79 protein-coding genes and 1 riboswitch (1 of these 80 running past the window's edge) are annotated in these 96,971 nt (G+C 73.2%); of the genes, 44 read left to right on the top strand and 35 right to left on the bottom strand.

Annotation, left to right across the window (positions count from 1 at the left end; all coding sequences use genetic code 11):
• Positions 1 to 1,358: the 5' portion of a hypothetical protein gene (locus tag ACFYX4_RS23675; protein WP_389336643.1), read on the bottom strand. It extends 157 nt beyond the left edge of the window; only the first 1,358 of its 1,515 coding nucleotides appear in the window; the start codon lies at positions 1,356 to 1,358; the stop codon falls past the left edge of the window.
• 142 nt (positions 1,359 to 1,500) lie between these two features.
• Between ACFYX4_RS23675 and ACFYX4_RS23680 the strand changes: the two genes are divergently transcribed.
• The 3 genes from ACFYX4_RS23680 to ACFYX4_RS23690 all read left to right on the top strand — a co-directional run bounded on the left by ACFYX4_RS23680 (position 1,501) and on the right by ACFYX4_RS23690 (position 3,207).
• Positions 1,501 to 1,929, top strand: a complete 429-nt coding sequence (locus tag ACFYX4_RS23680) for a hypothetical protein (protein ID WP_389336646.1) — start codon at positions 1,501 to 1,503, stop codon at positions 1,927 to 1,929.
• Between the two features lie 83 nt (positions 1,930 to 2,012).
• Entirely contained in the window at positions 2,013 to 2,954 is a 942-nt protein-coding gene (locus tag ACFYX4_RS23685; RefSeq protein WP_389336649.1) for a TerC family protein, read from the top strand.
• Between the two features lie 43 nt (positions 2,955 to 2,997).
• Positions 2,998 to 3,207: a hypothetical protein gene (locus tag ACFYX4_RS23690; protein ID WP_389336652.1), complete on the top strand. Its 210-nt coding sequence runs from the start codon at positions 2,998 to 3,000 to the stop codon at positions 3,205 to 3,207.
• Here the strand turns inward: ACFYX4_RS23690 and ACFYX4_RS23695 are convergent.
• From ACFYX4_RS23695 to ACFYX4_RS23725, 7 genes are all read right to left on the bottom strand, one after another.
• A complete protein-coding gene (locus ACFYX4_RS23695; protein WP_389336655.1) occupies positions 3,201 to 4,841 on the bottom strand; it encodes a polyamine aminopropyltransferase in 1,641 nt (546 codons plus the stop codon). The genes ACFYX4_RS23690 and ACFYX4_RS23695 overlap by 7 nt on opposite strands.
• A gap of 9 nt (positions 4,842 to 4,850) precedes the next feature.
• Entirely contained in the window at positions 4,851 to 5,288 is a 438-nt protein-coding gene (locus tag ACFYX4_RS23700) for a DUF350 domain-containing protein (RefSeq protein ID WP_389336658.1), read from the bottom strand.
• A 96-nt stretch (positions 5,289 to 5,384) separates the two neighbouring features.
• Entirely contained in the window at positions 5,385 to 5,789 is a 405-nt protein-coding gene (locus ACFYX4_RS23705) for a DUF4247 domain-containing protein (protein WP_389336661.1), read from the bottom strand.
• Complete coding sequence (locus tag ACFYX4_RS23710; RefSeq protein WP_389336664.1) at positions 5,786 to 6,292, bottom strand: DUF2617 family protein; 507 nt, start codon at positions 6,290 to 6,292, stop codon at positions 5,786 to 5,788. Before ACFYX4_RS23710 ends, ACFYX4_RS23705 begins: the two co-directional genes overlap by 4 nt.
• A 116-nt stretch (positions 6,293 to 6,408) precedes the next feature.
• Positions 6,409 to 7,680 (bottom strand): sugar ABC transporter permease, encoded by a 1,272-nt coding sequence (locus ACFYX4_RS23715; protein WP_389336667.1) that lies wholly within the window; start codon positions 7,678 to 7,680, stop codon positions 6,409 to 6,411.
• A gap of 5 nt (positions 7,681 to 7,685) precedes the next feature.
• Entirely contained in the window at positions 7,686 to 8,468 is a 783-nt protein-coding gene (locus ACFYX4_RS23720; protein ID WP_389336671.1) for an ATP-binding cassette domain-containing protein, read from the bottom strand.
• Positions 8,469 to 8,533: 65 nt separating this feature from the next.
• The gene (locus ACFYX4_RS23725; RefSeq protein WP_389336674.1) at positions 8,534 to 9,622 is read right to left on the bottom strand and encodes a sugar ABC transporter substrate-binding protein; all 1,089 of its coding nucleotides are present in this window, start codon (positions 9,620 to 9,622) and stop codon (positions 8,534 to 8,536) included.
• Positions 9,623 to 9,824: 202 nt separating this feature from the next.
• On the opposite strand from ACFYX4_RS23725, the gene ACFYX4_RS23730 reads away from it, so the two are divergent.
• Together ACFYX4_RS23730 and ACFYX4_RS23735 are read left to right on the top strand one after the other, a co-directional pair.
• A complete protein-coding gene (locus tag ACFYX4_RS23730) occupies positions 9,825 to 12,368 on the top strand; it encodes a SpoIIE family protein phosphatase (protein ID WP_389336677.1) in 2,544 nt (847 codons plus the stop codon).
• A 71-nt stretch (positions 12,369 to 12,439) separates the two neighbouring features.
• Positions 12,440 to 13,474, top strand: coding sequence for a sugar ABC transporter substrate-binding protein (locus ACFYX4_RS23735; RefSeq protein ID WP_389336917.1), 1,035 nt, complete (start codon positions 12,440 to 12,442; stop codon positions 13,472 to 13,474).
• 14 nt (positions 13,475 to 13,488) lie between these two features.
• Here ACFYX4_RS23735 and ACFYX4_RS23740 read toward each other — a convergent pair whose 3' ends face one another.
• Both ACFYX4_RS23740 and ACFYX4_RS23745 read right to left on the bottom strand, forming a co-directional pair.
• Positions 13,489 to 15,537, bottom strand: coding sequence for a SpoIIE family protein phosphatase (locus ACFYX4_RS23740; RefSeq protein WP_389336680.1), 2,049 nt, complete (start codon positions 15,535 to 15,537; stop codon positions 13,489 to 13,491).
• Positions 15,538 to 15,722: 185 nt separating this feature from the next.
• Complete coding sequence (locus ACFYX4_RS23745; RefSeq protein WP_389336683.1) at positions 15,723 to 16,595, bottom strand: 3-hydroxybutyryl-CoA dehydrogenase; 873 nt, start codon at positions 16,593 to 16,595, stop codon at positions 15,723 to 15,725.
• Between the two features lie 202 nt (positions 16,596 to 16,797).
• Between ACFYX4_RS23745 and ACFYX4_RS23750 the strand changes: the two genes are divergently transcribed.
• Positions 16,798 to 18,000, top strand: a complete 1,203-nt coding sequence (locus tag ACFYX4_RS23750; protein ID WP_389336686.1) for a CaiB/BaiF CoA transferase family protein — start codon at positions 16,798 to 16,800, stop codon at positions 17,998 to 18,000.
• A 426-nt stretch (positions 18,001 to 18,426) separates the two neighbouring features.
• Here ACFYX4_RS23750 and ACFYX4_RS23755 read toward each other — a convergent pair whose 3' ends face one another.
• Entirely contained in the window at positions 18,427 to 19,329 is a 903-nt protein-coding gene (locus tag ACFYX4_RS23755) for a LysR substrate-binding domain-containing protein (protein ID WP_389336689.1), read from the bottom strand.
• A 191-nt stretch (positions 19,330 to 19,520) separates the two neighbouring features.
• On the opposite strand from ACFYX4_RS23755, the gene ACFYX4_RS23760 reads away from it, so the two are divergent.
• Entirely contained in the window at positions 19,521 to 21,677 is a 2,157-nt protein-coding gene (locus tag ACFYX4_RS23760; RefSeq protein WP_389336692.1) for a SpoIIE family protein phosphatase, read from the top strand.
• Between the two features lie 55 nt (positions 21,678 to 21,732).
• On the opposite strand, the gene ACFYX4_RS23765 is transcribed toward ACFYX4_RS23760, so the two are convergent.
• Positions 21,733 to 22,149: a nuclear transport factor 2 family protein gene (locus tag ACFYX4_RS23765; RefSeq protein WP_389336700.1), complete on the bottom strand. Its 417-nt coding sequence runs from the start codon at positions 22,147 to 22,149 to the stop codon at positions 21,733 to 21,735.
• A 70-nt stretch (positions 22,150 to 22,219) separates the two neighbouring features.
• On the opposite strand from ACFYX4_RS23765, the gene ACFYX4_RS23770 reads away from it, so the two are divergent.
• Together ACFYX4_RS23770 and ACFYX4_RS23775 are read left to right on the top strand one after the other, a co-directional pair.
• A complete protein-coding gene (locus ACFYX4_RS23770; RefSeq protein WP_389336703.1) occupies positions 22,220 to 22,990 on the top strand; it encodes a YqjF family protein in 771 nt (256 codons plus the stop codon).
• 133 nt (positions 22,991 to 23,123) lie between these two features.
• Positions 23,124 to 25,187, top strand: coding sequence for a discoidin domain-containing protein (locus tag ACFYX4_RS23775; protein ID WP_389336706.1), 2,064 nt, complete (start codon positions 23,124 to 23,126; stop codon positions 25,185 to 25,187).
• Positions 25,188 to 25,232: 45 nt separating this feature from the next.
• On the opposite strand, the gene ACFYX4_RS23780 is transcribed toward ACFYX4_RS23775, so the two are convergent.
• The 4 genes from ACFYX4_RS23780 to ACFYX4_RS23795 are packed head-to-tail and all read right to left on the bottom strand — an operon-like array spanning position 25,233 to position 27,949.
• The gene (locus ACFYX4_RS23780; RefSeq protein ID WP_389336710.1) at positions 25,233 to 26,090 is read right to left on the bottom strand and encodes an energy-coupling factor ABC transporter ATP-binding protein; all 858 of its coding nucleotides are present in this window, start codon (positions 26,088 to 26,090) and stop codon (positions 25,233 to 25,235) included.
• Entirely contained in the window at positions 26,087 to 26,836 is a 750-nt protein-coding gene (cbiQ, locus tag ACFYX4_RS23785) for a cobalt ECF transporter T component CbiQ (protein ID WP_389336713.1), read from the bottom strand. The genes ACFYX4_RS23780 and cbiQ overlap by 4 nt, the downstream gene beginning before the upstream one ends.
• Before the next feature lie 7 nt (positions 26,837 to 26,843).
• Positions 26,844 to 27,239: an energy-coupling factor ABC transporter substrate-binding protein gene (locus ACFYX4_RS23790; RefSeq protein WP_389336716.1), complete on the bottom strand. Its 396-nt coding sequence runs from the start codon at positions 27,237 to 27,239 to the stop codon at positions 26,844 to 26,846.
• Positions 27,236 to 27,949, bottom strand: coding sequence for an energy-coupling factor ABC transporter permease (locus ACFYX4_RS23795; RefSeq protein WP_389336920.1), 714 nt, complete (start codon positions 27,947 to 27,949; stop codon positions 27,236 to 27,238). The genes ACFYX4_RS23790 and ACFYX4_RS23795 overlap by 4 nt, the downstream gene beginning before the upstream one ends.
• A gap of 29 nt (positions 27,950 to 27,978) precedes the next feature.
• Positions 27,979 to 28,163, bottom strand: a riboswitch (cobalamin riboswitch).
• 153 nt (positions 28,164 to 28,316) lie between these two features.
• Here ACFYX4_RS23795 and ACFYX4_RS23800 point away from each other — a divergent pair.
• From ACFYX4_RS23800 to ACFYX4_RS23815, 4 genes are all read left to right on the top strand, one after another.
• Entirely contained in the window at positions 28,317 to 29,357 is a 1,041-nt protein-coding gene (locus tag ACFYX4_RS23800; RefSeq protein ID WP_389336719.1) for a YihY/virulence factor BrkB family protein, read from the top strand.
• A 144-nt stretch (positions 29,358 to 29,501) separates the two neighbouring features.
• Positions 29,502 to 32,501: a BTAD domain-containing putative transcriptional regulator gene (locus ACFYX4_RS23805; RefSeq protein WP_389336722.1), complete on the top strand. Its 3,000-nt coding sequence runs from the start codon at positions 29,502 to 29,504 to the stop codon at positions 32,499 to 32,501.
• A 53-nt stretch (positions 32,502 to 32,554) separates the two neighbouring features.
• Complete coding sequence (locus ACFYX4_RS23810) at positions 32,555 to 34,426, top strand: BTAD domain-containing putative transcriptional regulator (RefSeq protein WP_389336725.1); 1,872 nt, start codon at positions 32,555 to 32,557, stop codon at positions 34,424 to 34,426.
• Between the two features lie 127 nt (positions 34,427 to 34,553).
• The gene (locus tag ACFYX4_RS23815) at positions 34,554 to 35,519 is read left to right on the top strand and encodes a helix-turn-helix domain-containing protein (RefSeq protein ID WP_389336728.1); all 966 of its coding nucleotides are present in this window, start codon (positions 34,554 to 34,556) and stop codon (positions 35,517 to 35,519) included.
• 9 nt (positions 35,520 to 35,528) lie between these two features.
• On the opposite strand, the gene ACFYX4_RS23820 is transcribed toward ACFYX4_RS23815, so the two are convergent.
• From ACFYX4_RS23820 to ACFYX4_RS23835, 4 genes are all read right to left on the bottom strand, one after another.
• Complete coding sequence (locus ACFYX4_RS23820; protein ID WP_389336731.1) at positions 35,529 to 36,296, bottom strand: YoaK family protein; 768 nt, start codon at positions 36,294 to 36,296, stop codon at positions 35,529 to 35,531.
• Complete coding sequence (locus ACFYX4_RS23825) at positions 36,277 to 36,798, bottom strand: DoxX family protein (protein ID WP_389336734.1); 522 nt, start codon at positions 36,796 to 36,798, stop codon at positions 36,277 to 36,279. The genes ACFYX4_RS23820 and ACFYX4_RS23825 overlap by 20 nt, the downstream gene beginning before the upstream one ends.
• Positions 36,799 to 36,859: 61 nt before the next feature.
• Entirely contained in the window at positions 36,860 to 37,522 is a 663-nt protein-coding gene (locus tag ACFYX4_RS23830) for a hydrolase (protein WP_389336737.1), read from the bottom strand.
• Between the two features lie 111 nt (positions 37,523 to 37,633).
• A complete protein-coding gene (locus ACFYX4_RS23835) occupies positions 37,634 to 39,529 on the bottom strand; it encodes an amidohydrolase (RefSeq protein WP_389336740.1) in 1,896 nt (631 codons plus the stop codon).
• A gap of 266 nt (positions 39,530 to 39,795) precedes the next feature.
• Between ACFYX4_RS23835 and ACFYX4_RS23840 the strand changes: the two genes are divergently transcribed.
• Together ACFYX4_RS23840 and ACFYX4_RS23845 are read left to right on the top strand one after the other, a co-directional pair.
• Positions 39,796 to 40,767: an alpha/beta hydrolase gene (locus ACFYX4_RS23840; protein WP_389336743.1), complete on the top strand. Its 972-nt coding sequence runs from the start codon at positions 39,796 to 39,798 to the stop codon at positions 40,765 to 40,767.
• 18 nt (positions 40,768 to 40,785) lie between these two features.
• A complete protein-coding gene (locus tag ACFYX4_RS23845; RefSeq protein WP_389336746.1) occupies positions 40,786 to 41,505 on the top strand; it encodes an alpha/beta fold hydrolase in 720 nt (239 codons plus the stop codon).
• A 161-nt stretch (positions 41,506 to 41,666) separates the two neighbouring features.
• On the opposite strand, the gene ACFYX4_RS23850 is transcribed toward ACFYX4_RS23845, so the two are convergent.
• Complete coding sequence (locus tag ACFYX4_RS23850) at positions 41,667 to 44,870, bottom strand: glycoside hydrolase (protein WP_389336749.1); 3,204 nt, start codon at positions 44,868 to 44,870, stop codon at positions 41,667 to 41,669.
• Between the two features lie 235 nt (positions 44,871 to 45,105).
• On the opposite strand from ACFYX4_RS23850, the gene ACFYX4_RS23855 reads away from it, so the two are divergent.
• Entirely contained in the window at positions 45,106 to 46,875 is a 1,770-nt protein-coding gene (locus ACFYX4_RS23855; protein ID WP_389336752.1) for a hypothetical protein, read from the top strand.
• Positions 46,876 to 46,989: 114 nt separating this feature from the next.
• Here ACFYX4_RS23855 and ACFYX4_RS23860 read toward each other — a convergent pair whose 3' ends face one another.
• The 6 genes from ACFYX4_RS23860 to ACFYX4_RS23885 all read right to left on the bottom strand — a co-directional run bounded on the left by ACFYX4_RS23860 (position 46,990) and on the right by ACFYX4_RS23885 (position 57,753).
• Positions 46,990 to 47,643 (bottom strand): cutinase family protein, encoded by a 654-nt coding sequence (locus ACFYX4_RS23860; protein ID WP_389336755.1) that lies wholly within the window; start codon positions 47,641 to 47,643, stop codon positions 46,990 to 46,992.
• A gap of 81 nt (positions 47,644 to 47,724) precedes the next feature.
• Positions 47,725 to 49,005, bottom strand: a complete 1,281-nt coding sequence (locus tag ACFYX4_RS23865; protein ID WP_389336758.1) for a PucR family transcriptional regulator — start codon at positions 49,003 to 49,005, stop codon at positions 47,725 to 47,727.
• Between the two features lie 122 nt (positions 49,006 to 49,127).
• On the bottom strand, positions 49,128 to 50,081 hold the full coding sequence (locus ACFYX4_RS23870) for an alpha/beta hydrolase (RefSeq protein ID WP_389336762.1): 954 nt from the start codon (positions 50,079 to 50,081) through the stop codon (positions 49,128 to 49,130).
• A gap of 15 nt (positions 50,082 to 50,096) precedes the next feature.
• Positions 50,097 to 54,284 carry a beta-ketoacyl synthase N-terminal-like domain-containing protein gene (locus ACFYX4_RS23875; protein ID WP_389336765.1) on the bottom strand — a complete coding sequence of 1,396 codons (4,188 nt, stop codon included), beginning with the start codon at positions 54,282 to 54,284 and terminating at the stop codon, positions 50,097 to 50,099.
• Positions 54,281 to 56,152, bottom strand: coding sequence for a fatty acyl-AMP ligase (locus tag ACFYX4_RS23880; protein WP_389336768.1), 1,872 nt, complete (start codon positions 56,150 to 56,152; stop codon positions 54,281 to 54,283). Before ACFYX4_RS23880 ends, ACFYX4_RS23875 begins: the two co-directional genes overlap by 4 nt.
• A gap of 74 nt (positions 56,153 to 56,226) precedes the next feature.
• Entirely contained in the window at positions 56,227 to 57,753 is a 1,527-nt protein-coding gene (locus ACFYX4_RS23885; protein ID WP_389336771.1) for an acyl-CoA carboxylase subunit beta, read from the bottom strand.
• Between the two features lie 335 nt (positions 57,754 to 58,088).
• On the opposite strand from ACFYX4_RS23885, the gene ACFYX4_RS23890 reads away from it, so the two are divergent.
• From ACFYX4_RS23890 to ACFYX4_RS23960, 15 genes are all read left to right on the top strand, one after another.
• On the top strand, positions 58,089 to 60,686 hold the full coding sequence (locus tag ACFYX4_RS23890) for a Pls/PosA family non-ribosomal peptide synthetase (protein WP_389336774.1): 2,598 nt from the start codon (positions 58,089 to 58,091) through the stop codon (positions 60,684 to 60,686).
• A gap of 6 nt (positions 60,687 to 60,692) precedes the next feature.
• Positions 60,693 to 63,338, top strand: coding sequence for an amino acid adenylation domain-containing protein (locus tag ACFYX4_RS23895; RefSeq protein WP_389336777.1), 2,646 nt, complete (start codon positions 60,693 to 60,695; stop codon positions 63,336 to 63,338).
• Positions 63,339 to 63,400: 62 nt separating this feature from the next.
• On the top strand, positions 63,401 to 64,408 hold the full coding sequence (locus ACFYX4_RS23900) for a TauD/TfdA family dioxygenase (RefSeq protein WP_389336780.1): 1,008 nt from the start codon (positions 63,401 to 63,403) through the stop codon (positions 64,406 to 64,408).
• The gene (gene sbnB, locus ACFYX4_RS23905) at positions 64,405 to 65,475 is read left to right on the top strand and encodes a 2,3-diaminopropionate biosynthesis protein SbnB (protein ID WP_389336783.1); all 1,071 of its coding nucleotides are present in this window, start codon (positions 64,405 to 64,407) and stop codon (positions 65,473 to 65,475) included. Before ACFYX4_RS23900 ends, sbnB begins: the two co-directional genes overlap by 4 nt.
• A 44-nt stretch (positions 65,476 to 65,519) precedes the next feature.
• Positions 65,520 to 66,626 carry a 2,3-diaminopropionate biosynthesis protein SbnA gene (sbnA, locus tag ACFYX4_RS23910; protein WP_389336786.1) on the top strand — a complete coding sequence of 369 codons (1,107 nt, stop codon included), beginning with the start codon at positions 65,520 to 65,522 and terminating at the stop codon, positions 66,624 to 66,626.
• 43 nt (positions 66,627 to 66,669) lie between these two features.
• The gene (locus ACFYX4_RS23915) at positions 66,670 to 67,254 is read left to right on the top strand and encodes a sigma-70 family RNA polymerase sigma factor (RefSeq protein WP_389336789.1); all 585 of its coding nucleotides are present in this window, start codon (positions 66,670 to 66,672) and stop codon (positions 67,252 to 67,254) included.
• Positions 67,251 to 67,586: a zf-HC2 domain-containing protein gene (locus ACFYX4_RS23920; RefSeq protein WP_389336792.1), complete on the top strand. Its 336-nt coding sequence runs from the start codon at positions 67,251 to 67,253 to the stop codon at positions 67,584 to 67,586. The genes ACFYX4_RS23915 and ACFYX4_RS23920 overlap by 4 nt, the downstream gene beginning before the upstream one ends.
• 98 nt (positions 67,587 to 67,684) lie before the next feature.
• A complete protein-coding gene (locus tag ACFYX4_RS23925; protein ID WP_389336795.1) occupies positions 67,685 to 68,119 on the top strand; it encodes a hypothetical protein in 435 nt (144 codons plus the stop codon).
• A 217-nt stretch (positions 68,120 to 68,336) separates the two neighbouring features.
• On the top strand, positions 68,337 to 68,858 hold the full coding sequence (locus ACFYX4_RS23930; RefSeq protein ID WP_389336798.1) for a hypothetical protein: 522 nt from the start codon (positions 68,337 to 68,339) through the stop codon (positions 68,856 to 68,858).
• Complete coding sequence (locus ACFYX4_RS23935) at positions 68,855 to 70,873, top strand: copper resistance CopC/CopD family protein (protein WP_389336801.1); 2,019 nt, start codon at positions 68,855 to 68,857, stop codon at positions 70,871 to 70,873. Before ACFYX4_RS23930 ends, ACFYX4_RS23935 begins: the two co-directional genes overlap by 4 nt.
• A 52-nt stretch (positions 70,874 to 70,925) precedes the next feature.
• On the top strand, positions 70,926 to 71,408 hold the full coding sequence (locus ACFYX4_RS23940; RefSeq protein ID WP_389336804.1) for a DUF2243 domain-containing protein: 483 nt from the start codon (positions 70,926 to 70,928) through the stop codon (positions 71,406 to 71,408).
• Positions 71,405 to 72,229, top strand: coding sequence for a cytochrome c oxidase assembly protein (locus ACFYX4_RS23945; protein ID WP_389336807.1), 825 nt, complete (start codon positions 71,405 to 71,407; stop codon positions 72,227 to 72,229). Before ACFYX4_RS23940 ends, ACFYX4_RS23945 begins: the two co-directional genes overlap by 4 nt.
• A gap of 168 nt (positions 72,230 to 72,397) precedes the next feature.
• Positions 72,398 to 73,597, top strand: coding sequence for a hypothetical protein (locus ACFYX4_RS23950; RefSeq protein ID WP_389336811.1), 1,200 nt, complete (start codon positions 72,398 to 72,400; stop codon positions 73,595 to 73,597).
• Positions 73,598 to 73,612: 15 nt separating this feature from the next.
• Complete coding sequence (locus ACFYX4_RS23955; RefSeq protein WP_389336814.1) at positions 73,613 to 74,209, top strand: hemerythrin domain-containing protein; 597 nt, start codon at positions 73,613 to 73,615, stop codon at positions 74,207 to 74,209.
• A gap of 177 nt (positions 74,210 to 74,386) precedes the next feature.
• On the top strand, positions 74,387 to 74,857 hold the full coding sequence (locus tag ACFYX4_RS23960) for an SPW repeat protein (RefSeq protein WP_389336817.1): 471 nt from the start codon (positions 74,387 to 74,389) through the stop codon (positions 74,855 to 74,857).
• A 181-nt stretch (positions 74,858 to 75,038) separates the two neighbouring features.
• Here the strand turns inward: ACFYX4_RS23960 and ACFYX4_RS23965 are convergent, their stop codons facing one another.
• The 4 genes from ACFYX4_RS23965 to ACFYX4_RS23980 all read right to left on the bottom strand — a co-directional run bounded on the left by ACFYX4_RS23965 (position 75,039) and on the right by ACFYX4_RS23980 (position 79,194).
• Entirely contained in the window at positions 75,039 to 75,410 is a 372-nt protein-coding gene (locus ACFYX4_RS23965) for a hypothetical protein (protein WP_389336820.1), read from the bottom strand.
• Entirely contained in the window at positions 75,407 to 77,119 is a 1,713-nt protein-coding gene (ctaD, locus tag ACFYX4_RS23970; RefSeq protein ID WP_389336823.1) for a cytochrome c oxidase subunit I, read from the bottom strand. The genes ACFYX4_RS23965 and ctaD overlap by 4 nt, the downstream gene beginning before the upstream one ends.
• 249 nt (positions 77,120 to 77,368) lie before the next feature.
• A complete protein-coding gene (locus ACFYX4_RS23975; RefSeq protein ID WP_389336923.1) occupies positions 77,369 to 78,031 on the bottom strand; it encodes a hypothetical protein in 663 nt (220 codons plus the stop codon).
• Positions 78,032 to 78,099: 68 nt separating this feature from the next.
• Positions 78,100 to 79,194: a glutamate--cysteine ligase gene (locus tag ACFYX4_RS23980; RefSeq protein ID WP_389336826.1), complete on the bottom strand. Its 1,095-nt coding sequence runs from the start codon at positions 79,192 to 79,194 to the stop codon at positions 78,100 to 78,102.
• A gap of 183 nt (positions 79,195 to 79,377) precedes the next feature.
• On the opposite strand from ACFYX4_RS23980, the gene ACFYX4_RS23985 reads away from it, so the two are divergent.
• The 4 genes from ACFYX4_RS23985 to ACFYX4_RS24000 all read left to right on the top strand — a co-directional run bounded on the left by ACFYX4_RS23985 (position 79,378) and on the right by ACFYX4_RS24000 (position 83,450).
• Positions 79,378 to 80,010 (top strand): hypothetical protein, encoded by a 633-nt coding sequence (locus ACFYX4_RS23985; protein ID WP_389336829.1) that lies wholly within the window; start codon positions 79,378 to 79,380, stop codon positions 80,008 to 80,010.
• Positions 80,011 to 80,013: 3 nt separating this feature from the next.
• A complete protein-coding gene (locus ACFYX4_RS23990; protein WP_389336832.1) occupies positions 80,014 to 80,430 on the top strand; it encodes a phage holin family protein in 417 nt (138 codons plus the stop codon).
• A complete protein-coding gene (locus ACFYX4_RS23995; RefSeq protein WP_389336835.1) occupies positions 80,406 to 81,083 on the top strand; it encodes a DUF3618 domain-containing protein in 678 nt (225 codons plus the stop codon). Before ACFYX4_RS23990 ends, ACFYX4_RS23995 begins: the two co-directional genes overlap by 25 nt.
• A 189-nt stretch (positions 81,084 to 81,272) precedes the next feature.
• Positions 81,273 to 83,450 (top strand): SpoIIE family protein phosphatase, encoded by a 2,178-nt coding sequence (locus ACFYX4_RS24000; RefSeq protein ID WP_389336838.1) that lies wholly within the window; start codon positions 81,273 to 81,275, stop codon positions 83,448 to 83,450.
• Between the two features lie 154 nt (positions 83,451 to 83,604).
• Here the strand turns inward: ACFYX4_RS24000 and ACFYX4_RS24005 are convergent, their stop codons facing one another.
• A complete protein-coding gene (locus ACFYX4_RS24005; RefSeq protein WP_389336841.1) occupies positions 83,605 to 84,681 on the bottom strand; it encodes a hypothetical protein in 1,077 nt (358 codons plus the stop codon).
• Between the two features lie 28 nt (positions 84,682 to 84,709).
• Positions 84,710 to 85,486, bottom strand: coding sequence for a hypothetical protein (locus tag ACFYX4_RS24010; RefSeq protein WP_389336844.1), 777 nt, complete (start codon positions 85,484 to 85,486; stop codon positions 84,710 to 84,712).
• Positions 85,487 to 85,747: 261 nt separating this feature from the next.
• Between ACFYX4_RS24010 and ACFYX4_RS24015 the strand changes: the two genes are divergently transcribed.
• On the top strand, positions 85,748 to 85,924 hold the full coding sequence (locus ACFYX4_RS24015) for a hypothetical protein (protein ID WP_389336847.1): 177 nt from the start codon (positions 85,748 to 85,750) through the stop codon (positions 85,922 to 85,924).
• Between the two features lie 379 nt (positions 85,925 to 86,303).
• Here the strand turns inward: ACFYX4_RS24015 and aceA are convergent, their stop codons facing one another.
• Entirely contained in the window at positions 86,304 to 87,587 is a 1,284-nt protein-coding gene (aceA, locus tag ACFYX4_RS24020; RefSeq protein ID WP_389336850.1) for an isocitrate lyase, read from the bottom strand.
• A 470-nt stretch (positions 87,588 to 88,057) separates the two neighbouring features.
• On the opposite strand from aceA, the gene ACFYX4_RS24025 reads away from it, so the two are divergent.
• The 5 genes from ACFYX4_RS24025 to ACFYX4_RS24045 all read left to right on the top strand — a co-directional run bounded on the left by ACFYX4_RS24025 (position 88,058) and on the right by ACFYX4_RS24045 (position 93,755).
• Positions 88,058 to 89,467, top strand: a complete 1,410-nt coding sequence (locus ACFYX4_RS24025) for a short-chain fatty acyl-CoA regulator family protein (RefSeq protein WP_389336853.1) — start codon at positions 88,058 to 88,060, stop codon at positions 89,465 to 89,467.
• A 237-nt stretch (positions 89,468 to 89,704) separates the two neighbouring features.
• Entirely contained in the window at positions 89,705 to 89,839 is a 135-nt protein-coding gene (locus tag ACFYX4_RS24030) for a hypothetical protein (protein WP_389336857.1), read from the top strand.
• A gap of 151 nt (positions 89,840 to 89,990) precedes the next feature.
• Complete coding sequence (locus tag ACFYX4_RS24035) at positions 89,991 to 91,256, top strand: phosphatidylserine/phosphatidylglycerophosphate/cardiolipin synthase family protein (protein ID WP_389336860.1); 1,266 nt, start codon at positions 89,991 to 89,993, stop codon at positions 91,254 to 91,256.
• 64 nt (positions 91,257 to 91,320) lie between these two features.
• Complete coding sequence (locus ACFYX4_RS24040) at positions 91,321 to 92,997, top strand: NAD-dependent malic enzyme (protein WP_389336863.1); 1,677 nt, start codon at positions 91,321 to 91,323, stop codon at positions 92,995 to 92,997.
• Positions 92,998 to 93,065: 68 nt separating this feature from the next.
• The gene (locus tag ACFYX4_RS24045; protein ID WP_389336866.1) at positions 93,066 to 93,755 is read left to right on the top strand and encodes an ANTAR domain-containing protein; all 690 of its coding nucleotides are present in this window, start codon (positions 93,066 to 93,068) and stop codon (positions 93,753 to 93,755) included.
• Positions 93,756 to 93,839: 84 nt separating this feature from the next.
• On the opposite strand, the gene ACFYX4_RS24050 is transcribed toward ACFYX4_RS24045, so the two are convergent.
• On the bottom strand, positions 93,840 to 94,796 hold the full coding sequence (locus ACFYX4_RS24050) for a LysR family transcriptional regulator (RefSeq protein ID WP_389336869.1): 957 nt from the start codon (positions 94,794 to 94,796) through the stop codon (positions 93,840 to 93,842).
• 341 nt (positions 94,797 to 95,137) lie between these two features.
• Here ACFYX4_RS24050 and ACFYX4_RS24055 point away from each other — a divergent pair, with 341 nt between their 5' ends.
• The 3 genes from ACFYX4_RS24055 to ACFYX4_RS24065 all read left to right on the top strand — a co-directional run.
• On the top strand, positions 95,138 to 95,662 hold the full coding sequence (locus ACFYX4_RS24055) for a hypothetical protein (protein WP_389336872.1): 525 nt from the start codon (positions 95,138 to 95,140) through the stop codon (positions 95,660 to 95,662).
• An 85-nt stretch (positions 95,663 to 95,747) separates the two neighbouring features.
• Positions 95,748 to 96,587 (top strand): DUF4097 domain-containing protein, encoded by an 840-nt coding sequence (locus ACFYX4_RS24060; RefSeq protein WP_389336875.1) that lies wholly within the window; start codon positions 95,748 to 95,750, stop codon positions 96,585 to 96,587.
• A 75-nt stretch (positions 96,588 to 96,662) separates the two neighbouring features.
• A partial coding sequence (locus ACFYX4_RS24065) for an ATP-binding cassette domain-containing protein (protein WP_389336878.1) occupies positions 96,663 to 96,971 on the top strand: 309 nt, incomplete at its 3' end.

Raw genomic sequence — 96,971 nt, forward strand, 5'->3', positions numbered from 1 at the left:
AGACAGGCCAGCAGCGCCGCCGCCGTCGCACGCGGGTGCCGGGCGATCTCACGGAGCGCCTTGCGCACCGGCGGCTCGTGCCGGGCCAAGTCCTCCAACAGGGCTGCGGACACGTCCGGGTTGAGCACCACCGGGGTGACGACCTGGACGCCGTGCCGCTCGACCATCGCGCGCAACCGCCCCTCGGACAGCCCCGGGTGCGGGGCGACCGCCTTGACCACCTTCGCGTCGGGATCGTCCGCGAGCGCGTCACGGATCCCGGCCGGCAGATCACGCCGCTGGGCAACCAGCATCCGGGCCGCCGCGTCACGGGACGCGGCCAGCCGCTCGACCTCCTCGGGAGAGGCCAGGGCGATCCGCGGCAGCAGCGTCGAGCCGATCCTCGCGGCCCCGGCCAGACCCACGAGCACATCGAGCGGCACACGCGGGTTGAGGGCAAGCCCGCGGCGCACGTCGACGTCCTCGTCCTCGGCCAGCCGGCGCATCAGCGGCTCGTCGATCGCGGGATTCTCGGCGAGGTCGGCCCGGACGCCGGGCAGCGGATCCGACACGAGCCGCCGCGCCGCCTCCGGGGGCAGGCCGGGGTGGGCGGCGAGGGCCCAGCGCAGCAGAGGGGAGGGGTGGCCGGCGAAGCCGACGACGGCCTCGGCGGGCGTGGCCGGGTTCGTCAGCGCTGCCCGCCGCATCTCGTGCAGGGCGGACGCGTGGGAGCCGTCGCAGGAGGCGCCGGGCGGCAGATCGCAGTCGAGCCGCGGGCAGTGCGGGTCGTGCACGAAGGGCGTCCCATGGCGGTCGCACACCAGGCACCGCCGCGCCGGGGGCAGGTCCTCGCCGCTGAGCAGCGCCGCGAGCACGGCCGGCGGCGTCGCCTCGTTGGCCGCCGCCGCCCGGCGGACCTCGGCGTGCGGATGCGCCGCGAGCGCGGCGGCCACGTCCGGCTCCGTCGTCCACAGGGCCAGCTCCACGACGACGTCCACGACCGGGTCCGCGGCGAGCCTCGCCGTCACGTCCGGCGGGAGCCCGGGGCAGGCGGCCAGCTTCTCCCGCCGCCCGACGTCCGGATCCGCCGCGAACAGCCGCGCCCACTCCGGCTCACCGGCACCTTGGTCGAGCAACGCCAGTGCGGCGTGAGGCAGTCGTGCGGGGTCGACGTCGGCGGCCGTCAACCGGCCCCCGTACGCCAGCGGTACGGCGCTGTCCTCGTCGCGCGCGGCCAGCGCGACCGCCTGGGCGCGGCTGAGGTCGTCGCGGGAGGTGAGGCTCAGGGCGATGTCGTCGTCCACGACCTCGATCAGCCGGTCGATCAGCTCGGAGGGCAGGGCGGGATTGGCGGCGAGCCCGGCGAGGAGATGCTTCACAGCGGGCATCCTGCCCGGCACGAGCGTGAACGGCCTCTCGTTTTCCGTCGTATGACCGCTCGGGCCGGACTTCCCGTGCCGGGCGGGAGGGCCGGGTGGAAGAATCCGTGTCCGCGGGGAGGACAGGGAGGAGGAGCGGAAGATGATCGACTGGGTGCTGGTCAGGGCCGGAGCCAGGCCCGTCCCTCAGCCCGTCGCCACGCCGCTGGTGTGGGCGACGGCCTCCGGAGGCGCGGTGATCCTGGTCGCCGTGCACTACGCGCTCGTGGGTCCGGGCCGCCCCGGGCCCGCGCTGGCCGCGCTGTGCCTGCTGGCGGCGCTGCTCGGCCTGTGCGCCCGCTTCAGCGCCGCGCCCGGCACGGCCCTGCTGTGCTGGCTGTTCCTCAACGGCTTCGCGATCCCGCCCCTGGGCACGCTCACCTGGGCCGGACAGCGCGACGCCTTCTGGCTCACCTGCCTGTGCGCGGCCACCCTCCTCGGCACGGCCTTGGCCCGCTTCCTCCACGCACGCGCCGCCTACCGCCGTCTCCCCGCGCGCGGGGAGACGGGTGATGCCGCAGACTCCTTGTGAGGGGCCGCAGACCCCGGCGCGAGGGGCTGCGCGACGCTGCGGGCGGCTGCGCGAAGGCGTGGGCGCGGAGAGGGTGAACGGCCGTGCTCGAGGTCCCGCTCTGGCTGTGGGGAGCGTTCGCCGCGACGGTGGTGGTGTCGCTGGCGGTGGACCTGCTGGCCCACCGCTCCGCGCATGTCATCGGCTTCAAGGAGGCGGCGGCCTGGAGCGCCCTGTGGGTGACTCTCGCGCTGGTCTTCGCGGCGGTCGTCCTCCTCGTGCTCGGCACGACGGCCGCCACCGAGTACACCACCGCGTGGCTGCTGGAGAAGAGCCTGTCGGTGGACAACCTCTTCGTCTTCGCCGTCATCTTCGCCTACTTCAAGGTGCCCCGCGCCTACCAGCACCGCGTGCTGTTCTTCGGCGTGATCGGCGCGCTGGTGTTCCGCGGGATCTTCCTCGCCCTCGGCGTCGCCGTCGTCAGCCGCTTCACCGCCGTGCTGTACGTCTTCGCGGCCGTCCTCTTCTACAGCACCTACAAGCTGCTCAAGGGCGAGGAGGAGAGCTTCGACCCGGGCCGGAGCTTCGCGGTGCGGATGCTGCGCAAGCTCGTGCCGGTGCGGGACGAGTACGCGGGCGCCAAGTTCTTCGTCAAGGAGGCGGGCAAGCGCGTCGCCACGCCGCTGCTCGCGGTGGTCGCCGCGATCGAGGCGGCCGACCTGATCTTCGCCGTCGACAGCGTCCCGGCCGTCCTCGCCGTCAGCGACGACGCGTTCATCGTCTACACCAGCAACGCGTTCGCCATCCTGGGGCTGCGGGCCCTGTACTTCATGCTCGCGGGGCTCCTGGACCGGTTCTACTACCTCAACAAGGGCCTCGCGATCATCCTCGGCTTCATCGGCGTGAAGCTCATCCTCCAGGCCTCCCACAAGCTGATCAGCCCGAGCGTTCCGGAGATCCCCTCGCCGGTCAGCCTCGCCGTCATCGTCGTCGTCCTGGCCGGCTCCGTCGTGCTCAGCCTGCGCCGGCGGCCGCCTCAGGACTGACCCGACCTGTGCCATTTTGTCGGCTACGCCCTATTGTTAAAGAATGAGCAAAACCGAGCAGGAGACCGGTCGCCGTCGGGCGCTCGTGTGCCCGGACTGCAAGCGACCCGTGGACATGACCATCAAGGGCCGGCACAAGACCCTGGGCGTCTATGTGCCGGTGTGGGGCCCGGGCCCCTGCCACCACCCCGACTGCCGCACGAAGCGGGCACGGCCCGCCGAGGGCGGCGAAGGCGGGCCGGGGACTCAGTAGTTCTCCCACTCGTTCAGCACGTACTCCAGCACGGCCGGGTCCATCAGCGTGCTCGGCCGTACGTCCTGCCGGCGGCGGTCGACGGGGAACACGGCGGCCGCCTTCAGGACGGCGTCGTCGAGATAGCGCAGCCGGGGCGCGTCCGGCGCCAGCCGCAGCGGCGGGGGAGCGGTCGTGCGGGGGGCGGCCAGGACGAAGCCCCAGTTGCCGAAGCTCGGCACGTCGACCTGGAACTGGGCGGTCGCGTAGCCCGCCGTCTCGACGGTCTTCGTGATCGACCAGAAGGTCTTCGGCGCGAAGAACGGCGACCCGCTCTGCACCATCACCCTGCTGCGCGGCGTCAGGACCTGGCCCAGCAGGTGGTAGAACTCCACCGAGTACAGCTTCGCCAGCGCCGCCGTGTCCGGGTCGGGGAAGTCGATGACCACCGCGTCGTACGTCCGGCGCGCGTCCCGCAGCCAGTTGAAGGCGTCGGCGTTGACGACCTCGACCCTCGGGTCGTCCAGCGCCCCGCCGTTCAGCTCGCGCAGCGGCCCGAAGTCCCGCGCCAGCCGGGTCATCGCCGGGTCCAGCTCGACGAGGGTCACCTCGCGCACGTCGTCGTAGCGCAGCACCTCGCGCAGCGCGAGCCCGTCGCCGCCGCCCATGATCAGGACGTTCCCGCGGGGTCCCGCGAGGGCGGGGTGGACCAGCGACTCGTGGTAGCGGTACTCGTCGACCGAGCTGAACTGGAGGTCGCCGTTGAGGAAGAGCCGCATGTCCGCGGCGCCCGTGAAGGAGGTGGAGCGGGTGACGACGATCTCCTGGTACGGCGTGGTCTCCGCGTGCACGATCGGGTCCCGGTACATCTGCTGGCGCGCGGTGACCTCCAGGTCGTCCGCGAACGCGTACGCCGTGCCGAGCACCCCCAGGACCGCCGTCACGAAGGCGAGCAGACCGAGCTGGACGCGCCGACGGGTCTGCCGGCGGAAGATGAACACCACTACGATCACACCGGCCACCGCGTTGACCGCGCCGACCACCAGCGCGCCCTTGAGCTGCCCGAACGTCGGCAGGAGCAGCAGCGGGAAGCACAGTCCGCCCACCAGCGCCCCGATGTAGTCCACGGCGAACATGTCGGCGACGGCGCTGCCCGCCTCCTGTCGGCGGATCCGCTGCAACAGCGTCATCAGCAGCGGGATCTCGGCTCCGATCAGCAGCCCGACCACCATCGCGACCACGATCATCGCCGGGGTGTAGAGCCGCAGCCAGGCGAACGCCGCGTACAGCACCAGCACCGACAGCCCGCCGACCAGCGCCAGCACGCCTTCCACCAGCGCGAACGCCCCCACCGGCCGGCGGCGCAGCGGCTTGGCGGCGAGCGAGCCGACGCCCATCGCGAAGACCATCACGGAGATGACCACGGAGGTCTGCAACACGGAGTTGCCGATGAGGTAGCTGCCCAGCGCGGTGAGCGCCAGTTCGTACACCAGGCCGCAGGCCGCGCAGAGGAACACCGAGAGCAGCAGCAGGAAGCGCGCCCCCCGGGAGTGGCGTGCGGCAGGGAGGCCGTCGGACCCGGTGGGGGCGCGCTCGCGCAGAGCGGTGGCGGAGCCGTTCGCCGAGGCGGCGGCGGGGGGTGTGGAGCCGGTCATGGGGTGTGCCTAGGAGAGGGCCGCGCCGACCATGAAGGCGGTGCCCAGGTACATGCCGGCCTGGACCCAGGCGGCGGGGTGCGGGCGGTCCTCACGGTCGTCGAGGACGACCGCGCCCATCTGGCCGGGGGTGAGCAGACCGATCACTATGCCGACCAGGGTCATCACGAGCACCCCGGCCAGCCCGTAGGTGAGCGTGCTGACCAGGCCCTGGCCGAGGCCCTTCTCGGACTCGCTCGCCTGGATCGCCTCCATGATCACCAGGCCCACGGCGAGGGACTGGCTGCCCAGCAGGACGGCCGCGCCGCGGTTGCGGTCCGTCCACACCACGTGGAACAGCTTGCCGGGCGTGACGAGGTCGAGGGCGATGAAGCCGACGGCCATCACGACGAGGCCCACGAGTCCGTAGAGCAGGGCCTGGCCGGTCGACTGGAAGATCTCGGTCACTGCGTTGCCTTTCTTCAGGGCGTCAGGAAGGGCGTCGGGAGGGGAGCCGTGCGGGACCGGGTGCGACCGTGCGGGCGTGTCGACCGGGTGGGCGGGTCACTTGCCTTCGCCGGGGCCGCCGCCCCGGAAGCTCGCGCTGTTCGGGTCGGGCCACAGGCCGAGGTGCTGGCTGTGCCGGCGGTAGCCGTTGCGGTAGTCCTCGACCTCGATCCGGCTGCCGCAGCCGTACGGGGAGACGGTGACCATGTCGTCGCCGTAGCGCAGGAACTCCATGCGGCCGCCCGAGGCGCGGTCGATCGCCTTGCGGTTGTCGTGTATCTCGTCGGCGACCTTGGTGGGGGCGTCGCACCGGTCGAGCCAGGCCGCGCCGTTCGCGGTGTACGTCTTCTTGATCCAGCCGAGCGGGACCCCGTCCTGCCCGTCGGAGGAGGAACAGGCGGTCAGCAGGACCGCGGACAGCGCGGCTGCCATCCCCGTGCGGACGAGTCGGGCGCTCTTCATCGGGCCTCCAGCCGGGTGTACGTCGATACGATCTGGCCGTGCTGCGGATACGTGTGCCACGTGCGCCAGAGCAGCCCGCCGCCGGGCGGCGCGTCGGCCGCCTCCACGACCACCGCCGTGACCGCCTCCGGCGATCCGGGGAAGACCCCGCACAGGCTGTTGTCGTCGGCGTTCACCCGGTCGAGGATCCGCGCCACCCGGGCGCTGAACTCCGCGGGGCTCAGCCGTCGCGTGTGCGCGCCGAACTCGTAGTTCCAGCCGGGGAGTTCGCTGGTGTGGGTGGCCGGCAGTCCCTTGACGGTCCCCTGGAGACAGGCCACGGTCTCCCGTACGGGGCCGGCGAACACCTGGTGGGAGGCGCCGAGCAGGCGCAGCCGGACGTCGAGTCCGCCCACGGTCACCTCGCGCTCGGCGAGCGCCGGCCGCTCGGGCAGGTCCAGGGAGAAGCAGAGCTGATCCGCGTCCGTGTCCAGATAGGGGGCATCCAGAGAAACGGCATGCATACGGAACCCCCCGGTCGGATCTTGCTATAAGCGGCGCCGAGTATGACACATGCGGCACAGGAGGTTTGAACTCAGGGGAGGAAGGAACGGCTCCGGTCCTCGCAGGTCGGCCCAGGTCAGGCCCGTCCGTGCGCCTCCTGGGAGCGGCGGGACAGCGAGTCGATGACCACCGCCGCGAAGAGCACGCTGCCGGTGATCACGAACTGGACGGCGGTCGGGGTGTCCGTGATCGCCATGCCGGAGGCGATCGACTGGATGACCAGCATGCCCAGCACCGCGGACCAGGTCGTCCCCCGCCCCCCGAACAGACTCGTCCCGCCGATGACCGCCGCGGCGATGGCGTTGACCAGCAGCACGCCCTGCCCGGAGCCCTGGCTCACGGAGGTGATCCGCGAGGCCAGGAACAGACCGCCGACGGCGGCCATGGTGCCCGAGACCGCGAGGACCGCCGTCTGCACCCGCGTCACGCTGAGGCTGGCGCGCCGGGCCGCCTCGACGCTGCCGCCGAGCGCGTACACCTGCCGCCCGTAGTGCGTGCGGCGCAGCAGGACGTCGAGCCCGGCCACGATCACCAGGAAGACCAGCAGGGCGAGCGGCAGGCCCTGGAACCGGTTGAGCAGGTAGGCGATCGCGAAGGCCAGCACCGCGAGCCCTCCCGTGCGCACCGCGATGTCCCGCGGCGAGCGGTGCGGCATGCCGACGGCCCTGCGCCGGCGTCGGTCCCGGTCGAGGACCAGGAAGACCGCGCCCGCGGCGACGGCGGCCACGCCGTAGGCGACCGCGTCATGGGTGAAGTAGTAGCTGGTGAGCTTGGCGACGAGCCCGTTCTCGTCGAGGTTGACGGTTCCGCTGTCGCCGAGGATGGACAGCATCAGCCCGTTCCAGGTGAGCAGTCCGGCCAGGGTGACCACGAAGGCGGGCACCCGGGTCCGCGCGATGGAGTAGCCCTGGACGGTGCCCGCCACGGTGCCCGCGAGCACCCCGACGACGAGGGCGAGCCACTCCGGCACCCCGTGGTGCACGTTGAGCACGGCGAAGACGACCGCCGCCAGTCCGCTGATCGAGCCGACGGACAGGTCGAGTTCGCCGAGCAGCAGCACGAAGACGATGCCGACCGCGATCAGGCCGGTGCCGACGATGTCCACGCTGAGGTTGGACAGGTTGCGCGGGGAGAGGAAGTTCTCGTTGAGGGACTGGAAGGTGATCCACACGACGAGGAGGACGAGCACCACGGGCAGTGAGCCCAGTTCGCCGGAGCTCACCCTGCGCCGGCCGAGCGCCACCGCGGCCTCCGCGGCGCGGGCGACGGCCCGCCCGGGGTGCGGCCTGCGCGGGGCGTCGCCGGCCGTGACGGGGTCCGTCCGCGCGGTGTCCGCCCTGTCGCGCATGTTCTTCACCACCCCGCCTCCCGGGACGCCGGCCGGCGGGGCACGTTCTCCGTGGCGCCGGTGATGGAGGAGATGATCTGCTCCTGCGACGCGGTGTTCACGTCGAAGAAGCCGTTGTTGCGGCCGAGCCGGAGCACCGCGGCACGGTCCGCGAGCGCCTTCACGTCGCCCATGTTGTGGCTGATCAGCAGCACCCCCAGACCGCGGTCCCGCAGCCGGTCGACGAGGTCGAGGACCTCGGTGGTCTGCTCGAAGCCCAGCGCGGCGGTCGGCTCGTCCAGCAGCAGCACCCGCGGCTCGGCCAGCAGCGAGCGGGCGATGGCGACCGTCTGCCGCTGGCCGCTGGAGAGCGAGACCACCGGCCCGCGCAGATCGGGCAGCCGCCGGGTCAGCCGCTCCAGCAGCTGCCGGGTGCGCCGCTCCATCTCCACCTCGTCGAGGAACCCGAACCGGCGCAGCTCCCGTCCGAGGAACAGGTTCCCGACGACGTCGAGGTTCCCGCACAGCGCGAGGTCCTGGTAGACGGTGGCGATGCCGAGGTCGCGGGCGTCGTGCGGGCGTCTGATGTGGACCGTCCGGCCCTCCCACTCGATGACGCCCTTCTCCGCGGGCGTGACCCCCGAGATCACCTTGACCAGGGTGGACTTGCCGGCCCCGTTGTCCCCCAGCAGTGCGACGACCTGACCGGCGTGGATCTCCAGCTCGATGTCCGTGAGGACCTTGACGACGCCGAAGCGCTTGCACACGCCGTGCAGCGCCAGCAAGGGGGGATCCGGCACGCGAACCATCTCCTTCCCGTCAGGCCAATCCCGTCAGGCCGATCCCGTCACGTCGGTCCGTGACCTGGGTCCCGTCACGTCAGCCCCGCCCGCTCGCAGGCGGCCCGCAGCTGCGGGACGCAGATCTGCTGGACGGTGTGCACGCCGTCCTTCACCACGGTCTCCTCGATGTTGTCGACGGTCACCGACACCGGGGTGAGCAGGACGGCCGGGACCGTCCGCCCGTCGCCGGTGCGGACCTCGCCCGTGGCGACCTCCGTGAGGCCGTGCCCGCGCGCCGCGGCCACGGCCATCGCGCCGCCGGCGGACGCCTCGGGCGCGAAGGGCTTGAGGACGGTCATGTACTGGTCGCCGCCGACGATGCGCCGCACCGCCCCGAGTTCGGCGTCCTGCCCGGTGACCGGCGGCAGCGGGGCCACCTTGTTCGCCTTCAGGGCGGAGACGCTCCCGGCGGCGAGCCCGTCGTTGGCCGCGTAGACCCCGTCGACGGCGTCGGGGCCGAGGCTGGAGAGCGCGGCGGTCATGTTCATGTTCGCAGCTTCGGGCCGCCACTGGACGGTGTCGTAGGCCTTGCCGATCCGCACCTTGCCGCGCAGCACCGACAGGGCGCCCTCCTTGAACGCCACCGCGTTCGGGTCGATGGGATCGCCGTTCATCATGACGATCTGGGCGCCGGGCACCTTGTCGCCCATGGCCTGGAGCAGCGCCCGGCCCTGGAGCCGGCCGACCTCCACGCCGTCGTAGGAGACGTATCCGGAGATCGGGCCCTGAGCGAGACGGTCGTAGGCGATGACGGGGATGTCCGCCTGGTGGGCCTTGGTGACCGTCGCGGCGAGCGAGCGGGCGTCCACGGCGACGAGCACGATGGCGTCCACGCCCTTGGTGATCATCGAGTCCATCTGGCCCTGCTGGACGGCCACTTCGCCCCCGGCGTTGACGTGCTCCACCGAGCAGTCGGCGCACAGCTCCTTGATCCGCTTCTCCAGCAGCGGCTTGTCCTGGGTCTCCCAGCGGGCCGTGGTGTTGTCCGGCAGCAGCACCGCGATGTTCGGCGAGCTCTCCCCGCCCGACCGCGTTCCCGCGCCCGGCCCGCAGGCGGCGAGGGCGACGGCTGCCGCGACGGCGGTCACGGTGGCGGTCGTCTCCCGTATGCAGGCCTTCATGTGCGATGCCTCCTCGCCCTGCCTCGCGTGGCCCGGGAGCGCTCGCGGGACGGTTTCGCAGGAGTGCCGGGCGGCCGTCGGGCGCCTGCCGTCGATGGCCATAGGGTGGATATGTTCGGTTGGTCCGTATATGCGATTCTGGTGTGCGGGTGCCCTGATCTCAACCCGGCACCTGCGGCATGGACGGGAGGTCGTTGCGGACATGCCCCATGACGGCGGTGCCCGCGCCGGGGTCTCGGAGCTGTGGGCGTCCGAGGCCGGCGCGGCGGGCACCGGAGCGCGGCCCCCGGCGCAGGCCGACCCGGGGGACCGGGCCCTGACGTTCGCCGGGGCCACGTTGACCGCTGTCTACGCCCCCGCCGCCGGCGACGGCCTGGGCCACGGGGAACTCCGGCTGCTCGACGCGGCCGGCCCCGCCCTGACCGGATCGCGGCTGCCGGAGCGGCTGCCCGTGACCGGCGACTCGCCCGCCGCCCAGGCCTTCCGCACCGGCCGCCCGCAATGGCTGAGCCCCGCCGCGCTCGCCTCCCACCCCGAGGGCGGACCCCGGCCGCCGCACACCGGGACCTCGCTCGGCGCGCTGCCCCTCGGCACGGAGACCAGACGGCTGGGCTGCCTGGTCGTCGTGGGAGCCCCCGCCGACGGCTTCCAGCCCGAGCAGCGCCGCTTCCTGGAGGGGTACGCCGACGCCGTCGCCTCCCTGCTCCAGCCCGGCGCCGGCCCGCACGCGCCGTCGTCGCTGCTGGAGCCGGCCCTGCGCAGCCTGCGCGTGGGCTCCTTCGCCCTGGTCCCCGACACCGGACTGATCGAGGCCGACGACACGCTCCTCGACCTGGTCGGCATCACCCCAGACGACTTCGACGGCAAGGTCGACAGCCTCCTCGCGCACGCCCTCCCCGAGGACATGCACGCGCTGATGTCGGTCCTGGAGCCGTCCGCCCAGACCTCCGGCCGGCGCGAGCTGGAGTTCCGGGTCCGCTGCCCCACCGGGGAGACCCGCTGGCTGACCCTGAGCTGCCGCGTCGAGCCCCGCACCGAACACCGGCTGGAACAGGTCCTCGGCGTGGTGACGGCGACCCCGGTGCTGCCCCGCGGATCCGACGACGTCGCCCGCATCCAGTGGCTGACCGCCGCCCTCGACGAGGCCGTGACCGTCAGCGACGTCGGCGAGGTGGTGGTCGCCGCCCTGCGCGAGCCGCTCGGCGCCGACCGGGTGGCCCTCGCCACCCTCCAGGACGACCGCCTCATGGTCACCCTGCTCGACCCGCCGCAGCCCGCCGCCTGGCCCCCGTCATGGCGGGCGGAGTGGCGCACCGAGTGGCCCGACGCCCCCGTACGCGCCCTGCCCACCCTGCGCTCCGCCCTGCGCGACGGACGCATGGACCTGTGGCCGGCCGGCACCGCCCTGGAACCCGGCCTGGCCGGCGTCGGCGCCGGCGGACTGGCCGTGCTGCCGCTGCCCGCCAAGGGCCGCGTCGCCGGGGTGTGCCTGGTCGGCTGGGACCAGCCGCACGAGTTCGTGCCCGAGGAGCGGTCCCTGCTCACCGCCACCGCGGCCCTCGTCGGCCAGGCCCTCAAACGCGCCCACGCCCACGACGCCGAGCAGGAACTGGCGACGATGCTCCAGCGCAGCCTGCTGCCCCGGCGCCTGCCCGAACTGCCCGGCGGGACCGCCGTCGCCCGCTATCTGCCGGCCCGGCGCGGCCTCCAGGTCGGCGGCGACTGGTACGACGTCATCGCCCTGTCGGAGGACCGGGTGGCGCTGGTCATCGGCGACGTGCAGGGACACAGCGCCGGCGCCGCCACGATCATGGGCCAGATGCGCACCGCCGTCCGCGCCTACGCGATGGAGGGCCACCCGCCCGACGTGGTCGTCTCCCACGCCAACCGCCTCCTCGTCGGCATGGAGACCGACCTCTTCGCCACCTGCTGCTACGTCGAACTCGACATGGAGGAGGGCACCACCCTGGTCGTCCGCGCCGGACACCTCTCCCCGCTGGTGCGCCGGCCCGACGGCGGCACCGAGGAGGTGGAGGTCGAGGGCGGGCCCCCGCTGGGCGTGATCGCCGAGGCCGACTTCCCCATGACGGCCGTCGAACTGACCCCCGGCACCGTCCTCGCCCTGGTCACCGACGGCCTGGTGGAGGCCGCCGACCTCCCCCTGGACGAGGGCATGCGGCGCACCCGCGTCGCGCTCGCCGCCGCCGACCCGGCGGACCTCGGGCGGACGGCCGACCACCTGCTCGGCGACGTCGGCCGCCGCGAGGACGACGTGGCGCTGCTCCTGCTGCGCTACGACGGCATGAAGACCCGGCCGATCCGGGCCGGCTGGATGGTGTGGCGGCTGCCCGACGCCGTCATGCACGCCCGCCGCTTCACCGCGCGTACCCTGCGCCGCTGGAAGGTCGAGGAGTCGGCCGACGCCGTCCTCCTCGTCGTCTCCGAACTCGTCACCAACGCCCTCGTGCACACCCAGGGCTCGGTCCGCGTCGACCTCATGCTGCGCGGGGACCGGCTGCGCGTCTCCGTGAGCGACTCCTCGCCGCGCGCCCCCGCCAAACCGGTGATCGTGGACTGGGAGTCGACCGGCGGCCGTGGCCTGCTCCTCGTCGAGGCGATGTCGGAGTCCTTCGGATCGGTACCGGTGGCCGGCGGCAAACAGGTCTACTGCGAGATCGCCGTCCCGGGACGCGAACCCGCCTGGGCGGAGACCGGACCCCGCACGGAACCGGGAGCCCCGCCGTGAACACCCCCACCCGGGCCGCCCGCGCCCGGCGCCTCACCCTGACCCTCACCGCGACGTTCGCCGCGGCCCTCATGACGATCTCCCTGGCCTCGTGCGCGGGGGAGGAGGAAGGGAGTTCGGACGGCTTCGCCGTCGGCCTGCTGCTCCCGAACCGGGTGACCCCCCGCTGGGAGAAATCGGACAAGCCGCTGATCGAGAAGCGGGTGAAGGAGCTGTGCCCCCGCTGCACCATGGAGCACGCCAACGCCGACAACGACGTCACCCGGCAGCGTCAGCAGATGCTCACCATGATCACCAAGGGGGTGCGGGTCCTGATCCTCGACGCCGCCGACACCAAGGCGCTGCGCTCGTCGATCCAGGAGGCGCGCAGGGCGGGCGTCCCGGTCCTCGCCTACGACCGGCTCGCCGAGGGCCCGATCTCCGGCTACGTCAGCTTCGACGGGGCGCAGATCGGCAGGCTCCAGGGCGAGGCGCTGCTGAAGGCGCTGGGCACGAAGGCCGACAGGTCGACCGTCGTCATGATGAACGGCGACCCGACCAGCGCCAACGCGGCCTGGTTCCGCCAGGGCGCGCTGTCCGTCCTCGACGGCGAGGTGCGGATCGCCAGGTCGTACTCCACCCAGAGCTGGACCACGGAGAACGCCCACACCAACATGACCGCGGCCATCGCGGCGCTGGGCCCCGCCCGCATCGACGGCGTCCTGGCGGCCAACGACGCCCTGGCCGCCGGCGTCATCTCCGCGCTCAAGAGCGCCGGCGTCAGCAGGTTCCCGCCCGTCACGGGCCAGGACGCCGACCTCGACGCCGTACGGCGCATCGTCAAGGGCGAGCAGTACATGACCGTGTACAAGCCCTTCAAGGAAGAGGCCGACGCCGCCGCCGCGATGGCCGTCGCCCTGGGCCGCGGCGAGGACCCGGCCGACGTCGCCACGACGACGATCGACAGCCGCACCGACAAGGACATCCCCGCCGTCCTGCTCACCGCCACCGCGGTCACCGCCGACACCCTCAGGCGCACCCTCGTCGACGACGGCGTGTTCACCGTCGGCCAGATCTGCACCCGCGAACTCCGAGCGGCCTGCGCCCGCGCCGGACTCACCGGCTGACCGGCTGACCGGGCCTAGGGTGCCCGGGTGCGGACCAGGAGGAGCGCGACGTCGTCGTCGGGCTCCGGGCGCAGGGCGTTCAGGACGGCGTCGCTGGTGCGCTCCAGGCAGGCGTCCGGGCTCTGGAGGAGACGGGTCAGCGTGCCGAGGCCGGCGTCGATCGACTCGCCCCGGTTCTCCACCAGCCCGTCGGTGTAGAGGGCCAGCAGCGAACCCGGCGTCAACTCCAGCTCCACGGTGCCGAAGTCCACGCCGCCCACCCCGAGCGGAACGCCGCCGGGCACGTCGACGAGGCGTACGGAGCCGTCCGCCGAGGTCAGGACGGGCGGCAGATGACCGGCGCTGGACAGCGCGCAGGTGCCGCGCCGCAGATCGCACACCGCGTACACGCAGGTGGCGATGGCGTCGCCGAGCGAGCCCGCGATGTCGTCGAGGTGCCGCAGCAGCTCCGCCGGCGGCAGGTCCAGCCGGGCCAGCGCCCGGGTGGCCGTGCTCAACTGCCCCATGATCGCGGCGGCTTGGACGCCCTTGCCCATGACGTCGCCCACCACGAGCCCGGTGCGTCCGGGCCCCAGCGGCAGCACGTCGTACCAGTCGCCGCCGACCTCGCTCAGGGCCGGGCGGTAGCGGGCGGCGATGTCGAGCCCCTCGCGCTCGGCCGGCGCGGAGGGGAGCAGGCTGCGCTGGAGCGTCAGGGCGGTGGCGCGTTCGCGGCCGTACAGGCGGGCGTTGTCTATCGAGATCGCGGCCCGTGCGGCCAGCTCCGCGGCGAGGACGCGGTCCTGCTCGTCGAAGGGACGCTCGTTGACCGTGCGGTACAGGCTGAGCGTGCCGAGCACCTTGCCCCGGGCCATCAGCGGCAGCGCCAGGTAGGAGTGGACGCCCGCCTCGCGCAGCGCCCGCGCGGCGTGCGCGTCCCGGGCGATGCGCCGCATGATCCGCTCGTCCACGTGCTCGACGAGGACCGGCCGGGCGTCGCGGACGCACTGGGTGATGATCCGCGAGGGGCCGTAGGTGGCCAGCTCGCCGACCGGGTCGGCGGCGTGGATGGCGTCGGTGGGATACCCGGCCGCCACCGCCAGCGCCCGGAACTCGGCGGGCGCCTTGCCCGTGACGGGCGTGATGGTGCCGTGGGCGACGACCGACTCCAGCACGTCGACGGCGGCGAGGTCGGCCACATGCGGCACGGCCACCTCCGCCAGCTCCCGCGCGGTCTGCGGCAGGTCCAGCGTGGTGCCGATCCGCACCCCGGCGTCCGCGAGCACGGACAGCCGCTGCCGCGCCTGCGCGATCTCGGTGGCGGCCTGCTGGCGTTCGGTGACGTCCAGTACGGCCATCGCCAGGCCCAGCACCCGGCCGTTGGTGTCCTCGATGCGGTGGTACGACTCCGAGTACGCGCGGTCCTGGGCGTCCGCCGCCGTCCGCCCGATGGTCTGCTGGTCCAGCAGGGGTCTGCCGGTCGCCAGGACGTGCCGCATCCGGTTCTCGATGGCTTCCACGTCCAGGTCGGGCAGCACCTCGCCCACCCGGCGGCCCACTACGGCCGACTCGGGCACGCCGTTCATGCGCTCCAGCGCCGGATTCACGCCCACCCAGCGCAGATCGTTGTCGAACACGGCGATGCCCAGCGGCGTCTGGTTGACGAGGCTGTGCGAGAGGGCCAGGTCCCGCTCCACCACCCGCACGGTCCGCGCGTCCGTCGCGAGCCCCAGCAGATGGGGCTGGCCCTCGGCGTCGAGCAGGCGCATCGTGCGGAACTCGACGGCGCGTTCCGTGCCGTCGCGGTGCCGCAGCGGGAAGACGCCGGCCCAGCGGGACCCCGAGCGGACCTGGCTGAAAAGCTCCCTGACCCTCGGTCGGTTCTCCGGGGCGACCAGCAGGATGTCCCCGCGCTCTCCGAGCGCCTCCTCCGCGGAGTAGCCGAGCAGCTGCTCGATCTCGGGGCTCCAGAGCGCGATGTGCCCGACCGCGTCCAGGACCACGGCGGCGACCTTGAGAAGGTCCAGCAGCCCGCTGGGCGCCGCCGTGATCTCGTCGCCGCCCGTGGTCACATCCCCGTACATACGAGCCGCTCCCTCCGGCGCGGCAAAGGGTACCGCCAAGATCCGTGCAGTCAGCTATCCGATTAGGTCACAGTACGGACGACAGGGCAACACTTTCACGCCGGAGATCGAAAGACGCCGGGGTTCGGAGGACGCCGGAGGTCGGAAGACGCCGGGGTTCGGAGGACGCGTCGCCCTTCCCGGCGTCAGGCGGTCGCCGGGTAGCTGAAGAAGCCCCGGCCCGACTTACGGCCCAGCAGTCCCGACTCCACCATGCGGCGCAGCAGGGGCGGCGGGGCGTAGGCCGGCTCGCGGTACTCCTCGTAGAGGGCCTCGCCGATCGCCGCCACCGTGTCCAGGCCGATCAGGTCGGCCAGGCGCAGCGGCCCCATGGGGTGGGCGCAGCCGGTCGTCATGCCGGTGTCGATGTCGTCGGCCGTCGCCGTGCCCGAGCCGAGCATCCGCACCGCCGCCAGCAGATACGGCACCAGCAGCGAGTTGACCACGAAGCCGGCCCGGTCCTGGGCGACGATCGTCCGCTTGCCCAGCACGTCCGTCGCGAAGGCGGCCACGCGCCGCTGGACGGCGTCGGAGGTGTGCAGCGAGGGGATCACCTCGACCAGCGGCATCACCGGGACCGGGTTGAAGAAGTGCAGGCCCACCACCGACTGCGGGCGGGCGGTCGCGGCGGCGAGCCGGGCGATGGGGATCGAGGACGTGTTGCTGGCGAGGATCGCGTCCGGGCCGGCGATCGCCTGGTCCAGACGGCGGAACAGTTCCGTCTTCGCCCGCTCGTCCTCCACCGCCGCCTCCACCACCAGGCCCGCCCCGGCCAGCCGGGACAGCTCGGCGGTGACGGTGATGCCGGAGAGCGCGTGGGCCCGCTGCCCGGAGGTGAGCGCGCCCTTCTTCTCCGCCCGCAGCAAGGAGTCCGCCACGGCCGCCAGCCCCGCCCGCGCCCGCTCCTCGGTGGTGTCGCACAGGGTGACCGACAGTCCGGCGCGGGCACAGACCTCCGCGATGCCCCGGCCCATCTGCCCGGCCCCCACCACCCCCACCCGCTCGATCGTCGCCGTCATCCGCTGCTCCTCCCTCGACGACGGCGCGCGCACGCCGCCACGACCTGTTCCGCCGCGCTGAGCCTAAGCTGGCCGCACCGCCTCTGACCTGCGCGGATCGTGCGTCTTTCGCGCACAAAGATGCGTGGACGCGGCGTTGACCGGCCGGAGCGGACGCGGCCAGGCTGGGCATGCCCGCAGCGACGATCAGCAGGAGGCAGACGTGGACACCCAGCCCGGCCCCGGCACCCCCGACGGTCCCACCGCTCCCGGGCCGGGATCCCTGCACGGGGTGCGGATCGCCGACTTCTCCCGCGTCCTCGCGGGGCCGTACGCCACCATGCTGCTCGCCGACCTCGGCGCGGACGTCGTCAAGGTGGAACGGCCGGGCGTCGGCGACGAGACCAGGGCGTGGCGTCCGCCGGCCGACGGGCAGGGCACCTCCACCTATTTCCTCGGCGTCAACCGCAACAAGCGCTCCGTCGCCCTGGACCTGACCCGGGAGAGCGACCGGGCGCGGGCCCGTGAGCTGGTCGACGGGGCCGACGTCCTGGTGGAGAATTTCCGGCCCGGGACGATGGAGCGGCTGGGCCTCTCCTACGAGGAGCTGAAGGGCCGCAACCCGGGGCTCGTCCACTGCTCGATCAGCGGCTTCGGGACCGGTGCCGGGGCCGCCGTCCCCGGCTACGACCTGCTCGTGCAGGCCGTCGGGGGCCTGATGAGCGTGACGGGGGAGCCGGACGGCGAACCGGTCAAGGCGGGGGTGGCCCTCGTCGACGTCGTCACCGGACTGCACGCCGCGCTCGGCATCCTGGCCGCCCTGCGGCACCGCGACGCCACCGGCGTGGGGCAGCGGGTCGAGGTCAGTCTGCTGGGCTCGCTGCTGTCGGCCATGGTCAACCAGGCGTCGGGTTACGCCGTCGCCGGCGTCGTCCCCGGGCGGCTCGGCAACGCCCACCCGAGCATCGCCCCCTACGAGACCTTCCCCACCGCCGACCGGCCGCTGGCGCTCGCGGTCGGCAACGACGGGCAGTTCGCGGCGCTGGCCGCCGCCCTCGGCCGGCCGTTCCTCGCGGCCGACGAGCGGTTCCGGACCAACCCCGACCGGGTGGCCCACCGGGCCGAACTGCGCGAGCTGCTCGGCGAGCGGCTGCGCACGGCGGGGGCGGACCACTGGTCCGGGGTGCTGCTCGCCGCGGGGGTGCCCGCGGGGCCCGTCAACACGCTGGACGAGGCCTTCGCGTACGCGGAACGCCTGGGACTCCCCACGGTCGTCGACGTGCCGGCCCCGCCGCCGGGCCCCGCGTCCCGACAGGTCGCCCACCCCATCACCCTGACCGAAACCCCAGCGACCTACCGCCTGCCCCCGCCGCCACTGGGCGCCCACACGTCCGACGTCTTCCCCGACGACACCTCGGCGCCCTAGCCCGGCGCTTCGCCGAACCGGACCCTGCGCCCCCAGCCTCGCCCCGGCGGGGGGTACCCCCGCGCCCACCCGTGCCGTCCTGCGGCACGTCTGCGCGCGGCTGAGCGGGAGTGGCTGCCCGCGGTTGATGGGGGCGCTGGGCCTTCGGCCTCGCCCCGGCGGGGGTGTCGCCGCGCCCACCCGTGCCGTCCTGCGGCACGACTGCCCGCGGCTTAGCGGGGGAGTGGCTGCCCTCGTCCGGGGCGTCCGCCCCTGCGGCTGCTGCCTGCGGCTGACCGGGGCGCTGTGCCGCCGGTATCGGCCCGGCCGGGGTGCTGCCGCGCCCACCCGTGCCGCCCTGCGGCACGACTGCCCGCGGCTTAGCGGGGGAGTGGCTGCCCGCGGTTGATGGGGGCGGGTGGTGGCTGCGCTCGTTCGGGGCGGTGGTCAGGTGGGCGGCGGTGTTGTCGGTCGGCGTAGGCGGTGGATTACCTTGCGGACGGCCGGGGAGCTCTCGTCGTGGCGGTGGGCGCCGACCAGGCGGGTGGTCAGGGGGGTGTCCGCCAAGGGGCGGTAGGCGACTCCGGGGAGGTGGACGCGGCGCAGGGAGTCGGGTACGAGGGCCACGCCGTGGCCGCCGCCGACAAGGGTGAGCGCCGCGATGTAGTCCCGTACCGGAGGGGCGACGTCCGGGGTGAACCCGCCCCGCGCGCCCACGTGGAGGATCTGGTCGCGGCAGCCGTACTCCTCGTCGAAGTACGGGGCCACGAACCGCTCTTCGCGCAGCGCGGCGGCCGGGACCTCCTCGAGGGCGGCCTGCGGGGAGCCCTCGCGGACGGCGAGCACGACGTCCTCCGTGAGCAGCGGCGTCGCCGTGATCCCCGGCGGGTACGACGGCCGCCAGCGCAGGAAGCCGACGTCCACGTCCCCCGCCGCCAGCGCCTCCAGCTGCGCCGGAGTCTCCAACTCCCGTACGGACACGGTCAGTCCGGCGTCCGGGGTGGAGCAGCTCGCCAGGATGCCGGTCACCGCGCCGCAGAAGGCGGCCGACGCCACGTACGCGATCTCGGCGTGCCCCAGCTCCCCGCGCCCCGCCCGCCGGCCCACCGCCTCGGCGCGGGACACCTGGGCGAGCGTGCGCTCGGCCTCGGCGAGGAACAGCCGCCCGGCCCCGGTGAGGGAGGGACGCGCGCGCCGCCCCCGGTCGATCAGCCGCGCCCCGAGATGCGACTCCAGAGCCCTGATCTGGGCGCTGAGCGCGGAGGGCGCCAGATGCAGGCGGTCAGCCGCCCGCGCGAAGTGCAACTCCTCGGCGACGACGACGAACGAGGACAGCCAGCGCAGTTCCATGACTCTTGCTCCCTGCCCCTCCACGACCCCTGTGCTAACGATAGCACCGCTGAGCGTCGCCCCGCCGCCGCTGAACGGGTCCGCTCGCACCCCCCGTCGTAAGCTGGAGCAAGGCCGATGAAACGCGATGGCCGAGCGGCCGTCCGCGCCGGCGCCAGGCCCTGGCGTCCCGGCCGCGGCAGGGCGACACGATGACGACGGACGACGCACCCCTCACCCTCTCGGAACCCTCCGCGGCGGCCAGGCTGGCCCTCCTGGAGGCGCAGAGCGACGACCTCTCGCCGTACGAGGCGCTGACCCTGGCCCTCCAGCAGGCGACCGCCGGCACCGGCGCGCTCGGCGGGTTCGTCCATCTGCGCGGCGACGCCGACGCCGGACTGCGCCTGGTGGTGGCCGGCGGCCTCCCGGAACGGGTGACGGAGGAATGGGCGCACCTGCCGGCCGACCGCGACACCACCCCCGTACGGGCCCTGCGCGACGGCTCCCTGCACTGGAACGCGGAGCGCGGCGCGCGCAGCGGCTGCCAGGGGATGGTCTCGGTGCCGCTGCCCGGCGCGCACGGCCGGCTCGGCGTCCTCACCCTGCTGCTGTGGCAGGCCAAGGCGCCCGACGCCCACCAGCGGTCGTTCCTGACGGCCGTCGCGCGCTGGATGGCGCGGCGGCTCGGGCAGCGGCCGTACGCGGTGCTCGGCGGCGCGCTGCGGGCCGCCCGCATGATGGAGCTGACGTCCGCCCTCGCCGAGGCCGTCACCGCACGGGACGTCGTCGACGCCGTCGCCCGCCATGTGCTGGGCCCCTTCGGCGCCGACGGACTCGTCATCCAGGCGACCGAGCGCGGACGCATGCACGTCGTCGGATCGGTCGGCTACAGCCGGGACTTCCTCGACCGCCACCTCGAAGGCATCCCGACCGACTCCAACGTCCTGGTCGCCGAGGTGCTGCGGCGCCGCCGCCCGGTGCTGGTCGAGAGCACCCAGGAGTTCGTGCGCCGCTACCCCGACCTGCGCGGACTCGCCCACCCCGACAAGAACGCGTGGGCGTTCCTGCCGCTCGTCGCGTCGGGCCGGGAGATCGGCTGCTGCGTCGTCTCCTTCGCCCTGCCGCGCACCTTCAGCGACGAGGAGCGCACCCTGCTGACCGCGCTCGGCGGACTCGTCGGCCAGGCGCTGGAGCGGGCCCGGCTGTACGACGCCGAGCACGACCGCGCGCAGTCCCTGCAACGCGCGCTGCTGCCCAGGGCGCTGCCCTCCCTGCCGGCCGCGACCGCCGCCGCCCGCTACCTCCCGGCGAGCGAGGGCGCCGCGGTGGGCGGCGACTGGTACGACCTCATCGCGCTGTCCGCCGACCGGGTCGCCATGGTCGTCGGCGACGTGATGGGCCACGGCATCGCCGAGGCCGCCACCATGGGGCGGCTGCGCACCGCCGTCCACACCCTCGCCGACCTCGAGATCCCCCCGGACGAGGTCCTCGCGCACCTCAACGACCTGGTCGAGGACCTCGGCGAGGACAGCTACGCCACCTGCCTGTACGCGGTGTTCGACCCCGTCGGCCGGGTCTGCGCCTTCTGCCGGGCCGGGCATCCGCCGCCCGTCGTCGTCCACCCCGACGGCACGGTCCACCACCCCGAGCCGGTCGCGAACCCGCCGCTCGGGGCCGCCCGGCCGCCGTTCGACATCGGCGAGGTGCGCCTGCCGGAGGAGTGCGTGCTCGTCTTCTTCACCGACGGCCTGGTCCGCTCCGCGAGCGGCGACCGCGACGACGGCGTCGACCGGCTGGCGCACGCCGTGCGCGACGCCGTGGCGCGCACCGACTACTTCGCGCCCGGCCACGCCGAGGCGGACGCCGGCGCGCGTCTCGACGAGCTGTGCGGCCTCGTCACCGAGACGCTGACCGGCGACCGGCCCCAGGCCGTCGACGACGCCGCCCTGTTCCTCGTCCACACCCGGGGCACCGCCCCCGCCGACGTCGCCTCGTGGCCGCTCCCCGCCGACCCGAAGGCCGCCGCTGAGGCCCGGGGGCACGTCCGGCGGCAGCTCGCGCACTGGGGGCTCGACGAACTGGAGGCCACCGCCGAGATGGTGGTGAGCGAGCTGGTCGGCAACGCGATCCGGCACGCGAAGGGCCCCGTGAGCCTGCGGCTGCTGCGCAGCCGTTCGCTCATCTGCGAGGTGTACGACGGCAGCCTCACCACCCCGCGCATCCGCCGCGCCGGGCAGACCGACGAGAGCGGACGCGGCCTGTACCTGGTCTCGGCCCTCTCCCGCCGCTGGGGCGCCCGCTACATGGACGACGGCAAGTGCATCTGGGCCGAGCAGGACCTCACGGACGAGGGCGCTGCCCGGCTCTGACGGGCTGATGCGCCGACGGGCTGATGCGCTGACGGGTCGCAAAGGGCCGCGGGCGTCAGGCGGCGGGCGTGATGTGGCTGAGCACGCACACCCAGCGGCCGTCCCGCCGGACGAACACGTCGGTCGTCCATTCGTCCGCGTCATGGCGTTCGCCCCGGTAGTGGGCCGTGTTCGTCATCCGCGCGGTGAGGACGGCCGTGTCGCCGTGGAACCGGACCCGGGGCGCGGTCACCAGCTCCATCGCCGAGTGGCTCAGCTCCCCGGAGGCGACGAGCGCGACGAACCGCTCCTTCGAGGTCACGCCCGACCCGGAGACGATGACCCACTCGTCGGCCATGAACCCGGCGATCCGCACGGGATCGTCGGCGACGATCGCGGCGGCCCACTCCCGCGCGACCCGCACGAGAGCGGCCACGGCCGCCTCGTCGGGGCGTTCCGCGGCGGAACCTTCCCCGGTGCGGCTTTCATCCATGTCTCGACCGTAATCGCCGCCTACGGCGGCGGCGAGCCGCCCGCCGTGCCCCCGCGGTGATACTGACGCGATGTCCTCGACCTCGCAGCCGCGCCCCCCGCACCCGATAACCGCCGACGCGCCGGACGTCATCGCCCGGCCGCTGCTCACGCAGTCCTGGCTCGACCTCACCCTCCTGCACTGGGCGGCCGATCCGGCGGACGTGGCCCCGCTGCTGCCGCCGGGGACCGTGCCCGACACCCTGGACGGCGTCACCTACGTCGGGCTGGTCGCGTTCCGGATGCATCGCGTCGGCTGGCTGGGCCTGCCCGGCGTGCCGTATCTCGGGAACTTCCCCGAGACCAACGTCCGGCTCTACTCCGTGGACGCCCACGGGCGGCGCGGGGTGGTGTTCCTGTCCCTGGACGCCTCCCGGCTGGTGCCCGTCGCCGTCGGCAGGATCGGCTTCCGGATGCCGTACCTGTGGTCCCGGATGACCGTCGACACCGACGGCGACACCGTGACGTACACCAGCTCCCGGCGCTGGCCCAAACCGCGCGGCGCGCGCAGCCGCATCACCGTGCGGGTCGGCGAACTCATCGACGAGCCGGACGAGTCGGAGCACTTCCTGACCGCCCGCTGGGGCATGCACGGCGCGTTCTTCGGACGGCCGACCTATCTGCGCAACGCCCACCCCAGGTGGACCCTGCACCGGGCCTCGCTGGTCGGCTGCGAGGAGGACCTGGTGGCGGCGGCGGGCCTGCCCGCGCCCGTCGGGGAGCCGGTGAGCGTCCTGTACTCGCCGGGCGTCCCGGCCCGCTTCGGACGCGCCGACCGCCCGGCCGGCATCCCGACCCCCTGAGGGCCCCCCGCCGCGGACGGCCGGCGTTGATCGATCAACTGCCCCCGCTCACACACCTCTTGACGTGGAGTGCGCCAGTGGTGATCCTCATCGCAATATCTGTGCCGGTCATGACAACCCAAGGACGTGAGCAGTGACCAAGGCTCGACGCCCCCACCGCGGACGCAAAGACGTCACCGTCGTGTCGCTGCTCCTCCTGGTGCTCGCCACGGTGCTCGGCCCCACGCCGAGCTCGGCGGCCGGGGCCGACTGGTGGACGCCCACCGCACGACCCGCCCCCGACTCCCAGATCAACGTCACCGGTGAGCCCTTCACCGGCACCGACGCCCAGGGCGAGGTGCGCGGGTTCGTCGACGCGCACAACCACCTCATGTCCAACGAGGCGTTCGGCGGACGCCTCATCTGCGGCAAGACCTTCTCCGCCGCGGGCGTCGCCGACGCGCTCAAGGACTGTCCCGAGCACTACCCGGACGGCACCCTCGCGATCTTCGACTACATCACCCACGGCGGGGACGGCAAGCACGACCCGGCCGGCTGGCCCACCTTCAAGGACTGGCCCGCCTACGACTCGATGACCCACCAGGCCAACTACTACGCCTGGGTCGAGCGCGCCTGGCGCGGCGGTCAGCGCGTCCTCGTCAACGACCTCGTCACCAACGGCATGATCTGCTCGGTCTACTTCTTCAAGGACCGAAGCTGCGACGAGATGACCTCCATCCGGCTCCAGGCCAAACTGACCTACGACCTCCAGGCCTTCATCGACAAGATGTACGGCGGCACGGGCAAGGGCTGGTTCCGCGTCGTCACCGACAGCGCGCAGGCCCGCCAGGTCATCCAGCAGGGCAAGCTGGCCGTCGTCCTCGGCGTGGAGACCTCCGAGCCGTTCGGCTGCAAGCAGATCCTCGACATCGCGCAGTGCAGCAAGGAGGACATCGACAAGGGCCTGGACGAGCTGTACGCGCTCGGCGTGCGCAGCATGTTCCTGTGCCACAAGTTCGACAACGCGCTGTGCGGCGTCCGCTTCGACGAGCACGGCCTCGGCACCGCGATCAACGTCGGCCAGTTCCTGTCGACGGGCACCTTCTGGAAGACCGAGAAGTGCACCGGCCCGCAGAAGGACAACCCCATCGGCGACGTGGCCGCCTCCGAGGCCGCGGCGGACCTCCCGGCCGGCACCGACGCCCCGGAGTACGCCGCCGACGCCCAGTGCAACGTCCGCGGCCTCACCGGCCTCGGCGAATACGCCCTGCGCGGCATGATGAAACGCAAGATGATGGTCGAGATCGACCACATGAGCGTGAAGGCCACCGGCCGTGTGCTCGACATCCTCGAAGCCGACTCCTACCCCGGCGTGATCTCCTCGCACAGCTGGATGGACCTGAACTGGACCGAGCGGGTCTACTCCCTCGGCGGCTTCGTCGCCCAGTACATGCACGGCTCCGAGGGCTTCGCCGCCGAGGCGAAGCGCACCGACGCCCTGCGCGACAAGTACGGCGTCGGCTACGGCTACGGCACCGACTTCAACGGCATCGGCGACCACCCCGCCCCGCGCGGAGCGGACGCCGCCAACCCGGTGACGTACCCCTTCAAGAGCGTCGACGGCGGCTCCGTCATCGACCGGCAGACCACCGGACAGCGCACCTGGGACTACAACACCGACGGCGCCGCCCACGCCGGCCTGATCCCCGACTGGATCGAGGACATCCGGCTCGTCGGCGGCCAGGACGTCGTCAACGACCTCTTCCGGGGCGCCGAGTCCTACCTCGGCACCTGGGGCGGCGCCGAGCAGCACCGGGCCGGCGTCAACCTCGCCAAGGGCGCGGCGGCGACGGCCAGTTCGGCCGAGTCGAACCCCTTCACCAGCTACGCGCCGGGCCGGGCCTTCGACGGCGACGCCGGCACCCGCTGGGCCGGCGACTGGAGCGACGACCAGTGGCTGCGCGTCGACCTCGGCTCCACCCAGCTGGTCAAGCGCGTCACTCTCGAATGGGAACGCGCCTACGCCAAGGCGTACCGGATCGACCTCTCCGCCGACGGCGTGACCTGGCAGACCGCCTGGTCGACCACGGCCGGGGACGGCGGCCTGGACACGGCCCGCTTCACCGGCACACCGGCCCGCTACGTCCGCGTCCAGGGCGTCGACCGGGGCACCGACTGGGGGTACTCGCTCTACGAGGTCGGCGTCTACAGCGGCTGACCGGCGGCGAGGAGTCGGTCAGCCGTCGGACGGCCGAGAAACGGGTCAGCCGTCGGACGGCGTCGGTCGGGCGGTGTGCGCCGCCGCCAGGGCGTCGAGCTCCTCCGGGCTGCGAGGTCCCGGCTCGGAGGCGGTCAACAACCCCTGCGCGCGCAGGAGTTCGGCCGCCGCGACGCCCCACGGGAGCCGCAGGCCCGCCTGACGCAGGAGGTCGGTGCGGGCCAGGGTCGTGGCGGCGGGGCCGGTGTGCGCGCCGGAAGGGGTGAGCAGGGCCGCGTCGTCGGCCCAGCGCAGGGCGAGGTCGACGTCGTGCGTCGCCATCACCACCGTCGTCCCCGACGCGCGCAGGGCGTCCAGCGTGGCGAGGAGCCGCTCCTGACCGTCGGGGTCGAGCCCGGCGGTCGGCTCGTCCAGGATCAGCACCCGGGGCCGCATCGCCACGGCCCCCGCGATCGCCGTCCGCTTGCGCTGCCCGTAGGAGAGCAGATGGGTGGGCCGGTCGGCGAGCGCGGCGATGTCCAGGGCGGTCAGCGCCTCGTCGACCCGGGCCCGCACCTCCCCGTCGGACAGGCCGAGGTTCAGCGGCCCGAACGACACGTCCTGGGCGACCGACGCGGCGAACAATTGGTCGTCCGGGTCCTGCACCACCAGCTGGACGGTGGTCCGCAGCCGGGTCAGCCCCTTGCGGTCGTACCCGACCCGCTGCCCCTCGACCCTCAACTCCCCGTCCCGGGGCCGCAGTCCGCCGCTGAGCAGCCGCATCAACGTCGTCTTGCCGCTGCCGTTGCGGCCCAGGAGGGCGAGCGCGCGCCCCTCGCGGACCTCGAAGTCGAGACCGTCGAGCACGGTCGGACCGTCCTCGTACGCGAAGGAGGCGCCCCACAGCGCGACCAGCTCACTCAAGACAGGGGCCTTTCCAGGACGAAGGTCAGGGCGGCCACGGCGGCGAGGAGCACGAGGCAGGCCGCCACGAAACGGACGGAGACGCGGGCCTCGGGCACCAGCACGCGCAGGGTGCCGTCGTAGCCGCGGCCGGCCAGCCCGGCCTGGAGCCGCGCCGCCCGGTCGAAGGCCCGCACGAACGCGGTCGCCCCGAGGCCGGCGAGCGAACGCCACTCCGCCGCCCGGCTGCCGTGCCCGAGCCGGGCCGCCTGCGCCTCCCGGATCCGGCGCACCGAGTCGAGCAGCAGGAAACTCATGCGGTACGTCACCAGCGCCACGTCGACGACCGGCGCGGGCACGCCGGCCCGCACCAGACGCGGCAGCAGATCGGACATCGGGGTGGTGAACGCGAACAGCAGGACGCCGAGGGAGGCCGCCGAGGTGCGCAGCATCAACTCCCCCGCGCGGACCGGCCCGTCGGGGGCCCAGCCCACGAAGGCGCTGGGCCCGCCCACCTGGACGAGCAGGGTGACCGCGCCGGTCGCGCAGAACCCCAGCGGCACCCGGTAGGCGCGCCACAGCCGGCGCGCCGGGACGCCCGCCGGGCCCAGCAGCACCACCAGCGCCGTCACCAGCACCAGGGCGGCGCCCGGCCACGGCGGCAGCGAGATGGCCAGCACGGTCAGACCCAGGCCGAGCACGGCCTTGTCCACCGGGTGGCGGCGGCGCCAGCGACTGCTGTGCGCCGCCGCGTCGATCGGCAGCACGAGATGCTCAGGCCTGTTCGGAGGCGGGCTTCGCCGGGGCGCTCGCGGAGCCCGTGCCGTTCGGCGCGTCCGCCGCGCCCGGTGCGTCCGCCTGCGCCAGGACCCGCTGCTCGCCCTGCCGCCTGCCGCGGTGCACACCGAAGTAGTACGCGAGGACGCCCGCGCCCAGCGCGGCCTGGACCGCGAAGAGCGCCGACTCGACCTCGCCGGAGGGCGGCTCGTAGAGAGGGGAGAACCAGGGCTCGTAGTCGGGCTCGATCTCGGTGATCGCGGTCTCCGCCTCGGCGTCCGCGCCGGCGAAGGGCTCCTCCTTGTGGTCGCCGAGACCGAGGGCCAGCGGCAGCACGGCCAGCGCGACGACGACGAGGAGCAGCAGCGCGTTGATCTTGGTGTTGCGGTTCATCGGGCCACCGCCTCGGTGTCGGCCGCGGTGCCGGCCTCGGTCTTCTTGCCGGTCAGCAGCACGCCGAGGCGCGTCAGCTCGCCCTTGCTGGACTGCACCAGCAGACGCATCACGAGCACGGTGAGCAGCCCCTCGCTGACGGCCAGGGGGATCTGGGTGACGGCGAAGATGGAGCCGAACTTGCCCAGCGCGCCCACGAACCCGCTCCCCGGGTCGGGGAAGGCCAGGGCCAGCTGGACGCTGGTGGTGCAGTAGGTGGACAGGTCGGCGACGAACGCGCCGAAGAACACCGCGACCATCAGCGGAACGTCGAAGCGCCGCAGCAGCCGGTACACGCCGTAGCCGGCCCAGGGGCCGACGATCGCCATCGAGAAGACGTTGGCGCCGAGCGTGGTCAGACCGCCGTGGGCGAGCAGCAGCGCCTGGAAGAGCAGGGTGATCGTGCCCAGCACCGCCATGATCGGCGGCCGGAACAGGATGGCGCCCAGCCCCGTGCCGGTGGGGTGGGAGCAGCTCCCGGTGACGGACGGGATCTTCAGGGCGGACAGGACGAAGGTGAAGGCTCCGGAGGCGCCCAGGAGCAGAGTGCTCTCGGGGTGCTCCCGTACTTCACGGTTGAGCGAGCGGACACCGTGGACGACGAACGGCGCCGACGCGACACCCCAGGCGACCGCGTGCGCCGGAGGAAGGAAACCCTCGGCTATGTGCATGGCTTGGCAGACCCTCTCCAGCACCTCGTGGATGGTTGACGCGCCCTGGCCGGTCTCCTGGCTCACGGGTACCACCGCTCTTGCTCCGCCTTCCCGGGTCCGGGGACCCAGTGGCTGCCCGCGAGGGCGTGGAGCAGAACTTCCCGTTCACAGTGGCGAGGGCCGCACCGGCATCACACCGGATTTCCCGAGCACCAAGGCGTGGTGACAGTAATGCCCGGATAAAGGCGCTGGCAAGCGGCGACGAGGGGGCGTGTGCGAGCGCCGGTCCGGCGGTGAGGCGTCGACGGGCGCGGGTGACATGCCCGCGCGGAGGTTCCTCCGCCGCGCCGGGGTTACTCCGCTGTCCTGGGGTTACTCCGGTGCTATGGCACGGACATCCAAATCCGATCACCGTAGCGACGGCTCGACCGCGTCCGACCGGCAGGGGGCGCCGGGCCCGGACGAGCGGGTGGAGCGGCAGGCCCCCGACGAGCCCACCCAGCTGCCCAAGCGGTCCTGGGGAGCGGTGCTGAAGGGCACGGTCAAGGAGTTCAAGGACGACGAGCTCACCGACCGTGCCGCGGCCCTCACGTACTACGGCATCCTGTCGCTGTTCCCCGCCCTGCTGGTCCTGGTGTCCCTGCTGGGCGTCGCCGGCAAGTCGGCGACCGACGAGGTCCTGGCGAACGTCAGGAAACTCGCCCCGGGCTCGGCCCGGGACATCATCAGCGACGCGGTGACGCAGCTCCAGGGCCGCGGCGGGGTCGGCTCGATCATGGCGCTCGTCGGCATCGTCCTCGCCGTGTGGTCGGCGTCCGGCTATGTCGCCGCGTTCATCCGCAGCGCGAACGCCGTGTACGACATGCCGGAGGGCCGTCCGGTGTGGAAGGTGCTGCCGGTGCGCGTCGGCGTTACGGTGGTGCTGCTGGTGCTGGCGGTGATCAGCGCGCTGATCGTCGTCTTCACCGGCGATCTGGCCCGCCGGGCGGGCGACACGCTGGGCATCGGGGACACGGCCCTGACGGTGTGGTCGATCGCCAAGTGGCCCGTCCTCGTCGTCCTGGTCACCGTCATGATCGCGCTGCTGTACTGGGCGACCCCGAACGTCAAGGGCCGCGGCTTCAAGTGGATCACCCCGGGCAGTGTGCTCGCCCTGCTGATCTGGCTGATCGCCTCCGCCGGCTTCGCGTTCTACGTGGCCAACTTCTCCTCCTACAACAAGACCTACGGCACGCTCGCCGGTGTGATCGTGTTCCTGGTGTGGCTGTGGATCAGCAACATCGCCATTCTGCTCGGCCTGGAGTTCGACGCGGAGCTGCTGCGCCAGCGCGCCGTCGCCGGCGGACTGCCCGAGGGCGAGGAACCGTACGTCCCGCCTCGCGACACGCGCGCGTGGAGCGAGGAGGATCAGCGCCGGATGGAATGAGCAGGGCGGGGCGGGGCGGGGCGGGCGTCGGCGCGGTCCGCGCGCGGCGGCCCGGGTGACGCTCGGTGATCCTTTCCCTGACGTGGTGATCGTCGCGCTGACGTAGAGTCGGCTTCCGGGGAGGAACACCGGAGGGGGACGACGTTGCCGCTTGAGTCCGTGCCGCTGGGGTCCGTGCGGTTCGCGGTCCTGGGGCCCGTGCGGGTGTGGCGGGGGGAGACGGAACTTGATCCCGGAGGGCCGCAGGAGCGCGCCTTCCTGGCGTTGCTGCTGGTCAGGGCGGGAGAGCCGGTCGGCCTCGACGAGATCGTCGACGCGCTGTGGGGGACGAGCCCGCCGCGGAGCGCGGTGAACGTGATCCGGCGGCACGCGGGTTCGCTGCGGCGGCTGCTGGAGCCGGGGCTCGCCGTGCGCGCCGAGGGGCGCTGGCTGGTGCGGGCGGCGGGGGGCTATCGACTGGTGACCGACGGTGACGTCGGCGAGGGCGGCCTTGGGGTTGGCGGCGACGGCGGTGATGGCGGAGGCGGTGCTGACGGTGACGGTGGCTGCCTCGATCTGCTGAGGTTCCGCGCGCTGTGCGAGGCGGGCCGCCGGGCGGCGGGGGAGTCGCCCGCGCGGGCGGTCCGGCGGTTCGTCGAGGCGCTGGCGCTGTGGCGCGGGCCGGCCGCCGCCGGCATCCCCGAGCAGGCCCGTGAGCACCCGGCGTTCGGCGCGGTCGACCGTGAACGGCTGACGGCCGCGCGGGCCGCCGCCGACGCGGCGCTGCGCGCGGGCACGCCGGACGCGGTGCTGCCCGAACTGCGGCGGACCGCGACCGCGCACCCGCTGGACGAACCGGTCCAGACCGCGCTGATCCACACCCTGACCGCGGCCGGCCGCCGCCCGGAGGCGCTGAACACGTACGACGCCGTACGACTGCGTCTCTCCGAGGAACTGGGCATCGACCCGGGCCCGGAACTGCGGGAAGCGGGAGAAGCGGCGTCGAACGGCGCGCTCGGAGGTGCCGCCCCTGTTCCTGTCGCTGCCCCTGCCCCTGCCACTGTCTCCACCTCCGGCACCGGCACCGCCCCCGACCACGGCACCGCCGCCGCGCCCGCGGCCGTCGCCGGGATGCCCGTCCCCGCTCAACTTCCCCTCGACATCCCCGTGTTCAGCGGACGGCGGAGCGAGGTGGAGCGGGTGCTCGCGTTGTCCGGCGGGGCCGTGGCGGCGGGGCGGACCGTCGTGATCAGCGCCATCGGCGGCATGGCCGGCGTCGGCAAGACCACGCTCGCCGTGCACTGGGCGCACCGGGTCGCCGACCGCTTCCCCGACGGGCAGCTGTACGTGAACCTGCGCGGCTTCGATCCGTCCGGCGCGGTCATGGAGGCCGGGGAGGCCGTCCGGGGGTTCCTCGGCGCGCTCGGGGTGCCGCCCGAGCGGGTGCCGCACGGCGAGGACGCGCAGGCCGCGCTCTACCGCAGCGTGCTCGCCGGACGCCGGGTGCTTGTCGTCCTGGACAACGCCCGCGACAGCGACCACGTCCGCCCGCTGCTGCCCGGCTCGCCGGGCTGCCTCACCATCGTCACCAGCCGCGACGAGCTCTCCGGGCTGGTCGCCGGCCACGGCGCCCACGCGCTGAGCCTGCGCCCCTTCGACGCCGGCCAGGCACGGGCGTTCCTCGTCCGCCGTCTGGGCGCCGAGCGCGTCGAGGCCGAGCCGGGGGCCGCCGACGAGATCGGCGAGCTGTGCGCCGGGCTGCCGCTCGCCCTCGCCTGTGTGGCCGCCCGCGCCGCCGCCCACCCCCACTTCCCGCTCGCCGCCGTCGCCGCCGAACTGCGCGAGGCGCACGGCAGCCTCGACGCCTTCGCCCGCTCCGACGCCTCCGTCGACGTCGGCACCGTGTTCTCCTGGTCCACCCAGGCCGTGTCGCCCGCCGCCGAACGGCTCTTCCGGCTGCTCGCCCTGCACCCCGGACCCGACTTCTCCCTGCCGGCCGCCGCCGCCCTGGCCTGCCTCCCGCCCCGCCGAGTACGGCCACTGCTGGGCGAGTTGACCGGCCTGCACCTCATCTCCGAACACAGCCCCGCCCGTTACGCCTTCCACGACCTGCTCCGCGCCCACGCCGCCGAACTCGTCCGCGAACACCACACCGAGGCCGAGCGGCAGGCGGCCCTGCACCGGCTGCACCACCACTACCTGCACACCGCGCACACCGCGGACCGGCTCCTCGCCCCCACCGCCGACCCGCTGCCCCCGCCGCCCGCGCCCGAGGGCGTGCACCTCGAACCGCTCGCCGACGACGACCGGGCCCTGGCCTGGCTCACCGCTGAGCACGCCGTGCTGCTCGCCGTCGTCGAGACGGCCGCCGCCTCCGGGCAGGAACGTATCGCCTGCCAACTCGCCTGGTCCCTGGAGCCGTTCTTCGACCGGCGCGGACACTGGCACGACGGGCTCGCCGTGCAGCGCACCGCGCTCGCCGCCGCCCGCCGGCTCGCCGACCCCGCCCTGGAGGCCCGCGGCCTGCGTGGACTGGGCCGCGCGGAAGGCCGCCTCGGCCTGCACGCCGATGCCGTCCCCCGGCTGGAACGCGCCCTGGAGCTGTTCGCGCGGCTCGGCGACGACACCGGCCGCGCCCACACCCACCGCAGCCTCGGCTACGAGCGGGAGCAACTCGACGACCTGCCCGGCGCCCTGCGCCACAACCGGCTCGCCCTGGAGCTGTTCCGCGCCCTCGGCGACCGCGCCGCGCAGGCCAGCGTCCTGAACTCCGTCGGCTGGTACCACGCCCTGCTCGGCGAGCACGAGCAGGCGCTCGCCCACTGCTTCGAGGCCCTGCCCATGCTCCAGGCCCTCGGCGACCGCTTCGGCCAGGCCGCCACCTGGGACAGCATCGCCTACGTCCACCAGCACCAAGGCCGCCATCCGCACGCCCTGCTCGGCTACCGCAACGCCCTCGCCCTCCTGCGCGACCTCGGCGCGCCCTACATCGAGGCCGACATCCTCGTCCGCGTCGGCGACACCCACCGGGCGACGGGCGACCTCGACGGCGCCCGGACCGCCTGGGAACAGGCCCTCGCCCTGCTCAGGGAACTGGACCACCCCGACGCCGAGGGCGTCGAGGCCCGCCTCGCCGGACGGGACGGTCACGCCGGTGCCGGCTGACGTCCTCCGCGCGCCGACCCCCTGCACGCCGCGCCCCGGAGACGGAGACGGAGATGGGTGAGCCGCTGCGGTTCGAAGTGCTGGGCCCGGTAAGGGTGATGAGGGCGGGCGACGAACTCGACCTCGGCTTCCCCCAGCAACGCGCCCTGCTCGCCCTCCTCCTGACCCACACGGGCCGGACCGTCCAGACCGGCGAGATCCTCGACGTGCTCTGGGCGGAACGTCCCCCCGCCACCGCCCGCGCCGTGGTGCGCCGTTACGTCGGCGCGCTACGGCGGTTGCTGGAACCGGAGTTGCCGCCCCGCGCCCCTGGCCGACGGCTGCTGCGCCGGCCCGGCGGCTATCTGCTGGAGGCGCACGGCGACGAGGTCGACCTGCTGCGCTTCCGCGAACTGACCCGGCAGGGCAAGCGGGCCGCGGCAACCGGACGGGCACAGACGGCGGCCGGACGCTTCACCGAGGCGCTGGCCGAGTGGCGCGGCCCGGTCGTCGCCATGGGCATCCCCCAAGCAGCGCGCGAGCACGTGCAGTTCACGGCCGTCGAACGCGAACTCCGCGACACGGCCTCGCTGGCGGCCGACGCGGCCCTGCGGTGCGACCGGGCCGAACTGGTCCTGCCCGCCCTGCGCCGCGCCACCGCGCTCGACCCGCTCGACGAGCCGCTGCACGCCCGTCTCGTCCTGTCGCTGGCCGCCTGCGGCCTCCAGGCGGAGGCCCTGAAGGCCTACGACGACGTCCGCCGACGCCTGGCCGCGGACCTCGGCATCACCCCCGGCCCCGAACTCGCCGCCGCCCACACGAGCGTCCTCCGCCAGGAGGTGGGCCGCCTGCGCTCCGGCCCCACGGTGCACCTCGGCCGCGCCGCACCGGTCGTACGGGTCGCGCAGGCGAAGACGCCCCGGGTCCCGCACCCGTCCTTCGCCGGTCGACGGCTCGAACTCGGCTGGCTGGAAGCGCAGTCGGGCGGTGACGAGTCGGCCGTCGTGCTGATCGGGGGGATGGCCGGCGTCGGCAAGAGCGCGCTCGCCGCGCACTGGGCGCACCGGGCCGCCGACCGCTTCCCTGACGGCCGTCTGCACGTCGACCTGCGCGGCTCCGACCCGGAGCGGCCCGCCCTGGACCCCGGGGAGGCGCTGCACGGGCTGCTCACGGCGCTGAGCGTCCCCGAGTCGGGCGTCCCGGACGGGCCGGCCGCCCGCGCCGGCCTGTACCGCACCCTGCTGGCGGGCCGCCGTGCCCTCGTCGTCCTCGACGACGCCCTGAGCACCGAGCAGTTGGGCCCGCTGCTGCCCGGCTCGCCGGGCTGCCTCACCGTCGTCACCAGCCGCAACGCCCTGCCCGGCCTGGTCGCCTCGGGCGCCCGTCCGCTGCGCCTCGATCCGCTGACCGCCGAGGACGCGCGCGCGATGCTGGCCCGTCGGCTCGGCCCCGACCGGGTGGCCGCCGAGCCCGGGGCCGCCGACGAGATCGTCGCCCGGTGCGGGCGGCTGCCCCTCGCGCTGGCCGCCGTCGCGGCGCGGTCCGCGGCCCGGCGGGACGTCACGCTCGCGGAGCTGGTCGCCGAACTCCGCGCACATGAAGGCGACTTGGAGTTCTTCTCGGGAGGCGGGGACGGCGAGGGTGGGGACGACGAAGGCGCGGGGGGCGATGTGCGTGCCGCCCTTCTCGGCTCGTCCCGGATCCTGTCCCCGCAGGCCGCCCTGCTGTTCCGGCTGCTGCCTCGGCACCCCGGCCCGGACCTCACCCCGGCGACCGCCGCCGGCCTCGCCGGAGTGCCGGTGCGCCGGGCCCGGCTCCTCCTCGGCGAACTCGCCGACGCCCACCTCGTCACCGAGCACGCGCCCGCCCGCTACTCCCTGCACCCCCTGGTGCGCGCGCACGCGGCCGAACTCGCCGCCGAACACGGCCCGTCGACGCCGACCTGAGCCGATCTGAGCCGAACGGAAGCCGTCCGCAGGGGCGTTGTCACTTCACCGTCACTCTTTTTGCACAACCTCCGACCTACCGTCCGGGCGACGGGAACGACGATCGCTCAGGAGGCAACGGCGGAAGATGTCCATCACCAGCACCACCCCCAGAATCATCGTCAGCACCAGTACCGGCATCACGAGGAGAAGCGCCGGGAGCAGCGCCGGCGCCGGGACCGCCGACCTTCGCGTCGCGCCGCCGCGTCCGACCTCCTCCGGCGTCGAGATCGTCACCTGCGACAGGGGCCCCGGCCTCCTGCCGGGCGAGGGCGCACCGCACCCGCGGCAGCGGCTGCGCGCCCGCGACGACGGGGAGTACCTCTTCGTGGGCCTGCGCGGTACCCCCGTCCCGCCGGCCGGCCCTGAGCCCGTCACGCTGCGGCTCGCCCCGGGCGACGTCTGCTTCTACGACGTGCGCCGACCGGCGGAGCTGGACTTCCCCCAGCGGTTCCGGGCGACGGTGTTCCTCGTCCCGAGCGACCTGCTGGGCCTGACGCCCTCCGACGTGCGCCGCCTGACCCGGACGCCGGTGGCCCGCGCCTCCCGGCTCGGCGGGCTGCTGTCGCCGCTGCTGTCCGACCTCGCCCGCACCGCCTCCGAGGCCAGGCCGCCGGTCGGCGAGATGCTCGCCTGGAACGCCGTGAACCTCCTCGCGACCCTCGCCGCCGAGCAGCTCGGCGCGGGCGCACCGGGCACGCCGGGAGCACCGGACGGGCAGACGCCGGTGCTGGGCCGGATCCTGGAGTACGTCGAACTGCACCTGACCGAAGCGGACTTGTCCCCGGAGACCATCGCCCGCGCGCACCACATCTCGGTGCGCTATCTGCACAAGCTGTTCCAGGACGAGGGCACTTCGGTCGGCCGGTGGATCCTGCGCCGCCGTCTGGAGGAGTGCCGGCGCGACCTGCGCCGCCACGGCCGGGGGAGCCGCACCATCGCGGCGGTGGCCGGCCGGTGGGGCTTCACGAGCGCCACGCACTTCAGCCGGGTCTTCCGCACCGCCTACGGGATGTCCCCGAGGGAGTGGCGGGACTCAGCGGCGCGCGCCTGACGCCCTCCCTCACCGGGGAGGGCCCGCCCAGGGCGCGTCCGGTGTCGACACGCGGTGCGTGACCGCCGCGGTGGCCGTCAGCAGCAGCAGGGCCAGCCCCAGCGCGAGCGCGAGGTGACCGTGCAGCAGGAGCAGCGCTCCGACCAGCGCGCCCAGGAACATGGCCAGCACCGACAGGATCCGGCGGCCGGGCCGCGGGGCCTCGCCGCCGGCCGGGGCGGAGTCCGCGGCCAGGCCCGTCAGCGTCAGCGTCAGCACGGTGGTGGTGAGGTCCGGCACGCCCAGCCGGCGGGCGACCGCGTTCTGGAGGCCCATGGCGAGCCCCAGCGCCACGATCAGCGTGTACCGGACGCCGACGCCGACGCCGACGCCGACGCCGTCGCCGACCCCGCCCCGCCCGTCGGCGACGACGGCGACGACCACCGTGACGGCGACCAGCGCCGTCTGCACTGCCGTCGCCGTCGCCAGCAACCGCCCCCGGTGCGCCGCGAACCGCGTACCGAGCCCGCCGCCCGCCACCGCCCCGGTGAGGAAGGCCGCCAGGGAGACGAGGGAGGCGGTCGCGGACAGGTTCGCCGCCCCGGCCAGCGCGAAGCCCAGGAACACCACGTTGCCGGTCATGTTGGCGACGAAGACGTGCCCGAGCGCCAGATAGCTCACCGCGTCCACCAGCCCGGTGACCACCGTCAGGGCCAGCATCAGCGGCGGCAGCGGACCGTGCCGCTCCTCCCCGCGCGGCACGAGGGTGCGCAGCGCGTCAGTCAGCAGCCGGCGCATACCGGGCCTCCTGGCTCGGCCCCGGCACGTGCAGCAGCAGGCGGGTGAGCAGCCCGCTGACCGGGCCGGCCGACAGCGCCGAGGCGACGAGCCAGCCCGGCCAGGGCGTGAGGTCCAGCGCCGCGTCTAGGGACCAGCGGCCCGGCCCGGTGAGCGCCAGCGCCGCGGACACCACGACGAGGACGAGCGGATACTCGTAACCGTCGTTCTGCACCCACAGGCCCTTGGGGCGCTTCACCGTGGCGGCGACCGTCATCACGCCCATCGCCGCCGTCGCGGCGAGCGGCGTGAGCAGCCCGGCGGTCAGGAACAGACCGGCCCCGAGCTGGCTGCCGCCCGCGGCCAGCGCGGTCAGCCGGCCGCCCCGGAAGCCGTCGCGGCGGAACTCCTCGGTCCCGCCCGCGAGGCCCTCGCCCCCGAGGAGGTGACTCACCTTCTGCACTCCGTGCCCGGCGATGAGGAGACCCACCACCAGCCGGAGCACCAGCAGTCCAGCGTCCATCGTGTACCCGCCTGTTCCGTTCCGCCTGTCGTGTTCCGCCCGCTTACCGCGCCGTGCGGGGTCAGCCCGCCGCGTGGGCGCCGATGACGGCCTGGGCGTAGACGATGCCCAGGCCGTACGCGCCGCCGTGCTCCTTCACGACGCCCGTGGTGGCCTCGTACGTCTCCGTGCGCGCCCAGTCCCGCTGGAGCTCCAGGAGCACCTGCACCCAGGTGACCGGGACCGCGCCGCCCTGCACCATGCGCTGGACGGCGTGCTCGTGGGCCTGCGGGCTGACGCCGCCGGACGCGTCGGTGACGACGTACACCTCGTAGCCCTGGGCGAGCGCGGAGAGGGTGGGCAGCACCACGCACACCTCGGTCCACAGACCGGCGATGACCAGCTTCTTGCGGCCGGTGGCCTTGACGGCCTCGACGAACGCGAGGTCCTCCCAGGCGTTCATCGTCGTGCGGTCGACGATCTTCTGCTCGGGGAAGACGTCCGCGAGCTGCGGCAGGATCGGGCCGGAGAACGACTCGGCGGCCACGGTGCTGAGCACCACCGGCACGTCGAACGCCTTCGCGGCCTTCGCCAGCCCCACCGTGGAGTTGATGATCGCGGTGCGGTCGCCGCTGCCGGTGCCGAAGAACATCTGCGGCTGGTGGTCCACGAACAGGACCGCGCAGTTGTCCGGGGTGAGCAGGTCGGGGCTGGGGGACGCGGTGACCTCGGCGATGTCGACCATGGTGAGACCTTTCGGTAGGGGGTGAGTGATGCGGGAAACGGTTCGGTCGGTCTTGAGGGAGCCGATCGGCTCGGAGACGGCCGGCTCAGAGGGAGAAGCGAGGGAGCCGGCTCAGAAGAAGCAGGGGTCGAACGGCGTGTCCGTGCCGGGCCCGCCGTCCGCGACGTCCGGGAGCAGGCCGCGTGCCGCGCGCCACCGCCGCTGCTCCTCGGACTCGGCGACGGCCCCGCCGAGCAGTTCGGCCTGACGGGCGCCCGCCCGGCCCGGACGCGAACCCGCCTGGTAGCCGCCGAAGCGGGCGACCGGGCTCCAGTCGGGGGCGATCGGCGGCAACTCCTCGTCGAGGCCCTCGTACTCGCCGGCCGCGTACACGATCCGGCCGCCGGTGACCGTCAGCAGCGACTCGATGTGCGGGATGTCCGCCTCGGGCACGGCGAAGTAGTCCTCGGACAGGACCGCCAGGTCGGCGTAACAGCCGGGCCGCAGCACGCCCTTGACGTCTTCCTCGCCGGTCAGCGCCGCGCCCGCGCGGGTGAACAGGTCCAGCGCGGTGCGCCGGTCGACGCGGTTGGACGGCGGGCGCAGCGCCAGGTCGCCGACGGTGCGACCGCTGACCAGCCAGTGCAGCGCGACCCACGGGTTGTACGTGGACACCCGGGTCGCGTCGGTGCCGGCGGCGACGGTCAGCCCGCGCTCCAGCATCGCCGTGATCGGCGGGGCGTCGGCGGCGGCGCCGGGACCGTAGCGCCGAAGGAACGCCTCGCCCTGGAAGGACAGCCGGTTCTGGACCGAGACGGCGCCGCCGAGCGCGGCGATGCGGTCCAGGCTCGCCGGGGAGACCGTCTCGGCGTGGTCGAACAGCCAGCGGTTCCCGGCCGGGAACAGGCCGTCCGCGGCGAGCTTCTCGAAGACCGCGAGATCACGGCGGATGGTCTCGTCGTAGGTGGCGTGCAGCCGGAATCCCCAGCCGTTCTCCATGAGCAGCCGCACGGCCTTCTCGAATTCCGCCTCGTATTCGGCGAGTTCCGGCCTCGGCTGGGTGAAGTTCTCGAAATCGGCTGCCGCCCAGGTGAGATTCTCGCCCGCGCCGTTGAGGCGCAGCCATTCGTCGCCGTCGCCGGGTCGGGCGGTTTCGGTCCACCGGGTGAGATCGTCGATCTCCTGTCCCGGTGTCTGCGGGAAGAGGTGATAGGCGATACGCAGCGACAACCGGCCCGATTTCGCCAGGTCGACGACGGTCGAGTAGTTCTCGGGGAAATTCTGGAATCCGCCGGCGGCGTCGATCGCCGAGGTCAGCCCGAACCGGTTGAGCTCGCGCAGGAAGTGCCGGGTGGAGGTCCTGCGGTGCTCGCCGTCCAGCACCGGGGCCTTGGCCAGCGTCGAGTAGAGGATCAGGGCGCTGGGCGCGGCCAGCAGCATGCCGGTCGGCTCGCCGTCCCGGCCGCGGACGATCTGCCCGCCCTTCGGTTCCGGCGTGTTCCGGTCGAAGCCCGCGGCCTTGAGGGCGGCGCGGTTGAGCACGGCCGACTGGTAGAGGTGCAGCACGAAGACGGGGGTGTCGGGGGCGGCGGCGTTCAGCTCCGCCGGCGTCGGCAGCCTGCGCTCGGCGAACTGCTCCGCCGACCAGCCGCCGACCACCCGCACCCACTGCCCCTTCGGCGTGCGGGCCGCCTGCTCGCGCAGCATCGCCAGGCCCTGCCGCAGGGTGGGCACCCCGTCCCAGCGCAGCTCCAGGACGTAGTTGAGGCCGCCCCGGATGACGTGCAGATGCGCGTCGTTGAGGCCCGGCACCACCCGCCGGCCGAGCGCGTCGACCACCCGGGTGTGCGGACCCGTGTGCGCGGCCATGTCCCGGTCGTCGCCGACGGCCGTGACGACCCCGCCGCGCACGGCGAGCGCCTCCGCCTGCGGGCGGCGCGGATCCTGGGTGTGGATCCGCGCGTTGCGGACGACGAGTTCCGCGGCATGGTCGGCGGCGGCTCGGGGAACCAGTCCGCGGACGGGCATGGCTGACACCGTGCGACACCCTCCTGGAATGCGGTGAGTTGTTTCGCCGGTCATTCCAACCGGTGCGGCGATGCCTGTGTGTTCCCTGAGCGCACCGAACAATTACCCACAGCGCACCGCGCGTTGTGCGCTGAGAGCACATCAGCCGTGCACCCACGGGCAAGGGAAAGCCGTGTCCCGCGTCTAGCGTTTCGGGGCGACTCAACGCACGGCCGGTCAGCACGGATCGGCACCGTTCAGCACACCGATCACAGCAGGAGATGCCCATGTCCGACGTCGTCGAGCCGGTCCAGCCGGTTCTGGAGCCCGAGGCCGCGGCGTTCGCCGAGGCGACCGCCAACCCGCCGTACCTGTTCGACCTGCCGCCGGCGGAGGGGCGCAAGGCCGTCGACGAGGTGCAGTCCGGCGAGATCGACAAGCCCGCCGTGGACGAGGAGTGGATCACCGTCTCGGGCGGTCCGACGGGCAGCGTGCGCGCCCGGATCGTCAAGCCCGCCGGCGCCGAGGGGACCCTGCCGGTCATCCTCTACATCCACGGCGCGGGCTGGGTGTTCGGCAACGCCCACACCCACGACCGCCTGGTCCGCGAACTCGCCGTCGGGGCCGGGGCGGCGGTCGTCTTCCCCGAGTACGACCTCTCGCCCGAGGCCCGCTACCCCGTCGCCATCGAGCAGAACTTCGCCGTCGCGCGCTGGGTCGTCGAGCAGGGCGCGTCGAAGAACCTGGACGGCTCCCGTCTCGCGGTGGCCGGCGACTCCGTCGGCGGCAACATGACCGCCGCCCTCACCCTGATGGCCAAGGAACGCGGGGGAGTTCCGCTGGTGCAGCAGGTGCTGTTCTACCCGGTCACCGACGCCGCCTTCGACACGGGTTCCTACCACCAGTTCGCCGAGGGCTACTTCCTGCGCCGCGACGGCATGCAGTGGTTCTGGGACCAGTACACCACCGACCCCGCCCAGCGCGCCGAGATCACCGCCTCCCCGCTGCGCGCCACCACCGAGCAGCTCACGGGCCTGCCGCCGGCGCTCGTCATCACCGGCGAGGCCGACGTCCTGCGCGACGAGGGCGAGGCCTACGCCAACAAGCTCCGCGCCGCCGGCGTCCCCGTCACCGCCGTCCGCTTCCAGGGCGTCATCCACGACTTCGTCATGCTCAACGCCCTGCGCTCCACGCACGCCGCCGAGGCCGCCATCACGCTCGCCGTCGGCACCCTGCGCAGCGCCCTGCACTCCGCCTGACCCGAGAAAGACACCCACATGAGCACCACCAAGCCCACGGTCCTCCTGGTCCACGGCGCGTTCGCCGACGCCGGCAGCTGGTCCGGCGTCATCGCCGAACTCCAGGGCTACGGCATCCCGGTGATCGCCCCGCCGAACCCTCTGCGCGGGCTCGCCTCCGACGCCGCCCACATCGCCTCCGTCGCCGCCCAGATCGACGGCCCCGTCATCCTGGTCGGCCACTCCTACGGCGGCGCCCTGATCACCGTCGCCGGCGCCGCCGAGAACGTCGTCGGCCTCGTCTACGTCGCCGCGTACGTCCCGGAGGAGGGCGAGAGCCTCGGCGCGCTCCAGGGCCGCTTCCCGCTCGCCCCGCTGGTGAGCCACCTCAAGGAGTGGACGTACCCGACGCCCGGCGGCGAGCCGGCCGTCGAGGTCACCATCGCCGAGGACGCGTTCCCGTCGGTGTTCGCCGCCGACGTGCCCGCACACGTCACCAGGGTGCTCGCCGCCGCCCAACGCCCCCTGGCCGCAGCCGCGTTCGACGAGCCCGCCGCCACGGCCGCCTGGCAGACCAAGCCGTCCTGGGCGCTCGTCGCCGGCGCGGACGAGGCGATCAACCCCGAGGTCCAGCGCTTCGGCGCCAAGCGCGCCGGCGCGACGGTCGTCGAACTGGAGGGCGCCTCGCACGCCGTCGCCGTCTCCCAGCCGAAGGAGGTCGCCGACCTGATCCGCGACGCGGTGCGCGCCACGGCCTGACCGCCCGCCGACGCCTGACCGCTGCGCGGACGCGCGGCGGTCAGGTTCTGACCGGGCCCAGTGCGAGTGCGCCGCCGGCGGCTCACCGCCACCTGAGGTGTCCCTGCACAGCCCGCCCCGCACAGCCCGTCCGCCCGGCGCGGGGCAGGGCGAGGCGGTCCTCAGCGCCGCACGAGTCGCACCACATACGTCCGTGTCAGCGCCCCGTCCTCGCCGGTCACCGTCACGACGGCCGTGTTCCGGCCCGAGCCGCCGGACCTGGTCACGGCGACGGTCGCGTAGGGGTCGCGTGTCGTCGCCGTGACCGGGGTCCGCTTCGGGTCGGGGGTGACGACCCGGTAGGCGGTCGTGTCCGGGTCGAAGGACGCGAGCGGGATCCCGGCCACCTCGATGGACGAGGCGGCGGCGTCCGAGGCGACTCCGGGGGCCTTGGCATGCACCTCGATCTCGCTCAGGGTGATGTAGCCGCCGGGGCGCGCGGTCATGACCACGCGGACGGCGCTCGCCGGTCCCGCCGTCGGAGTCAACGGGACGTCGACGACCGGCGTGCCCTCGACGCCGACCGGGACGGCGTCGCTCGCGTCGGCCCACGGGCCGTCGGCGGTCGCCCGCACCTGCGCCTTCAGGCTCTCGGGGAAGGAGGCGGTGGCCCCGTCGCGGTGGAAGTGGGCGACGATCCGGGTGAGGTCGCGGGCCTTCGGCAGGGTGAAGGTGATCGTGTCGGAGGGGTTCTTGGTGTTCCCCGGCTTCCAGTTGGACCACGCCTTCTCGGTGAGGTCGCCGTTGCGCAGCCGCTCCGCCGAGTAGCCGCTCTCGGTGAACGTGGCGGCGACCGAGACGCCGTCGTCGGCGGCGACGTTGGTCTCCACCGCCCGGGTGACCTGCACGCGGACGGTCGCGGGGACCGTGCCGCCGTCGACGATCCGGGCGACGCCGTGCAGCGTCACGACCCCGGCCGTGTCGAACGCCCCGTCGGGCGCGGCGTCCCAGGTCACCGGGAGAGCGGTCCGGCCGCCGTGCGCGCCGACGCCGACGACCGTGGCGGGCAGCTCCGGTCGCCCGCCCACGTAGGTCTTGGTCCGGCCGGGGAGCGTCGAGGCGATCGTGTCGACGGTGACGACCGCCGTCGCGGCGATCTTGTGCCCGAGGGCGTCGATCGCCTCGCCCGGCACGCGGACCGTGCCGGGTGTGCTCCAGGCCTGGTCCGACGGCAGGCTCCACACCACGGGCAGGGAGCCTCGCGCGCCGTCCCGGAACACCGGCGTCACCGTCGCCGGTAGCTGCGGCCGGAGCCCGGGGACGGTGAACGCCTCGGCCGGCTCGGTGCGCAGCACCGTCTCGTCGGTCACCGTCCAGCGCTGGTTCGCCGCCGAAGTGGGCGTGTAGGTGGACACCTTGGCGCCGTCGGCCGTGGACTGCCCGGCGACGTCGAGCAGTCGGCCGGTGGCGGCGTTGACGAACGTCCAGGTGCCGTCGCCCGTCGTCGACATGATCCACCGTGCCGCGTCGTCGGGCGCGGCGCCCGCCGGGGCCTCCAGGACGGTCTGGCCGTCCCGCACCGCGAGCCGCTTGCCCGTGGTCGCGCCGGTGAGGGAGTAACGGGCGCGATGGTCGGTGCCGGGCGTCAACTGCCGTACGGTCCACAGCTGTTCGGTGGTTGTGGCGTCGGTGGTGTGGATGACCGCGCCGCCGCCGTCGGCCGCCGGGGCGAGGGACTTGCCGCTCTGCGCGCCCGTGAGCCGGTAGACGTGCCCGGACTGGACGAGCGCCGCGTCCTTCGCCACACCGGAGACGCCGTCGACGAGGAAGGTGGTGACCGACTTCGCGGGGACGGTCAGTGTGGCCGAGCGGTCGGCGACCCGGACCGGCGTGCCGCGTACGAGCGCGCCCTCGGCGCTGGTCACCACGGGGGTGACGGTGGCCCGCGACGCGACCTTGCCGAAGCGGGACAGGTCGAGGGTGACCGAGCGGGCCGAGGCGCCGCTGTTGACGTGGACCACGCTCGCCGCGCGGCCGGAGGCGCGCACCGCGGCGACGGTGGAGGCGTCGTCGACCTTCACGAAGTGGTCGCCGGGGCGGATGTGGTGGGTGAAGTTGCGGATGGTGTGGAACTTGGAGTTGGTGCGGATCGGGCAGGTCTGCGGGGTGTCCTCGGCCGTGCAGTTGAAGGGGACGTGGATGCTGCCCCAGTTCTTGCCGGCCGCGGCCTGGGGGATCGCGTCTTCGATCGGCTGCCAGAACACCCAGGCGGAGGGCTCCAGTTCACGCATGTCGTCGACCATGCGGGTGGCGATCCCGAGGCCCGGGTCCATGCCCGTGAAGTCGGTCCCGGTGCCCCAGGTGCCCTCGACCTCACTCATCCACAGTTTCTTGCCGGCGCCCTTGGCGATGTCGCGGGCGCTGGTGCGCATGCCGGTGCCGTAGGTGTGCACGTTGAGCTGGTCCACGGCGGCCCGCGCGGCGGTGTCGTAGGCGTTCCAGTTCTGGGTGAAGATGCCGGGGTTGGTCTCGTCCATCGCCGAGACCTTCGCCTCGGTCGTGGTGTCCCGGAGCGCCTCGTCGAGGGCGAGGATCACCTTCTGCTGGAGGGCCGGGCCGGCGTGCGCGCCTTCCTGCCGTCCGCCCGTGGGCTGCCCGTCCGCCCCCAACTGCGTTCCCCAGTAAGTGGTGTTGGGCTCGTTCAGCGGGTTGACGGTGTCGAACGCGATGCCGTGCTCCCGCTCCAGCCGTTCGGTGACGCGCGCCAGGTACGTGGCGAACTCGTCGACGCGGTCCGCGCGGATCTGGTCCTTGCCGGAGTCGAAGCCGCCGGAGACATAGCCGCTGACGGTCTGGAACCAGGGCGGCGAGTTGCTGAACGCCTCCCAGCGGGTCACCTTGTCCTTGACCTGGTCCACCCACCAGCGCTGGTTCGCGTCGGCGTCCCAGTTCCAGTGGCCGGCGTCGTCCGGGTCCCACCAGTCCACGTCCTGCCGGGTGGTCCCCTCGGGGGCCTTCCAGAAGCCCTCCATGGTCGCGCCCGTCTTCATGTAGTCCTTGCGGACGTCGGGCGCGTTGCCGCCGCCGATGTTGTAGCGCGCGATGTTCAGCCGCAGCCCGTCCTCGCCGAACAGCAGGTCGACCAGGCGCTTGCGCAGGGGGTCCGGATATCCGCCGGTGGCGTTGGCGAACCAGACGAGGCTCGTGCCCCACCCCTCGAACTCCTGCTGCCGGTACGACGGATCGATCCGCACGGTGACCGCGCTCAGCGGTGACGAGGACTCCGCCGGGGCGGCGGTCGCCGCCGGCGCGGTGACCAGCCCCGCGCCGAGCACCAGGGGAACCGCGGGCGCCAAGGCCCGTACGAACCAATGCCGTTGGGACACGACACTCCCTTTCACCGCATGCGGGCGGGACACGGACCAAGACGCAGGACGAACAGAACCGATCAAAAAGAATCGCGCTCAGGGCATGCTTGATGACAGAAATGAACACGTCAAGACGGCGTGCGGGAACGTCTCCGACGGCACGGTCCGCGACCGGTGACAAACGCGCCACCCTTCGCTGCGTTCTTGTGAGCATCGCCGGATCACCCGGTCCGCCCGGTCCTACGGTCCCGCCATGAACACGACCCGCAGCAGAAGGAGTACGTGGCGCGGCGTCGCTCTCGCGGTGCTGCTGACCACCGGGGCGCTCACCGCGGCGACCCCCGACACCCAGGCCGACACACGAAACGGCTCGCCGGCCGATGCTCAGACCGACACGCGTGCGGCGAGCGCGCGGACCGAGACGCCCGTGGCGTCGACCAGTCCGGTCACCGGCGTGACCGAGACGCTGGTCCGCATGCGCTCGCCGCTGCCGGCGTCCTTCGGGGCGCGGCCGGCGGCGTGCGACTGGCTGTCCTACCTGCGCTACCGGTCCTCCGCCGGGCCGGCCGCCTCGGCCGACGCCGACCGGATCCTCGTCGCCCAGCCGGGCATCCTGGAGGGCGCCGGGGCCTTCGACAGCGTCGCCCGCAACACCGTGGCCCGCGCCGCGGCCCAGGGCGGGCACATCGAGTTCTGGGCCCTGGACCGGCGTTCCAACTGTCTGGAGGACCGCACCGGGATCGCCTCCGGCGACCAGCACACCGCCGTCGACTACTACTACCGGGGTCGACCGGTCGAGGGCCGTGCCTTCGCCGGGTTCGTCGGCAACGAGCGCCTCGGATGGATGGCGCGGCTGGGCGTCGAGCAGACCGTCCGCGACCAGTACGACCTGCTCACCGCCGAACTCCCGCAGCAGAGCGTGCGCAAGAGCAAGGTGCTGTGCGGCGGGCACTCGCTCGGCGGAGTCGTCACCGGGTACTTCGCGGTCGCCGACTTCGACGGCGACCGCACCACCACCGCCGACGCCGGCTACAACCAGTGCGCCGGCTACTTCGCCCTCGACACCACCGTCTCCACGTCGCTCGCCGACCTGAGCGGCAGCATCCCCGACGACACCAACCTGCCCGACATCGGCCTCGGTCACGGCGTCGTCCAGGCCGGGCTCGACAGCGGACTGCTCTCCCGCTCGCTGTCCGCGCCGGTCCTGCTCAACCCCGAGACGATGACCCTGCTGGCCATCGCGGGACTGGGCGCGGTGCAGGACCCGGACGGCGAGGCCGACCTGCCGTCCTACCTGCCCCGGACCACCAACATCGAGGCCACCAACCGCTTCCTGTTCTCCAAGGACGCCGCCGCGTTCGTCACCGGCTCGCCCGCGGTGAGGGACTTCCGGCTCACCAACGAGGCCGTGCTCGGCGCGCTGATGGACGACCACTCCGTGCCGCTGGCGTTCCTCCAGAGCAGCGTCGGCTTCTTCGACGGCGGGCCGATCGCCGACAAGAGCTTCCCCGTCGCCAACGGCAGCGGACAGCTCCCGGCGCTGTTCGGCAGTGAGTACAAGGCCATCCCGGACCGGCCGCACGGACCGCTGTACACATGGCGCAATTACGACCGCGTCGGCGATCCCGACGACCCCGGACACCGGTCGGCCGACGGGACGCCGTTCACCGGCGCGGGCAAGGAGGTCACCGACATCCAGGAGCTCGCCCGCAGCCTGGCCGAGCAGCCGCTCGACTTCACCGAGCAGTACTTCCCGACGAAACTCGTCACCGACCTCCAACTGGCCGACTCGCCGCAGGTGAAGCGGCTCCTGGCGCACCCGGTGGGCCTCACTGCCAACCCGACGCTCACCGTGCTCGCGGGCGACGGACTGCTCGCGGGCCGCATCCCGCCCGACCTCCACCCCGTGGTCGCCGACGGCTACCAGCACCTCGACGTGCTGACCGCCGCGCCCGCGCAGAACGACGGCCGGCCCGAACCGGTCTCGGCGGCGCTCACCGAGTTCGCCCGAACCCCCAAGTAGCCCCGCACAGAGACGAGACGGGCCCGGGAGGACATCCCCTCCCGGGCCCATTTCTTGTGCCGGTGGCCAATGACCGATGACCGGTGGTGCTGAGGTGCTGAGGTGCTGTGGTGCTCAGACCTTGCCCGCGGCGAACGTGGCCGCCGCCTCCGCGTTCGCGGTGTAACCGAGGTGCGCCAGCACGTCGTCCCCGCCGTTGACGCAGATGGGGTCGCCCGCGGCGCAGAAGTCGATCGTGCGGCTCTGGTAGGTGCCGGTGACGCTCTTGCCGAGGGCCCGGATCGGGTTGCCGAACAGCAGCACCGCGGCCACCCGCGGCTCCAGCGCGGCGGGAATGGTGGCGACGATGGGGCTGCCGACCACCGCGCCCGCGCTGCTGACGCCGATGGAGTTGTCGACGACGTTCGCGCCCTGCGAATAGCCCACCAGCACGAAACGCTGGTTCGGGCAGGCGGCGGCCTGGCTCCGCACATGGTTCACCAGATCCGCGTTTCCCTGCGCCGCCGACGTCAGGGAAAGGTCCGCGGGATAGTTCACCTTGTAGCTGGAAAGGGATTTGCCCGTCAGTTTCCGCTGGAGCGCGGAATACACCGGGTCGCCGACGATCAGACCGAGATTGCCCGGCTCGAACGTCCCGCGGGCCGCGATGACGTCGACGTTCGTGCAGGCGGCGGCCGAGGGGACGGCCGAGGCGGCGGGCGCCGAGAGGGTGGCCAGTCCGGCCCCGCCGACCAGCGAGAGCGCGGCGAGGCACAAGCGGATACGCATGGGGATCCTTTGAGGGTGGGGCGCGGGGAAGCGCCTACGGAAAAGGACGCCACGAACGTATTCGCGTGGACCGGCTAAGTGTTATGGACGGGAATTCATAATCGCGTCGGAATCTGTTGCCGAAGTGAGTGCGGAGTGCGCGCCCGATGAATTCGCGTGCAGCGACTCGGCGCGCAGCGCGAGAATGAGGTCCAGGCGGGCCCCCGGATCGTGCAGGGCGTCGCCGAAGAGCTTGTCGAGCTGGCGCAGGCGGTAGCGGACCGTCTGCGGGTGGACGTGCAGACGCGCGGCGACGTCGGGCACGTTGCTGCCGCTGAGCAGCCACGCCAGCAGCGTCTCCGCGAGCCGGCCGCGCTGCCCCTCCGAGACCGCGTCGAGGGGCGCGAGGCACCGCGACCGCAGCTGGGCGAGCATCGGCTCGTCGCTGTGCAGCAGCAGCGTCGACAGGTGCTCGGAGCACCGCACCACGCCCTGCCGGGGAAGGATCCCACGGCCCATCAGCCCGAGCGCCCGGCTGGCCCAGTGCAGAGACCGGGCGGCCTCGGCGAGCGGCACCGTCGGCCCGATCGCGGCCGGCCGGCCGCGCAGTGCGAGCGCGAACGCCCGCCCGCCGAACCGGGCCGAACCGTCCGGGTCGGGCACCAGCATCCGCGGCGGCCTGGACTCCATGTCCACCAGCGCCCCCGCCGCCGCCAGCGGACGGTCCTCCTCACGCTGGTCCGCGGTCGCCGCGAGCGCGACCACCGCCACCTGCCGCGGCACCGGCCAGCGCGCCCCGTGCGCCAGATCCTGCACGGCCTCCGGGGCCGCCGGCGGATCGCCCAGCAGCAGGTCGAGCAGCCGCCTGCGGCGCCGTTCCAGCTCGTCCGTGCTGCGCAGCCGGGCCTCCGCGTACCCGGCCGCCGCCGCCTCCGCGACCTCGTGCACCGTCCGGAACGCCAGCTCGCCCAGCCCGGCCACGGCCGCCGAGTCCAGCCCGACCTCCTCCGCCGTACGGCCCATCAGCCGCCAGGCGTGCAGCCCGCCGACCCGCAGCGCGGACTGCAACGCGTCCAGGCTGCGGCCCTCCAACGCCTCACCGCGGCCCAGCTCGTAGTACGTCGCGGTGATCGCGGCCCCCTGGCCGCGCGGGTCGGCGATGTGGTCCACGAACAGGGTCAGCGCCTGCACCACCCCGGCTCTCAGGTGCGCGCGGTACGTCCCGTCGGCCGGCCGAGCGTACTCCGGGACCTGCCGGCGCACCTCCTCCTCCACCTCGTCGGCGACGGCCTCCAGCTGGTCGCGCAGCAGCAGGGCCAGATCCGGCGGCACCGCGGCGGCTCCGAGGCCCTCCGGTGCGCCGTGCGGGGTGGGGGAAGCCACGGCGGACCCTCCTTTCACCCGGAAGCGGCTCACCCGCGGACCGTTGCCCGTGGGGCGAGGGACGAGTCCAGGGTTGGACGGACGTCCCCTGCGCTCCGTTCCGTGCCCCGACGGCACCGGCCTCACTCCGGCACCCCCAGCGCACGGGCGAGCATCGGCCACGAGGACGTGAACTCCCCTCTCCAGTAAGCCCAGTCGTGCCCCCCGCCCGGGTAGTAGTGGGTGGTGACCGGGATGCGGAGCAGCGCGAGGGCGTCGGTGAACAGGTGCGCCGAGGGCCACAGCAGGCTCTCCAGCGCCCCGGGGAGCCAGTCGCCGACGCCGCCCGGTATCCCGCTGCCGCTGGAGACGTACAGGGCGGTGCCGCGCAGGCCCTCCGCGCGGGCCCGCGGGTTGAAGTCCCGCCAGGTGAGCAGATTCAGGAGCGGATTGCCCCACAGGGAGAGGGGCAGCAGGTTCTCGCGCGCCACGATGGCGTCCACCAGGGCGGGCACACCCGGCGCGGTGGTGTCGAGGAGGCCGCTGTACGAGGCCGCGGCGGCGAACGTCCCCGGGTGGCGCGCCGCGTGCGCCATCGCGCCGTAGCCGCCGGTGGACACCCCGGCGACGGCCCGGACGCCGGAGGCCCGGTAGGAGCGGGCCAGCAGCGCGGGGACCTCGTTGATCTGGAAGGTCTCGTAGTCGGGGCCGATCCGCCAGTCGGTGGGGATCCCGGTGGGGCCCGCGTCCGGCATCGCGACGATGAGGTCCCGGCCCTCGGTGAAGGCCTCGATGTCGGTCTCCCTGGTCCAGGACGTGTAGTCGTCGTGCGCCCCGTGCAGCAGATACAGCACGGGGTAGGTCCGCGTCGGCTGCGCGGCGAAGCTCGACGGCAGGATCAGCCGCAGCGGCGCGGCGCGCCCCAGGGCGAGGGACGGCACGGACACGTCGAAGGTGCGCGGCCCGAGCCGGGTCGCGGCCCGCGCCGCGCCCGTCCCGGCGGCGGAGAACAGGGCGGCCAGGCCGACGGCCGCCGCGGCTCTGGCGACGGCGCGCCGTGACGCGTACGGCTCGCCCTCGGCGGTGCGGTGGGACATGCGGCTCTCCTCGGGTCAGGGGCGGCGGAGTTCGCGGTGCAGACGGTCGGCGATCTCGTCGACGAACGGCGGGTCCAGGAGCGACAGATGGTGACCGGCGACCGGTACGACCGTCAGGTCCGGGCACACCTCGTCCCAGCCGAGCGACTCGTCCTGCCGCTCGTACGCCGGATCGCGCACGGTGTGCGGCGCGGGCTCAGTGGCCCGGAACAGCACCACGCGCCCCGCGTAGCGCCCCGGCCGGTGCGCCTCGCCGATGCGGAGGTCCACGTAGGAGGCGCGCTGGTGCTCCAGGGCGGCCGGCGGCACACCGAGGGCGGCCTTGCGCAGCGCCCGCAGCACGACGTCGACGCGGTCGCCGTCGTCGTCCATCGCCACGAGCTCGTCGTACGGCAGCTCCAGCCGCACCCCGTAGGCGTCGGCGGCATGGCGGGCGAAGCCCTCGAAGTGGGCGCGGACCCGGTCGGCCGGTGAGCGGTCCGTCCCGGGGAGCGGCCGTACCGAGTCGATGAGCGCCACCAGGTCCACCTGCCGTCCGGCGGCGACGAGTTGGCGTGCGGTCTCCTGGGCGACGAAGCCGCCGAAGGACCAACCGGCGAGCACACAGGGCCCGTCGGGACAGGCGGCGGCCACCGCTTCGGCGTAGCGGCGCGCTTTGCCGGTCACCGTGCGGACCTCGTCGAGCCGCTCCAGCCCGAATACCGGCCGTTCCTCCACGAGTTGCGCACCGAGGCGTTCGACGAGCGTCCGGTAGACGTCGGTCGTGCCGCCGGCGGCGTGGAAGAGGAACAGCGGGGCGTGGGAGCCGCCGGGGCGCAGGGTGCGGAGCGGCGGCGGGCCGGGCGGCCGTGCGGACAGCGCCCGTTCGACGCGGACGGCCGCCTCCTCGACGGTGGCCGCGCCGAGCAGCTCCCGCAGCGGCAACTGCTCCGTCCCGAACTCCCTTTGCAGGGCGGCACGGACGCGGACCGCCGACAACGAGTCCAGACCGAGGTCGGCGAGGGCCGTGGCGGGGGTGACACGGGCCGGGGGATGGCCGGTCACGGAGACGATGTGGTGGCGGAGCCGGCCGAGGACGGAGGTGTCCGGCCTGGTGTCGGCCTCCAGCGGCGGGGGTGGGGGTGGGGCCGGGGGCGAGGCCGCCGTGGGTGCGGCCGTCGGGAGCGCGGACGCGGCTGTCGTGGGCGTGGACGCGGCCGTTGTGGGTGTGGCCGTCGGGAGAGGACGCCCGTCCGTCCACCAGTGCCGGATGTGCCGCCAGCGCGGTGCGGGCAGGTCCACGACCCGGCCGGGCGGCAGCGGCAGTCGGCCGCCCGCCGCGTACAGGGTGCCCACCTGGGCGAGGAACCCCGCCGAGCCGTCGGTGTCGCGGCGCAGCGAGCCGACGGCGAGGGCGCCGGGCGCGGTGTCGGTGACGGCCCGGGTCAGCACCGGATGGGGCGAGATCTCGACGAAGGCGGTGTGGCCGTCCGCCGAGGCCGCCGCGACCGCCCGGTCCAGTCGCACGGGCCGCCGCAGGTTCGCGGCCCAGTGGGCGGCGTCGAACACGCAGTCGCCGCGCGGATCGTCCAGGACGGTGGAATAGAAGGGGAGTTGAGACCGTCCGGGCTGAATACCGGCCAGTGACTCGATCAACTCCGGCAGCAGCGGATCGACTTGGGACGAGTGGCCGGCGCCGACCACGCGCATGACGCGCGCCGCCCGCCCCTCCCGCTCCAGCCGGCGCACCAGCCGGGCCACCGCCGGCTCCTCCCCGGTGACCACCTTCTGTCCGGGCGAGGAGTGCACGGCGACCTGGACACCGGGGAAGTCCCGCTCCAGAGCGAGGAGTTCACCGTCGTCGAGGTCCACGACCGCCATCGCGCCGCCGCTCAGCCCGCTGAGCAGCCGGGCCCGCACGGCGACGACCCGTGCCGCGTCCGACACGTCGAGCGCGCCCGCGCACACCGCGGCGGCCACCTCGCCCAGCGAGTGACCGATCACGGCGGCGGGCTCCACGCCATGGGAACGCCACAGCTCCGCCAGCGCCAACTGGCAGCCGAACAACACCGGTTGGGACACCTCCAGCTGATCGAGAGGCAGCTCCGACGCCAGCTGCTCGTACAGGGACACCCCGCACTCCGCGGCCAGCTGCGGGTCGAGTTTCTCCACGGCGGCGGCGAAGGCGGGCTCCTCGCGCAGCAGTCGGCGTCCCATGCCGGCCCACTGGCTGCCGTACCCGGAGAAGACCCACACCGGACCGTGCTGCCCGACGAGATCCCGCTCACCGGTGACGACCCGCGCGTGTGTGCGCCCCTGCGCCAACGCGTCCAGCCCGTCGGCGAGTTCGTCGTGGTCGCGCGCGACGACGGCGGCCCGCACGGGGCCCCGGCCCGTCCGTCCGGCGAGCGTGCGCGCCACGTCGGCGGGGTGCGCGGCGCTCCCCTCGGGCGTGCGGAGCCAGTCAGCGAGGCGGGCGGCGGTGTCCTGGACGCGGACGGCGTCGAGGTCGCCGAGGAGGTGCAGGCGGGCGGCCGGCTCCCGCGCGGGGGAGCGGGAGTCGCCGGGGGCCTCGGGCCGTGGTCCGGGGGCCGGTCGCCATTCCTCCAGCACGGCATGGGCGTTGGTGCCGCCGAAGCCGAACGCGGAGACCCCGGCGGTGGCCGTGCCGCCGTAGCGGGGCCATGGCTCCGGTTCGGTCACCACCCGCAGCCGTTCGTCGGTCAGGGCGCTGCCCCCGGCGCAGTGCAGGGACGGCGGGAGGAGGTCGTGGTGCAGCGCCAGCACCGTCTTCACCAGGCCGGCGATGCCCGCGGCGGACTCCAGATGCCCGAGGTTGCCCTTGACCGAGCCGAGCAGCAGCGGCTGGTCGGGGTCGCGGTCCGCGCCGAGCACCGCGCCGAGCGCGCCCGCCTCGATGGGATCGCCCAGCGGGGTCCCGGTCCCGTGCGCCTCGACGTGGTCGACGAGCGCGGGGACGATCCCGGCCCGCGCGTACGCGGTCCTCAACAGGGCTTGCTGTGCTGCCGGGTTGGGGGCCAGGAGCCCGTTGGAGCGGCCGTCGGAGTTGACGGCCGTGGCGCGGACGACGGCGAGGACGCGGTCGCCGTCCCGCTCCGCGTCCGACAGCCGCTTCAGCAGCACGGCCGCGCAGCCCTCGCCGCGTCCGATGCCGTCGGCCGCGGGCGAGAACGGTTTGCACCGTCCGTCCGGCGCGAGGGCCCCCGCCCGCCGGAACGCGACCGTGACGACGGGCGAGAGCAGCAGGTTGACCCCGGCCGCGATCGCCGTGTCGCTCTCCCCCGAGCGCAGGCTGACGCAGGCCTGGTGCACCGCCACCAGCGAGGAGGAGCAGGCGGTGTCGACGGCCATCGTCGGCCCGCGCGTGTCCAGCACGTACGCCAGCCGGCCGGCGGTGACGCTCAGGGCTCCGCCCGCCGGCGCCCGGGGATCGACGGCGGCGGCGTCGGCCCCGGTGAGCTGCCCGTACTCCGGGGCGGAGACGCCGACGAAGACGCCGGTCGGGGTCCCGGCGAGGGACGCCGCCGGGACGGAGGCGTGGTCGAGGGCCTCGTGGACGACCTCCAGCAGGATCCGCTGCTGCGGATCCATCACCGCGGCCTCGCGCGGGGCGACGCGGAAGAAGTCGGCGTCGAACCCGGCGACGTCGTCGAGATAGCCGCCGTACGGGGGAGCGTCGGCGGGCGGGAAGGCGGTGAAGTCCCGCCACCGGTCCTCCGGAACCCGCCGGATCGCGTCGCCCCCCTCGCACAGCAGCCGCCAGTAGTCGCCCGGACCGCGCACACCGCCCGGCAGCCGGCAGCCGACGCCGACGACGGCGACGGGCTCGTCGGCCACCGCCGGATGAGCACCGCCGGGGGACCCCGCAGACACCGGTGACCCCGCAGACACCGGTGACGCCGCAGACACCGGTGCCGCCGGAGGGACCGCCTCCGAAGGCCGCTCCGCCGCCGCGTCGCACACCCGCGCCACCAGGTCGTCCCCGGTGGCCGCCTCCCACACCAGCGTCGCCGGCAGCTCGCGGCCCGTCACCCCGGACAGCTCCCCGGCCAGCGTCACCGCGTCCCGCGAGGACATGCCGAGGTCCGCCAGCGGCCGGTCCATCGGGACGTCCCCGGGGGCCGTGCCGTTCCAGGCGGCCACCCGCCCGGCGATCCGCTCGGCGACCAGACGGCGCAGCTCGCGCTCGTCGACGGCCGTCATCCCGCGGTCCGGGCCGGGTAGGCGCCGGCGAGGTAGCGCTCCCGGGTCAGCGTCCGCGACACCTTGCCGCTCGACGTGCGGGGCACGGTCCCCGGCGGGACGAGCACCACGTCCGCGAGCCGCAGCCCGTGCCGGGCCGAGACGGCGGCGCGCACCGCGCGCGTCAGGGCCGGCACGTCGATCTCCGCGAGGCGCGCGGTCCGCGCGTGCTCCGCCACGACGACGACCTGCTCGCCCGAGCCGCCCGGCACCCCGAACGCGGCCAGCCGGTCGCGCCGCACCGCGGGGTGCGCGTCCTGGGCCGTGACCTCCACGTCCTGCGGATAGTGATTGCGGCCGTCGACGACTATGAGGTCCTTCAGCCGGCCGGTGACGATCAACTGCCCTTCCAGGAAAGCCCCGAGATCCCCGGTGCGCAGCCAGCCCCCCGAGCCGCCGCCGACGTCACCGCGAACGTCACAGCCGCACGCCGCACCCGCGCCCGCGCCACCGGCGCACCCGTCGCCCGCGCCCGCGCCACCGGCGCACCCCGCACCCGCGCCACCCGCACACCCCTCACCGGCGAGCCCCACGCCGAAGACGCGCCCCGTGAGCCCGTCCTGACCCCGGTACCCGCGGCCCACGTTGGGACCCTGCACCCAGATCTCGCCCACCTCCCCCTCCGACAGCGCCACGCGGGACACCGGATCGGCGACGCGGACCCGCTGGCCCGCCGGAGAACCGCAGCCGGCCAGCAGGACGGCCGTGGGATCGTCCGGGCGCGCGGGCAGCGCCTTCCCGGAGGCGAGGGCGTCCCGGTCGAGCGCGAACCGCCGCAACAGCTCCCCGGGCCGCGCGGCGCAGACGAACACGGTGGCCTCGGCGAGCCCGTACGAGGGACAGTGCGTCTCCGGTGCGAGCCCCTGCGCGGCGAAGGCGGCGTGGAAGCGGTCGGCGGTGCCGGGCCGCACCGGCTCGCTGCCGTTGATCAGCGCGGCGACCCCGCCCAGCCGCAGGTCCGCCTTCTGCGCGTCGGTGACGGCCGCGGCGCAAAAGTCGTACGCGAAGTTGGGGGCCGCGCTCACCGCCCGCGGATGCGCGGACAGCAGCCGCAGCCAGCGCACGGGCTCGTGGAGGAAGGCCACCGGATCCATGAGCACCGACAGCAGACCCCGCACCACCGGGGCGGCGACGCTCAGGACGAGCCCCATGTCGTGGTACAGCGGCAGCCACCCCACACAGGTCACCGGATCCGCCTCGGCGCCGTAAGCGGCCAGCGACTGGCGGGCGTTGGCGACGACGTTGGCGTGGCTGATCTCCACCCCCGCCGGGGTGCGGGTCGACCCGGAGGTGTACTGGAGGTAGGCGACCGCATCCGGGTCCGGCACCGCGTGCCCCCTGTCCGGCGGTCCACCGGCGGCGGCGTCGGGAACGTCGTCCACGGCGAGCACCCGCACCGGCCTTCCCGAACAGAACCCCCGTACCTCGTCCAGTGTCTGACGTGTCGTCAGCACCACCGCCGGTTCCGCGTCCGCGAGCACCGCCGAGAGCCGGTCCCCGTGCCCGGGCAGACCGGGCGGATACAGCGGTACGGCGACCAGGCCGGCGGCGAGCGCCGCGAGGAACCCGGTGACGTACTCGACGCCCTGCGGGCACAGCAGCGCGACCCGCGCCCCCGGCCCGGCCTCCTCGGCCAGCCGGGCGGCCACCGCCCGCACCCGCAAATCCAGCCGTCGCCAGGTCAGTGTGCGGTGGACGCCTCGGGTGTGCGGGGCGGGATGGTCGACGAAGGTGAACGCCCGTCGTTCCGGGGCGGTTTCGGCCCAGTGCCGCACGTGCTCCGGCAGACTCCGGTACGCGGGGGCGAGCGGGGGGCGGCGGTTGTCCATCAGGCGTGGCTCCTCACATCGCGGGGGGCGCGGGCCGAGCGGTCCAGGTCGGCCGGGGTGATCGACGGCGCTGATCAGAGGGGGATGTTGCCGTGCCGGCGCTCCGGCGCCGGGGCGCGCTTGCCGCGCAGCGCGCGCAGGGCGCGGCAGACGTGGGCGCGGGTGTCGCGCGGGGCGATGACGGCGTCGACGTAACCGCGCTCGGCGGCGAGATAGGGCGTGCCGTAGGTGCTCTCGTACGCGGCGACGAGCCGGGCCCGCAGCGCCTCGGGGTCGTCGGCCGCGGCGAGCTCACGCCGGTGCAGGACGCCCACCGCGCCCTCCGCGCCCATGACGGCGATGCGCGCCGTGGGCCAGGCGAGGTTGACGTCGGCGCCCAGGTGCTTGGAGCCCATCACCGCGTACCCGCCGCCGTACGCCTTGCGCACCACCACGGTGACCTTGGGGACGGTCGCCTCGGCGTAGGCGTACAGCAGCTTCGCGCCGCGCCGGATGATGCCGGCCTGCTCCTGGCGGACCCCGGAGAGATAGCCGGGGACGTCGGCGAAGGTCAGGATCGGCAGCCCGAAGGCGTCGCAGAACCGCACGAAGCGCGCGGCCTTCTCGGAGGCGTCGATGTCCAGGACGCCGGCCGCGTGCAGCGGCTGGTTGGCGACCACGCCGACGGGGCCGCCCTCGACCAGGGCCAGCGCGCACACGATGTTCGGCGCGAACAGCTCCTGGACCTCCAGCAGCTCCCCGTCGTCGACGACCGCCCGCAGGACGTCGCGCATGTCGTACGCCTGGCCGAGCCGGTCGGGCACCACCTCGTCCAGCCGCGCGCCGGCGGGCACCTCGGCCGGGGTGTACCGCGGGGGCCGCTCCATGTTGTTGGCGGGCAGATACGACAGCAGGTCGCGGACGGTGTCGAGGGCCTCCTTCTCGTCGGCGGCGAGGAAGTGCGCGTTGCCGTTGACGGAGTTGCTGGCGCGGGCACCGCCCAGCTCCTCGGCGCTCGCGCGCTCGCCGGTGACGGCCTCGATGACGTCGGGCCCGGTGACGAACATGTGCGAGGCGCCGTCCACCATCACGGTGAAGTCGGTGATGGCGGGGGAGTAGGCGGCCCCGCCGGCGCACGGCCCGAGGACGACCGAGATCTGCGGGATCACCCCGGACGCGCGCACATTGCGGCGCACCAGCTCGGCGTAGAGGGCGAGGGAGGCGACGCCCTCCTGGATGCGGGCGCCGCCGCCGTCGTTGAGCCCGATGACCGGGCAGCCCGTCTTGAGGGCCAGGTCCATCAGGGCGACGGTCTTCTCCCCGAAGGCCTCACCCATGCTGCCGCCGAAGACGGCGGAGTCCTGGGCGAACACGCAGACCGGCCGGCCGTCGACCGTGCCGTGCCCGGTGACCACGCCGTCGCCGTACGGGCGGCGGGCGCCGTCCCCGGTGGGCCGGGCCCGGACGAACAGTCCCGTCTCGGTGAACGAGTCCTCGTCCAGCAGCAGGCCGATCCGCTCCCGGGCGCCGAACTCCCCGCGTCTCCTCGGTCCGCCCCCGGCCACCGCCTGCGCCCGGCGCCGCTCCAGGACGGCGATGCGCTCGGCGGTGCCGTCGGGCACACGGGTCCTCACCCGGGATGTCGTCGCTTCTGGTGTCACAGCCACCTCCGAAGGGGCTACCGAATATGGCAGCGCCCCGGGGGCGGGCCGAGGGGTTCGCCGTTCTGTGTGCGAGAGGTGAGTCTCGCGGGGCCGGGGTTTCGTCCGCGGGTGACAAGACGTCTCGCGATACGAGACAATGTCCGAAATGTAAGAAAAACACCCTTTTGGAGATCTGCCTGCCCCTCCGTGTCGAATGAAGAGCATGGGTGCGACCAAGGCCCCTGGCCTATACCGACGTGCCGCGCGAACCGGCCATTGCCGACCGGCACTTCCTCGGAACCCCCGGAGCTGACATGGCGGACAAGCCGGTGGAGACACTGCCCTCCACGCTGGCGGAATCCACGCTGGAAGAGTCCACGACCCTCCTGGACGACGGGTACGGCGATCCGGCCGTACTCGAAAGGATCCTCACCCCGGTACTGGCGGACGTCGTCCGCGTCGAGCACGTCCCGGCCGACGCCCACTTCTTCGACGAGCTGGGCGCCGACTCGCTGGTGATGGCGCACTTCTGCGCCAGGATCAGGAAACGGCCCGACCTGCCGTCGGTGTCCATGAAGGACATCTACCGGCATCCGACGATCCGCTGCCTGGCGACGGCCCTCGCCGACGCCGCGGCCGTCGAACGGGCCGAGGCCGCCTTCGAACGGACCGACACCGCCCCGGGCTCGCGGGCGCTCCCGGCGTCCACCGCTCCCGCCCGGTCAGGGCCGCCCGCCCCGCCCCCCGCGGGCACCCCGCACTACGTCCTGTGCGGCGTCCTGCAACTGCTGGCCTTCCTCGGCTACGCCTACCTCATCGCCGTGATCGCCGAACGGGGCTACGAGTGGATCTCCGCCGGGTCCGGCGCGGCCGAGCTGTACCTGCGGTCGGTCCTGTTCGGGGCCGCCGCGTTCGTGGGCCTGTGCGCCCTCCCCGTCATCGTCAAGTGGGCGCTCGTCGGCCGGTGGAAGCCCCGCGAGATACGCGTCTGGAGCCTGCCCTACGTCCGCTTCTGGATCGTCAAGACCCTGATCCGCTCCGACCCCCTGGTGCTGTTCCACGGGTCGCCGCTCTACCTCTTCTATCTGCGGGCCCTGGGCGCGAAGGTGGGGCGCGGCGTCGTCATCCTCTCCAAGACCGTGCCCGTGTGCACCGACCTGTTCACCGTCGGCGACGACACCGTCGTCCGCAAGGACTCCTCCTTCACCTGCTACCGGGCCCACGCCGGACTGATCCAGCCGGGACCCGTCACCCTGGGCAAGAACGTGCTGGTCAGCGAGGCCACGGTGCTCGACATCGACACCTCGCTCGGCGACGGCGCCCAGCTCGGCCACGCCTCCTCGCTGCACCGCGGGCAGACCGTACCGGCCGGTGAGCGCTGGCACGGCTCCCCGGCCCAGCCGACCGACGTCGACTACCGCACGGTGGGCTCGGTCCGCTGCGGCGCGCTGCGCAGGGCGACCCACAGCGGGCTGCAACTGCTGGTCGCGCTGGGCGTGTACGTACCGCTCGCGGTCGGCGGCGTGTTCGCGCTGCTCGCCGAGCTCCCACAGCTCAGCGCCGCCCTGGAGCCGGGACCCATGGTCTTCACCGAGGGATCGTTCTACGTCGACGCCCTGCTCCTGTCCTTCGTGGTCGTCTTCGGCGCCGTGCCCGCCGGACTCCTTCTCCTCACCACCGTCCCCCGCCTGCTCGGCAAGACGGTGAAACCCGACCGGGTCTACCCCCTGTACGGCTACCACCACAGCGTGCACCGGACGATCACGCTCCTCACCAACTGGCGGCTCCTGAAGCGGCTGTTCGGCGACAGCTCCTGCATCGTCCACTACCTGCGGTACCTCGGCTACGACCTCTCCCGCGTCGAGCAGACCGGGTCGAACTTCGGCACCGAGATGAAGCACGAGACGCCCTACCTGAGCTCCGTCGGTCGCGGCACGATGATCGCCGACGGGCTGTCCATGGTGAACGCCGACTACTCCAGCACCGCCTTCCGCGTCTCCCGGACCTCGATCGGACCCCGCAACTTCCTCGGCAACCGGATCGCGTACCCCACGCAGGGCAGGACGGGCGACAACTGCCTCCTCGCCACGAAGGTCATGGTGCCGGTCGACGGCGAGCTCCGCGAAGGCGTCGGACTGCTCGGCTCGCCCAGCTTCGAGATCCCCCGCTCGGTGCTCAGGGACAGCCGGTTCGACCGGTTCAAGACCCCCGAGGAGCGGCGGCCCGCCCTGGCCGCGAAGAACCGGCACAACGCGTCCACCATGCTCCGGTACCTGGGCTCGCGGTGGATCTACGTCTTCGGCCTCACCCTGCTCGCCTCGGCCGCCACCGAGTTCTACACCACGTTCGGCGCGCCGGCGATCGCCGTGGCCGACGTGCTCGGCGTGCTGTTCACGGTCGTGTATTTCGTGCTCCTGGAGCGCTTCGTCACGGCGTTCCACCGGCTGCGCCCCCTGCTCTGCTCGATCTACGACCGGCGTTTCTGGCAGCACGAGCGCTACTGGAAGGTGCCGTCGGAGTCGTTCTTGCGGATCTTCAACGGCACCCCGTTCAAGAACGCGGTCTGGCGGCTGCTCGGCGTCCGGCTCGGCCGCGAGGTCTTCGACGACGGCTGCTTCCTCACCGAACGGTCCCTGGTCGTCATCGGGGACGGCTGCACCCTCAACGCGGGCAGCGTCGTCCAGTGCCACTCGCAGGAGGACGGCACCTTCAAGTCCGACCGCAGCACCATCGGCTCCCGCTGCACCCTCGGCGTCGGCGCCTTCGTGCACTACGGCGTGACGGTGGGCGACGGCGCGGTGCTCGCCCCCGACTCCTTCCTGATGAAGGGGGAGCTCGTCCCGCAGGACGCCTCGTGGGGCGGCAATCCGGCCACACCGCTGCGCGCTCGCGGCGGCGGCGAGGGGAGGTAGGTCAGCATGGCGACACCACTGGTCACACAGGCCGGCAGGGACTACTGGCGGGACGTCCTGACCGCGGGCGGGGCCACCACGGTCCCCCGTTGGCGGACGGCCGGGACCGACCGCGAGGCCACCCCGGAAGCCGTTCACGAGGTCCCGCTCCCCGCCGTCCACGAGGTCCCGATCCCCGACGACCTGCTCGCCGCCCTGGACCGTACGGCCGACGAGACCGGCGTGTCCCTCGGCTCGGTGCTGCTGGCCGCGCACGCCAAGGTGCTCTCCGCCCTGACCGGCGAGCGCGAGGTCGTCACCGGCCACGTCGTCGAGGACGGAGGCCGGCCGCTGCCCTGCCGGCTGACCGTCGACCCCGGCCCGTGGCGGACCCTGGTGGAGCACACCCACCGGACCGCCCGCGGCCTGCTGACGCACCAGGACTTCCCCGTGGACGCCCTGCGCCGTGAGCTGGGCCTGCCCGGACCCTCGACCGAAGCGGTGTTCGACCCGACCGGCGGCGCGGGCGAGCTGCCCGAGGACGCCGTCCTGCGCGTGGAGCTCCCGCGACACGACGGCCGGCACCCCCGGTGGACGCTGCGCCTGCGGTACCGGACCGACGCGCTCGACCCCGACAGCGCCGCCCGGATCGCGGGCTACCACCTCACCGCGCTCCGCCTGATCGCCGCCGAGCCGGACGCCCCGCACGGCCGTCGGAGCCTGCTCTCCGCCGAGGAGCTCCGTCTCCAGCTCGACGGACTCGCCGGACCCGTCCGCGAACTGCCCGACCTCCGGGTCCACGAGCTGTTCGAGCAGCGGGTCCGGACCCACCCGGACGCCGTCGCCGTCGTGCGCGGCGAGGACCGGTGGACCTACCGGGAGCTCAACGCACGGGCCAACCGGCTGGGCCGCGCCCTGCTCGCCCGCGGCCTCGGCCGCGAGGACGTCGTCGCCGTGGTGACCGAACGGACCCTGGACTGGGCGGCCGCCGTCCTCGCCGTCTTCAAGGCCGGCGGGGCCTATCTGCCCGTGGAGCCGCACTTCCCGGCCGACCGCGTCGCGACCATGCTCACCCGCGCCGGATGCCGCCTCGTGCTCACCGAGCAGGGCAGCACCGCCACGCTCGACGACGCCCTCGCCACGCTGCCCGCCGTCGAGGCGCTCCCCGTCGACACCGCGTACGCGGAGACCCAGCAGGACGGCGACCTCGGCGGCCACGGGGCCCTCGGCAGCGACGGGGATCTCGGCGGCCTGGGCGTGCCCGTCTCGGCCGATCAGCTCGCCTACCTCTTCTTCACCTCCGGCTCCACCGGCGAACCCAAGGGCGCCATGTGCGAGCACGCCGGACTGCTCAACCACCTGCACGCCAAGATCGGCGACCTCGGCATCGGCGAGGGACAGGTCGTTGCCCAGACGGCCCCCCAGTGCTTCGACATCTCGCTGTGGCAGCTGCTCTCCGGGCTCCTGGCCGGCGGGCGCACTCTGCTCGTGGAACAGGAGACGATCCTCGACGTCCCCCGGTTCGTCGACGCCGTCGACCGCGGCGGGGTCGGCGTGCTCCAGGTCGTGCCGTCGTACCTCGACGCCGTCCTGACCTATCTGGAGCGGCGTCCGCGCGCCCTGCCCGAGCTGCGGTGCGTGTCGGTCACCGGCGAGGCGCTGAAGAAGGAGCTGGTCCAGCGCTGGTTCGCGGCCCAGCCCGGGATCACCCTGGTCAACGCCTACGGGCTCACCGAGACCTCCGACGACACCAACCACCATGTGATGGACCGGCCGCCCGACGGCGAACGCGTCCCGCTCGGCCGCGCCGTCGGCAACGTACGCGTGTACGTCGTCGACGAGAACCTGGCACCGGTGCCGCTGGGCGCGCCCGGCGAGATCGTCTTCTCCGGGGTGTGCGTCGGCCGCGGCTACGTCAACGACCCCGAGCGCACCCGGCTCGCCTTCACCGCCGACCCGCACCGCCCCGGCGAGCGGCTCTACCGCAGCGGCGACCACGGCCGCTGGCTGCCGGGGGGCGTGCTGGACTTCCTCGGCCGCCGGGACACCCAGGTCAAGATCCGCGGCTTCCGGATCGAGATCGGCGAGGTCGAGAACGCCATGCTGGGGGTACCCGGGGTGCGTGACGGCGCGGTGGTGACCGCCGACGGCGCGGGCCGGGGCGGACGCCTGGTGGCCTTCTACTCCGGCGGCGGCCCGCTGGCGGACGACGTCCTGCGCGAACGGCTCGGCCGGTCGCTGCCCGCGTACATGGTCCCCTCCGACTTCCACTGGCGGCGGAGCCTGCCCCTGACCGCCAACGGCAAGATCGACCGCAAGGCGCTCACCGCGCTCGCCGCCCGGCTCGACGGGACGGAACCCGCCACCGGGACAGCGACCGAGACGGCGACCGAGACGGCGACCGAGACCGCCGCCGGACCGGACCGGGACGCGCCCCGCACGCCGACCGAGCGGCGGCTGGCCGCCGGATGGGCGCAGGTGCTGGACGTTCCGGAGCACCGGATCCGCCGCCACGACCACTTCTTCGACCGCGGCGGCACCTCCCTCGCCGCCGTCCGCCTCGCGATCGCCCTCGACCGCGCCGTGGACCTCACCGACCTCACCCGCCACCCGGTCCTCGCCGACCTGGCCCGCACGGTCGATGCCAGAGCCGCCGACGCCACCGGAACCTGACCCCCACAGCGGGCAGCGCACGCGCACCGCCGCACGCGCACCGCCGCCGAAAGGAGACCTAGATGCCGTCCTCGATCCCCCTGTCGCCGCCCGGCGTCGACCTGCGGCCCGGCAGGCCCCCCGTCCTGCGCGCCGAACCCCCCGGCGACGCGGTGGGCTGGGCCGCCGAGCACCGGGACGCGCTGCGCGCCGTCGTCGTCGAGCACGGCGCGGTCCTGGTCCGCGGCCTCGGACCCAGCGACCCGGACACCACCGCGGCCGTCCTGCGCGAGCTGGCCGGCGGCCGTCCGATGACCGAGAAAGAGGCCTTCGCGTCCCGCCGGACCTACGCCGACGGCGTGTACTCCTCCGCCAAATGGCCCCCCAACCAGCCCATGTGCATGCACCACGAACTCAGCTACACCCTGGAGTTCCCCGGGCTGATGCTGTTCGCCTGCCGGGAGGCCCCCGCCGCCGGCGGAGCGACCGCGCTGGCCGACGCGCAGAACGTGCTCAGCGCGCTGCCCACCGACCTCGTCGCACGGTTCCTGCGGGAGGGCTGGCTGCTCACCCGCACCTACAACGACGAGATCGGCGCGTCCCTCGCCGACTCCTTCGGCACCGAGGACCGCGCCGCGATCGAGCAATACTGCCGCGCGTCCGCCATCGCCTTCGAGTGGCAGCCCGACGGCGGACTGCGCACCCGCCAGCGCCGCAGCGCCGTCGTCCGCCACCCCGTCACCGGCCGCCGCTGCTGGTTCAACCAGATCGCGTTCCTCAACGAGTGGACGCTGGCCCCCGAGATCCGCGAGTACCTGGTCGACGTCTACGGCCCCGACGGGCTCCCCTTCAACACCCGCTACGGGGACGGCGAGCCCATCGGCGAGGACACCGTGCGCCTGCTGAACGAGGTCTACGAGGCGCACACCGTGCGCGAGCCGTGGCAGTCCGGCGACCTGATGCTCGTCGACAACGTCCGCACCGCCCACAGCCGGGAGGCCTACGAAGGGCCGCGCGAGGTGCTCGTCGCGATGGCCGACGCCGTCCGGCTGGCCGACTGCTCGCCGACCGTGGAGGTGACCCCCCGATGACGACCCCCCGCACCGCCGCGAGCCGGCCCGCGCCGGCCGTGCCGGTCGCCGTGCCCCCGTTCGCGGTCCTGCCCGGCGCCCAGGTCCGGCAGGCCCTGCACGGGCGGGAGAAGCAGCTCGTGGAACTCGTCGAGGCCGCCTACCGGCTGCACGACGCCGGCGACACCGTGAACCCGCCGTCCCACTTCCTGCGCTTCCCCGACCGCCCCACCTCCCGGATCATCGCGCTGCCCGCCTCGATCGGCGGGGAGACCCCGGTGGACGGCCTGAAGTGGATCTCCAGCTTCCCGCAGAACGTGACGGCCGGAGTCCCGAGGGCGTCGGCGGTGCTCGTCCTCAACGACCACGACACCGGCTACCCGTTCGCCTGCATGGAGGCGTCCATCGTCAGCGCCACCCGCACGGCGGCGTCCGCCGCGCTGGCCGCGGACCGGCTCAGCGCCGGCCGGCGCCGCCCGGCACGCGTCGGGTTCGTCGGCACGGGCCTGATCGCCCGCTACGTCCACACCTTCCTCGTCGGCACCGGCTGGTCCTTCGACGCCGTCGGCGTCCACGACCTGTCGGCCGACAGCGCGGACGGCTTCCGCGGCTACCTGGAGCAGTCCGGCGCGCCCGGCGACATCGTCGTCCACGACAGCGCCGAGGCGCTGATCCGCGCGAGCGACCTGGTGGTCTTCGCCACCGTCGCCGGCCGGCCGCACATCCAGGCGCCCTCGTGGTTCGCCCACCATCCGCTCGTACTGCACCTCTCGCTGCGCGACCTGGCTCCGGAGGTGGTGCTCGCCTCGGCGAACCTCGTCGACGACGTCGAGCACTGCCTGACCGCGCAGACCTCCGTCCACCTCGCCGAACAACGAACCGGCCACCGCGGCTTCCTCACCGGCACCCTGGCGGACGTACTGGCCGGACGCGTCACGCCCCCGACGGACCGGACGGTGGTGTTCTCGCCGTTCGGCCTCGGAGTGCTCGACCTCGCGGTCGGCAAGTACGTGTACGACGAGGTGGCCGGCTCCGGAGAGCTGCACGTGATCGACGACTTCTTCCATGAGCTGAACAGGTACGGATGAACGCCATCCGGCCCCGGGCCGATCTTCAACCCGCGGAGGCCATCGTGTCAGTCATATCGGATCCCTACACCTTCAACGAGGAGGACCTCTACGTCGATCTCCGGTCGGTACTCGGTCGCAAGCTCTTCCTGAAGTGCGAGGGCTTCAACTTCGCCGGGTCGATCAAGCTGAAACCGGCTACGGAGATGGTGGAGGCCGCCGAGCGGCAGGGAGCCCTGACATCGCGGTCCGTCCTGCTCGAATCGTCCTCCGGGAACATGGGCGTCGCGCTCAGCATGATCGCGGCGAGCAAGGGCTACCCCTTCCTGTGCGTCACCGACTCCCGCTGCAACCTGTCGACCAGGCTGCTGATGGAGGCCCTCGGAGCCCATGTGCACGTCATCACGGTGCCCAGCAGCGACGGCGGTTTCCTGCGCGCCCGCATCGATTACGTCCGCACGCTGTGCGCCTCGGACGACCGGTACGTGTGGCTCAGCCAGTACACCAACCCGGGCAACTGGAAGGCGCACTACCTCCAGACCGCGCCCGCCATCGCCCGCTCGTTCCCCGGACTCGACGTGCTGTTCATCGGCGCCGGCACCACCGGCACCCTGATGGGCTGCGCACGCTACTTCCGCGAGTGGCACCGGCCGGTCCGCATCGTCGCCGTCGACAGCGTCGGCTCGGTGACCTTCGGCGGCGAGTCCGGCCGCCGGATGCTCCCCGGCCTCGGCATGAGCGTCCGCCCCCCGCTGCTCGACGAGGACTACGTCGACGAGGCCGTCCACGTGGAGGAGGCGGACACCATCCGCGCCTGCCACCGGCTGGCCCGGCGCGGCTTCCTCTTCGGCGGCTCCACCGGCACCGTCGTCAGCGGCGCGATGCGCTGGCTGGCCCGGCACGACACCCCCGGCCTCACCGCCGTGGCCATCGCCCCGGACCTCGGAGAGCGCTACCTCGAGACCGTCTACCAGGCCAACTGGGTGCAGGCCCTCTACGGCGACGACGTCCTCGGCCCCGGCGGCCCGGACGCCGCCGGCTCCCTCGCCGCCCGCACCGCGCCCCCCGTCGCCTCGCCCGACCTGTGGACGGGCCACCGGCCGGGCGACTCCGCCCCGCTGCGAGATGCGGTCGACGGCCGTGCCTCACAGACTGTGAAGGGGGACGGATGAGCCCGGCAGCCGTGCCGGGGCAGGCACGCAGGCGGGAGAGGGTGTGGCGAAGCGACAGGCCCCCTGGGCCCAGCACACCGGTGCATCCGAGACCGACCGGCTCCTGCTGTCCGTGGCCGCCGGCAGCCAGGACGCCTTCACCCGTCTGTACGACGCGGTCGCCGGCCCCATCTACGGAATCGCCTGCCAGGTCCTGCGGGACCCGGCCCGCGCCGAGGAGGTCGCCCAGGAGGTCATGCTGGAGGTCTGGCAGACAGCCCCCCGCTACCGGCCGGAGAGCGGGCACGCCATGACCTGGATGATGACCATCGCCCACCACCGCGCCGTCGACTGCGTCCGCACCGCGCGCAGATCCGCCGAACGCGAGCGCGCCGTCTCCCTGCGGGACACCGTGCCCGCCTTCGACGACGTCGCGGAAGCCGTGGAGGCGATCGGCGAACGCGAAGAGGTCCGCACCTGTCTGCGGCAGCTCACCACCGAACTGCTCCAGCCCGTGCTGCTCGTCTACTACCGGGGCCTGACCCATGCCGAGGTCGCCTCAGTCCTGTCCCTGCCGCTGGGCACCGTCAAGAGCCGTCTGCGCAGGGCACTGACCTATATGCGGCAATGTCTGGGAGCCCCCCGATGATGAAAGACGACGCGAACGACCTCACCGGCGCCTACGCCATGGACGGCCTCGACGAGGAGGAACGGCAGGCCTTCCGGAGGCACTGCGCCGAATGCCCCGAGTGCGCCGACGAGGCCGGCCGTCACCAGGAGGCGGCGGCCTGGCTCGCCCTCGCGGTGGCCCGCACCCCACCGGAGTGCCTGAAGGTACGCGTCCTGGCCGAGGCGGCTCGCACCCCCCAGTTCCCCCCGTCGCCCCCGGCCGGCGAAGGGACGTCGCCGGCCGGGGGAGGAGCGAGCACCGTCGCCGACGACCCCGGTGACTGCTACGTCGCCAGCGGGCCGGCGCTCTGACGATCCGTGCGACGCCGGTCCCGTACCGGTGTTACCGTTCAGGCCGTCGATACGGGCGAGGATCAACAGGAGCCGGGGCACCAGTGGTGGTACGTCGTATGGCCGCAGCCGTCGTGCTGCTCGCCGCGGCCGTCCTGCTGCACCTCGGCACACCCCACCACCTCACCGCCACGGCTGCCGCGGTGACGGCCACGGCGAACGCGGAATCCGCCACGGCGAACGCGGAATCCGCCACGGCGAACGCGGTGACGGCCGCTGTGGTGGCCGAGCCGCCCGCGCACACGGTCCTGCACGGCGACGCTCTCGGCGCGCCGCACCACGAGGCAGACGACGACGCTCTCGTCCTGCCGCCCAGGGCGGGGCACCCCGCCGGCACACCGGTGCTCGCCGCCGACGTGACCGCGGACGCCGCCCTAGCCTCCGCCACCGCCGTCCCACCCGGCCCCGCGCATCCCCGGACCGCCAGAGAGGTCCGAAGCCCGGGCAGCGGACTCGCGCCCGCGCTGAGCGTTCTCCAGACCTTCCGCCGCTGACGGCTGCCCGGCTGACCGGCGCCGCGCTCTCCCTACCCCCGCACGCCCACGGATCTTCCGTGACATTCCGGGGTGAACTCCAATGAGCGCGCACAAAAGCGCATGAACGTCAATGAACGCGAATGAACGAAACATTCCGCTCATCCGTATCCCCTGCCACAGCCGCCCCCTGACCGCCCCACGCGGGCGGGCCCCTGGATCTGATACGGAGAGGCACGTGTCACTACAGCCCCAGCGAGGACGCACCGGCCGGACGTCCTCGTCCACCGCCCGCTCGACACGCGGCGCGGCCCTCGCCGCGAGCCTGGCCCTGCTGGCCCTGGCCACCGCGTGCAGCGGCACCGAGAAGGAGGCGTCGGTCAACACCGACCCGTCGAAGATCTCCGCCGCCCCGGAGGCCGGCGTCGTCGCCCCCGCCAAGGTCGAGGTGATCGCAGGCCTGACCGGCTGCACGCCCAAGATCCGCATCGACGCCGACGAACTGCGCCAGGGCATCTGCCACACACCCGAGGTCGACTACCTCATCACCACCTTCCCCGAGGACAGGTTCACCCAGGCCTGGCTGGACTCCGCCGCCGTCTACGGCGGCACCTACCTGGTCGGCACCCGGTGGATCGTCAGCGCGAAGGAGCCGGAGATGCTGGAACGGTTCCGCGCCAAGCTCGGCGGGACGATCCAGCAACTGCGCGGCATCGGCCCGAGCGTCGCCCCGACCGCCGCCGCCCCGAGCGCGTCATGACGGCCGCCGTCCCCACGGCCGCGCGCCGCACCGGCGGGAGGCCGCTGACCGCCCTCCTGCTGGTCGGCGCCGTGCTGGCCCTCCTGCTCGGCGGCGCGGGCCCGGCCTCCGCCCACTCCACGCTCGTGCGGGCCGTCCCCGCCGACTCCTCGGTGATCAAGACGGCCCCGAAGCAGATCACCCTCACCTTCTCCGAGACCGTCGGCCTCAACGCCGGATCGCTGCGCGTGCTGTCCCCGGAGAGCCTGCGCGTCGACACCGGATCCGTCCGGCACGCCCCCGGGACGACGGACACCGCCCAGGTGACGCTGGCCGGGAAGCTCCCCGAGGGCACCTACACGGTGGGCTGGCGGGTCGTCTCCGCGGACGGCCACCCGATCTCCGGCGCGTTCACCTTCTCCCTGGGCCAGCCCTCCTTCTCCACCGCCGTACTGGGCAAGGACTCCCCGGACGACACCGCCGCGTCCCGCCTCTACGACGGGGTCCGCTACCTCGCGTACGGCGGGCTGGCCCTGCTGATCGGCGTCGCCCTGTTCCTGCTGGCGTGCTGGCCGGCGGGCGCGGCGCTGCGTCCGCTGCGCAGGCTGCTGCTCGCCGGCTGGGCGACGCTGACCGCCGCCACCGTCCTGCTGTTGCTGCTGCGCGGGCCGTACGAGTCCGGCGGGGGCCTCTCCTCCCTGACCGACCTGTCGCTCCTGGAGCGCACGATCACGGGCAGGACCGGGCTGGCCCTCGGCGCACGGCTGGCGCTGCTCGCCGTGGCGGGCGTCCTGCTGAAGCGGTACGGCGCCCGGCTCGGCGAAGTGACGCGGGGGCCGTCGCCCGCCTCGGACGCCGGAGACGTCGTCGGCCGGGCTTCCCCGCGGACCGGCGTACGGGTCGCGGGCGCGCTGTCCGCCGTCGCGCTGGCCCTCACCTGGGCGGCGGCCGAGCACGCCTCCGCCGGCATCCAGGTGCCGCTGGCGATCCCCGTCTCCGTGCTGCACCTGCTCGCCATGGCGGTGTGGCTGGGAGGCCTGGCCGCGCTGGCGGTCGCCCTGTACCGGGCGCCCGCCGACACCGTCGTCCCGGCGCCCGCGGTCGCCCGTTTCTCCCGGCTGGCGTTCGCCTCGGTCGTCGTCCTGGTCGTGACCGGCCTCTACCAGTCCTGGCGCCAGGTCGGCTCGCTGGACGCCCTGACCACCACCGACTACGGCAGGCTCCTCACCCTCAAGGCCGGCGCCGTGATCCTGGTGCTGACGGTGGCCTCCTTCTCCCGCCAGTTGACCGGGCAACTCCTCCAGCGGAAACCGGCGGAGGCGGTGTCGGCGGAGGCTGTACCGGAGGAGGTCGTACCGAAAAAGCCGGTGTCGGCGGTCGTACGCTCACGGGCGGCGCAGACCGTCCCGGCCGAGGGCCCCGCCGGCGATCCGCCACCCGACGCCGACGCCGACGCCGGCACCAGCACCGGTACCGATGCCACCCCGGCCCCCACCGCCCCCGCCCCCACCGAGCCCGCCTCCGACGCCCCCCACCGCCACCGCCGAGCTCTCCGCCGCTCGGTCGCCTTCGAAGCCGTCCTCGGCGTGCTGGTCCTGGCGATCACCACGCTGCTCACCGGGACCCAGCCCAGCCGGGCCGCCGTCCGGGGCGCCGCCGCGACCGCCGAGGCCCAGGCGCCCACGGCGCGGATGGTGATGGTGCCCTTCGACACCGGCATCCCGAACGGAAGCGGCAGGGTGCAGATCACGTTCGCCCCGGCGCGCGTGGGCGACAACACCGCGGAGGCGCTGGTGTACGGGGCGGACGGGGGCATCCTGTCGGTTCCCGAGGTCCGACTCACGCTCACCCACCGGGAGCAGCAGATCGGCCCGCTGGACGCGAAACTCGTCGACCGGAACGGCTACTGGGCCGCCGACCGGCTGCGGCTCCCGCTGTCCGGCGCCTGGACCATGGCGGTCACCGTGCGCCTCACCGACATCGACCAGGTCACCGTCACCCAGGACGTGATGATCCGCCCGGCGCCGGAGCTCTGAACCAGCGGCGCAGACTCGGCATGGCGTCGGCGCGAAGGGTGACTCGTACACCATGGCGAACGACCCCCGCGGCTCCGGCGCGCGGCCGGAGCCGCGGCGGTCCCTGGCGGTGGGCGCCCTGATCGGCATGGCGGTCATGGCGGCGGTCGACGAGATCGTCTTCCACCAGCTCCTGGGCTGGCACCACTTCTACGACCGCTCCACCACCGCCGTCGGCCTGTTCTCCGACGGCCTGCTGCACACCGCCGAACTGCTGGCCCTCGTCGCCGGCCTCATCCTCTACGCCGACCTGCGCCGCAGGCGGGCCCTGGCCGTCGCCCACGCCCGCGCGGGCCTCTTCCTGGGCCTCGGCCTCTTCCAGCTCTTCGACGGCATCGTCGACCACAAGCTGCTGCGCCTGCACCAGATCCGCTACGGCGTCGACGTCACCCCCTACGACTGGGCCTGGAACCTCGGTGGTCTGGCCCTGCTGCTCATCGGCTGCGCCCTGACCGTCCGCGCCGCCCGCCGCACCCGGCCGGAGTCCACACCATGACGCCGGTCCACGTCCACCACCCGCCCGCCGGTCCGGGCTGGGCCGACCTGGCCGCACCCTGCGCCGCGGCGGCCACGGCATTGGCGGTCGCCGCGTACCTGCTGGCAGCTCACCGGCTGCGCTCCCGCGCAGACGCCTGGCCCCGCGCGCGGGACGCGTCTTTCGTCGCGGGCGGCGTCCTGACGGCCTGGACCGTGCTGGGGGAGCCACCCGGCGGGCCGTTCACCGCGCACGCGGCCCAGCACCTGGCCGCCGGCATGGCGGCCCCGCTGCTCCTCGTTCTCGCCCGCCCCCTCACCCTGTGCCTGCGCAACCTGCCGCCCGGCCGGGTGCGACGGGGCCTGCTGGCGATTGCGCACGCGCAACCCGTGGGCGTTCTGCTGTTCCCTCCGGTGGCGGCGGCGGTGGATGTCGCCGGTCTGTGGCTGCTGTACCGCACCGGCCTCTTCGCCGCCGCGCAGCACCACCCGGCGCTGCACGCCGTGGTGCACGCACACGTGTGGGCCGCCGGTCTGCTCTTCGCCTTCGCCGTCTGTCAGCTCGATCCCGTGCGCCACCGCTGGAGCCTCGCCGTGCGCGGCACCGTCCTGCTCGCCGTCGGCGGCCTCCACTCCGTGCTCGCCAAGAGCCTGTACGCCGTCGCGCCGCCCGGCACCGCCTTCACCGCCGGTGACCTGCACACGGGGGCCCAGCTGATGTACTACGGCGGCGACCTCACCGAACTCGCCCTCGCCGTCGTCCTGGCGGCCCAGTGGTACACCGCGACCGGCCGCGCCCACGCCCGCCGTCACGGCGCGACGCCGGCGACGCGGCTCACATGAGCCCACCCGGGTGACCGTACGTCCCGATTCCTGGCTGAAGGAGCGTAAGGACGAAGCGCCTACCCGCGACCGTGGCCGCCACGCCGCAGCATGACCGACGTCCTCCCGTCCGGACGGTTTCAACCGGCCGCAACGGGCACTTCGTCAAACTTCCTTCAGGAGGTCCCCGTGACGTTCAATCCCCTCGAACAACGCGGCATCCCGCTCGACCGTCAGCTCAGGAACTGGCGCGAGCTGAACGTGGACCCCATCGACGCCGACCACTGCGACCCGTACACCCGCTGCCGCATCATCACGATGAACGGCATCGAGGTCGAGGCCATCATGTTCAGCCATCAACTGGCGCGGAACACCGTCGACCCGGAGATCAAACGGCAGCTCGCACAGACCCGGTACATCGAGGCCCAGCAGCAGAAGGCCGTCAACTGGCTGCTGCCCGGTCTGTCTTCGGTGCTCGAGACGACGATCGCGTATGAGCAGGTCGCGGTCGACCTCACCGCGTGGGTGGCCCGGATGGAGCCCGACCCGTACCTGAAGCAGGCGTACCAGTTCGGTGTGCTGGAGGACTTCGACCACCTGTACCGGTACGCCAACCTGTACGAGATGATCGAGCACCGCAAGGCGGACGCCATCGTCGAGCAGCTCACCGAGGTCATGCCCGGCCGCCCCACCAAGTACCACCACCGCCACCCCGCGGACAACGTGCGCGACCCGTACGACCGCACGCGCACCGACCCGCTGTCCAAGCTGCACGCGTTGACGGTCATGTCGGCGGAGCAGCAGACCATGAACTTCTACATGAACGTCGGCCCGCAGTACATGGAGCCGATCGCCCGGCAGCTCTACCAGGAGATCGGTCTCATCGAGGAGGAGCACGTCACCCACTACGAGTCCCTCGTCGACCCGGGTGAGACCTGGTGGGAGCAGCTCGTCAACCACGAGTACAACGAGTGCTACCTCTACCACTCCTTCATGGAGCAGGAGAGCGACCCGAAGGTGAAGGCGATCTGGGAACTCCACCTCAACCAGGAACTGGAGCACCTGCACATCGCGTGCGACCTGATGCGCCGCCTCGACGGCCGGGAGCCCGAGGAGGTCCTGGCGCCGCAGCTGCCCGCGGTGCTCACCTTCGAGCCGAACAAGGCCTACCTGCGTGAGCTCCTGGACACCCAGATCGACCTGACGACGCTGGGCGCCGGATACGTGCGGGACGCGCACGAGCGGTTCGAGAAGCTCCAGGAGCAGATCCACGGGGGCGAGGAGCCGCCGAGCGAGCGGGTCATGGCCGAGCACGACGCGATGTTCGGCCGCGAGTTCCGTCAGGAGACCGAGGGCGAGCACCCGGTCCCCGAGTTGCGCGCCCACTGAACGACGGAGGACCCGATGAGCCAGCAGCACACCCCGCACGCCGGAGACGACCACGCTCCGGACACCGATGTCGTCTCCCTCCTGATGCGCCAGCACGGCGACATCCGCAACCTCTTCGACGAGGTCGAGCGCGGCACGGGTGAGGAACGCCGGGACGCCTTCCACCGGCTGGTGCGGCTCCTCGCCGTGCACGAGACCGCCGAGGAGGAGGTGGTCCATCCCTTCGCCCGGCGCAACGTCACCGGCGGCGAACAGGTGGTGGCCGATCGCCTGGAGGAGGAGAGGGAGGCCAAGGAGACGCTCGCCACGCTGGACGACATGGACACCGACGACCCGAAGTTCATGCCCCAGCTCCTCGCTCTGCGCCGGGACGTCCAGACCCACGCCCGGGCCGAGGAGCGGTACGAGTTCATCCACATCCGGCGCACCGCCGACGCGGGCACCCTGGCCTCCATGGCCAAGGGCATCAAGGCGGCCGAGGCCATGGCGCCCACCCGCCCGCACCCCGGGGTGGAGTCCGCGACCGCGAACGTCGCCCTCGGGCCCGTCGCGGCCCTCATGGACCGCACCAAGGACGCCGTACGCAAGGCGATGAACCGCCGCGACAGCTGACGGCGGCCGGTGCGCCCGGCGGGCGGCGACCGGTCAGCGGGACGGTCGGGACCGCCGGGCACACCGGTTGTCCGGCCGCGGCAAACCGATGGGCTGTGGGCGGGACGTTGGTCCCGCGAGGGGGTACCCGGCTCGCACGGGACACACGGACCGTGAATCCCCAGCCAGGAGGCGATCATGACCGACCGGACCCAGACGACCATGGAGTCGCACCCGGACATCCTGGAGATGCGCGAGCGCCACGCACGGGCCGAGCGAGCCGCGAGCACCCAGCAGGGACAGGCTGTTGAGGCGCTGGCCCTGCTCACAGGCCTGTACCTGGCCGCATCCCCGTGGATCGCGGGCTTCAACGGCCTCTCCACCCTGACCGTGAACAACCTGATCACCGGCATCGCCTACGCCCTGCTCCTGAGCGGCTTCGGGCACGCCTACGAGCGCACCCACGCCCGGGCGTGGGCGGCCGCGGTGATCGGCGCCTGGACCATCATCGCGCCGTGGGTGGTGGCCGGGAACGTGGACACTACACGCACCATCGTCAACAACATCATCGTGGGCGTCATCGCCCTGATGCTCGCGCTCATGGCCGCCATGGCGGCGGGCGACACCGACAGGGGCGGCAGTGGACGCTCAGCCCGGATGGCTCGCTGACACGGCGCGGTGACTCGGGCTGTCGACGTGACGGCGACCGCACGCTCCGCGGTCGCCGTCACGTCGCGTCCGAGCTCGTCGTCGATCTCCTGCACAAGGCCACGCCTTCACCACCGGCGTCGTCGACGACGCGCCCGCCGCGCCGACGTCGGTCCGCTTCCCCGCAGGGACGTCTACAGCCCTAACGGCTGAGCAGCCCGGCCAGCGCGCCGAGTCCGCCGGCGCAGGCGAGGACGGCGGAGGCGCACGCGGCGTGGCGCCTGAGCAGGGCGCGCCGCAGGGCGGCGTAACGGTCCTCGTACTCCTGGCGCAGCTCGGCGGCTCGGTCGACTGTCGCCCGCAGCATCCGGCGGGTGAGGCCGATGCGCTGCCGGACGTAGTGTCGTCTGACGTCCTCGGCCTGGGTTGAGGTCAGCCAGGGCAGCAGGGCGCACAGCTCCTCGGCCTCGCGGGCGGCTTCCTCGTGGTGGGCGCGGGCCAGGAGGTAGCCCTCGATCGTGTCGGCCAGCGTGTTGCCGACGTCGCGCGAGGTGTGCTGCCCCCCGCGTCTCACTGCGGTTCGCCCCGGTGGCTCTCGGCGTCCAGGGCGTCGCGCCTGCCGCCGTGCTCGAGGTACTCGATCTCCGCCAGGTCCGGGTGGTGCAGGTCGAAGGCGGGGGATTCGGAGCGGATGCGCGGCAGGGTGACGAAGTTGTGGCGGGGCGGCGGGCAGGAGGTGGCCCATTCCAGGGAGCGGCCGTATCCCCAGGGGTCGTCGACTTCGACCCGCTCGCCCTTCTGGGCGGTGCGCCAGACGTTGTAGAGGAACGGCAGCGTGGACAGGCCGAGGAGGAAGGAGCCGATGGAGGAGATGGTGTTGAGGGCGGTGAAGCCGTCGGCGGCGAGGTAGTCGACGTACCGGCGGGGCATGCCCTCGGCGCCGAGCCAGTGCTGGACCAGGAAGGTGGTGTGGAAGCCGACGAACAGCGTCCAGAAGTGGATCTTCTCCAGGCGGTGGTCGAGCATGGTGCCGGTCATCTTCGGCCACCAGAAGCTGAAGCCGCCGAACATGGCGAAGACGATCGTGCCGAAGAGCACGTAGTGGAAGTGGGCGACGACGAAGTAGCTGTCGGTGACGTGGAAGTCCATCGGCGGTGACGCGAGCAGGACGCCGGTCAGGCCGCCGAAGAGGAACGTGACGAGGAAACCGGACGCCCACAGCATGGGCGGCTCGAAGGAGATCGAGCCCTTCCACATCGTGCCGATCCAGTTGAAGAACTTCACCCCGGTCGGCACGGCGATCAGGAAGCTCATGAAGGAGAAGAACGGCAGCAGCACCGCCCCGGTGGCGAACATATGGTGAGCCCACACGGTCACGGACAGGCCGGTGATGGCGATGGTGGCGCCGACCAGGCCCATGTAACCGAAGATCGGCTTGCGGGAGAACACCGGAAGGATCTCGGTGACCACGCCGAAGAACGGCAGGGCGAGGATGTAGACCTCCGGGTGGCCGAAGAACCAGAACAGGTGCTGCCACAGGAGCGCCCCGCCGTTCTCCGGGTCGAAGATGTGCGCACCGAACTTGCGGTCCGCCTCCAGGGCGAGCAGGGCTGCGGCCAGGACGGGGAAGGCGAGCAGGACCAGCACCGAGGTGAGCAGCACGTTCCAGGTGAAGATCGGCATCCTGAACATGGTCATGCCGGGGGCGCGCATACAGATGACGGTGGTGATGAAGTTGACCGCGCCGAGGATCGTGCCGAAGCCGGCGAAAGCCAGCCCCATGACCCACAGGTCGCCGCCGAGCTGAGTGGTGCGCTCGCCGCCGCTGAGCGGCGTGTAGGCGGTCCAGCCGAAGTCGGCTGCGCCCTCGGGTGTCATGAAGCTGCCGAGCACGATGAGCCCGCCGAAGAGGAACAGCCAGTACGAGAACATGTTCAGCCGCGGGAAGGCGACGTCCGGGGAGCCGATCTGGAGCGGCATGATCGCGTTGGCGAACCCGGCGAACGTCGGCGTCGCGAACAGCAGCAGCATGATCGTGCCGTGCATCGTGAACGCCTGGTTGTACTGCTCGTTCGAGAGCAGTTGCACGCCCGGCCGGGCGAGCTCCGCCCTGATCGCCATCGCCAGCACTCCGCCGACGAGGAAGAAGCCGAACGAGGTGATGAGGTAGAGGTGGCCGATCTTCTTGTGGTCGGTGGTGGTCAGCCAGGTGACGATCACCTGGCCTCGGCCGCGGCGCTCCGCCGCCGGCACCGGAGCAACAGGTTCGGTATGGGTCGCCATCAGTTCCCTCGGTCGCCGGCGGTGCTAAGTGGTGGGCTGCGCGTGACCAGCCCAGCGGAAACTAGTCCCGGCGATCGGCCGCCGCAGCCTGATACCGGCCGTTTCTGCGCTGAACGGCCGATCGATCCATTCGTCCGAGTGAAGCGGTCACGGCGGGAGGGTGAGGGGCGGTCAGGACGTGAGGTGATGACGTGAAGGCTCACCGGCGGCCCGCCCGCGAGCCGCGGTAGGCGGCGCGGCGCGTCACCGTCAGAGCACTGCTGGGGGTGATCCCGGGCACGCTGTGCGCGTGGACGTCGAAGCCGCGGCTGTCCTCCTGTGCGCCGGCGCCACCGTCGTCGTGACCCGGGTGACGGCGGGTTCTCGTGGCACGGAGCCGAAGCCGAAGCGCACGGGCGGTGCGACGGGGGCCGGTGTGCCGAGGCCGTGGCCCTCGAAGGACCCGGACGCGGTGCGGATCGGCCACAGGTCCCGGGCGCCGTACCAAGCGCGGCGGCCCGAGGGGCCCCGGCCGCGGGTGCGCACGCCGGGCAGCAGGAGGCGGGCGGGCCGGTCGATCAGCGCGCTCCACGCGGGGCTGCGGGCGAGGGCGCCGGGCACGGCGCGCAGCAGGAGCCCGAGGAGACCCCGACGGCCGGTGACGAAACGCAGCTCCAGTGACCCGGCGGCCACGGTCCAGGTGGCTCCGGCGACCCGCACGCAGACCGGCGTGACGCGCACGGCGTCGAAGGCGTACGTCTCGCTGACGAAGTCCGCCGTCTCCCGGGTGGGCGCCAGCAACAGCCGCTGTCCGTCGGCCCGTTCGAGCATCACGTCGCTGAAAGGGCCGAACGGCGACCGCTGCCAGTGACCGAGCACGATCCGCGTCCCGGACGACGTGCCCACGCCCGCGATCCAGCCGTCGAAGCGCAGTCGCGGCGGCCGGCGCGGGACGCCGCCGAGCCCGCGCGGGAACCACTGCTCCGCGCGCTCGCGCCGGCTCACGGGGTGGTGCTCTCGACGGAGATCAGTTCGGTGACCGCGCGCAGACCGCCGGCGGCGAGGGCCGTGCGCTGCCGGTCCGCACCCGTGCCGTCCTGGAGGAGCCGGTGGATCAGGGCCGTCACCTCGCGGGTGTCGCCGGCCGCCTCCAGCGCGGGGGCGATGCGCCGCACCAGCTCGTACAGCACGTCTCCGGCGCGGTTGCGGCCGCCTCCGGGGTCGATCAGGGCGTCGCTCAGACCGTGGCGGGCCGCGTGCCACATGGCGGCCTGGAGCAGCTCGGGGGCGCACTCCGGGACGGGCGCCCCGGCGGTCGCCTCCACGAGCGCGGTCTCCGTCAGCGCCCGGACGATCCCGGCGAACATGACCGCGTCGTCCGCGCGCAGCTGAACGTCCAGACACCGCACCTCCACGGTGGGATACCGGTCCGACAGGCGCGCCTGCCAGTACAGCTGGCCCGGGTCCGTGATCAGCCCGCTCTCCTGGAGATGCCGTACGCGCCGGTCGTAGTCGTCGGCGTCGAGGAAGAACGGCGGTACGCCGCTCACCGGCCAGCGGCTGAAGATCACGGTGCGCCAGCTGGCGAAGCCCGTGTCGTGGCCGTCCCAGAGCGGGGAGTTCGCCGACATCGCCGTCAGCGTCGGCAGCCAGACCCGGATCCGGTTCAGCACCTGGACGCCCGCCTCACGGCCCGGCACGGCCACATGCACGTGCATGCCGTTGACCAGCTGCTCCGCCACCAGCTGGGGCGCCTGCACGGCCATGGCCCGGTAGCGGGCGTTGTCGGTGACGGCCACCGGCCTGCCGTGACGCAGCGGCGGGGTGCCGCAGGCCGCGATCCGGCAACCGTGCGCCTCGGCGGCGGCCCCGAGGGCGTGCCGCAGCCGCAGCAGATGTCCACCGACCTCCTCCAGATCGCCGCAGACCGGGGTGGCCACCTCGACCTGCGCCTGGAGCAGCTCGCACTGCACCTCGTGGTCGGTCGCGAGCGACGCCAGGCCCGCGGCGACACGCACCTTGTCCGCGTGGGGCACCGGCAGGCCCGTGACCGGGTCGAGCAGCAGGTACTCCTCTTCCACACCGATCGTCGTCATCGGCCGCCCTCTGTTCCGCACCCCCGTGGGGTGCACGCCCGTGGGTGACCCGAGTGCCGCGCTCCACCGGCGACAAACCATGACAATAATCCCGACCTTCATATGGGTGTTAATGGGGGCAAAACAGTCACTCGTGTACTGAACGGATTAATCAACACATGGTGGTCCGAGGAGGAGTGGCTGATGAGTGACGCAGCACAGGGCGACACGACAAGGGCGCGGCAGACCGGCGAGACGGCCAGAGCAGAGGCCTCGGCTACGGCGGACCAGGCCAAGCAGGCCGCCGGACAGGTCGCGGGTACCGCCGTGGACCAGGCCAAGACCGTGGCCGGGGAGGCGCGGCAGCAGGTCGGCGCCGTCGCCGGCGACCTGCGGACCCGCGCGATGGACGAGGTCGAGGGGCAGACCAAACGGGCTGCCGGTGCCATGCACCAGTGGGCGGACGACCTGGCCGGACTGGCCGAGAACGCCCGGAGCGACTCGCCCGCCCGCAGTCTCGCGGCTCAGGCGGCCGACGGTGGGCACCGGGCGGCCGACTACCTGGAGAAGCACGGTGTCCAGGGCGTCATCTCGGACGTGCAGGGCTTCGCCCGCCGTCGTCCCGGGGCCTTCCTTGGCGGCGCCCTGCTGGCCGGGATGGCCGTCGGGCGGCTGGTCAAAGTGGCGGCGAAGGCCGACACGTCGTCCGGGACGGGACAGCGAGAACTCGCCCCGGCCACGCAGCGGACGACCGCGACTCCCGCCGCGCCGGCGTACCCGCCGTCCGTCAACATGCCCGCGGGCGATACCCCGGGCCGGCCGGTTCCGGGAGTGTGAGCGATGGCCTCCGTTCCGTCCCACCCGGTGGCGTCGCGCGCCGGGGACAACTCGGTGGGTGAACTGCTGTCCTTCGTGACGTCGGATGTGCAGACCCTGCTCCGTCAGGAGGTCGAGCTCGCCAAGGCCGAGGTCAGGCAGGAGGCGACCAAGGCGGGCAAGGCCGCCGGCATGTACGGCGGCGCCGGGTTCGCCGGCTACATGGTGCTCCTGTTCCTGTCACTGGCCGCCGTGCTCGGGCTGGCCAACGTGATGGACGGGGGCTGGGCCGCTCTGATCGTCGCCGCCGTGTGGGCGGTGGTCGCAGCCGTGCTGTACCAGCGGGGCCGCACCCGCATGCGCACCGTGGAGCCCAGACCTGAACAGACCGTCGAGACGATGAAGGAGAACGCGCAATGGGCACGTCACCCGACCAGATGAGGGCCGAGATCAGCGCCACTCGGGAGCGGCTGTCCGCGGATGTGGACCGGCTCGCGGACCGGACCAGCCCGCGGCGGGTGGTCCGTCGCCGCAGCCGCAGGATGCGCGGCGCCGTCTCCGGTATGCGTGAGCGGGTCATGGGAACGGCCTCGCACACCGCCCACGAGGTCAGCAGCGGCGCCCAGTCGGCGGCCGGCACGCTTCAGGAAGGCACCCAGCAAGCGGCCGAGACGGCGCGCGACGCGGCCGGCCAGGCAGGGGAAGCGGTACGGCAGGCGCCCGACCAGGCGATGCGCCGGACCCAGGGCAATCCGCTGGCCGCCGGGCTGATCGCCTTCGGCGCGGGCATGCTGGCGTCCTCGCTGCTCCCGGCCTCCCAGGTGGAGCAGGAGAAGGCCGCCGACCTGATGGAACGCGGTGGCGAGGCCCTGGAGCCGCTGAAGGAGGCCGCCGCCGACTCCGCGCAGCACCTGAAGGAAGGCGCGAAGGAGGCCGCGCAGGGCGCGATGCAGGAGGTCAAGGGCACCGCCGAGGAAGCCGCCCGCACCACGCAGGACGAGGCCCGCGACCAGGCCGCCCAGGTGACGGACCAGGCGCGCCGATCGGGCGGGCAGGTCGCCGACGAGGCACGGCGACAGCCTGGACCCGGCTGAGTCCCGGGCAGGGCCTCCCAGGGCCGGGCGCGTGCACCACGCGCCCGGCCCGAGTCGCTCGCGGGCGCGGTGGCCCGCCGCCCTCGCCCGCCTTCTCTTCATTCTCTTCATGCCGACCGCTGTGCACAGGCGTAGCGTCACCAGAGGGGTGTGAGCGGGTATGCGTGGGTGAGGAGAACGCCTCGGAGAATGCGAGTACGCCTCACCCGCTGGAGGTACCGAGTGACCGGCTCGGGTGCTTTTGCCGCCGTCGCCGACGGACTGGACGCCGCGTTCGTGGAGACGGTCCGCCGGACCGGCGCGTCCATCGGCGCCCTCTACCTGCTCGCGCCGGACGAGCAGGTCCTCTGCCTGGACGTGCTGTACGGGGCGCCGGCCGATTTCGCCGCGCCGTGGGCGAGGGTCCCGACGGCCGCCCCGGCCCCGGTGGCCGACGCCGTCCGGGAGGAGCGCCTGGTGTGGGTGGGCAGCCAGGGCGAGCTGGCCCGCTCCTATCCCCGCACCGCCGTGGCGCTGCCCTACCCGCTCTCCCTGGCCGCCGCGCCCGTCACCGGCGACCGCACCTGGGGGGCGCTGCTGCTGATGTGGCCGGCCACCCGTCCGCCCCGGATGACCCGGCGGGAGGAGAGCCATGTCGCGGCCGGCTGCCGCCGGCTGGCCCGGCTGCTTGAGGAAGCCCTCGGCAACGGCAAGCCGCCGGCCGGCGACGAGCCCCCTCGCGTCCTGCCCGTGGCCACCGCCGAGGGGCGGACGGGCCCCGCGATGGCCGCCGCCGACTTCGCCGAACGTCTGCCCGGCGGCAGTTGCGCCCTCGATCTGGAGGGCCGCTTCACCTATCTCAGCGCCGGCGCCTGCGAGTTGCTCGGCCGCGACGCCGACCGGCTGCTGGGCACCCTGCCCTGGCAGAGCCTGCCGTGGCTGGACGACCCCACGTACGAGGACCGCTACCGCGCCGCCGTGATCAGCCGCGAGCCCGTCGCCTTCACCGCGTGCCGTCCGCCGGACCGGTGGCTGGACTTCCACCTGTTCCCCGACGGCAGCGGCATCAGCGTCCGCATCGTCCCCAACGGCGCGTCGCCGCCGCCCTCGCCCGCGCCACACGCCTCCGCGCGGTCCGCCGCCGCGCGGTCCGCCGCCGCGCCGTCCGCCGCCGCGCCCCGGGCCGGCCGGCTTTACCAGCTCACGCATCTGGCCGCCGCGCTGACCGAGGTCGTCGGCGTGCAGGACGTCATCGACCTGGTCGCCGACCAGATCATGCCCGCGTTCGGCGCCCAGGGCCTGGTCCTGTCCACCGCCGAGGCCGGCCGGCTGCGGATCATCGGCTTCCGCGGCTACCCCGTCGAGGTCATCGAGCGCTTCGAGGGCCTGCCCCTCGACACCTCCTTCACCCCGGCGGGCCGCGCCCTCACCAGCGGCATCCCCGCGTTCTTCACCACCCCGGAGGAGATGCGGCGCATCTACCCCGAGGCCCCGCAGATCAGCGGCAAACAGGCCTGGGCCTTCCTCCCCCTGATCATCTCCAGCCGGCCCGTCGGCATCTGCGTCCTGTCCTACGACGAACCGCGCGAGTTCCCGGCCGAGGACCGCGCCGTCCTGACGTCGCTCGCCGGGCTCATCGCCCAGGCCCTGGACCGGGCGCGGCTCTACGACATCAAGCACGAGCTCGCCCACGGCCTCCAGCAGGCCCTGCTCCCGCGCGACCTGCCGACGGTCCCCGGACTGGGGGTCGCCGTCCGCTACCTGCCCGCCACCCGCGGCATGGACATCGGCGGCGACTTCTACGACCTGATCCGGCTCGGCGACACCGCCGTCGCGGCCGTCATCGGCGACGTCCAGGGCCACGACGTCGCCGCGGCCGCCCTGATGGGGCAGGTCCGCACGGCCGTCCACGCGCACTCGGCCGCCGGCACGCGCCCCGACACGGTCCTGTCCGGGACCAACCGGCTGCTCACCGACCTCGGCCCCGACCTGTTCACCAGCTGCCTGTACGTCCGCCTCGACTTCGCCGCCGACCTCGCCACGCTGGCGAGCGCCGGCCACCCGCCGCCGCTCCTGCGCCGCCCCGACGGCGACACCCGGCCCCTCGACGTCCCGCCGGGCCCGCTCCTCGGCATCGACCCCGACGCGGCCTTCCCGGTGACCGAGATCCCGTTCACCGCCGGTCTCACGCTCCTCCTCTACACCGACGGACTCGTGGAACGCCCCGGCCTCGACCTGGACGACGCCATCACCGCCCTCACCGGCCATCTCGCCCGCGCCGACGAACAGGACCTCGGCGCGCTCGTCGACACGGTCCTGAGCAAGGCCGGCGTGGGCGCGCAGCGCCTGGACGACGTGGCGGTCCTCGCACTGCGACGGACGGGCTGAGGGGTCCCGGGTCGAGAACGGTTCACGAACCAGTGGGGCCGCGCCTGGGACCCCTCATGGATCCCGTTCACCTCCCGCAACGAGGACAGGATGTACACATTCGGCCACTTCATGGCCCCCGACGGACAAGTCGGCACCTGGACCGACCAGTCACTCACCCCGGCGAAACACCCGACACCGACCCACTTCCTGAACCTCGCCGCGGACCACGTGTGACATCGGAAGACACCGAGCGCTCCGTGAGCGCCTTGCGGGCCGTCTTGGTACGGACTGCTCGGTAGTAGAGCGGCTTCACGGACAGATACCGCCAGGGCAGCGCCTCCGTGAAGCCGTCGACGTGACGGAACTGCTCCAGGGCCGCTCCGTACCGGCCTTGCCGGTACAGGAAGTACGCCAGCAGGTGCCGTACTTCCGGGAGCCTCGGGTGGTCCGGGTCGGCGAGCGCCACGTCGGCGAGCACCGTGTCGACCAGTTCACGTACCTCGGGGGTGCGAAATCCGGCATCGCTCACCTCGTACGCGTGGTTCTCGTACCAGGCGATCAGCGGCAGCGCGGCCAGCAGGCTCCCCGGCGGTGCTCCGGCCGCCGCATTCTCGGCGAACTCCCGCGCGAGCCGCTTGGAGCCTCGCCATTTCGCGGTCCAAAACTGGAGGGCGCTGGTGTGCGCTTCGAAGTGGTGCGGCGCCCGAGCGGTGATCTCGGACCACAGCGCGTGCATCTCCCCGTTGGGGTAGCCCAGTCCGAGCGCCCTCCAGATTTCCGCGACGAGCGGGCTGGGGTCGTCGGGGTGCAAAGCCGCGGCCCGCCCTATGTCGTGCTGCGAGGCCAGCAACTCCCGGTGGAATCCCTCGAACCGGCGCCGCGACGTGCTGTGCGCACGCGCCGGGCCTCGCAGCTTCCACGCGTGGTGGACTCTGGCACGCGCCACCACGAGCGCGGCGTCCGGATCTCCGGGGCGGGCTTCCGCCCACGCCTTCAGCCAACGGTCGCTCCTCCTGGCCGCGACATACCCCAGCCGCTGCGCGTACAGCGAGCGGCGCTCCCAGTCCGGACCGGCGTCCTCGAACAGCCGGGCGGCGGGCTCCCAACGCCCCTGGGCGGCAGCCCTGCACGCGTGCTGCAACGGGGCGTCGGGGCCGGCGAGGCGAGAGTTCTGCCATCGCAGCGGCAGCAGGCCGTATCCCAGTACGTACCAGAGCGACAGCAGGCAGGCGGCGACAAAAAGTGCCATGGTCGGGGGAATCCGTTCCGGGAAACGATCAGCGCAGCGTGGTGGGGTCGAGGATCTCGTCGGGCGGCGGTGGGGTGGTGTCGACCGGCTTGTCGTGGTCGGTGACGATGAGATCGTCCATGGGCTCGTCGCCCCTCGCTACGGTGCTCCTCAGGACGTGGGGCTTGCCCTCCTTCGCGATGTAGAGGGTGACGGTCCGGGTCGGGCTCCTCTCGGTGAGCACGACGACCGGCCGGCCGCCCACCGTGGCGTCGGCTTCGCGGGTGGCGGTCCCGTCGGATACAGGGCTGATCGCCTCGATCATTCCTTCGAGAGGCTCGCATATCCGCCCGATGGTCTCCGACATCATCTTGGGGGGCTTGATCCAGCGGCCCTTGAACGCGGCGACCATCTCCTCGGTCAGTTCGGCCGTCATCCCGCGGCTGAACGTGGCCCGCCAGTACTCCTCCTCGGCCTTGACGTGGACGAGGGATCCCTTCTTGATGATGCGTATGGAGCCGAGCGAGTTGTCCACCGTGCCGTTGCAGGAGCCGTGGACGTCCATCGCCAGGTCGAACTTCGCTTGTCGGCCCTCGCTGCTCGCCTTGCCGGTGAGGCGCATGCTCGTGGTGTTCCTCAGGGTTTCCCGGACCTGATTGTCGATCTGCTCGGACGTCATGGCGTCGAACGGATGCGCGGTCCCGGTCGACGTCGAGGTGCTCTTCGCGTCGACCTCGGCGCTGTCCGCGCCGCAGCCTGCGATGACCACTGTCATGGCGGCGCACAGCAGCGCGGTGGCGGTGCGCTCGGCGATGTAGTGCTTCACGTGCGGGTTCCCCTCCCCTGTCGAACCTCGCAGACTGTATGTGATCAAGGCGCGGCACGTGCAAGAGAGATATGGGCGGGTGTGCTTGGGCTCGCGATCGAGGGTCCGGCGGGCTGCGGCCGGCCCAGGCGTGTCCGAGGAGCGCGTTGCCCGGATGTGCCACACGTCAGTGACCTTTGGCTGCCCGTAAGTCCCCTTGTCCGCTCGATGGCGGTCGGAGAGACTGCTGTCTTTCCGGGGGAAACGAGGGATGGGCCGGCGATGACCACGATGAGGATCGGCACCTTCGAGGGGGTGGGCGGGCCGCCTCCCCGGCAGAGGCCCGGCCTGAACCGGCTGGTGGGGGCGGCGCTGATCGTTCTGTCCCTGGAGGCCACACTGGCCTGCTGTTTCGTCTTCACCACCTGGCTGCCCACCGATCGAACCTTGTACCGGTAGTACAAGTCGGCCGAGGGGTGCCCCTCCGTTACGCCGGCACCGAAGTCGCGGGACTGCCTTCAGCTGGTCACCTTCACCGTCGAGGACACCCGTAGGTCCCTCAGGCACCAGTCGGCGACGCTGCTGGGCCCGGAGCCCTTCCCCAGGACGGTCGTGCCGTTCGGCGACGCGGGGCCGGTGGTGAGCGGGCTTGAGCAGGGGGACCAAGTCACCGGCACCGTATGGCGCGGCTCCGTCGTGGTGATCGCCGAGGGGACGTCCGACAGAATTCCGCCCACGCACCTCGCGACGAACCTAAGGGGCGCGGGGCAGCGCTGATGTGCGGCTCCGCCGCGGGGACGCGGCCAGCCCCCACGCCCCCGCAGGCGACGAACTGGTCCTAGTGGAACTGCTCCTCCTCCGTGGACCCGGAGAGCGCCGTGGTCGAGGAGGCCGGGTTGACGGCCGTCGACACCAGGTCGAAGTACCCCGTGCCCACCTCCCGCTGGTGCTTGACCGCGGTGAAGCCCTGCGCCTGCGCGGCGAACTCCCGCTCCTGGAGGTCGACATAGGCGGTCATGCCGTGCTCGGCGTAGCCGCGGGCCAGGTCGAACATGCCGTGGTTCAGGGAGTGGAAGCCGGCCAGGGTGATGAACTGGAACTTGTAGCCCATCGCGCCCAGTTCGCGCTGGAACTTGGCGATCTGGTCGTCGTCCAGGGCCGCCTTCCAGTTGAAGGAGGGCGAGCAGTTGTAGGCGAGCATCTGGTCGGGGTGCTGAGCGTGGATCGCCTCGGCGAACTCGCGGGCCTGGGCGAGGTCCGGGGTGCCGGTCTCCACCCAGATCAGGTCGGCGTACGGGGCGTAGGCCAGTCCGCGGGCGATGACCGGGGCCATGCCGTTGCGCACCCGGTAGAAGCCCTCGGCGGTGCGCTCGCCGGTGACGAACTCGGCGTCGCGCTCGTCGACGTCGCTGGTGAGCAGGTTGGCGGCGAGGGCGTCGGTGCGGGCGACGATCACGGTCGGCACGTCGGCGATGTCGGCGGCCAGACGCGCCGCGTTCAGGGTGCGCACGTGCTGCGAGGTCGGCACCAGCACCTTGCCGCCGAGGTGGCCGCACTTCTTCTCCGAGGCGAGCTGGTCCTCGTAGTGGATGCCGGCCGCGCCGGCGGCGATCATCGCCTTGGTCAGTTCGAAGGCGTTCAGCGGGCCGCCGAAGCCGGCCTCCGCGTCCGCGACGATCGGGGCGAGCCAGTCGGTGGTGTCGCCGGCGCCCTCCGAGGTGGCGATCTGGTCGGCGCGCAGCAGCGCGTTGTTGATGCGCCGGACGACCTGCGGGACCGAGTTGACCGGGTACAGGCTCTGGTCGGGGTAGGTGTGGCCGGACTGGTTGGCGTCGGCGGCGACCTGCCAGCCGGACAGGTAGATGGCCTGGAGACCGGCCTTGACCTGCTGGACGGCCTGGCCGCCGGTCAGCGCGCCGAGGGCGTGGACGTAGTCGAGCTCGTGCAGCCGGCGCCACAGTCGCTCGGCGCCGCGCCGGGCCAGGGTGTGCTCCTCGCGGACGCTGCCGGAGAGCCGGACCACGTCCTCGGCGGAGTAGGTGCGCTCGATGCCCTGCCACCTGGGGTCGGTGGCCCAGCGCCGCGCGAGTTCCTCGGCCGCCTGCGTCCTCGCCTCTGCCATGAGTGTCACCGTCTCCTCGGTCTGTTGCGTCTGCCAATCCGGCACCGCACTCGGTGCGGCTGGCACTGCGTGTCTTTCGACTGGTGCGGCCCGCCGTCGCCCGGGAGGGGCGGAGGTGAGCAATGCTGCCGGTACAGGACGCCGCCGTCGCCGGGATCTCCGACGTCAGGGCAAGTGAGTCGAGCCCCGGTTCCGGGCGGTGCCTGCCGGGTCCGGCGGGCCGCACTCACACTCTGGCACTGGCACTCAGTGCCATCAACCGTGGAAGCCCGCCAAGGTTTGCGAATCTTCTCGCCGCTTTTTGCCAACCTTGCGAAGGGTGCGGGGCGCGCCGCTTCGCATACGCTGCTGCGCGGGAGCCGGACACAAAGGGCTGCGACAAAGGGCTGCGACAAAGGGCTGCGACAAAGGGCTGCCACAAAGGGCTGCCACAAAGGGCTGCCACAAAGGGCTGCGACGGAGGTTGCGACGTGAGCAAGACCTACGCGGGGGCGCGGCTGCGGCGGCTGCGCGAGGAACGCCGGATGAGCCAGGCCGAACTGGCCCGGGTCCTCGCGATCTCACCGAGCTACCTGAACCAGATGGAGCACGACTCCCGGCCGCTCACCGTGCCCGTCCTGCTCCGGCTGACGGAGACCTTCGGCGTCGACCCCGGCTTCTTCTCCGAACGCGACACCACCCGCCTGGTCGCGGACCTGCGCGAGGCGCTGACGGGGGAGATCTCCGCAGCCCGGGTCTCGCCGTCCGACCTCGCCGAACTCGCCGCCCGGATGCCCGCGGTCGCCCGGGTCCTCGTCGACCTCGGACGCCGCAACCAGGTCCTGTCCGAGCGGCTCGCCGGAGCCGCCGACGGCCGCGAGACCTCCTCCGACGACACGCCCCGCTCGCCCCACGAGGAGATCCGCGACTTCTTCTACCGCCGCCAGAACTACCTGCACGACACCGACCTCGCGGCCGAGCGCCTCGCCGAGGAGATCGGCATCCGGCCCGGGGAGGTCGTGACGGCCCTGACGACCCGCCTCGCCGGCGCCCACGGCGTCCGCCTGAGCGTGGAGACCGACGACCACCTGCACCACTACGACGAACCGACCCGCACCCTCCACCTCTCCGCCCGGCTGCGCCCCGGCCAGCGCGCCTTCCGCATGGCGACGCAACTCGCCCTGCTGGAGTACGGCGCCGAACTCGACCGCCAGGCCGCCGAGGACTTCCCACCCGGCTCACCCGCCCACACCCTGGCCCGCATCGGCATCGCCAACTACTTCGCCGCCGCGCTGATCCTGCCGTACACCGCCTTCCACACCGCCGCCGAAGAGGTCCGCTACGACATCGAGCGGCTCACCGACCGCTACGGCCTCGGCTACGAGACCGTCTGCCACCGCCTCAGCACCCTCCAGCGCCCCCGGCTGCGCGGGGTGCCCTTCTCCTTCGTCCGCGTCGACCGGGCCGGCAACATGTCCAAGCGCCAGTCCGCGACCGGCTTCCACTTCTCCCGGGCCGGCGGCACCTGCCCGCTGTGGAACGTCTACGAGGCGTTCTCCGCACCCGGCCGCATCCACGTCCAGATCGCCGAAATGCCCGACGGGCAGCGCTACTTGTGGACGGCCCGCGCCCTCACCCGGCACCGCGGCGGCTGGGGCGAACCCGGCAAGACCTTCGCCGTCGGCCTCGGCTGCGAGATCCGCCACGCCCACCGCCTGGTGTACTCCGACGGCCTCGACCTCGCCAACGCCTCCGCCGCCACCCCCATCGGCATGGGCTGCCGAGTCTGCGAACGCCTCGACTGCCCCCAACGAGCGGCACCACCACTCGGCCGCCCGCTCCGCATCGACCAGAACAGCAGCACCTTCGTCCCCTACCCGGTCGCCGAGTCCCCCGACTGACCTGCCGACCGGCCGACGCCCGAGGGGGACTGAGCACGTCTTCGCCGCGGCTGCCGTGTCGGCAGGACCGCGGCTCAGAAGCCGCCCGTGCGGTACTCCGTGACGCCGGCGGTGGACGTGGCGGTGACGTTGTAGCGGTCGCCGCGCCCGCGTCGTGGTTGCCCTGGTCGTGGTTGTAGCCGAACGCGAAGGTGTACGTGCCTGCTCAAGGGCGCCGACCTGCTGCTCGACGACGCGGTGCTCGACCGCATCGACGAGATCGTCCCGCCCGGCGCCGACCTCTACCGCGCCGACGGCGTCTGGCAGCCGCGGTCCCTCACCCAGCCCGCCCGGCGCAGGCGCCCGGCGGGGGAGCGTGCCGCCGCCGACTGAGTCCCCCCACGGGCCGCGTTTGCCGGGGGAGGGGCGTGGCAGAAGGCATCTGTTCGTCGGACGGCGACAAGGACGGCGACGAGGACGGCGACAAGGGATCGCCGGCGGACGGCTCGGCGTGGCACCCGGGAAGCTATGGAGGGGGAAAGGAATGACGAGCACGCAGCAGGACGTGCCCGGCGGCTCGACGCGCGCGGCGGAGGGGCGCTCCGCGGTCGTGGACGTCGTCGGGGAGCCGGACTCCGCGCGGCGGCCGGACTTCGAGGAGCGGGCCGCGCGGATACGGCGGCGTCTGGAGCGGCTGATCGGCATCGCGGCCACGGAGGGGAACGCGCTGGTCGTCCTGCGCAACGGGGACGAGATCTTCCCGGCCATGCTGGACAGCATCAAGGCCGCCGAGCACACCGTCGACATGATGACGTTCGTGTACTGGAAGGGCGACATCGCCCGCCAGTTCGCCCGCGCCCTGTCGGAGCGGGCCCGGTCGGGCGTGCGGGTGCGGCTGCTGCTCGACGGCTTCGGCAGCCGGCTCATCGAGAAGGACCTGCTGGAGGAGATGGACCGGGCCGGCGTGGAGATCGCCTGGTTCCGCAGACCGCTGTACCTGTCGCCGCTCAAGCAGAACCACCGCTGCCACCGCAAGGTCCTGGTCGTCGACGAACAGGTGGCCTTCACCGGCGGGGTGGGCATCGCCGAGGAGTGGTGCGGCGACGCGCGCGACCCCGGCGAGTGGCGCGACACGCACGTCCGGCTCAGCGGCCCCGCGGTGGACGGCGTCGCCGCGGCGTTCGCGCAGAACTGGGCCGAGTGCCACGACGAACTCTTCGACAGCCGCGACCGGTTCGCCGAGCACCGCCCGCAGGGCGACGCCGTCGTCCAGGTGGTGCGCGGCTCGGCCAGCTTCGGCTGGCAGGACATGCAGACCCTGATGCGCGTGATGATCGAGTCCGCCGAGGAACGCTTCCGGCTGGCCACCGCCTACTTCTCCCCGGACGAGTACTTCGTCCGGTTCCTGTGCGACGCCGCCCGCCGCGGTGTGGAGGTGGAGATCCTGCTGCCCGGCCCGCACACCGACAAGCGCGTCTGCCAGCTCGCCGGCCAGCACTTCTACGAGGAACTGCTCGCCTGCGGAGTGAAGATCCACCAGTACCAGCCGACGATGATGCACGCCAAGATCGTCACCGTGGACCGCACGGCGGCGCTGGTCGGCTCGACCAACTTCAACCGGCGCTCCCTGGACCACGACGAAGAGGTCATGCTCGCCGTCCTGGACGAGGAGTTCACCGCCACCCTCGACGCGCACTTCGACCAGGACGTCTCCCTCAGCGCCCCCGTCCGGCCCGGCCGCTGGAAGAGACGCTCCCTGCGGCAACGCGCCTACGAGACCGCCGTGCAGCCCATACGCCGTTTCCTGTGACCCCGGCCCGCGCCTTGCCGATTCTTGGGGTGAGGAACACGACATCCCGGGCAGCCGAAACGCCATGACAGCCAGCGACACCACCCACGGCCGGGCACACCACGGCGCGGCGGTCCTCGCCGACCCCCTGCGCAACAAGGGCACCGCCTTCACCCGGCGGGAGCGCGCCGAGCTGGCGCTCGACGGACTGCTCCCGCCCGCCGTCGAAACCCTGGCAGAGCAGGCGGAACGCGCCTACGAGGCGTTCCGCGGCTACGACAAGCCGCTCAACCGGCACATCTACCTGCGCCAGTTGCAGGACACCAACGAGGTGCTGTTCCACCGGCTGATCACCGAGCACCTGGAGGAGATGCTGCCGGTCGTCTACACCCCGACGGTCGGCGAGGCGTGCCGCCGCTTCAGCGAGATCTACCGCAGGCCGCGCGGACTGTTCCTGCCGTACGACGACCGGGACCGCTTCCGGGAGATCCTCCGCAACCGTCCCAACGACGACGTGGACGTCATCGTCGTCACCGACGGTCAGCGCATCCTCGGCCTGGGCGACCAGGGCGTCGGCGGCATGGGCATCCCGATCGGCAAGCTCAGCCTCTACACCGCCATCGGCGGCATCCACCCGGCGCGCACCCTGCCCGTGCTGCTGGACGCCGGGACGGACAACGAGGAGCTGCTGCGCGACCCGCACTACCTCGGCTCCCGCCGTCGCCGGGTCACAGGCGAGGCGTACGACGAACTCGTGGAGACGTTCGTCTCGGCGGTGGAGGCGGAGCTGCCCGGCACCCTCCTGCAATGGGAGGACTTCGCCACCGCCCACGCGCGCCCGATCCTGACCCGCTACCAGGACCGGCTGCTGACCTTCAACGACGACATCCAGGGAACCGCGGCCGTCGTCCTCGGCGCGCTCACCACGGCGACCGAGATCGCCGGCGCCCGGCTGTCCGACCAGCGCTTCGTGGTGCTCGGCGCCGGATCCGCTGCCGTCGGCGTCGCCGACATGATCCGCACCGCTCTCGTCGACGAGGGGCTGTCGGCGGACGAGGCCGTCTCCCGCTTCTGGTTCGTGGACGTCGACGGCCTGCTGCTGACCTCCCGGTCCGACCTGACCGACGAGCAGCGGACCTACGCCCGCGACGACGACGAGGTCCGGCACTGGGACGGCGACGGGGCGCCCGCCCTCGACGAGGTCGTACGCCGGGTGAAGCCCACCGCGCTGATCGGTCTGTCCACCGCGCACGGGGCGTTCACCGAACAGATCGTGCGGCAGCTCGCCGCCGACTGCGAACGCCCGATGATCTTCCCGCTGTCCAACCCGACCTCGCACGCCGAGGCCGACCCCGCCGACCTGGCCCGCTGGACCGACGGGAAGGTGCTGGTGGCGACCGGCTCCCCGTTCCCGCCGCTGCGGATCGACGGCCGTGACGTGCCCGTCGCGCAGGCGAACAACGTCTACGTCTTCCCTGCCATCGGCCTCGCCGTCACCGCGGCCCGCGCCACCCGCGTGACCGACCGCATGATGGTGGCCGCGGCCCGCGCCGTCGGCCGCTGCGCCGCCCGCTCCGCACCGCAGGACGGCGGCCCCGCGCCCCTGCTGCCGCCCCTGGCCCGGATGCGGGACGCGGCACGCGAGATCGCCCTCGCCGCGGCCCTCGCGGCCGTCGAGGAAGGCGTCGCGCCCGAGGCCACCGAGGACGAACTGCGCGCCGCGATCACGAGGACCCAGTGGACCCCCGACTATGACGACTGACGAAGAGTGACGACGAGTGACGGAAGCCGGGTATGAGGTTGTCCGGCGGACGAGGAACGGAGGGCACGGTGGACTGGGGTCGGTTCGCGGAGCAGATGGCGGCGATGGCGCGGGACCTCCTGGCACAGGAATCGGTCGACGCGACCCTGGAGCGGATCACCGCTTCGGCCACCGAGCTGGTGGACGGGTGCGACGCGGCCGGCATCCTCGTACTGCACGGCGCGGAGGTGGAGAGCCTCGCCCCCACCGACCGACTGGTCGTCGACAGCGACAGGTTGCAGGAACAGCTGGGCGAAGGGCCGTGCTTCGACGCCGCCCACGGCGCGAAGGGCGACCGTGTCTTCCGTATCGCCGACTTCACCGACGAGCAGCCGCACTGGCCCGCCTACGCCCCGCAGGCCCGCCAGCTCGGCGTGGGCAGCATGATGGGCTTCCTGCTGTTCACCGAGGACGAGGACCTCGGCGCGCTCAATCTCTACTCCCGCAGACCCGGCGCTTTCACCGAGGTCAGCGAGCTGGCCGGCTGGCTGCTGGCCTCCCACGCGGCGGTCGCCTTCTCCAGCGCCCGCACGCAGGCCCAGATGGAACAGGCCCTGTCCACCCGCCACCTCATCGGCGAGGCCATGGGCATCCTCATGGGCCGCCACCACCTCACCGAGGAGCAGGCCTTCGAGGTACTGCGCCGCTACTCACAGGAGAAGAACATCAAGCTCCGCGAGGTGGCCCGCCGGATCTGCGAGAAGGGCACGCTGTCCTGACGCCGAGGACGCCGTCCTGATGCCGACGACGGCGGCCTGACGCCTGGGACGGCGGCCGTCGCCCAGGCGGGTTCCCTCTCGCGGTCACCAGTCGCGTGCGGCGCGTCGGAGGGTGTCCCGCACCCGGATCACGTCGGGGTTGGCTTCGGCGCCCGGCCGCTGGACCAGGAACAGGGTGTTCAGCGGGGACTCCTCCGGCTCGTGGAGCAGGGCGAGACGGCCGGAGTCGAGATACTCCTGACACAGCGACCGCGGCAGCACGCTGACGCCCGCGCCGGCGTTGACCGCGGACAGCACGGCGTACAGGTTCGGCACGGTGACGGCGGCACGGCCGGTGAGCTGCTTGCCGAAGACGTTCCGCCAGTAGCGCCGCACGATCGGCAGATCCTCGGCGTACGTGACGAGAGGCACCTCGCGCAGGGCGGCGCACAGATCGTCGGCCTGCGGGTGCGCGGCGATGCGCCCGGCCCATGTGGGGGCGGCGACCAGCAGGTACTCCTCGTCGGCGAGCGGCACCGACTCCAGGGACCGGCCCCGGGGCCGCCGGGTGGCGATGACCAGGTCGTGACGTCCCGCGCGCATCTCCTCCAGCAGCGGTTCCGGCAGCCCCTGCGTGACGCGCAGTTCGACGCCGTCGGCCACGAGAGGGACGAGCGCGGGCAGGACGCGTACGCACAGCAGCTCCGACGGCCCGGCGAGGTGCACGGGGGTAGTCTGCCCGGCGAGCGGACCGCCGCCTTCGAGCGCCGCGAGGGAGTCCAGGGGGCCCGCGATCTGGGCGGCGAACTCATGGGCGAGCGGGGTGGGCTCCACACCGCGCGGCAGCCGGGTGAACAGCTCACGGCCGGTCTGCTGCTCCAACGTGCGGATCTGAGCGGTCACGGTCGGCTGCGACAGGCCGAGCGCCGGCGCGGCGGCGGTGAAGGTACCGGCGCGGTACACGGCGAGGAAGGTGCGCAGCAGGTTCAGGTCGGCATGCGCGGGGAGCTGCCTGCCGACGCCGGCCGCGGTCTCCGGGGTGTCGGGCGTCCGGTTCTTCATGCAGGCCATGGTAGTCGCTGGTCTCATCGGAATGTCGATGGGAGGAATCGCCGGGCCTATCGATCAGTCGATCGGTGGGCTTGGCCGCGGCCTCCGTGAGTGGCGCGGTGTGGCGCGGTGTGGTGCCACGCGGTGTCGTGTGGCGTCGGTGAGGTGCCACCCCGGTGCCATCCGGGTGTCAGATGTGGCTCCTGTGTGCGCATGGGTATGCGTGGCACCACGCGTGCGCAAGCAGTGGGCGGTGCATCTTTGCAGCTCAGAGGGCTCTTGCGGGGGTGTCCCCCCCCGAGTCGACACCTCGCGCCTTGCTCATGGAGCCATTGTGGTGCCATGATGGCATCATGGATCTCACCCCGTATGTCGACACCCTCCGCCGTGAACTCGCGGTGGCCGCCGAGGCCGGCGGTGACGAAGCCCGTGAGCTGGCCGAGAGGCTCTCCGCTCCGCTGGAGTCGGCGGCCCGGCTGACCATGCTCAACGTGCTCTCCGCCGCGATGGGCGAGATCACCCGCGAACTCGCCCCCGGCTCGGTCGACGTACGGCTGCGCGGTATCGACCCCGACTTCGTGGTGACACCCCCGCCCGCCTACGGCGACGCCCCCGCGGAACCGGCCCCGCCCGCCGAACCGTTCAGGGCCTCGGCCCCCGCCCCGGCCGACGGCGACGAGGGCGGCACCGCCCGCGTGAACCTGCGGCTGCCGGCCCACCTCAAGGCCCGCGCCGAGGAGGCCGCGAACCGCGAGGGCCTGTCGGTCAACGCCTGGCTGGTGCGAGCGGTGTCGGCCGCGGTCGACGGCGGCACGCGGGAGCGCACGCCGGAGAGGACCCGCACCATCGGACAGAGCTTCACGGGGTGGGTGCGCTAGCCGCCCCGCCCGAGCCCGCGCCACTTCACCCACACCGCGTCCCACCAGCGGGGACGTCCCGAAGACCCAAGAGGACGGGACAGCCATGCCTTCTTTCGACACGCACGGACCCATCTCGGTCACCGCCCACGTGGGCGCCGGCTCCATCCGCTTCACCGCGAGCGACCGCCACGACGTCGCCGTCGAGGTGCGGCCCTTCGATCCCGAGCGGGACAGGGACGTGCGGGCCGCCGAGCAGACCGAGGTCGCCTACGCGAGCGGCGTACTGACCGTCAGGACGAAGCAGCGTTACCTCGTCGGGCCCACCGGCGCCGTCGACGTCACGGTCGATCTGCCCACGGACTCGCGCCTCGAACTGACCGGCTCCTGGGCCCAGGTGATCGGCGAGGGCCGCCTCGGCGAGGTCCGTGCGAAGACCTCCGGCGACGTCCGGCTCGACACCACCGGACCCCTGCAACTGACCGTGTCGCACGGCTCGGTCGTCGTGGACCGGGTCGAGGGGGCGGCCGAGATCACCACCAGTTCCGGCAGCATCCGCGTCGGCCTCGTCGACGGCCCCGCCGTCCTGAAGAACTCGCACGGCAACACGGTCGTCGGCGCCGTGACCGGCGAGCTGCGGGTGAGCGGTGCCAATGGTGCCATCGACATCGCGCGCGCCGAGGCGTCGGTCACCGGCACGAGCACCAACGGCGGCCTGCGCGTCGCCGAAGTCGCCCGGGGCGAGGTCCGGTTGGAGACCTCCAACGGTCCCATCGAGATCGGCATCCGCCAGGGCACCGCCGCCTGGCTGGACGTCAGCTCCAACCGCGGGAAGGTGCGCAACAGGCTCGCCGCGTCCGAGGCCCCGGAGGAGACCGAGGGCACCGTCACGGTCCGCGCCCGCACCAACTGGGGCAACATCGACATCCTCCGCGCCAAGCACTGAGCACCGCTTCCCCGCCCAGATCTGTCTCCCCTCATCGACCTCACCCTCTGACTCTGACTCCGAACGGAGGGCACCATGCCTTCTTCTGTCATGCCCACATCACGCCAGGCGGACGGCGGTCACCCGTCCCCGGCCGCCGTCTCCGCCGTCGGACTGCGCAAGACGTACGGCGACAAGACCGTCCTCGACGGCATCGATCTGCACATCCCCGCCGGGTCCGTGTTCGCGCTCCTCGGTCCGAACGGCGCGGGCAAGACCACCGCCGTGAAGATCCTCTCCACCCTCATCAGCGCCGACGGCGGCCAGGCCCGGGTCGGCGGTCACGACCTCGCCGCCGACCCGCACGCCGTCCGCGCCGCGATCGGCGTCACCGGCCAGTTCTCC

Source organism: Streptomyces sp. NPDC002328 (assembly GCF_042890065.1).
Classification (GTDB): Bacteria; Actinomycetota; Actinomycetes; order Streptomycetales; family Streptomycetaceae; genus Streptomyces.

Excerpts from the sequence above, each read along its gene's own strand:
- ACFYX4_RS23680 (WP_389336646.1), top strand. The coding sequence starts at position 1,501 with ATGATCGACTGGGTGCTGGTCAGGGCCGGAGCCAGGCCCGTCCCTCAG.
- ACFYX4_RS23690 (WP_389336652.1), top strand. The coding sequence starts at position 2,998 with ATGAGCAAAACCGAGCAGGAGACCGGTCGCCGTCGGGCGCTCGTGTGC.
- ACFYX4_RS23695 (WP_389336655.1), bottom strand. The coding sequence starts at position 4,841 with ATGACCGGCTCCACACCCCCCGCCGCCGCCTCGGCGAACGGCTCCGCC.
- ACFYX4_RS23705 (WP_389336661.1), bottom strand. The coding sequence starts at position 5,789 with ATGAAGAGCGCCCGACTCGTCCGCACGGGGATGGCAGCCGCGCTGTCC.
- ACFYX4_RS23710 (WP_389336664.1), bottom strand. The coding sequence starts at position 6,292 with ATGCATGCCGTTTCTCTGGATGCCCCCTATCTGGACACGGACGCGGAT.
- ACFYX4_RS23715 (WP_389336667.1), bottom strand. The coding sequence starts at position 7,680 with ATGCGCGACAGGGCGGACACCGCGCGGACGGACCCCGTCACGGCCGGC.
- ACFYX4_RS23720 (WP_389336671.1), bottom strand. The coding sequence starts at position 8,468 with ATGGTTCGCGTGCCGGATCCCCCCTTGCTGGCGCTGCACGGCGTGTGC.
- ACFYX4_RS23725 (WP_389336674.1), bottom strand. The coding sequence starts at position 9,622 with ATGAAGGCCTGCATACGGGAGACGACCGCCACCGTGACCGCCGTCGCG.
- ACFYX4_RS23730 (WP_389336677.1), top strand. The coding sequence starts at position 9,825 with ATGCCCCATGACGGCGGTGCCCGCGCCGGGGTCTCGGAGCTGTGGGCG.
- ACFYX4_RS23735 (WP_389336917.1), top strand. The coding sequence starts at position 12,440 with ATGACGATCTCCCTGGCCTCGTGCGCGGGGGAGGAGGAAGGGAGTTCG.
- ACFYX4_RS23740 (WP_389336680.1), bottom strand. The coding sequence starts at position 15,537 with ATGTACGGGGATGTGACCACGGGCGGCGACGAGATCACGGCGGCGCCC.
- ACFYX4_RS23745 (WP_389336683.1), bottom strand. The coding sequence starts at position 16,595 with ATGACGGCGACGATCGAGCGGGTGGGGGTGGTGGGGGCCGGGCAGATG.
- ACFYX4_RS23755 (WP_389336689.1), bottom strand. The coding sequence starts at position 19,329 with ATGGAACTGCGCTGGCTGTCCTCGTTCGTCGTCGTCGCCGAGGAGTTG.
- ACFYX4_RS23760 (WP_389336692.1), top strand. The coding sequence starts at position 19,521 with ATGACGACGGACGACGCACCCCTCACCCTCTCGGAACCCTCCGCGGCG.
- ACFYX4_RS23765 (WP_389336700.1), bottom strand. The coding sequence starts at position 22,149 with ATGGATGAAAGCCGCACCGGGGAAGGTTCCGCCGCGGAACGCCCCGAC.
- ACFYX4_RS23770 (WP_389336703.1), top strand. The coding sequence starts at position 22,220 with ATGTCCTCGACCTCGCAGCCGCGCCCCCCGCACCCGATAACCGCCGAC.
- ACFYX4_RS23790 (WP_389336716.1), bottom strand. The coding sequence starts at position 27,239 with ATGAACCGCAACACCAAGATCAACGCGCTGCTGCTCCTCGTCGTCGTC.
- ACFYX4_RS23795 (WP_389336920.1), bottom strand. The coding sequence starts at position 27,949 with ATGCACATAGCCGAGGGTTTCCTTCCTCCGGCGCACGCGGTCGCCTGG.
- ACFYX4_RS23800 (WP_389336719.1), top strand. The coding sequence starts at position 28,317 with ATGGCACGGACATCCAAATCCGATCACCGTAGCGACGGCTCGACCGCG.
- ACFYX4_RS23810 (WP_389336725.1), top strand. The coding sequence starts at position 32,555 with ATGGGTGAGCCGCTGCGGTTCGAAGTGCTGGGCCCGGTAAGGGTGATG.
- ACFYX4_RS23815 (WP_389336728.1), top strand. The coding sequence starts at position 34,554 with ATGTCCATCACCAGCACCACCCCCAGAATCATCGTCAGCACCAGTACC.
- ACFYX4_RS23820 (WP_389336731.1), bottom strand. The coding sequence starts at position 36,296 with ATGCGCCGGCTGCTGACTGACGCGCTGCGCACCCTCGTGCCGCGCGGG.
- ACFYX4_RS23825 (WP_389336734.1), bottom strand. The coding sequence starts at position 36,798 with ATGGACGCTGGACTGCTGGTGCTCCGGCTGGTGGTGGGTCTCCTCATC.
- ACFYX4_RS23830 (WP_389336737.1), bottom strand. The coding sequence starts at position 37,522 with ATGGTCGACATCGCCGAGGTCACCGCGTCCCCCAGCCCCGACCTGCTC.
- ACFYX4_RS23835 (WP_389336740.1), bottom strand. The coding sequence starts at position 39,529 with ATGCCCGTCCGCGGACTGGTTCCCCGAGCCGCCGCCGACCATGCCGCG.
- ACFYX4_RS23840 (WP_389336743.1), top strand. The coding sequence starts at position 39,796 with ATGTCCGACGTCGTCGAGCCGGTCCAGCCGGTTCTGGAGCCCGAGGCC.
- ACFYX4_RS23845 (WP_389336746.1), top strand. The coding sequence starts at position 40,786 with ATGAGCACCACCAAGCCCACGGTCCTCCTGGTCCACGGCGCGTTCGCC.
- ACFYX4_RS23855 (WP_389336752.1), top strand. The coding sequence starts at position 45,106 with ATGAACACGACCCGCAGCAGAAGGAGTACGTGGCGCGGCGTCGCTCTC.
- ACFYX4_RS23860 (WP_389336755.1), bottom strand. The coding sequence starts at position 47,643 with ATGCGTATCCGCTTGTGCCTCGCCGCGCTCTCGCTGGTCGGCGGGGCC.
- ACFYX4_RS23870 (WP_389336762.1), bottom strand. The coding sequence starts at position 50,081 with ATGTCCCACCGCACCGCCGAGGGCGAGCCGTACGCGTCACGGCGCGCC.
- ACFYX4_RS23875 (WP_389336765.1), bottom strand. The coding sequence starts at position 54,284 with ATGACGGCCGTCGACGAGCGCGAGCTGCGCCGTCTGGTCGCCGAGCGG.
- ACFYX4_RS23880 (WP_389336768.1), bottom strand. The coding sequence starts at position 56,152 with ATGGACAACCGCCGCCCCCCGCTCGCCCCCGCGTACCGGAGTCTGCCG.
- ACFYX4_RS23890 (WP_389336774.1), top strand. The coding sequence starts at position 58,089 with ATGGCGGACAAGCCGGTGGAGACACTGCCCTCCACGCTGGCGGAATCC.
- ACFYX4_RS23895 (WP_389336777.1), top strand. The coding sequence starts at position 60,693 with ATGGCGACACCACTGGTCACACAGGCCGGCAGGGACTACTGGCGGGAC.
- ACFYX4_RS23900 (WP_389336780.1), top strand. The coding sequence starts at position 63,401 with ATGCCGTCCTCGATCCCCCTGTCGCCGCCCGGCGTCGACCTGCGGCCC.
- sbnB (WP_389336783.1), top strand. The coding sequence starts at position 64,405 with ATGACGACCCCCCGCACCGCCGCGAGCCGGCCCGCGCCGGCCGTGCCG.
- ACFYX4_RS23920 (WP_389336792.1), top strand. The coding sequence starts at position 67,251 with ATGATGAAAGACGACGCGAACGACCTCACCGGCGCCTACGCCATGGAC.
- ACFYX4_RS23925 (WP_389336795.1), top strand. The coding sequence starts at position 67,685 with ATGGCCGCAGCCGTCGTGCTGCTCGCCGCGGCCGTCCTGCTGCACCTC.
- ACFYX4_RS23935 (WP_389336801.1), top strand. The coding sequence starts at position 68,855 with ATGACGGCCGCCGTCCCCACGGCCGCGCGCCGCACCGGCGGGAGGCCG.
- ACFYX4_RS23940 (WP_389336804.1), top strand. The coding sequence starts at position 70,926 with ATGGCGAACGACCCCCGCGGCTCCGGCGCGCGGCCGGAGCCGCGGCGG.
- ACFYX4_RS23945 (WP_389336807.1), top strand. The coding sequence starts at position 71,405 with ATGACGCCGGTCCACGTCCACCACCCGCCCGCCGGTCCGGGCTGGGCC.
- ACFYX4_RS23955 (WP_389336814.1), top strand. The coding sequence starts at position 73,613 with ATGAGCCAGCAGCACACCCCGCACGCCGGAGACGACCACGCTCCGGAC.
- ACFYX4_RS23960 (WP_389336817.1), top strand. The coding sequence starts at position 74,387 with ATGACCGACCGGACCCAGACGACCATGGAGTCGCACCCGGACATCCTG.
- ctaD (WP_389336823.1), bottom strand. The coding sequence starts at position 77,119 with ATGGCGACCCATACCGAACCTGTTGCTCCGGTGCCGGCGGCGGAGCGC.
- ACFYX4_RS23980 (WP_389336826.1), bottom strand. The coding sequence starts at position 79,194 with ATGACGACGATCGGTGTGGAAGAGGAGTACCTGCTGCTCGACCCGGTC.
- ACFYX4_RS23985 (WP_389336829.1), top strand. The coding sequence starts at position 79,378 with ATGAGTGACGCAGCACAGGGCGACACGACAAGGGCGCGGCAGACCGGC.
- ACFYX4_RS23990 (WP_389336832.1), top strand. The coding sequence starts at position 80,014 with ATGGCCTCCGTTCCGTCCCACCCGGTGGCGTCGCGCGCCGGGGACAAC.
- ACFYX4_RS23995 (WP_389336835.1), top strand. The coding sequence starts at position 80,406 with ATGGGCACGTCACCCGACCAGATGAGGGCCGAGATCAGCGCCACTCGG.
- ACFYX4_RS24000 (WP_389336838.1), top strand. The coding sequence starts at position 81,273 with ATGCGAGTACGCCTCACCCGCTGGAGGTACCGAGTGACCGGCTCGGGT.
- ACFYX4_RS24005 (WP_389336841.1), bottom strand. The coding sequence starts at position 84,681 with ATGGCACTTTTTGTCGCCGCCTGCCTGCTGTCGCTCTGGTACGTACTG.
- ACFYX4_RS24015 (WP_389336847.1), top strand. The coding sequence starts at position 85,748 with ATGACCACGATGAGGATCGGCACCTTCGAGGGGGTGGGCGGGCCGCCT.
- aceA (WP_389336850.1), bottom strand. The coding sequence starts at position 87,587 with ATGGCAGAGGCGAGGACGCAGGCGGCCGAGGAACTCGCGCGGCGCTGG.
- ACFYX4_RS24035 (WP_389336860.1), top strand. The coding sequence starts at position 89,991 with ATGACGAGCACGCAGCAGGACGTGCCCGGCGGCTCGACGCGCGCGGCG.
- ACFYX4_RS24040 (WP_389336863.1), top strand. The coding sequence starts at position 91,321 with ATGACAGCCAGCGACACCACCCACGGCCGGGCACACCACGGCGCGGCG.
- ACFYX4_RS24050 (WP_389336869.1), bottom strand. The coding sequence starts at position 94,796 with ATGAAGAACCGGACGCCCGACACCCCGGAGACCGCGGCCGGCGTCGGC.
- ACFYX4_RS24055 (WP_389336872.1), top strand. The coding sequence starts at position 95,138 with ATGGATCTCACCCCGTATGTCGACACCCTCCGCCGTGAACTCGCGGTG.
- ACFYX4_RS24060 (WP_389336875.1), top strand. The coding sequence starts at position 95,748 with ATGCCTTCTTTCGACACGCACGGACCCATCTCGGTCACCGCCCACGTG.